This is a genomic window from Pseudomonas sp. FA-1 (assembly GCF_056856075.1).
Window position 1 is genome coordinate 114,638 of sequence record NZ_JBWXTH010000003.1, and the last position, 111,717, is coordinate 226,354.

Consider the following 111,717-nt stretch of genomic DNA (forward strand, 5'->3'; position numbering starts at 1 on the left):
TCGCGCAGAGAACAAGCGGCCAATGCTGCCCCTGTGGGAGCGGGTTTAACGGCCGCTTTGCGGCTCATCGCAGGCTCCGCCAGCTCCCATGAAGCAAGCAGAGCCCGGGTCATGGGTTCATGTTGCGATCAATTGCCGCAACACGTAGTGGAGGATGCCTCCCGCCTTGAAGTACTCCACTTCATTGAGCGTGTCGATCCGGCATAGCACTTCGATCTGTTGCTGTTGGCCATCCTCGCGGGTGATGCGCAGCGGCAGGGTCATGCCGGGGTGGACCTGCGCGCCGGTCAAGCCCAGCACGTCGATGCGCTCTGTGCCGGTCAGACCCAGGACCTTGCGGTCTTCGCCGGCCCTGAACTGCAACGGCAGCACGCCCATCCCCACCAGGTTGGAGCGGTGGATACGCTCGAAACTTTCGGCCAGCACCGCCTTGACCCCCAGCAGATTGGTACCCTTGGCCGCCCAGTCGCGGCTGGAGCCGGTGCCGTACTCCTGGCCGGCGATCACCACCAGTGGCGTGCCTTCCGCCTGGTAGCGCATGGCCGCGTCATAGATCGACAGCTTCTCGCCGCTGGGCACGTGCACGGTATTGCCGCCTTCCTCGCCCCGCAGCATTTCGTTGCGGATGCGGATGTTGGCGAAGGTGCCGCGCATCATGACCTCATGGTTGCCGCGTCGCGAACCATAGGAATTGAAGTCGCGTGGTTCCACACCCTTGCTGCGCAGGTATCGCCCGGCCGGGCTCTCGGCCTTGATGTTGCCGGCCGGGGAGATATGGTCGGTGGTCACCGAATCGCCGAGCAGGGCGAGTATGCGCGCGCCCTGGATATCGCGGATCTGCGGCAGTGGGCCACCGATGTCGTCGAAGAACGGCGGGTGCTGGATATAGGTGGAGTCGGCCTGCCAGACATAGGTGGCTGCCTGGGGCACTTCGATGGCTTGCCACTGCGCGTCGCCGGCGAAGACTTCGGCGTATTCCTTGTGGAACATGGCCGTGTCGACCTTGGCCACGGCATCGGCGATCTCCTGCTGGCTCGGCCAGATGTCGCGCAGGTAGACCGGCTGGCCATCCTTGCCGGTGCCCAGCGGGTCGCGGGTCAGGTCGGTGCGTACGCTGCCGGCCAAGGCATAGGCGACCACCAGAGGAGGCGAGGCCAGCCAGTTGGTTTTCACCAGTGGGTGGACGCGACCTTCGAAGTTGCGGTTGCCCGAGAGCACCGAGGCCACGGTCAGGTCCGCCGAGCTGATGGCATGCTCGATGGCGTCGTCCAGTGGTCCTGAGTTGCCGATGCAGGTGGTACAGCCGTAGCCGACCAGGTCGAAGCCGAGCTGGTCGAGGTAGGGGGTAAGGCCGGCGGCCTTGAAGTAGTCGGTGACCACCTTGGAGCCGGGCGCCAGGGAGCTTTTCACCCAGGGTTTGCGGGTAAGTCCCTTTTCGATGGCCTTCTTGGCCACCAAGCCTGCGGCCATCATCACGCTCGGGTTGGAGGTGTTGGTGCAGGAGGTGATTGCCGCGATCACCACGGCGCCGTCGCGCAGGGTGTGCGTCTGGCCCTCGTGGGTGTAGTCGATCTCGCCGGCCTGGTCGGCATTGCCGACCGCCACGCCGCCGCCACCTTCGCTTTCCAGGCGACCGACTTCTTTGGCCAGGGGCTTGGGCTGCAGCTCGATGAAATGGTCGAAGGCCTGGCTGACCTGGGACAGTGCGACTCGGTCCTGGGGCCGTTTGGGCCCGGCCAGGCTCGCTTCGACGTCGTGCATGTCCAGCGACAGGGTGTCGCTGAACGCCGGTTCATGCCCAGGCAGACGCCACAGCCCCTGTTCCTTGCAATAGGCTTCCACCAGTTGCACGGTGGCCTCCGGCCGCCCGGACAGGCGCAGGTAGTCCAAGGTCACCTGGTCGACCGGGAAGAACCCGCAGGTGGCGCCGTATTCGGGCGCCATGTTGGCGATGGTGGCGCGGTCGGCCAGGGGCAGGTCGGCCAGGCCGTCGCCGTAGAATTCCACGAACTTGCCCACCACGCCCTTCTTGCGCAGCATCTGGGTCACGGTCAGCACCAGGTCGGTGGCGGTGATGCCTTCACGCAACTTGCCGGTCAGCTTGAAGCCGATGACTTCGGGGATCAGCATCGACACCGGCTGGCCGAGCATCGCCGCTTCCGCCTCGATGCCGCCCACGCCCCAACCGAGCACGCCCAGGCCGTTGATCATGGTGGTGTGCGAGTCGGTACCGACCAGGGTGTCGGGGAAGGCGTAGGTGCGGCCGTCCTCTTCGCGGGTCCAGACCGTGCGGCCGAGGTATTCCAGGTTGACCTGGTGGCAGATCCCGGTGCCCGGCGGTACCACACGGAAGTTGTCGAACGCGCTTTGGCCCCAGCGCAGGAAGGCGTAGCGTTCACCATTGCGCTGCATCTCGATGTCGACGTTCTGGGCGAAGGCGGCGGGGCTGGCGTAGCGGTCGACCATCACCGAGTGGTCGATTACCAGGTCTACCGGAGAAAGCGGGTTGATCCGCTGCGGATCGCCGCCGGCCTTGGCCATGGCCGCGCGCATGGCGGCCAGGTCGACCACGGCGGGCACGCCGGTGAAGTCCTGCATCAGCACCCGCGCCGGGCGGTACTGGATTTCCCGGTCCGAGTGGCGTTCACCGAGCCAGTCGGCCAGGGCCTGCAGGTCATCGCCGGTGACGGTCTTGCCGTCCTCCCAGCGCAGCAGGTTCTCCAACAACACCTTGAGCGACATGGGCAGGCGCTGTAGGTCGCCCAGCTGCCGGGCGGCCTCGGCGAGGCTGAAATAGTGGTAGGTCTGCTCTGCGACCTTGAGTGTCTTGAGGCTGTTCAGGCTATCGAGCGAGGGCATTGCCAACTCCTTCTGCGCCGGTGCCCGGCAATTCCAGGCCGGTGTCACCGCTCTGTGACGGTCCGCACGGCACGGACCTGGCTGAATGCTCAGGGTAGACCGGTTTGCCGACCCTGACTCAATTCTGGACCGGTGGGGCGTGTCGCAGGTTCCGATCTTCCTTTATCATCGCCGCCCTGCCGGCGCCTGCCTTGCGCCGGATCAAGGCTGGCGACCGATGCCAGCGAAGTGGAGTGAAAGATGAATACCCTGTTCATGCATTGCCGGCCCGGTTTCGAGGGCGAGGTCTGCGCCGAAATCAGCGAACACGCCGCCCGTCTGGGCGTTGCCGGCTACGCCAAGGGCAAGCCGCAGAGTGCCTGTGCCGAGTTCGTCTGCGCCGAACCCGACGGCGGCGAGCGGCTGATGCGTGAACTGCGCTTCGATTGGCTGATCTTCCCGCGCCAGTGGGCCCGAGGCCTGTTTATCGACTTGCCGGAAAGCGACCGTATCAGTGTCCTGCTCGAGCACCTGGCCAGCTACCCGGTGTGCAGCAGCCTGTGGCTGGAGGTGCTCGACAGCAACGAAGGCAAGGAGGTGTCGACCTTCTGCCGCAAGTTCGAAGTACCGCTGCGCAAAGCGCTGGAAAAGGCCGGGCGCCTGGTGGAGAAGGCGAGCGGGCCACGCCTGCTGCTGACATTCATCAGTGGCCGGCGGGTTTTCGTCGGCCTGGCCGAAGCCGACAATTCAGCGCTTTGGCCCATGGGCATCCCGCGTCTGAAGTTCCCACGCGAGGCGCCTAGCCGTTCGACCCTCAAGCTGGAAGAGGCCTGGCACCAGTTCATCCCGCGCGACCAATGGGATCAACGCCTGAACGATGACATGACCGGCGTCGACCTGGGGGCTTCGCCAGGCGGCTGGACCTACCAGCTGGTCAAGCGCGGGATGTTGGTGACTGCCATCGACAACGGCCCCATGGCCGAGAGCCTGATGGACACTGGTCTGGTCCAGCACCTGATGGCCGATGGGTTTACCTGGCAACCGCGGCAGACGGTGGACTGGATGGTCTGCGACATCGTCGAGAAGCCTGCGCGCACGGCGGCCTTGATCGAGACCTGGCTGGGCGAGGGGCTGTGCCGTGAGGCGGTGGTCAACCTCAAGTTGCCGATGAAGCAGCGTTATGCCGAGGTACGTCGGCTGCTCGACCGGATCGAGGCGGGCTTCAAGGCGCGCAAGATCAAGGTGTCGATCGCCTGCAAGCAGCTGTATCACGACCGTGAGGAGGTCACTTGCCACCTGCGGCGGCTGGACCTCAAACCGCGGTAACCTGCAATAGGTTTGCCGCCTGGCAAGGGCTTCGCCCTTGATCGCGGGGCAAGCCCGTTCCCACAGGGTGGTCCCATCCGTTGGGGTGGGCTTGTCCGCGATTGGCTGGCTCTGAAGGCTGCCCCCTTGGAGCCTGGCGCCCGATGCGCGACAATGCCCCATCATTTGGAGCCCCCCATGACCGAATTCACCCCTGACGCCGTCCTCGATGCCACTGGCCTGAACTGCCCGGAGCCGGTGATGATGCTGCACCAGCATGTACGTGACCTGGCCGCTGGAGGCCTGCTCAAAGTGATCGCTACCGACCCCTCGACCCGTCGCGATATCCCCAAGTTCTGCAACTTCCTCGGCCATGAACTGCTGGAGCAACAGGAGCAGGCTGGCACCTACCTGTACTGGATCCGCAAGAAGGCCGACTGAGCCCGCTGGATCGCGCCCTGCAGAGGGCCTACACTGCGTTCCCCTGAAAGGAGAGCGCCATGCTGATAGTTGCCGACGAGAATATCCCGCTGCTCGATGCCTTCTTCGCCGGGTTCGGCGAGATCCGCCGTTACCCAGGGCGCAGCATCGACGCGGCCTGCGTCAAGGACGCCGATGTACTGCTGGTGCGTTCGGTGACCCAGGTCGACCGGCGACTGCTCGAAGGCAGCCAGGTACGCTTCGTCGGTACCTGCACCATCGGCACCGACCACCTCGACCTCGACTATTTCGCCCAAGTCGGTATCCACTGGAGCAGCGCGCCGGGTTGCAACGCCCGTGGCGTGGTGGACTACGTACTGGGTAGCCTGCTGACCCTGGCCGAGCTCGATGGCGCCAGGCTGAGCGAGCGGGTGTACGGTGTGGTCGGTGCCGGGCAGGTGGGCGAGCGCCTAGTGCGCGTGCTGCGTGGCTTGGGCTGGAAGGTGTTGGTGTGCGACCCGCCCCGCCAGGCGCAGGAGGGCGGGGATTTCGTCAGCCTCGATACCTTGCTCGAAACCTGTGACGTGATCAGCCTGCACACGCCGTTGCAGCGCGGCGGCGAACATCCGACCTGGCATCTGCTGGGCGAGGAGCAGTTGGCACGCCTGCGGGCGGGTGCATGGCTGATCAACGCCAGCCGTGGCCCGGTAGTGGACAACAATGCGCTGCGCGAGCTGCTGCTCGATCGCGAAGACGTGCATGCGGTGCTGGATGTATGGGAAGGCGAGCCACAGGTGGACCTGGATCTGGCCGACCTGTGCACCTTGGCCACACCGCATATCGCCGGCTATAGCCTCGATGGCAAGCAGCGCGGTACGGCGCAGATCTACCAGGCGTTCTGCCGCTGGCGGGGGGAGCCCGAGCAAGTGCAGCTGGCCGACCTGCTGCCGGCACCGGCGCTGGCGCAAGTCGACCTGGACGCCAGTGCCGAGCCCGCCTGGGCTCTGGCAACGCTGTGTCGCGCGGTGTACGACCCGCGTCGCGACGATGCGGATTTCCGTCGCAGCTTGAGCGAAGAGCCGGCCGAGCAGCGTGCCGCGTTCGACCTGCTGCGCAAGCACTACCCGGTGCGGCGCGAGATCGAGGGGCTGGCAGTGCGCCTGCGGGGCGAGGCGCCGCAGTTGGCGCAGGTGGTCAACGCGCTGGGCGCTGTGCTCGCCTGACGTTCCTTGGCTGCTGCTATCGCCGGCACGCCGGCTCCCACCTGTCCTGCGCTGTTTTCAGAGCCTGTGGGAGCCGGCTTGCCGGCGAAAGGCAAATAAAAACCCGGCGCAAGCGCCGGGTCGAAGTCATTCCTGGCTTACGCCTTGGGCACCTGTTTCACCCGGCTTTCCTCCAGCTCCTTGCAGGCCTGCTGGATCATCTGCTCGGTGATCGGGACCTCGCGGCCCTGGGCGTCGATGATCGAACCGCACACCTTCCGCTGCGTCTGCTGGTTGGTCTTCGGTGCTTCGCTGCTATGTTGCAAGCTCATGTCCTGTCTCCTCATCAGGTTCAAGCTCAGGATAACCCCGTTGCCGTGACTGGCCTGTGACAGCTCCCTGGCGTCGCGACAGGGATAGTCCACCAGAAAGTGTGGTAAAGCTCCAGAGGCCTGTTAGAACGAAAGCGCATAGGGACCGGTTCGTGCTTCCCATCGCTGGGCCTCGCTGTGCAAACGACGCCGGGTGGGGGCTTGCGGTTCCGCTCGAGCGGATCAGTGGTAGTGTGCAATCTCCTGGCAGTGGATGGTCTTTTCATGCCCGAACCGGTTTCTTCCCGTCAACGCCGCGCCCTGCGCCTGGCCTGGCAGTTCATTCGCCCGTATCGCAAGCAGGTGATGTTGGCCTTGTTGGCGCTGGTGGTCACCGCCGGCATCACTTTGTCGATGGGCCAGGGCATCCGCCTGTTGGTCGACCAAGGTTTCATGACCCGTTCTCCCCAGCAGTTGAACCAGACCATCGGCCTGTTCCTGCTGCTGGTGCTGGCCCTGGCGGTCGGTACGTTCAGCCGGTTCTACCTGGTCTCGTGGATTGGCGAGCGCTGCGTGGCGGATATTCGCAGGGCGGTGTTCGATCACCTGATCGGTTTGCATCCGGGGTTCTTCGAGGACAACCGCAGCTCGGAGATCCAGTCGCGGCTGACCGCCGATACCACCTTGCTGCAGTCGGTGATCGGCTCATCGCTGTCGATGTTCCTGCGCAATGCCTTGATGGTGATCGGTGGCGTGGCATTGCTGTTCGTCACCAACCCCAAGCTGACCAGCATCGTGGTATTGGCGCTGCCGCTGGTGCTGGCGCCGATCCTGCTGTTCGGTCGCAGGGTGCGCAGCCTGTCGCGCCAGAGCCAGGATCGGGTGGCCGACGTGGGTAGCTATGTGGCCGAGACTCTGGGCCAGATCAAGACCGTGCAGGCCTACAACCATCAGGCGCTGGATCGCGAGCGTTTCGCCGATACGGTGGAGGCGGCGTTCGCCGTGGCCCGGCGGCGGATTGCCCAACGCGCCTGGTTGATCACCTTGGTGATCGTGCTGGTGCTGGGGGCGGTCGGGGTGATGCTATGGGTCGGTGGCATGGACGTCATCGCCGGGCGCATTTCCGGGGGCGAACTGGCCGCTTTCGTGTTCTACAGCCTGATCGTCGGCAGTGCCTTCGGCACCCTCAGCGAGGTGATCGGCGAGCTGCAGCGTGCTGCCGGAGCGGCCGAACGCATTGCCGAACTGTTGGCGGCCCGCAGCGCGATCCTGCCACCGCTGCAGGCGAGCGCCCTGGCTGCGGGGCGGTCCCGTGGCCGCATCGAGCTGCGCGACCTGCATTTTGCCTACCCGTCGCGCCCTGGCGTGGCGGCCATCGATGGTCTGGACCTGGTCATCGAACCGGGGCAGACCGTGGCGCTGGTCGGGCCTTCGGGGGCTGGCAAATCCACGTTGTTCGACCTGTTGCTGCGGTTCTACGACCCCCAGCGTGGGCAGATCCTGCTCGATGGCCAGGCGATCACCGAGCTGGACCCAGGCGACCTGCGTCGTCAGTTTGCCCTGGTAGCCCAGAACCCGGCGCTGTTTCGCGGCACTGTCGAGGCCAATATCCGCTATGGGCGGCCCGAGGCCAGCCTGGCCGAGGTGGAGGCGGCGGCCCGCAGCGCCCATGCCCATGCGTTCATCGAACAACTGCCCCAGGGTTACCAGACCCTCCTGGGGGAGGGTGGCCTAGGGCTCTCCGGCGGCCAGCGCCAGCGTCTGGCGATCGCCCGTGCGCTGCTGCTGGATGCGCCGATCCTGTTGCTCGATGAAGCCACCAGCGCCCTCGATGCCCAGAGCGAGCACCTGATCCAGCAGGCGCTGCCGCCCCTGATGGCCGGGCGCACCACCCTGGTCATCGCCCACCGCCTGGCCACCGTACAGCATGCCGAGCGCATCGCGGTGATCGACAACGGGCGCGTGGTGGCGGTGGGCAACCACCGCCAACTGATCGAGCAAAGCCCGTTGTATTCCCGCCTGGCCGCCCTGCAGTTCAGCCCGGGCTAGACGCTTTGCGCGGCTGTAACATTTTTGTAGCAAAGGCTTGAGACTATCTCGCTCAACTGTTGCGTAAGTGCTCGACCTGGCTGCTATCGATTGATGGCAGCTTTTTTTTGGCCTGCGAACGAGGGCAAGGATGTCGTTGCGGCGCCCCTCGGCATGCCGTTTCCCTACAGCCTTGTTCCCGAGATCGACCGATGTTGCGTAAATCCCTCAGAATGCAAATCCTGGCCCTGCTCGGCGGCAGCCTGGCGGCGATGTTGCTGATCGCCCTGGTGTGCTTCCAGTTCCTGTCCTCGAGCGTGCGCGGTTATGCCGAGCTGGTCGACGGGCCGTTGCATGACTCGCAGTTGATCGACGAGGCCAACCTGCAATTCAAGATCCAGGTGCAGGAATGGAAGAATGTGCTCTTGCGGGGTCGGCAACCTGCTGAGCTGGACAAGTACTGGCAGCAGTTCCAGGCCCGCGAGCAGCGGGTGCAGACGTTGCTCGGGCAGTTGATCGAAAGCAGCGAAGGCGACCTGGCGCTGCGCCTGCAGCAGCTGCGGGAAAGCCATCGCCAGCTGGGCCAGGCCTATGTCAGTGGTCGCCAGGCCTTCCTGGCGGCGGGCGGCGACCCGGGAGCGGGGGATGCGGCGGTCAAAGGTGTGGACCGTGCCGCCAGCGAGCAGATGAGCGCGTTGGTCGAGCGGTTGCGTGCCGATGCCCAGGAGCGCGCCTCGTCCATCAACGCTACTGCGCAGCGTACGGTGTGGCTGGGCCTGCTGGTGATGCTGGCATCGGCGTTGCTGGTCGGCCTGTTCAGCCTGTGGCTGGTCAACCGCAGCCTGGTCGAGCCGATCCGTGGTCTGATCGACTATGTGGCGCAGCTGAGCCAAGGTCGCTTCGCCGCCCGGGTCGACAGTCGCCGGGCCGACGAGCTCGGGCGCCTGGCCCGGGCCGCCAACACCTTGCGTGATTTTCTCGCCGAGACCATCGGCCGGCTCAAGGGCAATGCCGACGATCTGGAGAATGCCAGCGGCCAGTTGCGCAGCATTGCCGGTGACATGGCACGTGGTAGCGATGACCAGTTCCAGCGTACCGATCAGGTGGCCACGGCCATGCACGAGATGTCCGCCACGGCCCAGGAGGTGGCACGCCATGCCGCCGAGGCGGCGCGGGCGGCGGACGATGCCGACCACAGCGCCCAGGCCGGCGAGCAGGTGATGCAGGCGACCATCGACATCATTGCCCGGGTCAACCATGAGATCGCGGGCACGGCCACGGTGATTCGCGACCTGGAGCATGACAGCACGCGGATCGGCAAGGTCCTGGAGGTGATTCGCGGCATCGCCGAACAGACCAACCTGCTGGCGCTCAATGCGGCCATCGAGGCGGCCCGGGCCGGTGAAGCCGGGCGTGGTTTCGCCGTGGTCGCCGACGAGGTGCGCAGCCTGGCCCAGCGCACTGCATCGTCCATCGCCGAGATCCAGCAGATCATCGAGGCGGTGCAGTCCGGTGCGCTGGAGGCGGTCAAGGCCATCGAGAACGGCCAGCGCCGCAGCGAGGAGGGCGCCGAGCAGGTGCAACAGGCCGGGCAGATGCTGCAGCGCATCACCATGGCGGTGGAGGCGATACGCGACATGAACCGACAGATCGCCACCGCCGCCGAGGAGCAGACCAGCGTCGCCGAGGACATCTCGCGCAACTTGGTCGAGATCACCCGTATCGCCACGGCCAACCAGCAGGCGGTACAGGATACCGAGCAGGCCGGGCAACGCCTGCAGGGGTTGTCCGGGCAGTTGGGTGAGGTCACGTCCCGGCTCAGTGCCTGAGAAGGCTGTTTCGCCTACCTGCGCCCCTTGCCATGCAATGCGCTGGCAGGCCCGGCGCAATCGCGGGGCCTACCCGCTGCTACAGAAGGAGGGGGCACACGGGCGGGGGAAACCCGCCATTTGTATGCCCAAAGGGCAAGGTAATGTGGCGGATTGTCGCCAGCAAAACCGCTAAAGATGGGGTGCGACCACACGTCCTAGCTATTAGCCGTTGGTCTTGGCGAAACTGGCACAACTTCTGCTTGAGGGCGAGCCGGGCCAAGGGCCCACGGCAATCCCGCCCCGATCCATCGAAACCCCAGGCGTCGACCTTCACCGGTCCTGCAGGCCAGTTGCCGCAGGATGGCGCGTCGCTGACGCGAGAGGCCGCGCGAGCCAGAACAACAACCGGGCGTGCACAGCGGGGGCAGGGCAATGCCAGCCACTTCACTTCAATTGGATTGAACTATGAAAAAAATCCTGCTGACGCTCCTGTGCCTGAGCGTCATCGGCTGCTCCAAGCCCGGTGAGCCGGAAAAGTCCGTCGACGTCCTGCTTATCGGCGGCGGCATCATGAGTGCGAGCCTGGGTACCTACCTTACCGAGCTCGAGCCGAACTGGAAGGTCGACGTCTACGAGCGCATGGACCAAGTCGCCGAGGAAAGCTCCAACGGTTGGAACAACGCCGGTACCGGCCACTCGGCCTTCTGCGAGCTGAACTACACCAGCGAAGGCAAGGACGGCAAGATCGACATCAGCAAGGCGGTCAACGTCAACGAGCAGTTCGAGGTCTCCAAGCAGTTCTGGGCCTACCAGGTCGAGCAGGGCGTGCTGAGCAACCCGAAGTCCTTCATCAACAACGTGCCGCACATGAGCTTCGTCTGGGGTGACGAGAACGTCGCCTTCCTGCACAAGCGCGTCGAGGCCCTGCAGCACAGCTCGTTGTTCCGCGGCATGGAGATTTCCGAGGACCACGAGCAGATCCGCAAGTGGGTGCCGATCGTGATGGAAGGCCGTTCGCCTGATCAGAAGGTCGCCGCCACCCGCATGGCCATCGGCACCGACGTCAACTTCGGCGAGATCACCCGCCAGCTGTTTGCGTCGATGACCCGCAACCCCAACGTCCAGGTGCACCTGCGCCATGAAGTGCGCGATATCGTGCGCAACGATGACGGCAGCTGGAACGTGGTGGTGGCGGACCTGGCCAACGGCGGCCAGGAAACCCGCGTCAACGCGAAGTTCGTGTTCATCGGTGCCGGTGGCGGTGCCCTCAAGCTGCTGCAGAAGTCCGGCATCCCGGAAGCCGAAGGCTACGCAGGGTTCCCGGTCGGTGGCCAGTTCCTGATGACCGACAACCCGGACATCGTCGCTCGTCACAAGGCCAAGCTGTACGGCAAGGCCTCGGTCGGCGCGCCGCCGATGTCGGTGCCACACCTGGATACCCGCATGATCGACGGCAAGGAAGTGCTGCTGTTCGGCCCGTTCGCGACCTTCTCCACCAAGTACCTGAAAAATGGCTCGCTGCTGGACATGTTCGCATCGCTGACCACGCACAACATCATGCCGATGATGAACGCCGGCATCGACAACATCGACCTGAGCACCTACTTGATGGGCCAGCTGATGCTCAGCTTCGATGACCGCATGAACGCCCTGCGTGAATACTTCCCCAACGCCAAGAACGAGGACTGGAAGCTGTTGCAGGCCGGTCAGCGTGTCCAGGTGATCAAGAAGGACCCTGAGCACGGCGGCATCCTGCAGTTCGGCACCGAGGTGGTGGCTTCCCAGGACGGCACCATCGCCGCGCTGTTGGGGGCTTCGCCAGGTGCATCCACCGCGGCGCCGATCATGCTGACGGTGCTGGAGAAGACCTTCAAGGACCGCGTCCAGAGCCCTGAATGGCAGGCCAAGCTCAAGGAGATCGTGCCGACCTACGGCCAGAAGCTGAACAATAATCTCGAGCTGACCAACAAGACCCGTGAATGGAGCAGTGCGCGTCTGCAGCTGCTGTACGTTCCGGTGCAGCCTGAAGAGGCGGTGGCCGAAGCGGCCACGCTGCAGTAACGCTATCGCGAAGAACGCCCCTCCCGAGGGGCGTTTTTGCAAGAGCAAGGCTGCTAGAGGGGATCTGGTGTTAGTGCGGTCATTGCAAGCTCTTTGTGCGGAACGGGCTTGCCCCGCGTGGGCCGCAAGGCCCAGCTTTTCCAGAGACAACAAAAAGCCCGCTCGAGGCGGGCTTCTTGGAGAGGATTTGGTCGGAGAGACAGGATTCGAACCTGCGGCCTTCTCGTCCCGAACGAGACGCGCTACCTGGCTGCGCTACACTCCGATGAACAAAATCCTACTGCATCGCATTTTTCGACGCAACCCCTTGTTGCAAAAAGAGTGTTTGCCGAAAAGCGCCACTCAAATCACAGCTCCTTGACGGTGCGGATCTGGTCTTTGTTGATGCGGGTGCGCTTGCCGTCGAGCTGCTCGAATTCGTAGAAACCGGAGTCCTCGTCGTAGGCAGGAGTGTCCACTGCCTGAATCTCGCGGCCATCATTGAGCGTGATGACGGTCGGCGATGCGCAGCCAGCGAGGGCGCCCAGGCCGAGGGCGAGCAGGAAAGCGGGAAGGGTCCGTTGAATCATTGTGTTTCTCCAGTACGATCGTGCTTGATGTCTAGTAGGACGCCGGGCGTCCGCGCAAAGTTCCTTGCACAGTGCAGCATAGCGCCATTGCGCAGGCATTGACGCAGAACAACGGCGGCGTCGCGGCTGGCCTGTGATATAAAAGCGGCCATCTTCCTCTTCCTGCGACGGACTCCCATGAAAGCCAAGGCAGACACCCCCTTCGTGCCGCTGAACATCGCCGTGCTCACGGTCAGCGACACCCGTACCTTCGAGACCGACACGTCCGGCCAGTTGTTCGTCGACCGCCTGGGCGCGGCGGGCCATCGCCTGGCAGCCCGCGTGTTGCTCAAGGACGACCTGTACAAGATCCGCGCCCAGGTCGCCACCTGGATCGCCGATGACCAGGTGCAGGTGGTCCTGATCACTGGCGGCACCGGTTTCACTGGCCGTGACAGCACACCCGAAGCGGTCGCCTGCCTATTGGACAAGCAGGTCGAGGGCTTCGGCGAGCTGTTCCGGCAGATCTCCGTGGCCGATATCGGCACGTCCACCGTGCAGTCCCGCGCCTTGGCGGGCCTGGCTAACGGTACCCTGGTGTGTTGCCTGCCGGGCTCGACCAACGCGGTGCGTACCGGGTGGGACGGTATTCTGGCCGAGCAGCTCGATGCTCGCCATCGCCCTTGCAACTTCGTACCGCACCTGAAGCAGGCAGCGGCCTGTGAAAGCCGTGGTTGAGGTCGCCAAGCCCCGCCCGCTGATGGCGGTGGAAGAAGCCTTGGAGCGCTTGCTGGCGCTGGCCGAAGCGGCGCCGATCAAGGGCTCGGAAAGTGTGGCCCTGGCCGATGCCCAAGGGCGTGTGCTGGCGCGCGAGGTGGTCGCCGAGCTGGACCTGCCGCCCTGGCCGAACAGCGCCATGGATGGCTATGCCCTGCGCCTGGCGGATTGGCAGGGCGAGCCTTTGCCGGTGAGCCAGCGCATCTTCGCTGGCCATGCCCCAGCGCCGCTGCAGCCGGGCACGTGTGCACGGATCTTCACTGGCGCGCCGCTGCCCGAGGGGGCCGATTGCGTCGAGATGCAGGAAAACACCGAAGTGTTGGAAAACGGCCAGGTGCGTTTCCTCGAGCCGCTCAAGCCCGGGCAGAACGTACGCCCGCAAGGGCAGGAGACGCGTGTAGGCGAACAGGTGATGGCGGCTGGCACGCGGCTGGGGCCGATCCAGCTGGGGTTGGCGGCAACCTTGGGCCTTGCCCGGCTCGAGGTGGTGCGCAAGGTGCGCGTCGCGGTGCTGTCTACCGGTGACGAACTGGTCGAGCCCGGGCAGCCGCTGGGCCCCGGGCAGATCTACAACAGTAATCGGCGTTTGCTGGCCAGCTGGTTGCAGCGCCTGGGGTGCGAGGTGGTAGATGTAGGCATCCTCGCCGACGACCTGCAGCGTACCCGCGAATGTCTCGCGGGGCTTGGCGACGTCGACCTGATCCTTTCCAGTGGTGGTGTCTCGGTGGGCGAGGCCGACTACCTGGGCATGGCGCTGCGCGAAGCGGGCGAGCTGGCGTTGTGGAAGCTGGCCATCAAGCCGGGCAAGCCGCTGACCTTCGGGCATTTTCGCGGTGTCCCGGTGATCGGCTTGCCAGGCAACCCGGCATCGACCTTGGTCACCTTCGCCTTGCTGACCCGGCCTTATCTGCTGCGTCGCCAAGGTGTAGCGCAGGTCACGCCGCTGCGTTTCAGTGTGCCGGCAGGCTTCGACTGGCCCAAACCGGGAAGTCGGCGCGAATACCTGCGGGCGCGGATCGAAGACGGCCAGGCGCACATCTACAAGAACCAGAGCTCCGGCGTGCTACGCAGTGCGGCCTGGGCCGAGGGGCTGGTGGAGGTGAATGAAGGCGCCACGTTGCGCCAGGGTGACAGCGTGTCGTTCATTCCCTTCAGCGCGTTACTTGACTGAGCGCCCGAGCAACGCGGTATCCATGGCTTCGATCGGCCCCAGTTGGCTCAGGCGTATGTGCACGTTCATCAGTTGCTGCGCCGCGACGCTCCAGTCGTGGCGCTGGCGTACGAACTGCCGGCCAGTCTCGCCCAGTTGACACATGCGCCAGGGCTGGTTGAGCAACTGCGTGATCGACAGCGCCAATTGGCCGCTGTCATCGCTGCCCAGGTAGTGCTCGCCGCTGTTGATGGCCAGGCCTGACGCCCCTTTGCTGGTGGTCAGCACCGGCAGCCCGGCGGCCATGGCTTCGAGGATCTTCACCTTGGAACCGCCGGCATAGCGTAGCGGTGCGAAGAACAATGCCGAGCGCCGTTGCAGGTCCCTCAGGTCCGGGCGATAGCCGATCCATTCGATACGCGGATCGTTCCAATGCAGCTTCCAACTGGCCGGCAGCGCATGCCCGGCGATGGCCAGGCGCACGGCCGGGTTGCTCATCCATACCTGCGGCAGGATCTCTTCCAGCGCCCATTCGATGGCTTCGAGGTTGGCGCCGTATTCGAAGTTGCCGACGAACAGCAGGCGCTGGCTGCGGTAGGCCGGCCGTACGTCCTGGTAATAGTCGCAATCGACACCGTTGACCACCACGTTCACTGGCCGGCCGCTGATCTGCCCGATCCATTCGGCATCATGGGCACTGACGGCCACCACCTCGCTGGGCTGGCGCAACACACGCTGCTCCCAGCGCCGGTAGCGCCAGCGGTCGAAGGCGTTGAGCGGGCGTAGCCACAGCGGTAGGCGGTCATGGCAGGCGGTACCCATCACCGACTCGAGATTGTGCTCGGTGAGCATGAAGGGCAGGCGGCGGGCTTGCAGGGCTTTTTCGAAGGGCTGGAAGCTGTAGCTGTGCTCGATCTGGATCACGTCCCAGGGTTCGTCCAGCAACTGTTCGAAGCGGTGTCGCAGGCAGGGCGCCAGGCCATGGATGATGGCCCGCATGGGGTAGTCGATGATCGGTGAAGCCAACAAATTGAGTGGGCTGTGCAGCGGCCGCCGGGGCAACACGATCAAGCGTTCGACCAAGGGTTCCAGCATTTCGCGGGCAGCATCGCCGAGCGGAACCTTCGATTGCGCCAGCAAGGTGATCCGGTGGCCGTGTCGCGACAGTTCACGCAGCAGATGATATTGCCGGGTCTTGCTGCCGCTGGTGGTGGGCCAGGGCAGGTAGGGTAGTGTCCAGAGTATGCGCATGGCCCCGCTACCTCGTCGTTGGCTGGTACGCTGTTTCAGCCAGGGTATATGGCATGAGCATAGTCAATAAAATGGCCGGGGTGCCAGGCGGCTGGTCTGGAGAGCCAAGTTTTTGTCGGTTGGTCAGGTTCTATCTCACTCATGCCATGCAACCATTGGCCATCAGTCGTGGTCGAGATTGGAAGCGAAAAGGCGAGGGGAAGCGTGATGGGCGAGCGCAAGGCAATGTTGATCCTGCATGGCAAGCAGGCCATGAACGAAGAGGTGCGCAGTGCCGTGGGTGCCCTGCGTGAGCGTGGCTGGATGCTGGATGTACGTTTGACCTGGGAGGCGGGTGACGCCCAGCGGTTGGTCGGCGAGGCCTTGGCCGCCGGTTATCCGCACGTGGTCGCCGGTGGTGGGGATGGCACGCTGCGCGACATCGCCGAAGCCATGGGCCAGGCCAGCCACTCGGCCAGCCTGGCGTTGCTACCCCTGGGCACGGCAAACGATTTTGCCAAGGCTGCAGGTGTACCGCTGGAGCCGGAGGCTGCGCTGAACCTGCTGGAGCAGCCGGCCCGGGCGGTGGACCTGGGCAAGGTCGGCGACCAGCTGTTTCTCAACATGGCTACCGGCGGCTTCGGCAGCCAGGTGACCGCCAACACCTCGGAAGACTTGAAGAAGGTGTTGGGCGCTGCGGCCTACTTGTTCACGGGGTTGTCGCGTTTCAGCGAATTGCAGGCGGCCTCGGTGGAACTGCAAGGGCCGGACTTCCACTGGCAGGGCGATTTGCTCGCGCTGGGCATCGGCAACGGCCGCCAGGCGGGTGGCGGGCATGTGCTGTGCCCTGATGCAATGGTCGACGACGGGTTGCTGGACATCGGCATCTTGCCTGCGCCTCAGGAGATGGTCGGGGCGTTGCGCGAGTTGCTGGCCGGAGAAGGGTTGTTCATCCGGGCCCGCCTGCCCTGGGTCGAAATCAAGGGCTCCCAGGGGTTGGACATCAACCTCGACGGCGAGCCGCTGCAGGCCGACAGCCTGCGCTTCGAGGCCTGCCCGGGGGCATTGCGCCTGCACTTGCCGGAGGACTCGCCAGTGCTCAGTCGTCGAGGCTGATGATCTTCTCGCGCACCGCAAACAGCACGAGGCCGGCAACGTCATAGATTTGCAGGCGTTTCATGATCTGCGAGCGGTGGGTTTCGACGGTCTTGATGGAAAGGCCCAGGCCGCTTGCGATCTCCCGGGTCGACTTGCCGCGCACGATCAGGCGCAGGATTTCCAGCTGGCGGGCGGTCAGGTTGTGTCGATCGACCGCAAGCTGCTTGCCATCTTGGGCACGCAGCAGCGCCTGGTTGATCACCGTGTGGGCGATCGCTGGGCTCAGGTATCGTTCGTCGCTGCGCAAGGCAGCCAAGGCCTGTTCCAGTTCGTTGGCTGTGGTGTCCTTGAGTAGATAGCCATGGGCACCGCTCTCCAGGGCGCGCATGATCAGATCAGGGTCGGTATGCATGGAAAGGATCAGTACCTTGCATGCGAGGCCGTTTGCCTGGAGCTGGTTCAAGGCATCCAGGCCGCTGGTCGAGCGCATGGAGATGTCCAGCAGGACGATGTCCGGGGCCAGGCGTTGGACCATTTCCAGCAACTGGCTGCCGTCGTCGGCCTCGCCAACCACCACATAGCCGGGAATGTCGGACACCAGGGCGCGCACGCCGGCACGGATCAGCGAGTGGTCATCCACCAGCAATAATCTACAGGTCATGGGAGGCAGGTATCCTGGCACGCTCTTCGGTGCGCGGTGGCCATGGGAACACGGCGTCGATCCGGGTGCCTTGGCCGGGTTGGCTGGTGATGGTCAGGCTGCCTTGCAGGGCAGTGGCGCGTTCCAGCATGCCTGCCATGCCGCGCTGGCCTGCCTCGGCCGGGTCGGTGGCAGGCGCGAAGCCACAACCGTCGTCCTGGATCGACAGGGCGAGGCCCGAAGGGGTGCGCCGCAGGCTGATCGTGAGGTTGCGAGCATTGGCGTGGCGCAACATGTTGGTAACGGCTTCCTGGGTGATGCGAAAGGCCGCCATGGCAACGTCCTCGCAGATGCCCCCCAAACGCTGGTGACACTCCAGGCTCCAATGCACGCCGCTGTTTTCCAGCGTGCGCAGCAGGTGGGCGCGCAGGCTGGCCTCCAGGCCCAGGCTGGCCAATTGACGCGGATTCAGAAGAGCAGAGACGTCGCGTACATTGCCCAAGGTGTTGTCGAGGGTCTTGCGCAAAGTGTCGCAGTGCGCCTGCAGATCGGCTGGCATGCGCCGTTGGAGCCAGTCGACCTGGAGCTTTGCGGCCGTGAGCAATTGGCCGATGTCGTCATGCAGCTCGCGGCTCAGGCGTTGCCGTTCGCTTTCCTGGACCTTGAGCATGCGATCGGCCAGTTCTGACGGACGGAGGCTGATCGATCGCCCCCATTGACGCCAGTGCCAGAAAACGCCGGCCAGGGCGAGCACTTGCAACAGCAGCAGGCTGGCAGGCAACGGCTGCTCGCGCAGGCTCAGCATCAGGTTGGCAAGCAGGGAGGCCACGCATATCAATGCAGTCGCCCAGCGCAGCAAGGTGGCGCGGCAACGTGATGGAGTTTTCAAGCGTGGAAACATAAGTAGAAAAGCCACTGAATTATTGCTATTGGAGGCCTTGCATGGGTGTGATCAGAGGCTTTGGCATCCTGCGTTCAACTGTCATCGAAGGTGTCCATCCAATTGGACAATACCCGCGACGCGTGCATTCGATTGCGGGCATGGTATCACTTCAGGTTCATTTGGTCGCTGCTGGGTAATGGCCTGGGACCCCGGTGTTTTCGGGCGCAAGCAGCGTTAAGTCGTGTCGTGGGCTGTCTGTATGACGATGGGTTTGGAACACACCCGAATGCCTGGGCACGGACCTCAATGCCGGGGGCTGTTCAGGCTGCTGGATGGCCTGGATATCGCCTGGGTGGGACGTGCGTGAACGCAAACATCGCCACGGGCCCGGCAAGGGCCGCACAGCTCGGGAAGGGGTTGGCCCACGGCATCGGCCAGCTCGCCTAGCAGCAGCTGTTGTTCCTCGGTATCCAGGCTGAGGCGGCCGGTCGAAGCGTCGACCAGCTCCAATTGCCAGGCCAGCAGGTTCAGGCATGCGTGCAGCGCACTCAAGGCTTCACTGCCCAGATGCCGTTGCCGGCAGGCTGGCTCGAGCAACCGTTGTAGGGAGGCCGTGTAGTGGGCGACTTCCAGCAGGCCCAGCAGGTTGGCGCGACGGGCGAGGGTCTCGAGGGTTTCGTTCAGGCAGAAGCAGGCATCGGGATCGTTGTGGATCAGCTCGAGATGCTGCAGGCATTCCAGCGACTTTGTCAGCCACACCTGTGCATCCACCAGGAAATCCTGGAGAACGCCATTGTTCAGTGGTGCGTTGTCCATCATGACGCCCCTGTGTGCAGGGCGGGACACGCGCTTGGCAACACCGAGACTGTCGCTAGCAAAGCCTGACTCCATTCATGCATTGAGAAAGGCGTCACATTAATGGCTAACGGATATGGGGAATATCAGGTCGCACCCGATTGCCACTAGGGGAAACCCTGATGGTTTTCAAAGCGAGGGCGCAAGGGCGGGGCTAGTAGGGCTGTAAGCAGTAGAGCATGATGTTAAATTGATATCAATTGGGCATCATGCATTTTTCATAGCAGGTCAAGCTGCTGCCCAAGCCGCCGATACAGGGCAGATGACATCATTCACCTGACTCAAGCCTGGGGGTTTCCAATGGCTGGCATTCTCGACACGGTCGACCAACGAACGCAATTGGTGGGTGAGAACCGCCTGGAGATTCTCATGTTCCGGTTGGCAGGCCGCCAGTTGTTCGCCATCAATGTGTTCAAGGTTCAGGAAGTACTGCAACTGCCAAAGCTGACATTGATGCCACAGCGCCATGCGTTCGTTTGCGGCGTGGTCAACCTGCGCGGCCAGACGCTGCCGGTGATCGACCTGTCCCAGGCGATCGGCATGCGTCCACTGCAGCCGGGGCCGGACAGCACCATCATCGTCACCGAGTACAACCGTTCGGTACAGGCGTTCCTGGTCGGTGGTGTCGATCGCATCGTCAACATGAACTGGGAAGCGATCATGCCACCGCCTTCCAGTGCCGGGCGCCAGCATTACCTGACGGCGATCACCAAGGTCGATGAGCAACTGGTCGAGGTGATCGATGTGGAGAAGGTCCTGGCCGAGATCGTGCCCTACAACACCCGCGTTTCCCGGGACAAGCTCGACGACCCGGTCCTGGCGCGGGCACGTGGGCGTGAAGTGTTGCTCGTGGACGACTCCAGCGTCGCCCTGGTGCAGTTGCGCGAGACCCTGTCCCAGCTGGGCATGAAGCTGCATGTGGCCAGTGACGGCCTGAAGGCCTTGCGCATGCTCAAGGGGTGGGCCGATGCAGGGGAGGACGTCTGCGAGAAGTTGTTGATGGTGTTCACCGATGCGGAAATGCCGGAAATGGACGGTTACCGGCTGACCACGGAGATTCGCAACGATGCCCGTCTGCGCGGTCTGCACGTGGTGCTGCATACCTCGTTGTCGGGGAGCTTCAACGAATCGATGGTCAAGAAGGTCGGCTGCGACAACTTCCTGTCCAAGTTCCAGCCTGACCGGTTGGTGGAGGTGGTCCACCAGCGGCTGATGTTGGATGAGGCCACCGCCTAGTGCTTGCTGGCCACTGCCGGGTATAAGCTTGCGCTTTCGACTGGCACGAGGCGGGCAGGGATGTTTTTGAGTGCGTTGTATCGGTACCCGGTGAAATCGGGGCAGGCCCAGAGCCTCGAGGCTTCGACGGTAGACATGCTGGGCCTGCAGGGCGACCGGCGCTGGATGGTGGTGGAGCAAGACAATGGGCGCTTCCTTACCCAGCGGGCCTGGCCGCGCCTGGGGCAGCTCAAGGCCAGTTATGCGGTGGATGGCCAATTGCTGCTTGAAACATCGGGGCAGGCGCCGCTTACGGTGCCTGTACCACCTGCCGACGAGGCGCTGCGGGGGGTGACCATATGGCGCGATACCCTGCGCGTGCCCGATGCCGGCGACGCCGCCGCGGCCTGGTTGAGCGAGCTGCTCGGCAAGCCGGTGCGCCTGGTGCATTGCCCCGAGCAGCGGGCCCGCTACCTGCCCAATGGCTATGGGTTCAACAGTGATCGTGCGGCTTTCCCGGACGGGTTTCCTTTGCTGTTGATCGGGCAGGGCTCGCTCGATGAGCTGAATCGACGGATCGGGCGGCCCATGGAGATGTTGCGGTTCCGACCGAACCTGGTGGTTTCGGGCGGCGAGCCGTTTGCCGAGGACGGGTGGAAGCGGATTCGTATCGGCGGCCTGGTTTTCCGGGTGCTCAAGCCTAGCGTGCGTTGCATCCTGACGACCCTGGACCCGGCGACCGGGGAGCGCAGCGCGGATCGCGAACCGTTGACGACCTTGAAGACGTTCCGCGAGCGTGAGGGGGATGTGTTGTTCGGGCAGAACCTGGCGGTGGATGGCAGTGGGGAGTTGCGGGTGGGGATGGCGGTCGAGGTGCTTGAGTAGGGGGCTATGGGCCCCTGTGTTCTGGCCTCTTGTTGCCTCAAGATTACAGACGGCGCCTGGCCTGGTGGACGGGGGTGGGCTCTGGTTCTAGAGGCTGCTTTGCAGCCTATCGCCGGCAAACCGGCTCCTACAGGTATCGCGGTGTCTCTGAAGACAGCGTAGGTCCGGTGGGAGCCGGCTTGCCGGCGATAGGGCCCGAACGACGAACCAAATAGCGCCCGTCCGCGTAGCCCACCCCGTTACATATCGTCGAAATAACGCTCATGCCAATCCACCAACGGCTGCGGTGAATTCAGCTTCTGCCCGTAGATGACCGAATAGGACAGTACGTTCTGTACATACTGCCGGGTCTCATCGAACGGTATCGATTCTACCCAGACATCGAAGCTCAGGTGCTTGGCGCCCTTGAGCCATTGGCGTACTCGCCCGGGGCCGGCGTTGTAGGCTGCCGATGCCAGCACCCGGTTACCATTGAATTGCCCGTGCACCTGGCTCAGGTAAGCCGCCCCCAGCTGGATGTTCTTGTCTGGGTTGAGCACCTGCGACGGTGAAGCCAACGGTATGTTGAACTTGCGCGCCGTCTCCTTGGCCGTAGCCGGCATCAGTTGCATCAGGCCGCTGGCCCCGACACTGGAGCGGGCGTCTTCCATGAAGGCGCTTTCCTGGCGGGTAATGGCGAACACCCAGCTCGAATGCAGCCCGCGTACCTTGGCCTCGCGTACCAGCGTGTCGCGATGGGCCATGGGGAAGCGGATGTCCAAGTCGTCCCAGTACTGTGCCTGGCTGATGGTGCGAATCGCCGGGAAGTACCAGCGCAGGTCGTAGGCCAGGCGCGCCTGGGCGACCATCTCGTCGCGGTTGAAATGACGGCTGACGTGGTACCACTCGCGGCGGCCTTCGACGATCTGGCCGCGGGCGTGGAATTCCAGCGCGCGGCGGATGCCCGGGGTGTTGCGAACCTTGTTGATTACCTGCTGGCTCAGCACCAGCGGCTTGTTGTTCAACTGGTAGGGCGTTTGCGCCCGGTCGGCGGCCAGGAAACCATAGAAGTCGCGTTCACGGGCCACGGTCTTGTACAGCAGCGGGATCTGTGGGTTGTTCGGCTGGGCAAGCTCCAGGCTGCGTGCCTGCCAGTAGCGCCAGCGGTTGCTGCTGGCCAGGTCCTGGGGCAGGCGTTGGGTCAGCTTGTAGGCCTCTTCCCAGCGCCCCAGGCGCAGCAGCAGGCGCAGGCGCCATTCACTGACGGTGTTGTCGCGCAGTTCGGGGTCGTAGCGCGTCATCAGGTCGAGGGCGCGCGGGTCATAGCGGCGTGCCAGGGTCAGGCCGATCTCGCGAGCGATGGCGACTTTCTCGTCACGAGAGAAGTGCATGCGCTGGGCGTAGTCGTCGAGCAGCGCCATGGCCCGTTCCGGGTCCTGGCGGGCGAGGCGGCGCAGGCCCAGGCTGACCACATCGGACATGGCCTCGTTGACCGGGGTGAAGCGCGACGGCTGGTTGAGCAGTTGCGGCTTCTGCGCCACGTCGATCAGTAGGCGGCCTTGGGGGGCAAGGGTGGTCAGGCTTTTCACCAGGCTGTTGGCCAGGCCGTAGTTGCGCGCCTGGGCCGCCAGCTTGGCCCGGTGCCAGCGCTTGGCTTCGGTCAACTGGCCCTCGGCGGCCCAGAGGCCGAACAAGGTGTCGCAGGCCGCCGGTTGCGACTTACCCACGTTCCACAGTTTTTCGGCGCTGGCGAAGCCCTCGGCACGCTGACCGTGGGTGATCTGGTACTGGCCGTTCAGGCAGTCCAGCTCGGTGAAGTTGAGCTTGGGGTCGTAGTACTTGACGAACGTGTTCCACTCTCCGCGCTCGGCCAGCCAGCGCAGCCAGCGCAGCTTCATCCAGTTGGCCTGGGGCAGGTCGCCGTGCTTGGCGAGGAAGCCTTCTATTTCCTGGTTGCTGGCGCTCTTGAGGCGGGCGGTGAGCTCGTCATAGGCCAGGTAGGGCGTCAGCGGGTAGTCACGCAGTGCCTGGGCATAGCGCAGGTAGGGGCCTTTGTCGCCCTTGGCCAAGGCGCGCTTGGCTTCGTCGTAGTACTGACGTTGCTGGGTGATGTCGATGGCCTGTGCCGCACTCGCGGCGGTGGCGGTGAGCAACAGGCAGGAAACGAGTTGGAACAGGCGGCTGCGCATGAGACGTCCGGGCAGTTGAACCATGGGAAAGTGACGGCGGAGCCAGCACTGTTGGGATCTATTGCCTTAGCTTAGCCGTTTGCCGGCGGCGGATGAAAGCACTGTGCTTGTATCCGGAGATTATCTTCGACCGGGTGTCGCACGGCCCTTGGAATATGGCCGGGTTGATGCCGGGAAGGGGTAAGTCAGGTAGAATGCGCGCCCGGTTTTTGGAGACGATTATGACCCTGCTCAAATTCAGCGATGTGTCCCTCGCGTTCGGTGCCATGCCGCTGCTGGACAAGGTGTCCTGGCAGATCGCGCGTGGCGAGCGGGTGTGCATCATCGGTCGCAACGGCACCGGCAAGTCGAGCATGCTGCGCCTGGTCAAGGGCGAGCAACGGCCCGATGACGGTGAGATCTGGCGGGCCCCGGGCCTGAAGATCGGCGAGCTGCCGCAGGAGTTGCCGGTGGCCGACGAGCGCAGCGTGTTCGACGTCGTGGCCGAGGGCCTGGACGGTGTCGGGGCGCTGCTGGCCGAATATCACCACCTGAGCCAGAACATCCAGGGCGACGCCGACCTGGAGAAACTCATGCATGTCCAGCACGAGCTCGAGGCCCGCGACGGCTGGCGCCTGCAGCAAGTGGTGGAAAGCACCCTGAGCCGCCTGCAGCTGCCGGCCGACAAGACCCTGGCAGAGCTTTCCGGTGGCTGGCGTCGTCGTGTGCTGCTGGCCCAGGCACTGGTGTCCGAACCCGATTTGCTGCTGCTCGACGAGCCGACCAACCACCTGGACATCGGCGCCATCGCTTGGCTCGAGGAAGCCCTGAGCGGTTTCAACGGTGCGGTGCTGTTCATCACCCACGACCGTTCCTTCCTGCAGAATCTGGCCACCCGTATCCTCGAGCTGGACCGCGGCGGCCTGATCGACTGGAACGGTGACTACGCCAGCTTCCTGGTGCACAAGGAAGCCATGCTGGCCGCCGAGGAAACCGCCAATGCGCTGTTCGACAAGCGCCTGGCCCAGGAGGAAGTGTGGATTCGCCAGGGTATCAAGGCTCGGCGTACCCGCAACGAAGGCCGTGTACGCGCCCTCAAGGCCCTGCGTGTGGAGCGTGGCGAACGGCGTGAGCGCCAGGGCAAGGCGAACATCCAGATCGAGGTGGCGGACAAGTCCGGCAAGCAGGTCATGGTGTTGGAGAACGTCAGTTTCGCCCATGCCGACGGCCCCATGCTGGTCAAGGATTTCTCCATGGTCCTGCAGCGCGAGGACCGCATCGGCCTGCTGGGCGCCAATGGCACCGGCAAGACCACCTTGCTCAAGCTTATGCTGGGCGATCTGGAGCCCAGCAGTGGCAAGGTCGAGCGCGGCACCAAGCTGGAAGTCGCCTACTTCGACCAGATGCGCCACCAGCTGGATCTGGAAAAAACGGTGATCGACAACCTTGCCGAGGGGCGCGACTTCATCGAGATCGATGGCCAGAATCGCCACGTGCTCAGCTACCTGGGCGATTTCCTGTTCAGCCCCCAGCGTGCCCGCACGCCGGTCAAGGCCTTGTCGGGCGGTGAGCGGGCGCGCCTGTTGCTGGCCAAGCTGTTCAGCAAGCCGGCCAACCTGCTGGTGCTGGACGAGCCGACCAACGACCTGGACGTCGAAACCCTCGAGCTGCTCGAGGAAGTGCTGTCCAACTTCAAGGGCACCGTGTTGATGGTCAGCCACGACCGGGCGTTCCTCGACAACGTGGTCACCAGCACCCTGGTATTCGAAGGGCAGGGGCGGGTGCGCGAATATGTCGGGGGCTATGAGGACTGGATCCGCCAGGGTGGCTCGCCGAAGCTGCTGGGCGTGACCGAGAGCAAGGGCGGCAAGGCAGAGCTTGGCAGCGCGGTGGTGGAGAAGCCTGTCGAGCAGGCGGCGTCAGCGCCGGTTGCGTCTGCCGCTGCGGTGGAGCCTGGGAAGAAGAAGCTCAGCTACAAGCTGCAGCGCGAGCTGGAAGCCCTGCCGGGACAGATCGACGCGCTGGAGCAGCGTATGGCCGCGGTCCAGGAAGAGGTCAATGCCCCTGGTTTCTACCAGCGCCCGATTGGCGAGACCTCGGCAGTACTGGCCAAGCTGGAGCAGATGCAGGGTGAGCTGGACGCCCTGGTCGAGCGTTGGGCCGAGTTGGAAGGGTAGAGCGTATCGGGGGCGCTATGCGCCCCATCGCGGGGCAAGCGGGACCGCCGCAGCGCCGCTCCTGCAGGGGCATCGCTGGCCCTGTGGGAGCGGGCTGCAAAGCAGCCCCAAGTACGTGTCAGCCTTCTTTCTTCAGCAGGCGTACCGCCAGCACGTCACAAGGCGCACCGTGCAGCACGTCGTTGGCGGTGGAGCCCAGCAGCAGGGCCAGGCCATGGCGGCCATGGCTGCCCACCACGATCAGGTCACAATTCTGCTCCTTGGCCAACTGGTGGATTTCCTGGCGTGGCTGGCCGTAGGTCAGGTGCGAGTCGCCACGGTTGATGGTCGGGTATTTGTTGAACAGGCGATCCATGCGCTCCTTGGCCTGGTCGAACTGTTGCTGCTGCAATTGCGACAGGTCCATTGGCACGTCTCCGCCAAAGGCCATGGCCATGGGTTCGACGATATGCACCAGGGAGACCTTGGCACCCGTGGGCTCGGCGAGTTTCATGGCACGCTTGATCACCGGGTCGCATTCTTCGGTCAGGTCGACGGCGACCAGAAGATGTTCGTAGGACATGGGTGGTACTCCTGCAATCGCGATAGTAGAAGTATGGTCGCTTTCGGGCCGAATGCCGTGAAACCTGGCTAACCAGCTCATTTGCAACGCTTTATGGGAACTACAGATATGACGGTATGGCTGGTGGTGTCAATCCTTGCGCTGATTCTCAGCCCCCTGGCCTGGTTGCGCCCATCGCGCAAGCAGAGCGAACAGATGAACTTGCGCATGGAGGGGCGACGCATGGGCCTTGCCATGCAGCTGGCGCCCCAGGCCTGGCCTCATTGGCTGGAAAAGGAGCCGCCAAGTCCTTGCCCGCAATACCACCGCGCGCGGCGTAAAGGCCATGACGATACCTGGGTGTATTGGCAGGTCACCCCTGGTGTGTGGTGGAACCAGTGGCGCGAACCATGTGAGGACGCGCGTCTGTGCGAGGCCTTTGCGCGCCTGCCGGCGAGCGTCTACAAGATCGAAGCCGACAGCCGCATGCTTGCCCTGTACTGGGGCGAGCGGGGCGACAAATCTGTTTTGCAGGATATTGCCCAGGTCCTCGAAGCCCTCGCTTGATAGGGTTGGGATATTGGGCGGGTGTGAGATCCAGCGCCCCCCGCGCGGCGCTCGATTTTATCGGCGCCGCAAAATTCAAGGCATGCGCTGCGCCATGAATACCTGCCTATCACTGTCATCATGTTTCGTACCCATTGGGTGCAAAATGACCGGAAAGTCGCGTTTTCACCGTGCTTGCGAGCATTTGACAACGTCGATCTTTTCGAGGAATGTGTGCGTACCCAAATCAAACGGGCGTATGAATTGAGCGTTTGTATGTCGAACGGCTCTAACAGAATCCCGACTCGCGCGCTGACGGGTGTGCCTGGGTAGGGGCCAAGCCGGCCCTTATGCTCAGCGTTCGGCGTGTACAGTTCAGCTTCCATATCGTGGAGATCAGTTGATGATTTACGAAGGTAAAGCCATCACGGTTAAGGCTCTTGAAAGCGGCATCGTCGAACTGAAGTTCGACCTCAAGGGTGAGTCCGTCAACAAGTTCAACCGCCTGACCCTGGACGAACTGCGCCAGGCCGTGGATGCCATCAAGGCCGACGCCGTCATCAAGGGCGTGATCGTCAGCAGCGGCAAGGACGTGTTCATCGTCGGCGCCGACATCACCGAATTCGTCGACAACTTCAAGCTGCCCGAGGCCGAGCTGGTCGCCGGGAACCTGGAAGCCAACCGCATCTTCAACGACTTCGAAGACCTCGAAGTGCCGACCGTTGTCGCCATCAACGGCATCGCCCTGGGCGGCGGCCTGGAGATGTGCCTGGCAGCAGACTACCGCGTGATGTCCAGCACGGCGAAGATCGGCCTGCCTGAAGTCAAGCTGGGTATCTACCCGGGCTTCGGCGGTACCGTGCGCCTGCCACGCCTGATCGGTTCGGACAACGCCATCGAATGGATCGCCGCTGGCAAGGAAAACCGTGCCGAGGACGCCCTGAAGGTCGGTGCCGTCGATGCCGTGGTGGCCCCCGAGCTGTTGCAGGCCGCAGCCCTGGACCTGATCAAGCGCGCCATCAGCGGCGAGCTGGACCACAAGGCCAAGCGCCAGCCCAAGCTGGAAAAGCTCAAGCTCAACGCCATCGAGCAGATGATGGCCTTCGAGACCGCCAAGGGCTTCGTGGCAGGCCAGGCCGGCCCGAACTACCCGGCACCGGTCGAAGCTATCAAGACCATCCAGAAGGCGGCCAACTTCGGCCGTGACAAAGCCCTGGAAGTCGAAGCCGCAGGCTTTGCCAAGCTGGCCAAGACCTCGGTCGCCGAAAGCCTGGTCGGCCTGTTCCTCAATGACCAGGAACTCAAGCGCAAGGCCAAGGCCCATGACCAGATCGCCCACGACGTGAAGCAGGCCGCCGTGCTCGGCGCCGGCATCATGGGGGGTGGCATCGCCTACCAGTCGGCGGTCAAGGGCACGCCGATCCTGATGAAGGACATCCGCGAAGAAGCCATCCAGCTGGGCCTGAACGAAGCCTCCAAACTGCTCGGCAAGCGTGTCGAGAAGGGCCGCCTGACCCCGGCCAAGATGGCCGAGGCGCTCAATGCCATTCGCCCGACCCTGTCCTACGGTGATTTCGGCACTGTCGATATCGTCGTCGAGGCCGTGGTCGAGAATCCGAAGGTCAAGCAGGCCGTGCTGGCGGAAGTGGAAGGGCAGGTCAAGGAAGATGCGATCCTTGCCTCCAACACCTCGACCATCTCCATCAACCTGCTGGCCAAGGCGCTCAAGCGCCCGGAGAATTTCGTCGGCATGCACTTCTTCAACCCGGTGCACATGATGCCGCTGGTGGAAGTGATCCGTGGCGAGAAGTCCAGTGACGTGGCGGTCGCCACCACCGTGGCCTACGCCAAGAAGATGGGCAAGAACCCGATCGTGGTCAACGACTGCCCGGGCTTCTTGGTCAACCGCGTGCTGTTCCCGTACTTCGGTGGTTTCGCCAAGCTGGTCAGCGCAGGCGTGGACTTCGTGCGCATCGACAAGGTCATGGAAAAGTTCGGCTGGCCCATGGGCCCGGCCTACCTGATGGACGTGGTCGGCATCGACACCGGCCACCATGGCCGCGACGTCATGGCCGAAGGCTTCCCGGACCGCATGAAGGATGATCGCCGTTCCGCCGTCGATGCCTTGTACGAGGCTAACCGCCTGGGCCAGAAGAACGGCAAGGGCTTCTACGCCTACGAAACCGACAAGCGCGGCAAGCCGAAGAAGGTCGCCGACCCCTCGGTGCTGGAAGTGCTCAAGCCGATCGTCTTCGAACAGCGTGAAGTGACCGACGAGGACATCGTCAACTGGATGATGATCCCGCTGTGCCTGGAGACCGTTCGCTGCCTGGAAGACGGCATCGTCGAAACCGCCGCCGAGGCGGACATGGGCCTGGTGTACGGCATCGGCTTCCCTCCCTTCCGCGGTGGCGCGCTGCGCTACATCGATTCGATCGGGGTCGCCGAGTTCGTCGCCCTGGCAGACCGGTACGCCGATCTGGGGCCGCTGTACCACCCGACCGCGAAGCTGCGCGAAATGGCCAAGAGCGGCCAGCGCTTCTTCAACTGAGCGCCCAACGAGTTAGAGCGAGAGTATTGATATGAGCCTGAATCCAAGAGACGTGGTGATTGTCGACTTCGGTCGCACGCCGATGGGCCGTTCCAAGGGTGGTATGCACCGCAACACCCGTGCCGAGGACATGTCCGCGCACCTGATCAGCAAGCTGCTGGAGCGCAACGACAAGGTCGATCCGAAGGAAGTCGAGGACGTGATCTGGGGCTGCGTCAACCAGACCCTCGAGCAGGGCTGGAACATCGCCCGCATGGCGTCGCTGATGACTCCGATCCCGCATACCTCGGCAGCCCAGACCGTCAGCCGCCTGTGCGGCTCGTCGATGAGCGCGCTGCATACCGCTGCCCAGGCGATCATGACCGGCAACGGCGACGTGTTCGTGGTCGGTGGCGTGGAGCACATGGGGCACGTCAGCATGATGCATGGTGTCGACCCGAACCCGCACCTGTCCCTGCACGCGGCCAAGGCCTCGGGGATGATGGGCCTGACTGCCGAGATGCTCGGCAAGATGCACGGCATCACCCGTGAGCAGCAGGACCTGTTCGGTCTGCGTTCGCACCAGCTTGCCCACAAGGCAACGGTCGAAGGCAAGTTCAAGGACGAGATCATCCCGATGCAAGGGTATGACGAGAACGGTTTCCTCAAGGTCTTCGACTACGACGAGACCATTCGCCCGGAAACCACCCTCGAAGGCCTGGCATCGCTCAAGCCGGCATTCAACCCCAAGGGCGGTACCGTCACCGCGGGTACTTCGTCGCAGATCACCGATGGTGCCTCGTGCATGATCGTCATGTCCGGCCAGCGTGCCATGGACCTGGGGATCCAGCCCTTGGCGGTGATCCGTTCGATGGCCGTGGCGGGCGTAGACCCGGCGATCATGGGCTACGGCCCGGTGCCGTCGACCCAGAAAGCCCTCAAGCGCGCCGGCCTGACCATGGCCGACATCGACTTCATCGAGCTCAACGAAGCCTTCGCCGCACAGGCCCTGCCAGTGCTCAAGGATCTGAAAGTGCTCGACAAGATGGATGAGAAGGTTAACCTGCACGGCGGCGCCATCGCCTTGGGCCACCCGTTCGGTTGCTCGGGCGCGCGGATTTCCGGGACCCTGCTCAACGTCATGAAGCAGAATGGCGGTACTCTGGGTGTCGCCACCATGTGCGTCGGCCTGGGCCAGGGCATCACGACTGTCTTCGAACGCGTCTGATCGCGTCATCGACAGCAACCGGGGCCTCGTGCCCCGGTTTTTGTTTTTTACAAGATTTGTTTCAAGAGGGTGAGCGACATGCAGATACAGCCAGGCGTATACCGGCATTACAAAGGGCCGGAGTACCGCGTGCTGGGCGTTGCACATCATACGGAAACCGATGAGTTGCTGGTGATCTACCAGTTGCTTTACGGTGATTACGGCCTGGGTGCCCGGCCTCTGGCCCTGTTCCATGACACTGTCGAGGTTGACGGCGAGCAGGTGCCGCGCTTTGCTTTGGTCAAGGCCGAGGAGGGGATGTTCAAGCGTCCCGACACGGCAAGCGACTGAACCTGAGCGCTTGACCTCACTCTGTTGCCACTATATATAGCGGTGCCGCGTCCGGCACCTGACGCGTTTTTCATCTTCAGATTCAGGAATACTCCGATCCATGGGCAAATCGCTGGTCATTGTGGAATCCCCGGCCAAGGCCAAGACCATCAACAAGTACCTGGGCAGCCAGTACGTGGTGAAGTCGAGTATCGGCCATATCCGAGACCTCCCCACCAGCGGTTCGGCCAGCGCCAGCAAGGAACCGGCGGCCAAGCGCGGCAAGGCCGCAGGTGAGGCGCCGGCCCTGTCGCCGAAGGAGAAGGCCCGTCGCCAGCTGGTGGCACGCATGGGCGTCGATCCGGAAGCCGGCTGGAAGGCCAAGTACGAGATCTTGCCCGGCAAGGAAAAGGTCATCGACGAATTGCGTCGCCTGGCCAAAGATGCCGACACCATCTATCTCGCAACCGACTTGGACCGCGAAGGGGAGGCCATCGCCTGGCACCTGCGCGAGGCCATTGGTGGCGACGACACCCGCTACAAGCGCGTGGTATTCAACGAAATCACCAAGAAGGCCATCCAGGAAGCCTTCTCCCAGCCGGGCGAGCTGGACATCGACCGGGTCAACGCCCAGCAGGCGCGCCGCTTCCTCGATCGCGTGGTTGGCTACATGGTTTCGCCGCTGCTGTGGGCCAAGATCGCCCGTGGCCTTTCAGCTGGCCGCGTACAGTCGGTGGCGGTCAAGCTGGTGGTAGAGCGCGAGCGTGAGATCCGTGCATTCGTCCCGGAAGAGTACTGGGAAGTCCATGCTGACCTGGGCACTGCCAAGAACGCCAAGGTGCGCTTCGAAGTGGCGCGCGAAAAAGGCGAAGCCTTCAAGCCGCTGAACGAAGCCCAGGCCATGGCGGCCCTGGAGAAGCTCAAGGCCTCCAGCTACAGCGTGGCCAAGCGTGAAGATCGCCCGACCAGCAGCAAACCGTCTGCGCCGTTCATCACCTCTACCCTGCAGCAGGCAGCGAGCAACCGCCTGGGCTTCGGCGTGAAGAAAACCATGATGATGGCGCAGCGCCTCTACGAGGCCGGCTACATCACCTACATGCGTACCGACTCGACCAACCTGTCGGTCGATGCGCTGGATATGGCGCGCAGCTACATCGAGCGCGAATTCGGCAAGCAGTACCTGCCTGAAAAGCCGGTGGTGTATGGCAGCAAGGAAGGCGCCCAGGAGGCGCACGAGGCGATTCGTCCTTCGGACGTGAACACCCACCCGAGCAAGCTCAGTGGCATGGAGCGGGACGCCGAACGCCTGTACGAACTGATCTGGCGCCAGTTCCTGGCCTGCCAGATGCCGCCTGCGCAGTACCTGTCCACCAGTGTCACGGTCAATGCCGGCGACTTCGAGCTGCGGGCCAAGGGCCGTATCCTCAAGTTCGACGGCTACACCCGTGTGCTGCCCCAGCAGAGCAAGCCGGGCGAAGATGACGTGCTGCCGGAAATGGCCCAGGGCGAGGTGCTCAAGCTCATCCAGCTCGACCCCAGCCAGCATTTCACCAAGCCACCGGCGCGCTACACCGAAGCCAGCCTGGTCAAGGAAATGGAAAAGCGCGGCATCGGCCGCCCGTCGACCTACGCGGCGATCATCTCCACCATCCAGGACCGCGGCTACGTGACCCTGCACAACCGTCGCTTCTATTCCGAGAAGATGGGCGACATCGTCACCGAACGCCTCTCGGAGAGCTTCTCCAACCTCATGGACTACGGCTTCACCGCCGGCATGGAGGAGAACCTCGATGACGTGGCACAGGGCGAGCGCGATTGGAAGAACGTCCTCGACGAGTTCTATGGCGACTTCAGCAAGAAGCTGCTGACCGCCGAGTCGGCCGAGAACGGCATGCGCGCCAATCAGCCGACGCTGACCAACATTCCGTGCAAAGAGTGCGGCCGGCCGATGATGATCCGTACTGCCTCCACGGGGGTCTTCCTCGGCTGCTCGGGCTACAGCCTGCCGCCGAAGGAACGTTGCAAGGCCACCGTGAACCTGGTGCCAGGTGACGAGATCGCTGCTGACGACGAAGGCGAGTCCGAATCTCTGGTGTTGCGTGGCAAGCACCGTTGCCCGATCTGCGCCACGGCGATGGATGCCTACCTGCTGGACGAAAAACACAAGCTGCACATTTGTGGCAACAACCCGGACTGCCCGGGCTACGAGATCGAAGAGGGCAGCTACCGCATCAAGGGTTACGAAGGGCCGAGCCTGGAATGTGACAAGTGCGGCAGCGAGATGCAGCTCAAGACCGGCCGTTTCGGCAAGTTCTTCGGTTGCACCAACCCTGCGTGCAAGAACACTCGCAAGCTGCTCAAGAACGGTGAGGCGGCGCCGCCGAAGATGGACAAGGTGGACATGCCGGAGCTCAAGTGCGAGAAGGTCGACGATACCTACGTGCTGCGCGACGGTGCCTCGGGGCTGTTCCTGGCTGCCAGCCAATTCCCGAAGAACCGCGAAACCCGTGCGCCGCTGGTGCTGGAAATCGTCCCGCACAAGCATGAGATCGATCCGAAGTACCACTTCCTGTGCGATGCGCCGCAGAAGGACCCGGATGGCCGCCCGGCGGTGATCCGCTACAGCCGCAAGACCAAGGAGCAGTACGTACAGTCCGAGGTGGACGGCAAGCCGACGGGCTGGAAGGCGTTCTACGACGGCAAGGTGTGGAAGGTCGAAGACAAGCGCTGATCGGTAAGCGCTAAAAGGGGGCCGCTTCATGCCCCATCGCGTGCTTGCCCGCGATGGGGCATGAAGCGGCCCTTGTCTTTTATGACATTCGGCTTGCGGCAGGGCGGGGCAATCCCTGAAACTGAGGCATCGCCTTGCAGCCTAGGGAGGCCATTCGAAATGGCCCAGGAACTCTACACCCGCACCAACCAGAAACTGTTCTTCGCAGGGCTTGCCTTGGAGTCCATGGCCAAGGCTGCCGACAGCCAGGCAATGAATGCCCAGGGCCTGATCCAGGCGGAGCGTGAATCGGCGTTGTTCCACTTGTATGGCGCGCTGCTCGGTCTATGCCATGAGATCGCCGGCTTCTACCGTCTGCCGCAAGCGGCGGCAGCACAGGTGGAGCTGTTGCTCAATGAGGAGGCGCTCAATGGCATCGCCATCCCGGAGGTGGCCGAAATGCTGGAACTGGCGCGTCAGCCGGAAACCTGGCTCGCGCAATTGCTTCGTGCTTATGCCGATTTGTTCCGACCGCCGGTCGCCAAAAAAGCACCGAAAACTGATGTCACCCAGCCTCTGATCCAGGCTGTGAATCTGGACGAGCCCGAGCAGCCACTGCTCTCCCGGGAGGAGCTGGAAAGTTGGCGCAACAATCTCAAGGGCTTGGTACGACGTTTCCGTGACGCGTTGAGTGAGTGCTGACAGCGGCGGTGGCTGGTACAATACCGGCCTTTCGTGAAAAGCAGGCCCTATATGTCAACGTCCTTTCTAGAAATTGTCGAGTTGCCTGATGGCCGGATCGAGCTGCGCCGTGCCGAGGACGAGGGTTCTTTGGTGACCCTGGATTTCTCCGAGGACGCCAAGGCGTTCCTGCAAGGCCAGCATGTGGAAGTGGCCAAGGCCATGTTGAGCGTCGGCGTGCAAATGGCAGGTCGCCTGGTCGAGGGCGATCTCGAGCACGAGGAAGGGCCACGCGTTCTGCATTGAGCCTCGCGCTTTGTAATTCAGAAATTGAAAGACAGGCAAAGCCTGAACATCAGCCGAGGCGGATGTTCAGGCTTTGTGCGTTTCCGGTCGTGGCTGCGCGGATCAGTTGCTGGCGCGCCGTGGCATTGAGGTTGCCAAGCCAGCTGACCACGGTATGGCTGTGGCCCAGGCGCAAGGCTTCGCAGGCCAGTTGCAGGGCGCTCTGGTTAGCGCCCGGTTGCAGCAACAGGATGCGTTCACGGTTGAGGCCGGCATCGCGTAGCCAGGCCTGGGTCAGGCTGGCGGGCGGTGCAATGAGGGTCAGCCAGCGGGTTTCGTCCTCTTCGCTCAGTTCTCGCAGAACCGGCGCCAGCAGGCTTTGGCAGTGGCCAGGTGCGCCACGCAGGGACAGTTCGCTGAACAGCTCGGGCTGCTGGGGCTTGCGTGGTTGCTCTGCGGCGCCGTTGCGGGCTTTCAGGCCAGGCAGCACCGGCTGGGCCAGGAAGGCCTCGAACAGGGGTAGCTGTGCTTGCTGGGGTGCATGGATGAACTGCTGCATGACGCCTCCTGGATCAGCGGCGAATGACGCCGACACTCAAGCCCTCGATCACCAGTTCCTGTTCTTTCAGGTCGACTTCGATGGGGGCGAATTCGGGGTTTTCGGCGATCAGCCAGACCTTGCTGCCTTCACGCTTGAAACGCTTGACGGTCACTTCATCGCCGATACGGGCGACGACAACCTGGCCGTTGCGGGCTTCGCGGCAGGTATGCACCGCCAGCAAGTCGCCGTCGAAGATGCCGATGTCCTTCATGCTCATGCCGTGCACGCGCAACAGGTAGTCGGCGCGGGGGTGGAAGAAGGCCGGGTTGATGTTGCAGGATTCCTCGATGTGCTGCTCGGCGAGGATCGGGGCACCGGCGGCGACGCGGCCGATGATTGGCAGGCCGCTTTCTTCCGCCTTGGTTTCCAGGCCGGGAATGCGGATGCCACGGGAGGCGCCCGGAGTCATTTCGATTGCGCCCTTGCGGGCCAGCGCCTTGAGGTGTTCCTCGGCGGCGTTGGGGGACTTGAACCCCAATTCCTGAGCGATTTCCGCACGGGTCGGCGGGAAGCCGTTGTCTTCCAGGCAGCGTTTGATGAAGGCCAGGATTTCGGCTTGGCGTGGCGTCAGTTTCAACATGGCGGGCGCTCTGTCTTTTTATACAGTGACTGGGATTATATACAGTGGATGGCCAGCTGCAAGCATTTGCCGACGAGAAAAGCTTCACACGAGGCTGCCTTTCATTGCCCAGGCTACGGGATACGCGGGCTGCAGCGTGACATGCGGAGCTGTGGTTAAATGGCGACCCACCAGTCACCGAGCCTTGACAAGAGGCCTGCTTGAAACGTATGTTTCAAACAACTGTTTGTCAGGCGGAGTAGTCATGGCCCAATCCGAAACCGTTGAACGCATTCTCGATGCTGCCGAGCAGCTGTTCGCGGAAAGGGGGTTCGCGGAAACCTCGTTGCGGCTGATCACCAGCAAGGCCGGGGTCAACCTGGCGGCGGTGAACTACCATTTCGGCTCCAAGAAAGCCTTGATCCAGGCGGTCTTCTCACGTTTCCTCGGCCCGTTCTGCGCAAGCCTCGAGCGCGAGCTGGACCGACGCCAGGCTCGCCCCGAGCCGCGGCCGAGCCTGGAAGAGCTCCTGGAAATGCTGGTGGAGCAGGCCCTGGCCGTGCAACCACGCAGCAACAACGACCTGTCGATCTTCATGCGCCTGCTGGGTCTGGCCTTCAGCCAGAGCCAGGGGCACCTGCGCCGCTACCTGGAAGACATGTACGGCAAAGTGTTCCGCCGCTACATGCTGCTGGTCAACGAGGCCGCCCCCCGTATTCCGCCGCTGGAGCTGTTCTGGCGCGTGCACTTCATGCTCGGCGCGGCGGCGTTCAGCATGTCGGGCATCAAGGCCTTGCGCGCCATTGCCGAGACCGACTTCGGCGTCGACACTTCGATCGAACAGGTGATGCGCCTGATGGTGCCGTTCCTGGCCGCGGGCATGCGTGCCGACAGCGGTGTCACTGACGAAGCGATGGCCGCCGCGCAATTGCGCCCGCGCAACAAGACCGGTTCCGCGCCGGCCTCGGCCAAGGCCTGAGCGCTGGGCGTGGAAGGGCGCTTGAGCTAAGCTAGCGCCCATGCCCGACCTCGATTTCCTGCACATTTCCCTCGCCGACCAGCGCCTCTATGGGTTCGCCCAGGGCGAGCTGCGCGTGCGCCTGGCCGTGTCCACGGCGCGCAATGGGGCTGGCGAGCGCAATGGCTCGGGCTGCACACCCCGTGGCCTGCATCAGGTCCGCGCGAAGATCGGCGCCGGCTTGCCGCAGGGCGCCGTGCTGAGCAGCCGACGCTGGACCGGCGAGGTCTGGTCCGAGGCGCTGCACGCACGTTTTCCCGGGCGAGACTGGATCCTGAGCCGCATCCTCTGGCTCAGCGGCTGCGAGCCGGGGTTCAACCGTCTCGGCCAGGTCGACACCTTTCGCCGCTACATCTACCTGCATGGCACACCGGACACTGAACCTATGGGCGTGCCGCTGTCCCATGGGTGCATACGCATGAGGAACAGCGACCTGGTGCCGCTGTTCGACCGCATACAGGTGCATTGCCGGGTGCGGATCGACGAAGCCGCCTGCCCGCAATGGGGTTCCCTGCCTCTTCACTGAAGGATTCAATTATGACCGCCAGCCTGCAAGGCTCCCTGATGGTGGACATCGCCGGTAAATGGCTGACCGCCGAAGACCGCCATCTATTGCGCCAGCCCGAGGTGGCCGGCCTGATCATCTTTGCCCGCAACATCGACAGCCCCCGCCAGGTGCGCGAGCTGTGCGCCTCCATCCGCGCCATCCGGCCCGACCTGATCCTGGCGGTCGACCAGGAGGGCGGTCGGGTCCAGCGCCTGCGCCAGGGCTTCGTGCGCCTGCCGGCCATGCGTGCGATCGCCGACAACGCCAATGCCGAGCAGTTGGCCGAGCAGTGCGGTTGGTTGATGGCGACCGAGGTGCTGGCGGTCGGCCTGGACCTGAGCTTCGCGCCGGTACTGGACCTCGATCACCAGCGCAGTGCGGTGGTCGGCAGCCGTGCCTTCGAAGGCGACCCGGCGCGGGCCACGCGGTTGGCCGGAGCCTTCATCCGCGGCATGAACGCAGCCGGCATGGCCGCTTGCGGCAAGCACTTCCCCGGCCATGGCTGGGCGGAGGCGGACTCCCATGTGGCCATCCCTACGGATGAACGCAGCCTGGAGCAATTGCGCCAGGCCGACCTGGTGCCATTCACGCGCCTGAGTGGCCAGTTGGCGGCCGTGATGCCGGCCCATGTGATCTACCCTCAGGTGGACAACCAGCCGGCTGGCTTCTCGCGTCGCTGGCTGCAGGACATCCTGCGCGGCGAAGTGGGCTTCAAGGGGGTGATCTTCAGTGATGACCTGTCGATGGCTGGCGCCCATGTGGTAGGGGATGCGGCCAGCCGTATCGAGGCCGCGCTGAGCGCCGGCTGCGACATGGGGCTGGTGTGCAACGACCGGGCTGCGGCGGAGCTGGCCTTGAGCGCGGCGCAGCGCCTGAAGGTCAGGCCGTCGCCGCGTATCGCGGGAATGCGCGGGCGAGGGTTCGCGCGTACCGACTACCGCCAGCAGCCGCGCTGGCTGGAGGCATTGGGAGCCTTGAAGCAAGCGCAGTTGATCGATTGAGTGGGCCCTATCGCCGGCCCCACCCTATGGGCCGGCTTGCCGGCGAGCGTATCAGGACCGACTACGTTTGCCCGGCAACGGCGCGAACAGCGCCTCGATCTCGTCATCGCCCAGGCGCCACTGCCCGCCCTGCCCGCCATCGAGCAAGCTGGCCGCCAGCGCGGCCTTCTCCTGTTGCAGTTGCTGGATCTTTTCTTCCACCGTTCCCCGGGTGATCAACTTGAACACGAACACCGGCTTGTCCTGCCCGATACGATAGGCTCGGTCGGTAGCCTGGTTCTCGCTGGCCGGGTTCCACCAAGGGTCATAGTGGATCACCGTGTCGGCGGCCGTCAGGTTCAGGCCGGTACCGCCGGCCTTGAGGCTGATCAGGAACACTTCGCTGTGGCCGTTTTGAAACTGTTGCACGGGCGTGCGACGGTCGCGGGTATCGCCGGTCAACAGGCTGTAGCGAATCCTGCGCTTGTCCAGTTCGGCCTCGATCAAAGCCAGCATCGAGGTGAACTGGGAAAACAGCAGCACCTTTCGCCCTTCGCTGAGCAGCTCCTCGAGCATCTCCATCAGGCTGCCCAGCTTGCCTTTGTCGGCCTGGTTGCCCTTGGCTTCCACGCCCTTGACCAGGCGTAGGTCACAGCATACCTGGCGCAGCTTGAGCAGGGCGTCGAGGATGACGATCTGGCTGCGTGCCGCGCCGTTGCGGGCGATTTCGTCGCGGACTTTCTTGTCCATCGCCACCCGTACCGTTTCGTAGGTGTCGCGCTGGGCATCGCTGAGCTCGACCCAATGGATCATCTCGGTCTTGGCGGGCAATTCGGTGGCCACCTGCTCCTTGGTGCGGCGCAGCAGGAAGGGGCGGATGCGGCTGGTCAGGTGAGCCATGCGTTCGCTGTCGCCGTGGCGTTCGATGGGCGTGCGGTAGTCCTGGTTGAAGCGCTTGAGGTCGCCCAGCCAGCCGGGCATCAGGAAGTGGAACAGCGACCACAGCTCGCCCAGGTTGTTTTCCATCGGCGTGCCGGTCAGGCACAGGCGCTGGCCGGCCTGCAGTTCGCACACCGCCTGGGCGGCCTTGCTGGTGCTGCTCTTGATGTTCTGTGCTTCGTCCAGGATCAACACGCTCCAGGGCACTGTGCGCAGGTGCTCGAGGTCTCGCGGCGCCAAGGCATAGGTGGTCAGCACCAGGTCGTAGTCGAGCAGCGTGTTGAAATGCTTGCTGCGCCCCGGGCCATGCAGCGTCAGCACGCGCAGACCGGGGGCGAAGCGTTGGGCTTCGTCGAGCCAGTTGGGCACGAGGCTGGTGGGCATCACTGCCAGGGCGGGTTGCTGCAGTCGGCCGTTTTCCTTTTCCAGCAGCAGGTGGGCCAGGGTCTGCAGGGTCTTGCCCAGGCCCATGTCGTCGCCGAGGATGCCGCCGGTGCCCATTTCGCGCAGTGCCTGCAGCCAGTTCAGGCCTTGTTGCTGATAGGGGCGCAGCGCAGCGTTCAGCCCTTTGGGTGGTTCGACCTGCAGGTCGCGGGCATCGCGCAGGCGTCGGCCCAGGTCGCGCAGGTGTTCGCCGCCTTCCCAGCGCAATGGCAGGTGGTCGATGTCGTTCAGTCGCGCGGCGTCGGCGCGGTCCAGGCGCAGGGAGGGGCCGCCGGCATGTTCGTGCAGGTACAGCTCGCCCAAGGTACCCATCACCGCCTTGACGCGACCATAGGGCAGGGCGACGCGCAGGGCAGGGGTGTCCTGGCGGCCGCGGTTGAGATCGATCAGCAGGTGTTCGTCGTCGCTGCGCCGGGCCAGCTCGCTGGGGCGCAGCAGTTCGGGGCTGCTGCGCAGCAGCTGCAGCATGATCGGCAGCAGGCTGTGGCGCTGGCCATCGACCACGATCCCCAGCTCCAGGTCGAACCATTCATGGCCGGGTGTTTCGTCGAGGGTGGCATACCACTCGTCGATGTCCTGCAGGTCGAAGGCGAAATCCCGGGGGATGTCGATTTCCCAGCCGGCCTTGCGCAGACGTGGCAGGCCTTCACGGGCGAACAGCAGCCAGGCTTCGTCGTCGGCGAGCTGGAACATTTCGCCGGCGCTGTCGGGCAGGGCCTTGCTCTGCCGGGTGGCAGGCTTGAAGCCAAGCCCGCGCAAGGTCTTGCGTATGGCCTGCTCGGCCTGGGGCTGGCGGTGGATGCGTTGGCTGGTCTCGCCCACGAGGCGGTTCAGGGGCTTTTCGTCGTTGCCGCTGGCCAGCAAGCCGTCGTAGTTGAAGGCCAGGGCGGCGCGGTGCTGCGTCTGGCGCTGCATGCGCCCGGTCTTGGGCATATAGGCGCTGAATTCCAGGCTGCCGAGGGTCAGGTGCGGGCGTGGCTGGATATGGTCGTGTTCTTCGCTGCGCACGGTGGTGGGCGTGGGAACCTGTCGGTTCAGGGCGTTGAGCCGATGGCTCAGCGGCACGACCAGCTCCTCTGGTACCGTCGGCGCGCGGGCCAGCTGGCTGGCGATGAAGGGGTCCAGTTCGTGCCGCAGCCGGCCTGTTTGGCAGGCTTGGGTATCCACGTAGTACAGCGGGTCCAGCGGCAGCACCGGGAACAGGGCGTGGCCATCATGGTACCAGGCGCCACGGTAGCTGCCGTTGTCCTGGCGCACCCAACGGAACTCTGCCGATTGCTCGGGGCCTTGGGTGAACGGCTCGGCGTGGTCCTCGAACAGCAGGCGACCTGTGGCCAGGGCATATTCGAGCAATTCCGCCCCTTTCTTGCCCTCCAGTGGCGTCGAGGGCGAAACGACGGCTTTGTTCTGCGAGCTGATCAGGCGCAGCAGGCGAGCATCTTCTTCGGTCACATAGCGTGGGGTGTAGTAGATCATCTCCGGCAATGAGGTGATCTTGCCCAGTTTCAGTCGGCCGTCGTTCTGCTGGGTGCCCTTGACTGCTTCCAGGCGGCACTGCATACGGTCGAGCCTGACCTGGTAGTAGATGGCCGGCCCCTTGCGCGCGGGCTTTTGCTCTGCCGGCGTGGCCGTGGGGGCTTCTAGAGCCTTGACCCACAAGCTCAGTTCGGGAGAAAGCGACGGGCCGCAACCGGGTGTCGTGGGGTCGTCGATGCAGTCTTGCAGGTGGAACAGCGCGGCGGCGCAGTGCTTGCAGTTGGTCCCTACGGGGCAAGTACAGCGCCCGAGTACACGCAGCTGTGCGCCGCTGTGCATCAGGTGGATCGTCTGGCTGTAGCGCTGGCCTGCGGAACCCGAGCAGACTGCCTCGACCGCCTGGTCATGGGCCGAAAGTATCTTGACCTTGCCCTGGATGGCGTAGTCCAGGCCACGGCCAAGCGCTCCGGCATCGAAGGCGGACGTCCAGCCTCCATGGGCCAGGAGCAGTTGCTGCACATCCCGCGCGCTCACCTCATTGCTCCATCATCTCCGGGTCGAGCACCGGCAGCTTGCGCATGCCGGCGGGGGTGACCTTCAGCAGCACGGCCAGGTGCCCGCCGTCGAGGAAGGTCAGCTGGTTGGCCTTCATGTTGTTGTTGCTCTGCCTGAACTGCTCGCTGCGCAGCACGCTACCGTTGCCGTCGAGCTGGTTGACCCAGAAGTTGGCGTCCACGGCGATGAAGCGGCCGTCGGCGATGCTCAGGTTGCCTTCGATGGGAAAATGCCCGAACTGCTCTTCGCCGGCGCTCAGGGCAATGCGGCTTGGCGTGCTGCCGACCTGCTGTTGCCAGGCCTTGTGCAGCAGCACGGTGTAGTCGGCGGTCGCCTGCAGGCGGGTGGCTTCGTCGTCCAGCGCCAGTGGCCGTTCGGCTGCCTTGTCCAGGCGTGGCGCGCCAGCGCTCCAGTCTTCCGGGGCGAACGGGCTGGTCACCGCGGGCACGGCGTTCTGGCGCAGCAGGATCATTTCTACCTGATAGGGGCCTTCGGCGAAGGCGGCCGGCGCGAACAGCGTCAGCATCAAGGTCAGGCAACGGATGGCACGCATGGATCTTCCTTAGGCAGGCTGTGGGGTCAGGCGCTCGAACAGCGCCTCCAGGGTGGTGAAACGTTCGTCCGGGCGCTCCATCGGCACGAGGAAGCGGAACTGCGTGGCGCCTTCGAACTTGTAGCGCTTGGGCTGGCCCTGGATGAGCTTGATCAGGGTCAGCGGGTCGACGGGTGTCTCGGCTTCGAACTCGATCTTGCCGCCGTTGGGGCCGGCGTCGACTTTCTTGATGCCGAGCTTTTCCGCCTGCAACTTGAGCAAGGTCAGGCGGACCAGGTTCTTCGTCGGCTCGGGCAGCAGGCCGAAGCGGTCGATCATCTCCACTTGCAGGTCCTTGAGGCCCTCTTCGTCGGCGGCCGAGGCGATGCGCTTGTAGAGGATCAGGCGGGCATGCACGTCCGGCAGGTAGTCTTCCGGGATCAGGGCCGGCAAGCGCAGGTTGATCTCCGGGCCGCCGCCCAGCGGTTGCTCGAGGTTCGGCTGGGTGCCCTTGCGGATAGCCTTGACCGCGCGCTCGAGCATCTCCATGTAGAGGGTGAAGCCTACGGCCTGGATCTGCCCGCTCTGGCCTTCGCCGAGCAGTTCGCCGGCACCACGGATCTCCAGGTCGTTGGTGGCCAGGACGAAGCCTGCGCCAAGGTCCTGGGTGTTGGCGATGGCCTCCAGACGCTTCTCGGCATCGGCGCTGATCTGCTGGCGCGGTGGCGTGAGCAGGTAGGCATAGGCCTGGTGGTGGCTGCGCCCGACACGGCCGCGCAGTTGGTGTAGCTGGGCCAGGCCGAACTTGTCGGCACGCTCGATGACGATGGTGTTGGCGCTGGGCACGTCGATGCCGGTCTCGATGATGGTCGAGGCCACCAGCACGTTGAAGCGCTTGTGGTAGAAGTCGCTCATCACCTGTTCCAGCTCGCGTTCGCGCATCTGCCCGTGGCCGATGCCGATACGCGCCTCGGGCACCAGTTCGGCCAGTTCGGCCGCGCATTTCTCGATGCTCTTGACGTCGTTGTGCAGGTAGTACACCTGGCCGCCGCGCAGCAGCTCGCGCAACAGTGCTTCCTTGACCGTGCTCTTGTTCTGCTCCATGACGAAGGTGCGCACCGACAGGCGTCGCGCCGGTGGAGTGGCGATGATCGACAGGTCGCGCATCCCCGACACCGCCATGTTGAGCGTGCGCGGGATGGGCGTTGCGGTCAGGGTGAGGATGTCCACTTCGCTGCGCAGGGCCTTGAGCTGTTCCTTCTGGCGCACGCCGAAGCGGTGTTCCTCATCGATGATGACCAGGCCCAGGTCCTTGAAGCGCACGTCGTCCTGCAGCAGCTTGTGGGTGCCGATGAGGATATCGATCTTGCCTTCTGCCAGGTCCGCCGCGGCAGCGCTGACTTCCTTGGCCGACTTGAAGCGGCTCATGACCTCGACCGTCACCGGCCAGTCGGCGAAGCGGTCGCGGAAGCTGTTGTAGTGCTGCTGGGCGAGCAGGGTGGTGGGCACCAGCACGGCCACCTGGCGGCCGCTGTGCACGGCGATGAAGGCAGCGCGCATGGCCACCTCGGTCTTGCCGAAGCCGACGTCGCCGCACACCAGGCGGTCCATCGGCTTGCCGGCGAGCATGTCGGCGCGCACCGCCTCGATGGCCGATTGCTGGTCCGGCGTTTCCTCGAATGGGAAGCCGGCGCTGAAGGTGGCGTAGTCGGCGGCCGGGTCGGCGAATGCATGGCCCTTGCGCGCGGCGCGGCGGGCGTAGATGTCGAGCAGTTCGGCAGCCACGTCGCGGACCTGCTCGGCGGCCTTGCGCTTGGCCTTCTGCCAGGCTTCGGAACCCAGGCGGTGCAGCGGGGCCAGGGCATCGTCGCTGCCGGTGTAGCGGGCGATCAGGTGCAGGTTGGCGACTGGCACGTAGAGCTTGGCGCCTTCGGCGTACTCCAGGGTGAGGAACTCGGCGGCCTGGCCGTCGATTTCCAGCGTGGCCAGGCCCAGGTAGCGGCCCACGCCATGGTCGATGTGCACCACCGGCGCACCTTCGCGCAGCTCGGTGAGGTTTTTGATGACCGCATCGTTGGCCGCGTCGCCGCGTTTCTCGCGTCGCCGACGCTGCATCACGCGCTGGCCGAACAGCGGGCTTTCGGCGACCAGGGCGATGGCCGGCTCGTCCAGCAGCAGGCCGTCGTCCAGTGGGGCGATGGTGATTGCCAGGCGCGCCTTGCCGGTGACGAAGTCGGCCCAGCTTTCGACTGTTTGCGGGCGCAGCTTCAAGCGCTCGAGCAGCTCCAGCAGCACTTCGCGACGGCCCGCCGATTCGGCGGTGAACAGCACGCGGCCGGAGAACTCGTCGAGGAACTTCGACAGTTCGCCCAGGGGCTGGTTGGCCTTGGCTTCGATGGCCAGGTTCGGCAGCGGCCGGGCCGGGAAGCGCTGGCGACCGGCACCGGGCTCGACCTCGTCACTGCTGACCACCACGCGTGGCCACTGCTTGAGCTGGGCGAAGCAGTCCTCGACCGGCAGGAACAGCTCGGCCGGGGGCAACAGTGGGCGGGTCAGGTCGCCGCGGCGTTCTTCGTAGCGCCCGCGCACATCGTTCCAGAAGTGCTCGGCGGCCTGTTCGACGCCTGGCAGGGAGAACACCTGGGTGTCGGCCGGCAGGTAGTCGAACAGGGTCGAGGTTTCCTCGAAGAACAACGGCAGGTAGTACTCGATGCCGGCGGGGATGATGCCGCTGGTCAGGTCCTGGAAGATCGCGCTGCGGCGGAAATCGACATCGAAGCGTTCGCGAAAGCGCGCCTTGAAGCGGGTCACTTCTTCCTTCTGCATCGGGAATTCGCGGGCCGGCAGCAGGCGCACCGAGTCGACCTTGTCGATCGAGCGCTGGGTCTCGGGGTCGAAGGTGCGCAGGGTCTCGATCTCGTCGTCGAACAGGTCGATCCGGTAGGGCAGCTTGCTGCCCATGGGGAACAGGTCGATCAATGCACCGCGCACGGCGAACTCGCCATGCTCGTAGACCGTGTCGACGCAGCGGTAGCCGCTGGCTTCCAGGCGCGTGCGCATCTGTTCCACGTCGATCGTCTGGCCGACGTCCAGCACCAGGCTGCTGCCCAGCAGGAAGCGGGTCGGGGCCAGGCGGTGCAGGGCGGTGGTGATCGGCACCACGAGGATGCCGTGGTCCAGTTCCGGCAGCCGGTAGAGGCTGGCGATGCGCTGGGAGATGATGTCCTGGTGCGGCGAGAACAGGTCGTAGGGCAGGGTCTCCCAGTCGGGAAACGGCAGCACCGGCAGGTCGGGCGCGAAGAAGCGCAGCTCCTGTTCCAGACGGTCGGCAGCCTGGCTGTCGGCGGTCAACAGCAGGGTGAAGCGGCCAGCGCTGCTGGCGGCTTCGGCGATGGCAAGGCTCAGGGCGGCCCCGGGCAGGTTGCCCCAGGTTTGTTTGCCGGCCGTGGCCGATAATTGCGGTAGGCGCAGAACTGACACGGGAGATTGGACTCCAAGCGTTGCGGCAAAGACGACAATTGTACCGGTGCCGGTGCGCGCTGTCAGGCTCGGAAGGGCGTGGCGACGGGCTCTGGCGGTGGCGACAGGCGCTCATTGCCCGATACGTCGAGGGGCGTCATAATGTAGCCCCTTTTTTCTCCCCCTACATGTGGAAGGTTCCCGTGACTCAGAAGCCCGACCAGTGTCTTGGTGAGTGGATCGATCGTGAAGCCCTGGCTGAAGCGATGATCCCGCTTATCGGTCAGCTCTACCGCAACAACAACGTGGTGAGCTCGATCTATGGCCGCAGCCTGATCAATCGTTCGGTTATCTCGATTCTCAAAGCCCACCGCTTTGCCCGTCACCGTCAAGCCGACGAAACCGAACTGTCCGTCCACGAGACATTCCCCCTGCTCAAGGCCATGAGCGAGCTGAAGCTGGGTGCCGCCTCGGTCGACCTGGGCAAGCTGGCGAACAAGTTCAAGCTGCAAGGCAACGGTCGCACCGTCGAGCAGTTCGTGCGCGAAGAGCTCGCCGATGTCGTCGGCCAGCAGAACGTTTCCCCACGCAAGGGCACTGACGTCGTCCTGTACGGCTTCGGCCGCATCGGCCGCCTGCTGGCGCGTATCCTGATCGAGAAGACCGGTGGTGGCGACGGCCTGCGCCTGCGCGCCATCGTCGTGCGCAAGGGCGCCGAGAACGACCTGACCAAGCGCGCCAGCCTGCTGCGTCGTGACTCGGTACACGGCCCGTTCGATGGCACCATCGTCATCGACGAGCAGAACAACACCATCACCGCCAACGGCAACCTGATCCAGGTCATCTACGCCAAGAACCCGAGCGAAGTCGACTACACCCAGTATGGCATCCAGGATGCCCTGATCGTCGACAACACCGGTGTATGGCGTGACGCCGATGGCCTGGGCCAGCACCTGGCCTGCCCTGGCGCTTCCCGCGTGATCCTCACCGCACCTGGCAAGGGCGCGCTGAAGAACATCGTGCACGGCATCAACCACGGTGACATCACCGCCGACGACAAGATCATCTCCGCCGCCTCCTGCACCACCAACGCCATCGTGCCGGTGCTCAAGGCCGTGAATGACCAGTACGGCATCGTCAACGGCCACGTCGAGACCGTTCACTCGTTCACCAACGACCAGAACCTGATCGACAACTTCCACAAGGGCAGCCGCCGTGGCCGCGCCGCGCCGCTGAACATGGTCATCACCGAGACCGGTGCCGCCACCGCTGCGGCCAAGGCGCTGCCGGTGCTCAAGGGCAAGCTGACCGGCAACGCCATTCGCGTGCCGACGCCGAACGTCTCGATGGCCATCCTGAACCTGAACCTGGAAAAGGCCACGACCCGCGACGAAATCAACGAGTACCTGCGCCAGACCGCCATGCACTCGGACCTGCACAAGCAGATCGACTACGTCAGCTCCCAGGAAGTGGTATCGACCGACTTCGTCGGTTCCCGCCACGCCGGTGTGGTCGACGCCGAGGCGACCATCTGCAACGACAACCGCGTTGTCCTGTACGTCTGGTACGACAACGAATTCGGTTACAGCTGCCAGGTCGTTCGTGTGATGGAAGACATGGCTGGTGTGAACCCGCCAGCGTTTCCACGCTGATCCGCTTGTAATGCGTTGAAGAAACGGGAACCTTCGGGTTCCCGTTTTTTTTGGCTTTGTATGCCATGTGCGGTCCGCTTCATAAACCGGTCAGTGCAGCCAATCGAGAAATTTGAAATTGCGTACAGGTCTTCTGCTCATCCTGATGTGCCTGGCCGGCTGCGACCAGGCGCCGACCCTGGAGCACTTTGGCGGCCCGACCATGGGCAGCAGCTACAGCATCCAGTATGTCCGCGACCCTGGCGGCCCGTCGTCAATGGAGGTGCGGGAAGCCGTCGATGCGATCCTCGGTGACATCGACGAGCACTACTCGACCTACCGTGGCGACTCCACCGTCAGCCGGTTCAACCAGCTGCCAGCCAACCGCTGCCTGGCGCTGCCGGCGGACATGCTGGCGTTGGTCGGCTTCGGTCAGCACCTGGCCGAACAGAGCGAGGGGGCCTTCGACCTTACCGTCGAGCCGTTGCTCGACCTGTGGGGCTTCGGCCCCCAAGCCCGGCAGGCGCAGGTGCCCGACCCGCTGCAGCTGGCCCAGGCACGCCAGCGCGTCGGCTACCGGCACCTGCGTATCGAGGGCGGTGCCTTGTGCAAGGACGCCCCGGTGGAACTGGACTTCAACAGCATCGCCGCAGGCCACGCCGTGGACCTGATCGCCGAACGCCTGCAGGCGATGGGCGTCAGCCATTTTCTCGTCGAGGCCACCGGCGAGCTCAAGGCCGTGGGCAACAAACCCGACGGCAGCCCGTGGCGGGTCGCCCTGGAATTGCCCCGCGAAGACCGCCAGGTCGCCCGCCAGGTGATCGCCGTGGATGGCCTGGCCGTGTCGACCTCGGGTGACTATCGCCACTATTTCGAGGACAATGGCCGGCGCTATTCGCACACCTTCGATGCCCGCCTGGGGCGTCCGGTCGAACACGACCTGGCTGCGGTCACCGTGCTCGATGCCTCGGCGCTGCAGGCCGACGGCTACTCGACGCTGCTGTTGATCCTCGGCGCTGAGCAGGGCTGGGATTTCGCCATGGCCCACGGTATTGCCGCGGTGCTGGTGACCCGGGCCGAGGGTGGCTTCGTCTCCCGTGCTACGCCTGCGTTCGAGCAGGCGTTGAAAGGCAGGTGAAAGCGCAAGCACGGATGATCGTCGCCAGGGCCGGTGAATGACATGTAGTGCGGTCAAAATTGGCCTACGACGCGACCAAGGGTTAATGTGCGCGGCGTTCACGCTTGATTAGACTGCACCCGAATTTTCTCATGGCGCCCCGGCGACATGATCGCGCCCCGCGGCCACCCGGCCGGCGGGCCAGTTCTGAAGGAGTACGCATGGCTGTCTACAACTACGACGTAGTGGTGCTGGGTTCCGGCCCGGCCGGAGAAGGTGCGGCAATGAATGCCGCCAAAGCAGGGCGCAAGGTGGCGATGGTCGACAGCCGTCGCCAGGTCGGCGGCAACTGCACCCACCTGGGCACCATTCCGTCCAAGGCACTGCGTCACTCGGTGCGGCAGATCATGCAGTTCAACACCAACCCGATGTTCCGCGCCATCGGCGAGCCGCGCTGGTTCTCCTTCCCCGATGTGCTCAAGAGCGCCGAGAAGGTGATCTCCAAGCAGGTGGCCTCGCGTACCGGCTACTATGCGCGCAACCGCGTCGATGTGTTCGTCGGCACCGGCAGCTTCGCTGACGAGCAGACCATCGAAGTGGTCTGCTCCAATGGCGTGGTCGAGACCCTGGTGGCCAAGCACATCATTATCGCCACCGGTTCGCGCCCATACCGCCCGGCCGATATCGACTTCCACCACCCGCGCGTCTACGACAGCGACACCATCCTCAGCCTGAGCCACACCCCGCGCAAGCTGATCGTCTACGGTGCCGGGGTGATCGGCTGCGAATACGCATCGATCTTCAGCGGCCTGGGCGTGCTGGTGGAGCTGGTGGACAACCGTGGCCAGCTGTTGAGCTTCCTGGATTCGGAAATCTCCCAGGCGCTGAGCTACCACTTCAGCAACAACAACATCACCGTACGCCACAACGAGGAGTACGACCGGGTCGAAGGTCTGGACAACGGGGTGATCCTGCACCTGAAGTCGGGCAAGAAGATCAAGGCCGACGCCTTGCTGTGGTGCAACGGCCGTACCGGCAACACCGACAAGCTGGGCCTGGAGAACATCGGCATCAAGGTCAACAGCCGTGGCCAGATCGAGGTCGACCAGGCCTACCGCACCAGCGTACCGAACATCTATGGTGCCGGTGACGTGATCGGCTGGCCGAGCCTGGCCAGCGCCGCCCACGACCAGGGCCGTTCGGCCGCTGGCAGCATCGTCGACAATGGCAGCTGGCGTTTCGTCGATGACGTGCCGACCGGTATCTACACCATTCCGGAAATCAGCTCGATCGGCAAGAACGAGCAGGAGCTGACCCAGGCCAAGGTGCCGTACGAAGTGGGCAAGGCCTTCTTCAAGAGCATGGCCCGCGCGCAGATCGCCGGCGAGCCCCAGGGCATGCTGAAGATCCTGTTCCACCGCGAGACCCTGGAGATCCTCGGCGTGCACTGCTTCGGCTACCAGGCCTCGGAGATCGTTCACATCGGCCAGGCGATCATGAACCAGCCAGGTGAACAGAACAACCTGAAGTACTTCGTCAACACCACTTTCAACTACCCGACCATGGCCGAAGCCTATCGGGTAGCGGCCTACGACGGCCTGAACCGGCTTTTTTGAGCGGCTCCGGCCGGTGGCCTGAGCCGGTCGGGGAGTCCGGGTTCAGCCCTTCCCAAGGGTGGTCATGGCCAAACCGGGAAAGTCTGTAATCAGGCTGTCTACGCCAAAGTCGGCGAGCCGGCGCATCAGCGCCGGTTCGTTGACCGTCCACACCGATACGTGCAACCCCTGGCGCTGGGCCTTGAGCAGGCGCTCGGGGGTGCACAGTGTCCAGTTCAAGGCCAGCATGTCACAGCTGTAGTTCTGGGCGACCTTCAACGGGTCGAGCCAGGCGTATTCGGCCACCAGCCCGCGGGACACGTCCGGCACCAGCTCCAGTGCGGCGCCGAGCACTTCGCGGGAGCTCGAGGTGATGGTTACCTTGTCGAGCAGGCCGTATTGCTGAGCCAGCTCGCGAATGGCCAATACGGTACTGGCGGCGCGGGTGCGCGAGGCACTCTTGACCTCCAGTTGCCAGTGCTCGAAGGCACATTTCTCGAACAGTTCCTCCAGCCGCGGGACAGGGCAGGGCTGCACCCAGCCCGGGCCGCCTTTGCGCGCATCGTAGGTGACCAGCTCGGCGGCGGTGTGCTCGACCACCTTGCCGCGTCGACCGGTAGTGCGCTTGAGGCTGGGGTCGTGGATCACCATCAGCTCGTTGTCGGCTGACAGGTGCAGGTCCAGCTCGCAGCGATTGACGCCGTGGGACAGGCACTGACGGAAGCTGGTCAGGGTGTTTTCGGGTGCTTCGCCCTTGGCGCCGCGATGGCCATAGATCAGGGTCACGTTCGTTCCTTCAAATCAGAGTGGATAGGCTCAGGAGGCGGGGGCGTTCTGTTCCAGCGCCTGGCGCCGCTGTTGTTGCTGGCGCTGCAGGATGTAGCGGGCCAGTAACTGGCGCTGGGCGTCGGTCATGTCGATGAATTCGCTGCCGACCTCGTAATGGCCGTCCGGGCGCCGGTCGCAGTGGGTGACCCGGGCACGCAGCAGCAGGCCCAGGGCGCGGGGCATCAGCACCATCTTCACGGCCACGCGGGTACCGGTGGCGAGCGGGGTCGCCTGGGCGAACTCGATGCCGCCTTCGGAGAGAATGACCGGCTGCGGCTGCCCGATTTCGCCCAGCAGGGCTTGGGCCATCACCGCGCTGAGCAGGTCGAGGCGTTTGTTCTGCACCCGCAGGAATGCCGCCAGGGTGCGGTCCTTTTCGCTGAGCTGGCGCATCAGGTGCTGGGATTCGAAGTCAGCAAGGTGCAGTTCGCTGAGCAGGTTGAACAGCGGTGAAGCATCTTGCAACAGGTCTGTTTCCAGGGCTTCGGCCGCGCCCAGGGGGCTGATTTCAAGTGCGATACTGTCTTCGATGCGGTAGTATTCGCGGCGATCTTCTTCGTCTAGTGTCGTCATGGCGAACCCATGGTTACGGCGGTGGTCCGAGTGTAAAGCCGCTGCAGGCGCCCTGCCACAAGGACGTTCCCTTTCATCCGAACAAGCCCCGACATGTTCAGACCTCTTTTCGTATTCATCGGTACGCGTTATACCCGTGCCAAGCGTCGCAACCACTTCGTCTCGTTCATTTCGCTGACTTCGATGATCGGCCTCGCCCTTGGCGTGGTGGTGATGATCGTGGTGCTGTCGGTCATGAACGGTTTCGACCACGAGATGCGTACCCGCGTGCTGGGCATGATCCCTCACGCCACGCTGGAAAGCGGCCAGCCGCTGGACGACTGGCCGGCCCTCGCCCAACAAGTAAAGCAGAATCCTCAAGTGCTTGCGGTGGCGCCCTTCACCCAGATGCAGGGGTTGCTGACCCATGATGGCAAGGTGCAGAAGGTACTGCTCAACGGCATCGACCCTGCGCGCGAGCGCGAGGTGTCGATCATCGACAACTTCATCCGCGACGGCAGCCTCGACAAGCTGGCGCCGGGCGAGTGGGGCATCATGATCGGCGACAAGGCCGCGGCCAAGCTGGGCGTGGGCATCGGCGACAAGCTGACCTTCGTCGCCCCAGAGGTCAGCGTGACCCCGGCCGGCATGTTCCCGCGCATGAAGCGCTTCACCGTGGTCGGCACCTTCCATGTCGGTGCCGGTGAGATCGACGGCTACCTGGGCCTGACCAACATCAACGACCTCTCGCGCTTGCACCGCTGGAAGGCCGACCAGGTCCAGGGCCTGCGGCTGAAGTTCGATGACCTGTTCCAGGCCCCGCGGGTGGCCTGGAACATCGCCCAGAACCTGGGCGAGCAGGAATTCTATGCCCGCGACTGGACCCGCACCCACGGCAACCTGTACCAGGCGATCCGCATGGAGAAGGCCATGATCGGCCTGCTGCTGCTGCTGATCGTGGCGGTGGCGGCGTTCAACATCATTTCCACCCTGGTGATGGTGGTCAACGACAAGCGGGGCGACATCGCCATCCTGCGTACCCTGGGCGCCACCCCGGCGCAGATCATGGCCATCTTCATGGTCCAGGGCACGGTGATCGGCGTGGTCGGTACCCTGATCGGCGCCGTGGTCGGGATCTTCGCGGCGCTCAATGTCAGTGCGGTGATCGCCGGCATCGAGAAACTGATCGGGCACAAGTTCCTGAATGCCGATGTGTATTTCATCGATTACCTGCCGTCGCAGATCCAGGCCCAGGACGTGTACATGGTCTGTGGTGCGGCGCTGGTCCTGAGTTTCTTCGCCACCCTGTACCCGGCCTGGCGTGCGGCCCGCACCCAGCCTGCAGAGGCGCTACGTTATGAGTGAGTCGCGCATGAGTGATAAAGCCGTATTGAGTTGCCGCAACCTGGGCAAGTCCTACGAGGAAGGCCCGGAGTCGGTGCAGGTGTTGTCGGGCTTGAACCTGGAGCTGCACGCCGGTGAGCGGGTGGCCATCGTCGGCAGCTCCGGCTCCGGCAAGAGCACCTTGCTCAACCTGTTGGGCGGCCTCGACACGCCGACCCAGGGCAGTGTCTGGCTGGCCGGCGAGGAGCTGTCGGCCCTCGGCGAGCGGGCCCGTGGCCTGCTGCGCAACCGCGCCTTGGGCTTCGTGTACCAGTTCCATCACCTGCTGCCGGAGTTCACTGCCCTTGAGAACGCCTGCATGCCGCTGCTGATCGGCCGTACGCCGATCCCGGAGGCCCGCGAGCGTGCCGAGGCGCTGCTCAAGCGGGTGGGCCTGGGCCATCGCCTGAACCACAAGCCGGCCGAGCTGTCCGGCGGTGAGCGCCAGCGCGTGGCGATCGCCCGTGCCCTGGTCAATCGCCCGGGTTTGGTGATGCTCGACGAGCCCACCGGCAACCTAGACCACCATACCGCCCAGGGTATCCAGGAGTTGATGCAGGAGTTGTCCAGCTCGTCCCAGACAGCCTTCCTGGTGGTGACCCACGACCTCAACCTGGCACGCCAGATGGACCGGGTCCTGCGCCTGGAAGACGGCCACCTGGTGCCGATCTGAGCCGCTCGCACGCGGCGGCAGGAGCCGCTGCGTAACTCTTTTTCATTGGGTGTTCTCGTACATGTTCAGACCCTTGCCCTTGTTCATCGGTGCCCGCTACACCCGTGCCAAGCGCCGTAACCATTTCATCTCGTTCATCTCCATGACCTCGATGATCGGCCTGTCCCTGGGCGTGCTGGCGATGATCGTGGTGCTCTCGGTGATGAACGGATTCCAGCGCGAAATGAGCTCGCGCATCCTCGGCCTGGTGCCCCATGCCAGCATCCTTGGCGTGCAGCCGCTGGATGAGTGGCGCAAGGTCGCCGATAGCGCGCTGAAGAACCCAGCCGTGATGGCCGCCGCGCCGCTGACCGAAATGGAAGGCATGCTGTCCTATAAGGGCGCCATGCAGCCGATCCAGGTCAGCGGTATCGACCCGGCCGAGGAAGGCAAGGTCTCCATCGTCGGCCAGCATATCGTCCAGGGGCGGTTGCAGGACCTGGTGCCGGGCGAGTATGGCGTGGTGATCGGCGAGCTGACGGCCCGGCGTTTCCGCCTCAATACCGGTGACAAGCTGACCCTGATCGTTCCTGAGATCAGCAAGGCGCCAGGTGGCATCACGCCGCGCATGCAGCGCCTGACCGTGGTCGGCATCTTCAAGGTGGGGGCCGAGCTGGATGGTTCGCAGGCCTATATACACGTGGCCGATGCCGGTGAGATGCAGCGCTGGGCGCCGGGCAGTGTGCAGGGCGTGCGCCTGAAGCTGCACGACCTGTATGCCGCGCCGCAGGTGTCCAAGGCGATCGCCGCAGGCCTGGGCGATGCCTACCGCGCCGATGATTGGTCCCACACCCAGGGCAGCCTGTTCAGTGCCATGAAGATGGAAAAGACCATGATCGGCCTGCTGCTGATGATGATCATCGCCGTGGCGGCCTTCAATATCATCGCCACCCTGGTGATGGTGGTGAACGACAAGGGTTCGGACATCGCCATCCTGCGTACCATCGGCGCCACGCCGGCGCAGATCATGGGGACCTTCATGGTCCAGGGTTCCTTGATCGGTATCGTCGGCACCCTGGTCGGCGGTGTGCTGGGCGTGGTCGCTGCGTTCAATGTCAGCCAGATCGTCGGCTGGCTGGAGCGGGTCAGCGGGCAGCATATCTTCACCTCCGACGTGTACTTCATCAGCAGCCTGCCGTCGGAGCTGCAGTGGGGCGACGTGGCGATCATCTGCGCGGCGGGGCTGGTGATGAGCTTCCTGGCGACGATCTACCCGGCGTATCGGGCGTCCCAGGTGGAGCCGGCGATGGCGTTGCGTTACGAGTGACGTTCCAGGGCCGCTTTGCGGCCCATCGCAGGCTCCGCCAGCTTCCCACAGGTACGATGGTGTCTTTGAAAACAGCGCAGGGCAGGTGGGAGCCGGCTTGCCGGCGATGGGGCGCGCAGAGGCCTCTATTCGGGTAGCTCGATGACAAACCGCGTCCAACCTTCCACGCACTCGGCGCGAATGGTTCCACCATGCGCCTGGATGATCGAACGGGTGATCGCCAGGCCCAGCCCCGCATGCTCGCTGCTGCCTTCCCGGCGCGCGGGGTCGGCGCGGTAGAAGCGGTCGAACAGGCGCGGCAGCATGGCCGGTGCGATCGCAGGGCCCGTATTGGCGACGGTGATCTGTGTGCCGGGCACCAGCGTCACACGAATCTCCCCGCCGTTTGGCGTGAAGCGCAGCGCGTTGTCGAGCAGGTTGGACAGCGCTCGGCGCAGCATGTGCCGGTCGCCTTCGAGCCTCGCCTGGCCTTCACGCAGCAACTGCACCTCGGCGTCCTCGGCCAAGGGCGCATAGTACTCAAGCAGTGCATCCAGCTCCTGGGCCAGGTCCAGGGCCTCGCGGTTGGGCATGAGCAGGCCATGGTCGGCCTTGGCCAGGTACAGCATGTCGTTGACCAGTTGCGCCATCCATTGCAGCTCTTCCAGGTTGCCGTGCAGCGCTTCGCGGTACTCCTCGAGGCTGCGTGGGCGGGTGAGGGTGACCTGGGTATGGGTCAGCAGGTTGGACAGGGGCGTGCGCAGTTCGTGGGCGATGTCGGCGGAAAACGCCGAGAGGCGCTGGAAGGCATTGTCCAGTCGCTGCAGCATGGCATTGACCGTGTCGGCCAGCTCCGCCAGCTCCTCGGGCATCTGCGCCACCGGCAGGCGGGTGGTGAGGGAGCGTGCGTTGACGCTGGCGGCCACTTCGCCCATCTGCCGCAAGGGGCGTAGCCCACGGCGCGCAGCCCAGGCACCGAGCAGGGCGGTGGCCAGGGCCGACAGGCCGACTGTCAGCCAGATCAGGCGCTGCATGCCCTGCAAAAAATGCTGGTGATGGGTGATGTCGAGGAACAGGGTCAGTTGCCCTGCGCTTGGGTTTTGCTCGTCCAGGCGGGTCGAAAGGCTGCGGTAGTCGATGCCGTCGGCATGCAGGGTCGCCAGGCCCGAATGGCGGGGCGCCTCGGGTAGGTCGGTGCGGCTGTCGTACCACACCACGCCATCGGCGCCACGAATGCGCAGGGCCAGGTCGGCCTGGTGGCTCAGCTCGTTGCGCAGCGCCGGCAGCCGTTGCGCCAGCGCGTCGGGACTGGCCACGCCGTCGAGCAGCGCGCGCATCAGCGACAGGCGGCTGCCGAGCAATTGCTGGTCCAGCTCGATGAAGTGCCGTTCGCTGGCCCGGCTGAACAGCAGCCCGGCGCTCAGCGAAACGGCTGCGGTGCAGGCAGCGAACAGTAGGGCCAGGCGCCCGCCAAGGGACAAGCGACGCATCAATCCTGACGCTCCTCGAGCACGTAGCCCATGCCACGCACGGTGTGGATCAGCTTGTTGGCATGGCCGTCGTCGATCTTCAGGCGCAGGCGACGGATCGCCACTTCGATGACATTGGTGTCGCTGTCGAAATTCATGTCCCATACCTGCGAGGCGATCAGCGATTTGGGCAGCACCTCGCCCTGGCGACGCAGCAGCAGTTCGAGCAGGGCGAACTCCTTGGCGGTCAGGTCGATACGCTGCCCGTCGCGGTCGGCGCGGCGGCGGATCAGGTCCAGGCGCAGGTCGGCCAGGCCCAGTGTGGTGTCCTGGTTGGGGCTGGTGCCGCGGCGCAACAGGGTGCGAACCCGCGCCAGCAGCTCGGAGAAGGCGAAAGGCTTGACCAGGTAGTCGTCGGCGCCCAGTTCCAGGCCGTGCACCCGATCTTCGACGGCATCGCGTGCGGTGAGGAACAGTACTGGCGTATCCAGGCCGGCCTGGCGGACGGCCTGGAGGATCTGCCAGCCATTGCGTCCCGGCAGCATCACATCGAGGATCAACAGGTCATGGTCGCCGCTCAGGGCCAGGTGCTGGCCGGTGTCCCCATCGCTGGCCAGCTCCGTGGCGAAGCCCGCTTCGCTCAGGCCCTGGCACAGGTACTGGCCGGTCTTGGCCTGGTCTTCGACGATCAGCAGTTTCATGGTGTCCCTTGTGCTGGAAGGTGAGGGCAGTGAGTACCGGGCAGATGATACGTGACCCAGGGCCTGCCGGGCGAAGCTGACGGCGTTGTAATGCGGCTGTCAGCCAGCGGCCAGCCGCGCTTGGTCGCCTGGTGGGGGGCACCGGGCGACGCCAGTGCCAAGGTAGGCGTTAAAAACGGTAGACTAGGGCCATTCGAAACTTCCGTATCCAGGTCAGGTCCATGCATCCCGCCGCCGAACATTCCCCGCTGGGTAAGTCCAGCGAGTACATCGCCACCTACACCCCTTCGCTGTTGTTCCCCATCCCGCGTACGGCCAAATGGGCCGAGCTGGGTGTCACGGCCCAGACCTTGCCCTGGCAGGGCGTGGACTACTGGAACTGCTTCGAGCTGTCCTGGCTGCTGCCTTCTGGCAAGCCGGTGGTGGCCATTGGCGAATTCGCCATCCCGGCCGACTCGCCGAACATCATCGAGTCCAAGTCGTTCAAGCTGTACCTCAATTCGCTGAACCAGACGACGTTTGCCTCGGTCGGCGAGCTGCAGGCCTGCCTGGAGAAGGACTTGTCCGCCGCTGCCGGCAAGCCGGTGGGCGTTCGGGTTCGCAGCCTGGGTGAAGTCGAGGCCCAGGGCGTGGTAGCCCTGCCTGGCCAGTGCATCGATGTCCTGGATGTAAGCATCAGCAATTACGAACAGCCCCAGCCGGAGCTGCTGCACTGCGACGCGCAGCGTGTGGTCGAGGAAACCGTTCACAGCCACTTGCTCAAGTCCAACTGCCCGGTGACCGGCCAGCCGGACTGGGGAAGCGTGGTGGTGCAATACAAGGGCCTGGCTCTGGATCATGCCAGCCTGCTGAGCTACCTGGTGAGCTTCCGCCAGCATGCCGACTTCCATGAGCAGTGCGTCGAGCGCATCTACCTGGACCTGCTGCGCCTGCTCAAGCCTGAGCATTTGACCGTATATGCACGCTATGTGCGCCGTGGCGGCCTGGACATCAACCCGTACCGCAGCACCGGGGCGATCAGCCCAGGCAACCAGCGGCTGGTTCGTCAGTAAGCGGGGGGCCGCTGTGCGGCCCCAGGACAGATGAAGGGTCAGATCCCCATGCTGTGCAGGCTGTTGGCGATGTTGCGCAGGATGGCGGTCAGGTCGGGGTGGTCTGCTTCGAAGCGCTCGACGGCCGAGTTGACACCATCGACCAGGTTGGTGTCCTGGGTGGCTTCCTCCAGTTTGATCTGGGCTTCGATCTGCTGCATCAGTGCATGCAGATGCTCGCGCTCTTCCAGCGAGAGCGGCGGGTTGCGTTCCAGTTGCTCGCGCAGGCTCTCGAGTTGCTCTTGCAGTTCGCGGGCAGGCATTGGGTGTTCTCCCTCTATGGCTTGGCAAGGCATGGACCTTCGCAACGGGGCAAAGGTTCTGGCCTGTCTTCAAGCGTAATCCACCGGCGGGCGCTTTGCATGATCCGCGTCAACTAGGCCGTATCAGGGTTTTTCACCCTTGCGCCGGCGCAGGGCGATATCGGCAAGGCAGGTGTCCAGGGCCTCCAGGTGGTCGATCACCGAGTGTACGCCCAGGCCGAACAATGCCAGGGTCGCCTTGCCACGCGCCAGTTCCCGTTCCTGCTCGGTCATGGCCTGCCACTGGCTGGAGCTGGGGTCGCACTCAGGGTTGCTGCCAGCCAGGCCGACCGTCCACAACCCGGCGTTGAGGCCCGCTTGCAACAGGCGTGGTTGGCCGCTGACCAGCACGCAGCCCTCCAGGCGTTCGCTTCGCAGAGCCATCAGCGCCTGCCAGCAGGCATTCGGTGCCGGCAAGGGGCAGCCGTTGACCAGATGCCCGGGCAGCCAGTCTGGCAGCACGGCGGCCAGGCGCTTGCCCTGGCTTGGGCTTACGTCGTCGAGCCAGATACAGGGCACGCGCTGGCGCTGCAGGTTGGACAGGGTGTCGAGGGCACCCGGCAAGGGCTGGGCGGCGGCGCCCACGGGTTGGACCAGGCAACCACGCAGCCCGAAGAGCACGGCGGTGAAGTCGGATGCATCGAGCATTGGCAACGTCCCTGAAATAGCCCGCAGGCTAGGTCGGCTGTGTTACCGCGGGATGACACTGCAACAGTTGTTCACATAATCTTGAATAAAAATGTGTAAGGCTGTTTATCAGCCAATCAGCATTTATACTGGCGTCTTAGTTACGCAGCGCCCAGCGGGGCGTTGCGGCCGTGAAATCCGATGGAGAAACATCTATGCGTAGGATCGGTGCCGGTGTGATCGAGCGAGTCACCCAGGCCTGTGTCTGCGCCAGCTTGTTGCTGGCGCCTGTGGCAGCCACCCAGGCGGCCACCGAGGAGGATCCCTGGGAGGCGGTCAACCGACCGATCTTCAAGTTCAACGATACCCTCGACACCTATGCCCTCAAGCCGTTGGCCAAGGGCTACCAGGCGGTCACCCCGCAGTTCCTCGAAGATGGCATCCACAACATCTTCCGCAACCTGGGCGATGTCACCAACCTGGTGAACGATGTGCTGCAGCTCAAGCCGCACGCCGCCGGCGTCGATACCGCGCGCCTGATCGTCAACACCACCTTCGGCCTGGGTGGCTTCTTCGATGTCGGCACCAAGATGGGGCTGCAGCGCAACGACGAGGACTTCGGCCAGACTCTGGGCTACTGGGGCGTGGGCAGCGGCCCGTACGTGGTCATTCCGTTCCTTGGCCCAAGTACCGTGCGCGATGGCCTGGCCAAGTACCCGGACACCTACACCCGGCCTTACCGCTACATCGACCACGTGCCGACGCGCAACTCGATCTTCGCCCTGGACGTGATCGACACCCGGGCCGACCTGTTGTCGGCAGAGAAGCTGATCAGCGGCGACAAGTACGTCTTCATTCGCAATGCCTACCTGCAGAACCGTGAGTTCCGCGTCAAGGATGGCGAAGTCGAAGACGACTTCTGATAATAGGGTTGCAGCGCAGCCTGGTGGCCTTTTATGGCCATTCAGTCAGGAAATTCGTCGTGATGGGCTGCTACGCAGCCCATTGCGAGATGAGCCCGCACCCACAGGACGGCGCCAATTCCGAGCCCTCCGAGGGCCACAGGCGGCGCTGTTCACCCCTGGCTTCCATCCATTCGGATCGCACCAGGTCGCTTTCTTATAACTTCCGGTCATTTGCCTTATAACGGTGCAGGCAACTCGACCCTTGCATGCTTGAAACGCCTGGCGGATGGGAGTACCGTCTGCGCCTTACAGGGTACCTCTGCAAGTTGCCGGGCTTGTTTTCTTGTCCTACAACTCAAGTAGAGTGATGCCACACAGTATTCCAGTAGCGCCGCGGCCACCTTGCCGACGCCGCTACACCAACCCAATCCGGCGCCGTTCGCCCACATGCAGAAAACCAGTGCAACGCTGCTGATCATCGATGACGACGACGTGGTCCGTGCCAGCCTCGCCGCCTATCTGGAAGACAGTGGCTTCAGCGTCCTCCAGGCCGGCAATGGCCAGCAGGGGCTCCAGGTCTTCGAAGAACACCAGCCCGACCTCGTGATCTGCGATTTGCGCATGCCGCAAATGGGCGGCCTCGAACTGATCCGTCGGGTGAGCGAGCGCGCGCCGCAACTGCCGGTGATCGTGGTCTCCGGCGCGGGTGTCATGAACGATGCGGTCGAGGCCTTGCGCCTGGGCGCCGCCGACTACCTGATCAAGCCCCTGGAAGACCTCGCCGTGCTCGAGCATTCGGTGCGTCGCGCCCTCGACCGCTCGCGCCTGGTGCTCGAGAACCAGCGCTACCGGGACAAGCTCGAGGCGGCCAACCGTGAGCTGGAAGCCAGCCTGCACCTGCTGCAGGAGGACCAGAACGCCGGTCGCCAAGTGCAGATGAACATGCTGCCGGAAAGCCCGTGGGTGGCCGGTGACCTGTCGTTCGAGCACCAGATCATCCCGTCGCTCTACCTGTCGGGCGATTTTGCCGACTACTTCCGCGTGGATGAGCGGCGTATCGCCTTCTACCTGGCGGACGTGTCCGGCCATGGCGCCTCGTCGGCGTTCGTCACGGTGCTGCTCAAGTTCATGACCACCCGGCTGTTGTTCGAATTCAAGCGCAGCAACAGGATGCGCGAGTTCAAGCCCTCGCAGGTGCTCAGCCACATCAACCGTGGGCTGATCAACTGCAAGCTGGGCAAGCATGTGACCATGGTCGGCGGGGTGATCGACGAGGACACCGGGTTGATGACCTACAGCGTCGGCGGCCATTTGCCGCTGCCGGTGCTCTATACCCCTGGTCAGGCTCGCTACCTGGAGGGCCGTGGCCTGCCGGTGGGGCTGTTCGAGGAGGCCAGCTACCAGGACCAGGTGCTGGAGCTGCCGCCGAGCTTCAGCCTGAGCCTGATGTCCGATGGCATTCTGGACCTTTTGCCAGGGGATACACTCAAAGATAAGGAAGCGACCTTGCCGGAAATCGTCAAGGACGCAGGGGGCAGCCTGGACGGGCTGCGCCAACGATTCGAATTGGCTACGCTTGGGGAGATGCCGGATGATATCGCCCTATTGGTGTTGAGCAGGAACCTTGAATGAGTACCGGTAGAATCCAGTTCGCCGAGCAGAGCGGGACCTTCGTCCTGAAGTTTGTCGGTGAAGTGCGCCTGACCCTGTGCTCGGCGCTGGATGCGACGATCGAAAAGATCTTCACTGCGCTGAACTTCTCGGCCATCGTCATCGACCTGACCGAGACCGAGAGCATCGACAGCACCACCCTTGGCCTGCTGGCCAAGCTATCCATCCTGTCCCGGCAGAAGGTCGGGCTGTTGCCGACCGTGGTCACCACCAACCCGGACATTTCCCGGTTGCTGCAATCGATGGGCTTCGACCAGGTGTTCAACATCGTCGACCGCCCGGTGCCGTGCCCGGAGTGCCTGACCGACCTGCCGTCCCAGGACCAGAACGAGGATGTGGTGCGCTCGAAGGTGCTTGAGGCACACAAGATCCTCATGGGCCTGAACGACTCCAACCGCGAGGCGTTCCATGACCTGGTGAATGCCCTGGAGCGGACCTGATCCGTGCCTGTCCCGACGCTTGCGCGGGTAAACCCGCTCCCACGGGAGCCATACACGCTTAAGGCGGACGGGACCAGGACCAGGCTATCCCTGTGGGGGCGGGTTTAACCGCGAAGCGGTCAGTAAAGGCCGTACAAAACCCACCAGCCGCAGTTACGTTGGCCGCGTAAACTCCGTCGCCTCATCCCCATCGGCGCTCAACTGAAACACCCGCGCTGGCCGCCCCTGCTCATCGAACCACACCTGCCCCAGCCCTGCACCATTCCACAGCCGTTCCCCCGCCTGGCTGCGGCTGGGCGTGCGCGGCACCACCTCCATTTGCCGGCGCTTGGTGAACCAGTTGAGCGGCGAGCGGGGCGCGTAGAGCCAGCGGTTCAGGCGGTCGAGTACGTCCAGCAGGCGCTTGGGGAACTGGTTCTTGATACCGCTGCTGGTGATCTGCCAGAGGTGCGGGCTGCGCTGGCGATGACGGATCAGCACTTCATAGACGAACGAGTAATGCACGTCACCCGAAAGGATCACGTAATGCCCTGGCGTGCGCGAGTGGCGGAAGATGTTGAGGATCACCTGGGCCGCCCCCCGGTGGGCCATCCAGTTCTCGGCATCCACCAGCAGCGGGTGGCCCAGCCAGCTGAACACGCGCTGTACCGTCTCGATCAGCTTCACGCCGAAGATCGGCGCCGGGGACACGATGATCGCCGATGGGTGATCGAGCAGCGCCTGCTGCAGTTCGCTCAGGGCTTCCCAATCCAGCAGGCCGGAGGGTTTCTTCAGGCTGCTCTCACTGCGCCAACGGCGGGTGCGCGTGTCGAGCACCAGCAGCGGCGGGGTGCTGGGCAGGTTGAACTGCCAGCCCTGGAAGCGCAGTAGCTGGTCGATCAGTGCATCCTGGGCTGGGTGGTCCAGGTGCCCTTGCAGGGCCTGTTCGCCCAGGGCCTTGCTGCGCTCGACCAGTGGCTGGCAGCTATCCGGGTCGTTGCCCCAGCCCTGGCAGAGCAGGTAGCCCAGCAGTGCATTGCCGATGATCCGGCGGGAGAAGGGGTGGCCGTAGGCGGTTTCCTCCCATTGCGCCGACAGGTTCCAGTCGTCGGTGATGTCGTGGTCATCGAAGATCATCAGGCACGGCAGGTGGGCCATGACCCGCGCCACCTGGCCGAGGTCCGCCGCAAACGCTTCGATCAGCGGCAGCTCCTGGCGGTAGCGGGCCTGGCGCTTGTCGGTGAGGCCCGCAGGCATGTCCAGGCGCACCAGCTGCCAGGGTGTTGGCGACCAGACCAGCAGGTACATGGCCATGACTTCGGCGAAGGTCACCAGGTGATTGTCGGCGTTGCTGCTGGAGAAGATCGGCTTGCGCTTGCCCCCGAAGAAGCGTTCGCGCAAGGTCTCGTTGCTCTCCTGGGCGGGTAGCAGGTCGGCGCGGTGGTAGTAGCAGGCCGGGTGGCGATACAGCTCGGCGCTGTCTTTGACCAGGGCGCCTTCAAGGGTTTCCTGGAACAGGCCCAGGCGCGCCACGAGCCCGTGGATGGCCCGCAACATGGGCCCCGCAACATCGTCGGCATACACCTGGTCGCCACTCATCAGCAGCAGCGCGGGGCGCTCCTGGGGCTGCTGGCACTGTTCCAGCAAGCGGTCGGCGCAGAGCAGGCCATCGGCAGCCGGGTGATGGGGCTTGCGGCAGGAGCCGTGAAGCAACTGGTCGACGCGCTCGCGCAGCACGAAATCCGGCCGTGGCTGGCCTGGGTAGAGCAGGTGCGGCGCCCAGCTGGCGATGCCTTGGGCGTCGCCCAGCAGCAGGTCGTATCCGATCGCCAGGTTACACGGCAGCGGCTGGTCGAAACGGATGTCCAGCAGGTGCACGAACGCATGCGTACCGATCGGCACCACCTTGCAATGCAGGTTGGTCGTGATGCTTGGGCAATCGAGGACGAATTCAGGGCGAAGCGGTTGCGTGGCGACCAGCCAGATGGCCAGGCGCTGGGGTTCCAGGCGGCGCAGTACGGGGCCGGCGAGCACGAGGGGGAGCGGAGCGTCGATTGCCATTGATCCTGTGGTGTCTGCTCTATCCAATCGCGGGGCAAGCCCGCTCCCACAAGGTTGGCGCCAGCCCTGTAGGAGCGGGCTTGCCCCGCGATTGCGTCGGTCGTGTCATGGAGAAAGCGCGGTAGCAGCCTCTCCCAACGAAAACGGGCGGAAAATGCTCGGCATTTCCCGCCCGCCGGGCAAGCCAGATTTGTATCAGGCCTTTTCAGCCATCAACGCTTCGAGCTTCTCCTGGTCCCGGGCGAACTGGCGAATACCTTCGGCCAGCTTCTCGGTGCCCATGGCATCCTCGTTCATCGCCCAACGGAACTGGCTTTCGCTCAAGTGCTGCTTGGCTTCACCGGCCTTGCCCGGCTGGAGTACGCGGGGCAGTTGGCCCTGGTCGTCGCTCAGCTGTTGCAGCAGTTCGGGGCTGATGGTCAGGCGGTCGCAGCCGGCCAATTGCTCGATCTGGCCGATGTTGCGGAAGCTCGCGCCCATGACCACGGTGTCGTAGCCATTGGCCTTGTAGTAGTTGTAGATGCGCGTCACCGACTGCACGCCCGGGTCTTCGGCGCCGACGTATTCCTTGCCGGTGCTCTTCTTGTACCAGTCGTAGATGCGGCCCACGAACGGCGAGATCAGGAACACCCCGGCGTCGGCGCAAGCCTGGGCCTGGGCGAAGGAGAACAGCAGAGTCAGGTTGGTCTGGATGCCTTCCTTTTCCAGCTTCTCGGCGGCGCGGATGCCTTCCCAGGTAGAGGCCAGCTTGATCAGCACGCGATCACGCGGAACGCCGGCCTTTTCGTACAGCTCGATCAACTGGCGGGCCTTGGCCAGCAGGGCAGGTTCGTCGAACGACAGGCGCGCATCCACTTCAGTGGAGATGCGCCCTGGGATGACCTTGAGAATGCCCGAGCCCACCGCCACGGCGAACTGGTCGCAGGCCAGGTCAACATTGCCCTTGGCATCGCGCTTCACCTGCTTGAGCAGGTCCGCGTAACCCGGGATCGCCGCGGCCTTGAGCAGCAGCGAGGGGTTGGTGGTGGCGTCGACCGGCTTGAGGCGGGTGATGGCGTCCAGGTCCCCGGTGTCGGCGACCACGGTGGTGAACTGCTTGAGTTGTTCCAGCTTGGAGGTCATGGGCGTGCTCTGTCCTGTGCAATGACTCGACATTACCCGAGCCCCGACGGCCACTCAAGGGCCGGCGGGGCAGGTCGGGCGAGGGAATGAAGGTTCGAGTCGAAAGCGCGTCCGGGGTTCCGTCAGCGGCCCTGCAGCAGCTCGGCGGCCTGGTCGAGCACGGCCAGTGGGTCCTGGGCCTTGTGGATGTCCGCCGACAGCAGCTGGCGGAAGCGCCGCGCCCCCGGGAAGCCCTGGCCCAGCCCGAGGATGTGGCGGGTGATGTGATGGATGGCGCCGCCGCTTTGCATGTGCGCGACGATATAGGGACGCAGCTGCGCCATCGCGTCGCTGCGGCTGACGATCGGCGCATCGCTGCCGAACAGCTGCTGGTCCACTTCGGCCAGCAGGTACGGGTTGTGGTACGCCTCGCGGCCCAGCATCACGCCATCGAAGGTCTCAAGGTGCGCGTGGCATTCTTCCAACGTCTTGATGCCGCCGTTGAGCACCAGCTCCAGGTCCGGGAAGTCGGCCTTCAACTGCGCCGCCACGTCATAGCGCAGCGGCGGGATCTCGCGGTTCTCCTTGGGCGACAGGCCTTCGAGGATGGCGATGCGCGCATGCACGGTGAAGCTGCGGCAACCGGCATCACGCACCTGGCCGACGAAGTCGCACAGCTCGGCATAGCTGTCGCGGCCATTGATGCCGATGCGGTGCTTGACCGTGACCGGAATGCCCACCGCATCACGCATGGCCTTGACGCAATCGGCCACCAGCGCCGGGTGGCCCATCAGGCAGGCACCGATCATGTTGTTCTGCACCCGGTCGCTGGGGCAGCCGACATTGAGGTTGACCTCGTCGTAGCCTGCCTCCTCCGCCAGCCGCGCACAGGCCGCCAGCTCCGCCGGCACACTGCCGCCCAATTGCAGGGCCAGCGGGTGCTCGGACATGTCATGGCGCAGGAAACGCTGGGCATCGTTGTGCAGCAGCGCGCCAGTGGTGACCATCTCGGTGTAGAGCAGGGTGTGCTTGGAGAGCAGGCGCAGGAAGAACCGGCAGTGGCGGTCGGTCCAGTCCATCATGGGGGCAACGCTGAAGCGGCGAGAGGGCTCAGTACGTGCGGTGGCGGGCTTGGTGGTTGATTCTGGGAGCATTTGGCTAGGTGTTTCCGTACCGATTCCGGTGGGGCGCATGTGTAATGGCCGCTCGCGGCACGGTAGTGTCAGGGAAAAGAGGCGGTAGTTTACCAGATTGCAGGGGCTTCGCCTGGGAGCGCTGGAGCAGGGACGACGAAGCGCGCGATATTTTCGATGACCCAGAGCCTCCTACAAAGGCGCGATCATGGCCAGAACACCCTGATGACATCAGGCCGATTACCAACCAGATGCCTACGATCACCGCCCCACCCCAGCGACCACATCGACCGGACACATCAAGTGACCTGGCAAACGCCAGTAACAGTGTTGGACGCCGCTGCTCGGACAATCAGGCCATAGTTTCCAGGGTGTGCTGACGGCATAGGCTCGCATGACCGTCGGTCGCTCCGGTTCACCAGCGGGTGGATTCGGTCATGTTTTTGTACGATGATTTTCGTATCTACAAGGAAGGCTATGAACAATGGCTTCAGGAAGGCCAAGCGCGATGTGATCGCGGCGCTTGAAACAGGTGACTACCTGCACGTGTCGCGGGGCGATATCGAGGTCAAGAACTTGCTTGCGACGGGAGAGGTGACGGCGCAGGAGGTGGCTGGCATCGTTCGCGCATGCAACGGCACCCATCATCACAGCAGCCCCCACCATGCTGTCGCGCATATCGATGTGCATGTGCTCAAGCGGCATGGTTGGTACATCAAGTTCTATTTCATCGAACCAGACACCTGGTTCATCAGCGTACATCGGTGAGTATCCAGATCATGAAGATCCTTTTCGAAGGCGACACCGGCACGGCGCTCTGCGAGCGTTGCCAGGCGGTGGTCCAGACCCGTTACCTGCGCCGCGACGTGCCGTTCAGCGATGGCCAGGGGCAGGCCAGGGATATTCTGGTGGGCGTCTGCACTGGCTGCGACACGGTGGTGGCCATTCCGCCGCAGTCCACGCCGGCGATACGCGAGGCGCGCAAGCAGCAGCTCAAGTCCATCGAAGCGCGGTTGCCCGCGGTTTACCTGGATGTCCTGGATGCGGCCATGCATGTCGTGAGCGGCGATGCCGGTGCCCATTTGCGCAAGTTGTTCCTCGGGCATTACTTCCAGATGCTGGCCCAGGGTTGCCAGGGAGAGGGCCTGCAGCCGGCCCATGAGGCGTTCGTATGTGAGTTGGCGGAGCAGTTGCAGGGGCGCGGGCTGGCGTCTTCCGGTTCGACCCGGCGGTTGTCGATGAAGGTCAACCCGCATGTGGCCGAGGATTTTCTGGCGTTGCAGCAGCAGAGCCACATGAGCCAGACGGATGTGCTCAAGGCGGTGATCGCGCGGATCCAGGCGGATGTACTGCAAGGGCAGGACCCTGGGGTGATTCGCACCCTGCGGGGACTGGTGCGGCTTGCGGGCTGATGAATTGGGCGTCGGCTATTTGGGTCAAGCCCGCTCCCAGGGGCAGCGCTAGCCACTCGTTCCCCACGGCAGTCCAGCCTGGACGGCTAGGTCATCGTCCACAGGATTCATAACAGCAGTATGCTCCTGTCATTGCTCTTGCTCTTGCTCTTGCTCTTGCTCTTGCTCTTGCTCTTGCTACGCGATAGCCCAGGCGCCGCCAATCGCGACGTCAGGAGGCCGAGTGGAAGCCTTGCGCAGGTGGGTGCCAGGCATGGATGCCTGGCAAGCGGCGCAGGGCCATGGATGGCCCTTCGCCGCGCCCCACCGGAGCAAGGCTGGAGCGAGGGAACCCCGGAGCGAAGCGCAGGGGCCGGATGCAGGAGCCAGCGTTTTTTGGTTACTTTTTGTCGCGTCTGACAAAAAGTGACCCGCCGTAAGGGCGGAAAGGTGATTGTGCGTCGCCATCGCAAATGGACTGTTCGCCTACTCCAATACCAACACCTCCCAAAAAAGCAGAAGCATCGCCGACGTTGGAATCACCCATTCGCCATGGCGGCGAAAAGTCATGCGAATGGGTCGGCTGTTCTGGCCTGATCGCGGGGCAAGCCCGCTCCTACAGCGCCAGGCAAAAACCCTTCCGGCACCCCGCGTCGGTTTCAGGATGAGCCCTGTCGCTTGGGTGCAAATCTCCAGCGCCAGTACTGCCATGCTTTAAGGATGCCTAGGGAACCAGTGCGCGCAGACGCATGGCCATGGGCACGGAGGGCGTCCGTAACCATGCAACCGTGACATGGGCGGTGCGCCGCAGCAGAAGACACCGGCGGCCTGCCCAGGGAGGCAGGTCGGTCCGTGATGCCGAGGTCCGCTGTATGCCTGATGAGACGCTTCACCTGCCATTGATCCAGACCGTGCTGGAACGCTTCAAGGACACCCCCGGTGCCTTGCTGCCGATCCTCCACGCCATCCAGGAAGGCGCGGGCTATGTGCCCGACGGCGCCGTTCCCGACATCGCCCATGCTCTGAACCTCAGCCAGGCCGAGGTACGCGGGGTGATCAGTTTCTATCACGATTTCCATACCACGCCGCCGGCACGCCACACCCTGCGCCTGTGCCGGGCCGAGTCCTGTCAGAGCCGTGGCGCCGAGGCGTTGGCCGCGCAACTGCGCGAACAGCTGGCGCTGGACGACCATGGCACCAGCGCCGACGGCGCGATCAGCTTGCGGCCGGTGTACTGCCTGGGCGCCTGCGCCTGCTCGCCAGCCCTGGAGCTCGACGGCCAGCTGCATGCCCGCATCACCCCTGAACGCTTGCGTTCCCTGGTCAATGGTTGCCTGGAGGACGAAGCATGCTGAAGCTGTTCATTTCCTGCGATTCGATCGCCCGCGCCGTCGGTGCCGACCAGGTCGCCGAGGCCTTGGCCCGCGAGGCCGAACGCCGGCAGTTGCCGCTGGACATCCAGCGCACCAGTTCCCGTGGCCTGTACTGGCTGGAGCCGTTGGTCGAGGTGGAGCAGGCCGATGGCCGCCACGGCTTCGGCCCGGTCGCCGTCGAGGACGTGCCTGGCCTGCTGGATGCGCTGGCCGGTGAGCCTGCCAAGCATGCGTTGGCCCTGGGGCCGGTTGAAGAAATCCCGTACCTGAAGACCCAGCAGCGGCTGCTGTTCGCCCGTGCCGGCATCACCCGGCCGCTGTCGCTGGACGACTACCGCGCCCACGGTGGCTTCGAGGGCCTGGCCCGGGCCGTTGCGCTCGATGGCGCCGAGGTGGTCGCCGCCGTGCTGGATTCCGGGCTGCGTGGCCGTGGCGGCGCGGCGTTCCCGGCCGGTATCAAGTGGCGCACCGTGCGTGACGCCCGTGCAGAGCAGAAGTACGTGGTGTGCAACGCCGACGAAGGCGACTCCGGTACCTTCGCCGACCGCATGCTGATGGAAGGCGACCCCTTCCTGCTGATCGAAGGCATGGCCATCGCCGGTCTCGCCGTGGGCGCGACCATGGGCTACATCTACGTGCGCTCCGAATACCCGGATGCGATCCGCGTGCTCAACCAGGCATTCGACATCGCCCGTGCGGCGGGCTTCCTGGGCAATGACGTCGCCGGCAGCGGCAAGGCCTTCGACCTGGAAGTGCGGGTCGGGGCCGGTGCCTATATCTGCGGCGAGGAAACCGCGCTGCTGGAGTCCATCGAAGGCAAGCGTGGCATCGTCCGCGCCAAGCCGCCGCTGCCCGCGCTCGAGGGCCTGTTCGGCCTGCCGACGCTGGTGCACAACGTGCTCACCCTGGCGTCGGTGCCGGTGATCATGGCCAAGGGCTCGGCGTTCTACCGCGACTTCGGCATGGGCCGCTCACTGGGCACCATGCCGTTCCAGCTGGCGGGCAACATTCGCCAGGGCGGCCTGGTGGAACGTGCCTTCGGCCTGACCCTGCGCGAGCTGGTGGAAGGCTACGGCGGTGGTACCGCCAGCGGTCGGCCGTTGAAGGCGGCGCAGGTGGGCGGCCCGTTGGGCGCCTGGGTGCCGCCCAGTGCCTTCGACACGCCGATGGACTACGAGGCCTTCGCCGCCATCGGCGCGATGCTCGGCCACGGTGGCGTGGTCGTCGCCGACGACACCCTGAACATGGCCAGCATGGCCCGCTTCGCCATGCAGTTCTGCGCCGAGGAATCCTGCGGCAAGTGCACGCCCTGCCGGATCGGCTCGACCCGTGGCATGGAAGTGGTGGACCGGCTGATCGCCGCCACCGATGTCACCGAGCGCCAGAACCAGGCCCTGCTGCTGCATGACCTGTGCGACACCATGCAGTACGGCTCGCTGTGCGCCATGGGCGGGATGACCTCCTACCCGGTGGCCAGCGCCCTCAAGTACTTCCCCGCCGACTTCGGTCTGACCACCACGGAGGTCGCCCAGTGATCAATTTCTTCGACCCCGCCAGCGACATCGACCTGGGTACACCGGCCCGCGAAAGCGACGTGCAGGTCAACCTGGTCATCGATGGCCGTGAAATCAGCGTGCCTGCCGGCACTTCGGTGATGCGTGCCGCGGCGCTGCTGGGCACCACCATTCCCAAGCTCTGCGCCACCGACAGCCTGGAGGCCTTCGGCTCCTGCCGTATGTGTGTGGTGGAAATCGAGGGCATGCGCGGTTACCCGGCATCCTGCACCACGCCGGTCACCGAGGGCATGGTGGTCCGTACCCAGACCTCACGCCTGGCCGACCTGCGCCGTAACGTGATGGAGCTGTACATTTCCGACCACCCGCTGGACTGCCTGACCTGCTCGGCCAACGGCAACTGCGAGCTGCAGACCGTCGCCGGCCAGGTGGGCCTGCGCGAAGTGCGCTACGGCTACGACGGCGACAACCACCTGGACGAGCAGAAGGACGTCTCCAACCCGTACTTCGACTACGAGCCGAGCAAGTGCATCGTCTGCAACCGCTGCGTACGCGCCTGCGAGGAAATCCAGGGCACCTTCGCGCTGACCATCACCGGCCGTGGCTTCGAGTCGCGTGTGGCGGCAGCGGGCGGTGACAACTTCCTGGAGTCCGAATGCGTCTCCTGTGGCGCCTGCGTGCAGGCCTGCCCGACCGCGACCTTGAGCGAGAAGAGCCTGATCCAGCTCGGCCAGCCCGAGCGTGCCGTGATTACTACCTGCGCCTATTGCGGCGTGGGCTGTTCGTTCCGCGCCGAGATGAAGGGCGACCAGCTGGTGCGCATGGTCCCGGACAAGAACGGCGGCGCCAACCACGGCCACGCCTGCGTCAAGGGCCGCTTCGCCTGGGGCTACGCCACTCACCCGGATCGCGTCACCAAGCCGATGATCCGCAAGCACATCAACGACCCGTGGCAGGAGGTCAGCTGGGACGAAGCGGTCAACTATGCCGCCAGCGAGTTCCGCCGCATCCAGCTCAAGTACGGGCGTGACTCCATCGGTGGCATCACCTCCAGCCGTTGCACCAACGAAGAAGCCTACCTGGTGCAGAAGCTGGTACGCGCTGCCTTTGGCAACAACAACGTCGATACCTGCGCGCGCGTCTGTCACTCGCCGACCGGCTATGGCCTGAAGCAGACCCTGGGCGAGTCCGCCGGTACCCAGAGCTTCGATTCGGTGATGCAGGCCGACGTGGTGCTGGTGATCGGTGCCAACCCCACCGACGCCCACCCGGTGTTCGGCTCCCAGCTCAAGCGCCGCCTGCGCCAGGGCGCGCGGCTGATCGTCATCGACCCGCGACGCATCGACCTGGTGGATTCGCCTCACGCTCGCGCCGAACTGCACCTGCAGCTGCGTCCGGGCACCAACGTGGCCATGCTCAACGCCCTGGCCCACGTGATCGTCACCGAAGGCCTGGTCGACCAGCCGTTCGTCGATGCCCGCTGCGAGGCGGCAGACTTCGCCCGTTGGCGCGACTTCGTCAGCCTGCCGGAAAACGCACCTGAAGTGCTGGGCCCGGTCTGCGGCGTGCCTGCCGAACAGATCCGCGAAGCGGCTCGCCTGTACGCCACCGGCGGCAACGCGGCGATCTACTACGGCCTGGGCGTCACCGAGCACAGCCAGGGCAGTACCGCGGTGATGGGCATCGCCAACCTGGCCATGGCCACCGGCAACGTCGGCCGCGAAGGCGTGGGCGTGAACCCGCTGCGTGGGCAGAACAACGTCCAGGGTTCCTGCGACATGGGCTCCTTCCCCCACGAGCTGCCGGGCTACCGCCACATCTCCAACGAGACCGTGCGCAGCGAGTTCGAACAGGCCTGGGGCGTGACCCTGCAGCCTGACCCGGGCCTGCGGATCCCCAACATGTTCGAGGCAGCCCTGGACGGCAGCTTCAAGGCCCTCTACTGCCAGGGCGAGGATATCGCCCAGAGCGACCCCAACACCCAGCACGTCACCGCCGCCCTGATGGCCATGGAATGCGTGGTGGTGCAGGACATCTTCCTCAACGAGACGGCCAAGTTCGCCCACGTGTTCCTGCCGGGCAGCTCGTTCCTAGAGAAGGACGGTACCTTCACCAACGCCGAGCGCCGCATTTCGCGGGTCCGCAAGGTCATGGAGCCGCTGGCCGGCAAGGGCGACTGGGAAGCCACCGTGGCCCTGGCCAATGCGCTGGGCTACAAGATGGACTACCGTCACCCCTCGGAAATCATGGACGAGATCGCGCGACTGACCCCGACCTTCCACCGGGTCAGCTACGCCGAGATCGACCGCCACGGCAGCCTGCAATGGCCGTGCAACGACGAGGCGCCGGACGGCACGCCGACCATGCACATCGACCAGTTCGTGCGGGGCAAGGGCCGCTTCATGCTGACCGGCTACGTGCCGACCGACGAGAAGGTCAACAACCGCTTCCCGCTGTTGCTGACCACCGGGCGTATCCTCAGCCAGTACAACGTCGGCGCTCAGACCCGTCGCACCGAGAACGTCGCCTGGCACGCCCAGGACCGCCTGGAGATCCACCCGACCGACGCCGAGAGCCGTGGCATCAGCGATGGCGACTGGGTCGGTGTGGGCAGCCGGGCAGGGCAGACGGTGCTGCGCGCGAAGGTCAGCAATCGGGTGGCGCCGGGCGTGGTTTACACCACGTTCCACTTCCCCGAGTCCGGGGCCAACGTGATCACCACCGACAACTCCGACTGGGCCACCAACTGCCCTGAGTACAAAGTCACGGCGGTGGAAGTGGTGCGGGTGTTCCAGCCGTCCGAATGGCAGAAGCGCTACCAGGCCTTCAGCGATGAACAGCAGCGGCTGCTCAAGGAACGCCGCCAAGCCGAGAAAGCCGAGGTGCGCCGATGAGCAGTGGTCATGAAAGCCTGGTCAAGATGGCCAACCAGATCGCCCAGTACTTCGTCAGCGAGCCCGACCGGGCGCTGGCGGTGGAGGGGGTGAGGCAGCATATCCAGAGCTTCTGGACGCCGGCCATGCGTCGGCAGCTGGGGGAGTGGTCGCAGGCCAACCCGCAGGCCGAGCTGCATCCGCTGGTGCGCGAGGCGCTGGCCTAGCGCGGGGCGGCCCAATCGCCGGCAAGCCGGCTCCCACCGGGGACTGTGCAAGGCGGCCATCCTGTGGGAGCCGGCTTGCCGGCGATTGGGCCTGGCCGCAAAAGATGAAAAGTCCGTCATATATGCCTGACGAATCCGGGGGCAATGCTACGCTCGCCAGACAACCCGCATTCGTATGGAAGTCACCATGGACATGAACTGGCACCAGGCCCTGCAGGAGAGCCTGAGCTGGCTCGCAATCGCCTCTCTCTTCACCCTGGCCGGCTTTGCCGCCGCTGGCGCCCTGGCGGTGCGTTTCACCCGTTGGGGGCGGCAGTTCTGGCAGCTCGCCGGCGCCTATTTCAACTTCAGACGCAGCTGGCGCCCCTTGCTGGTGTTCGCGCTGTTGCTGGTGCTGACGCTGTTTTCAGTGCGCCTGAACGTGCTGTTCTCGTTCTGGTACAACGGTTTCTACAGCGCCCTGCAAGCCCTCGATCAGACGGCGTTCTGGTACCTGCTGGGCGTATTCGCCGTATTAGCCACCATCCATGTGTTGCGCTCGCTGTTCACCTACTACGTGACCCAGGCCTTCAGCATCCGCTGGCGCGTGTGGCTGACCGAACGCCTGACCGCTGACTGGATGCAGGGCGATGCCTACTACCGCGGGCGTTTTCTCGCTGAGCCGGTGGACAACCCCGACCAGCGTATCGAACTGGACGTCAACGCCTTCGTCACCGGTTCCGTGTCCCTGGCCCTGGGGGCGGTCAGCGCGCTGGTTTCCCTGGTGGCCTTCACCGCCATTTTGTGGGGGCTCTCCGCACCGTTGACGCTGGCGGGCATGGAGATTCCCCGGGCGATGGTGTTTGCCGTATACCTCTATGTCATCGTCGCGACTTGGATCGCCTTCCGCCTCGGGCGCCCGTTGATCCGCCTGAACTTCCTCAACGAAAAACTCACCGCCAACTTCCGTTATGCCCTGATGCGCCTGCGCGAGAATGCCGAGAACATCGCCTTCTACCAAGGGGCCCAGGTGGAGCGGGGCACGCTGTTGGGGCGCTTCGGCGCGTTGATCGTCAACGTCTGGGCGCTGGTCTACCGGAGCCTGAAGTTCAACGGTTTCAACCTGGGGATCAGCCAGGTCGCGGTGGTGTTCCCGTTCATCCTGCAGGCGCCACGCTTCTTCAGCGGCGCGATCAAGCTCGGTGACGTCATGCAGACGTCCCAGGCGTTCGGCCAGGTGCAGGATTCGCTGTCGTTCTTCCGTGAGTCCTATGACACCTTCGCCCAGTACCGCGCCACCCTGGACCGTCTGACCGGCTTCATCGACGCCAACCAGCAGGCCGGCGCGTTGCCGCGGGTGATCACCGAAGACCAGGCCCAGGCGCTGGATATCCGTGGCCTGCAGGTACTGCGCCCCGATGGCCACCCGTTGATCGCCGACCTCGAACTGCGCCTGCAGGCCGGCCAGGCCCTATTGATCAAGGGGCCCTCCGGCAGTGGCAAGACCACATTGTTGCGAGCGCTGGCAGGCCTGTGGCCTTATGCCGAGGGGCAGGTCGCGCGGCCGCTGGGCAACCGTGCGCTGTTCCTCTCCCAGCGCCCGTACCTGCCCCTGGGCGACCTGCGCACCGCTATCGCCTACCCGGCGGCCGGTGCTGCCGAGGACGACCCACGCATGCGGCAGGCCTTGCGCCAGGTCAACCTGGCCCACCTGGCCGAGCGCCTGGATGTCAGTTGCGACTGGTCGCACATCCTGTCGGTCGGTGAGCAACAGCGCCTGGCCTTCGCCCGGCTGTTGTTCAACCGGCCGCAGGTGGTGTTCCTCGACGAGTCCACCTCGGCCATGGATGAAGGGCTCGAACATGCGCTCTATTCACTGCTGCGCAACGAAATGCCCGACACCTTGCTGGTGAGCGTCGGCCACCGCAGCACACTGGCCGCGTTCCACACCCACAGGCTGGAAGTCGATGGTCAGGGCGGCTGGTCGTTGTTCGAGCAGCAAGCGGCCGAGGGCACGCTGGCCTAGTTCTGTCAGCGGTCGATGGCGCCGCGCAACAGGGCCACCCCGGCGAGGGTGGCCGCGGCGAAGAGGGCGCCCAGCAGGAACGTGGCCTGGTAGCCGGCGGCATCCCAGAGCAGGCCGGCCACCACGCTGGCGACCAGCAGCGCCACCCCGGACAGCAGGTTGAACATGCCGAACGCGGTGCCGCGCAAATCTGCCGGTGCGCTGTCGGCGATCAGCGCGCTGAAGATACCCTGGGTAAAGCCCATGTGCAGGCCCCAAAACACCACGCCCAACCCCAGGCCCAGCCAACCCGGTGCCCATGCCAGGGCCAGGTCGGCGGCCATCAGCAGCCCCAGGCCGATCATCAGCATCGCCCGGCGCCCGACCCGGTCCGACAAGGCACCGGCGGGGTAGGCCGAGAGTGAATAGGCCAGCGACATCAGCACCAGCACAGCGGGCGCCCACAAGGCCGGCAGGCCCATGGCCTGGCCTCGCAGCAGCAGGAAGGCTTCACTGAAGCGTGCCAGGGTGAACACTGTCGCCAGGATGATCAGCCGCCAGTAGCGCCCGCCCAGGCGGGCCAGTTCCTTGACCGCCAGGGGGGCGCGCACCGGGGCCGGCCTGCTGGAAGCCTCGGGTTCGCCAACGAAGGCGATGAGCACGAACAAGGCCAGGAAGGCTGGCAGCACGGCTATCCAGAACACCGCCTGGAAATGGCTGGCCGTCAGCCACATCAACAGGATCGCCAGCAACGGCCCGAGAAAGGCGCCCACGGTATCCAGCGCCTGGCGCAGGCCAAAGGCCGCACCCCGCAGCCCGGGCGGGGTGATATCGGCGATCAGCGCGTCCCGCGGTGCCCCGCGGATGCCCTTGCCGATCCGGTCGACGAAGCGCGCTCCGACCAGCCACTCCAACCCCGACGCCAGGGGGAACACCGGCTTGGTCAGCGCCGCCAGGCCATAGCCCAGCACCGTGAGCAGCTTGCGCTTGCCCAGCCGGTCGCTCAGCGCGCCGGAAAACACTTTGCTGATCGATGCCGTCGCCTCGGCCACCCCCTCGATGAAACCGACCGCCACCACTGAGGTACCCAATACCGTGACCATGTAGAGCGGCAGCAGCGCGTGGATCATCTCCGAGGAAATGTCCATGAACATCGACACGAACCCGAGGGCCCAGACGCTACGGGGGATGGCCTGGAGCGTCTGGCGAGAGGGCGAGGAAGAGGCGTGGCCAGCATTTCTCATCGGGGGCCTCGCAAACTTGATGTCCGGCGACGTAATGCTCTTCACTTTAGGACATGAACATGTCGCAGTGCCGACTCGCAGGTTCACGTCGAGCTTGCCGATCTACTCAGTCGAAGGCAGCTGTTGGCGGTACACATGAACAGGACTCGCATGGTGACGCGCCAGGGTCAGAGGCTCAGGCGAAGGGCCAGGGCACAGAGGGTGACGAGCAGCACGGGCAAGGTCAGCAGGATGCCGACTTTGAAGTAGTAGCCCCAGGTGATACGCACGCCCTTGCGCGCCAGCACGTGCAGCCACAGCAAGGTGGCCAGGCTGCCGATCGGCGTGATCTTCGGGCCCAGGTCGCAGCCGATGACATTGGCGTACACCATCGCCTCGCGCACCACGCCCTGTGCTTCGCTGGCGTGGATGGACAAGGCGCCGATCAGCACGCTGGGCATGTTGTTCATCACCGAGGACAGTAACGCCGAAATCAATCCTGTGCCCAGTGTCGCGGCCCACAGGCCCTGGGCGGCCAGGCGGTCGAGCAGGGCGGTGAGCGAATCGGTCAGCCCGGCGTTGCGCAGGCCGTAGACCACCAGGTACATGCCCAGGGAAAACACCACGATCTGCCAGGGCGCTTCGCGCAAGACGCGGCGGGTGGCGATCACATGGCCACGGGCGGCAACGGCGAACAGTACCGCTGCGCAGGCGGCAGCCACGGCGCTGACGGGGATGCCCAAAGGCTCGAGGATGAACAGGCCTGCCAGCAATGCCACCAGCACCAGCCAGCCAACGCGGAAGGTGGCTCGGTCACGGATGGCCATGGCCGGGCTCTTCAGATCATGCGCTTCATAGCGCAGCGGAATGTCACGGCGAAAATACAGGTAGAGGACGATCAAGGTGGCCGCAACGGCGGCCAGGTTGACCGGCAGCATCACCGCTGCGTACTGGTTGAAGCCCAGCCCGAAATAATCGGCCGAGACGATGTTCACCAGGTTCGACACCACCAAGGGCAGGCTCGCGGTGTCGGCAATGAAACCAGCGGCCATCACGAACGCCAGGGTGGCCGCAGGAGAAAAGCGCAGTGCCAGCAGCATCGACATGACGATCGGTGTGAGGATCAAGGCCGCGCCGTCGTTGGCGAACAGTGCCGAGACCGCCGCCCCGAGCAGCACGATGAAGGCGAACAGACGTCGCCCATCACCCCGCGCCCAACGGGCCACGTGCAGGGCTGCCCATTCGAAGAAACCTGCCTCGTCCAGCAACAGGCTGACGATGATGATGGCGATGAAGGTGGCGGTGGCATTCCAGATGATCGCCCACACCGTGGGGATGTCGTGCAGTGACACTGCGCCGACGAGCAAGGCGAGCAGGGCACCCAGGCTGGCGCTCCAGCCTACGCCCAGGCCGCGGGGTTGCCAGATGACCAGGACCAGGGTGAACAGGAAGACAGCGGCGGCAGGCAGCATCGGTCGGCTCCTCAGCGGCAGGCGGCGCGCGTGGGGCGGCCATTCATGGTTTGCGGGCGGGCGACGCACAGTTCGCCGTTTTCGAGGATGAGCAACAGGGCACGCGGCCGGGTTTCATCGGTCAGGCATTTGAAAAGGTCGGTGAGGGTGAACATAGGAAGGTCCTGACAAGTGGCGATGTGAATATACGTAAATTCATATATATGGCAAATCGAATGTTTCGGTGGCAACGGCTTCGCCCTCGATCGCGGGACACGTTGCTCCGCCGCTCTCACACGTTCCCCGCCGATCTGTAAATTTCGTAAATAAGATTTAAACCCATTTGAGAATCATTATATTCACGATCCCTGTCAGCCCCCGTAATCGTGTGGGGGCCGGGTTATGCCTTTTGCCCATGAACCGCAGGAGATCTGTCGATGCAACCCAGAACCTCATCCAACAACCTGGCCCTGGCCTTCGTCGCCCTGACGTCGCCGGCCATGGTGGCGACTGCGGCCCAGCCCGAGCAGGCGCAGGCCAGCGAGGTGCTGGAGGTGCCGGTCGACGGCAACGCGCTGGTGATCCAGGACACCCTGGTTACCGCCGAGCGTGAAGCCCGCCAGGCCCTGGGTACATCGATCATCACCGAGGAGGACATCAAGCGTCACCCGCCGGCCAATGACCTGTCCGAACTCATCCGCCGCGAACCTGGGGTCAACCTGACCGGCAACAGCGCCAGCGGCGCGCGAGGCAACAACCGCCAGATCGACCTGCGCGGCATGGGCCCGGAGAACACGCTCATTCTCATCGACGGCAAGCCGTCGAGCGCGCGCAACTCGGTACGCTACGGCTGGAACGGCGACCGCGATACCCGCGGCGAGACCAACTGGGTCCCGGCCGAGGCGGTCGAGCGTATCGAGATCCTGCGCGGCCCGGCTGCGGCGCGCTACGGCTCCGGCGCCATGGGTGGGGTGGTGAACATCATCACCAAGCGGCCTACCGACGAACTCAAGGGCAGCGTCAGCCTGTTCACCCAGTTGCCCGAGGACAGCGCCGAGGGGGCCAGCCGGCGGGCCAACTTCAACCTCAGCGGTGGCCTGACCGAGAACCTGGGCTTTCGCCTCTACGGCGGCCTGGCCAAGACCGATGCCGACGACCTGGACATCAACGCCGGGCATGCCAACAGCGCCCTGGTGGCCGGTCGCGAGGGCGTGCGCAACAAGGACATCAACGGCCTGTTGAGCTGGAAGCTCAACGATGAGCATCGCCTGGAACTCAACGCCGGCTACAGCCGACAGGGCAACATCTTTGCCGGCGATACCATGAACAGCAATGGTGGCGGCGACCCGGAATTCGTCGCCGACCTGTATGGCCATGAAACCAACGTCATGCAGCGCAGCACCTACGACCTGACCCACCTGGGCGACTTCACCTGGGGCACCAGCAAGACCGTGCTGGCCTACGAATACGTGCGCAACTGGCGGTTGAACGAAGGCCTGGCCGGGCGCACCGAAGGCGCGCCGAACGACGAGGGGGCCGCCATGTCGCGCCTGCGCAACACGCGCCTGAACAGCGAAGTGAACCTGCCGTTCGCCCTGGGCAGCACCGAGCATGTGCTGACCCTGGGCGGCGAATACCTCTACGAGTCGCTCAACGACCAAGGCTCGTTCCGCCCGCAAAGCTCCGACCCCACCGGTGGCGGTGACGACACGATCATCGGCTTCGACCGCAGCGACACCAAGATGACCGCGCGCAGCTACGCGCTGTTCGTCGAGGACAACATCGTCGTGGGCGATACCACCATCACCCCGGGCCTGCGCTTCGACCACCACGAGACCTTCGGCGACAACTTCAGCCCGAGCCTGAACCTGTCGCACAAGATCACCGATGCCCTGAGCGTCAAGGGCGGCATCGCCCGTGCCTACAAGACGCCCAACCTGTACCAGTCCAACCCCAGCTACCTGCTCTACAGCCGTGGCAACGGTTGCAGTGTGCAGCAGACCAACAACGGCGGCTGCTACCTGCAGGGTAACGCCGACCTCAAGCCGGAGATCAGCGTCAACAAGGAAATCGGCCTGCTGTACGACCGTGGCACCTGGCGTACCAGCGCGACCTACTTCCGCAACGACTACAAGAACAAGATCATCGGGGGTACCGATGTGGTCTACGACATCAATGGCGGGCGCCGGGTGACCCAGTGGGAGAACGCCGGCAAGGCGCGGGTCGAAGGCATCGAAGGCAACTTCTTCATGGCGCTGACCCCGACCCTGGACTGGAACACCAACCTGACCTGGATGCTCGACAACGACAACCGCGATACCGGCGAGCCACTGTCGGTGATCCCCGAATACACCGTCAACACCACCCTCGACTGGCGTGCCACCGACAAGCTGTCGTTCCAGGTGGCCGGGACCTATTTCGGCAAGCAGAAGTCGCCGACCTACAACTACCGCACCCAGCAGGACTACGACAAAGCCGCCCAGCAGGACGTGGAGGCGTATGGCCTGGTGGATGTGAGCGCTGGCTATAAGTTCAACGCCAACTATGACGTGCGGGTAGGGGTGAACAACCTCTTCGACAAGCAGATCCTGCGTGGCGGCAACGCCAGCAGCTCGGGGGCCAACACCTACAACCAGCCGGGGCGTGCGGTGTTCGCGGCATTGAATATTTCGTTCTGATGTGCAAAGGGGCCGCGGTGCGGCCCGATCGCGGGGCAAGCCCGCTCCTACAGGGATTGTGCAATACCTGTGGGGGGCGGGCTGCGCAGCAGTCCCCGTACCCAAGGAGCCCACGATGAGCATCCTCCCCACCAGCCTGGCCATCCTATCGCGCAGCGCCGCCGCATTGTTCGGCGGCTATGCCTTCACCTACGCCTTCACCGCCTGCCTGGCCCGTCTGTTGCCACTGGCCCCGGCCGACGCAGTGACCGTCGCCACGCTGCCCGCTTTCGTCTGCTATACCGCCGCCATTCTCTGGGCGTTCGCCAGCCGTGATCCCCTGCGTGCCTGGTTGCCCCTGGCCATCGCCGTACCGCTGGCCGTGGCCGGCTTCTGGCCCCAGGCAATGAGGTGGCTGGCATGAAGAACAGCTTCACCCAATCGATGGCCTGGTTGCACACCTGGGCCGGGTTGATCTTCGGCTGGTTGCTGTTCGCCATCTTCGTCACCGGTACCCTGGCGGTGTTCGACAAGGAGCTCAGCCATTGGATGCAGCCGGAGATCCCGGCCGTGCAAGTGTCCCAGGCCGACGCCGCCCACCGTGCCATCGCCTACCTGCAGGCCCATGAGCCCACTGCCGGCAACTGGGGCATCAGCCTGCCTACCGAGCGTTCGCCGGGGCTGCGGGTTTCCACCGGCGACCGTCGCCATGGCGTCGGCGTGCAACTGGACCCGCAAACCGGCGAGCCGATCCAGGTGCGTGACAGCGTCGGTGGCAATTTCTTCTTCCGCTTCCATTTCACCCTGGACCTGCCGCGCAACTGGGGCATTTTCGTGGTCGGCGCCCTGGCCTTGGTGATGCTGGCGGCGCTGGTCACCGGTATCGTGATCCACAAGAAGATCTTCAAGGAGTTCTTCACCTTCCGCCCGGCCAAGGGGCAGCGCTCCTGGCTGGACTTTCACAACGCAAGCGCGGTGCTGTTGCTGCCGTTCCACCTGATGATTACCTATACCGGTCTGGTGATCTTCATGCTCATCTACATCCCGGCCGGGGTCGACGCACTGTTCGACGGCGACACCCGGGCGTATTTCCAGGCCCAAGGCAACGCGCGGCTGGAGCAGCCGCGCTCGTTGGCCCGGCAGCCTGGCGTACTGGTCGACGTGGCGCCTTTGCTGGCCGAAGCCCAGGCCCGCTTGGGGCCCATCGGTGGCGTGAACATCCGTAACCCCAACACGGCTGCGGCGCGCATCGAGGTCCGCCCTGAGCTTGGCAACCGCATCGCCTTGACCAAGGGGCACACCATGGTCTTCGACGGCGTCACCGGCGAGCTGCTCTTCGACGTACCCGAGCTGCGCCCGGCATCGCTGACCCAGCGAGTGATGGCGGGCCTGCATTTTGCGCAGTTTGGGGGCTACCCCATGCGTTGGTTGTATTTCCTCTGCGGGCTGGTGAGCTGCGCGATGATCGCCAGCGGCCTGGTGCTGTTCTGCGTCAAGCGCGGGCGCAAATACGCGAGTGCGACCGCCCAGGTGTGGCCGCAGCGTTGGTACCGGCTGGCTGCGGTGTGCAACGTCGGGTTCATCAGTGGCCTGGTGCTCGCCTGCGCCGGCCTGCTGTGGGCCAGCCGGTTGCTGCCGATGGAGTTGGCGCACCGCGAAGCCTGGGAGGTGCGGGTGTTCTTCGGCAGTTGGTTGCTGGCACTGTTGCACGCCGGCGTGCGACCCGTCAGGCGCGCCTGGGTCGAGCAATTGGGGCTGGCTTCGTTGCTGTGCGCCGGGCTTGGTGTACTGGGTGCGGTCTGTGGAGCAGGCGGCAACCTGCGGCTGGGCGTCGAAGCCACCGGCCTTGCGCTGGGCCTGGGGCTGGCAGTGGCGGCCTGGCGGGTGGCCTGCGCCGATGGGGCGCCAGCGAAGCGCCGTACCGCACGGCGCGTGGAGGTCGGGGGATGACGATGATGATGGTGGGTGGTTTGTTGTGGGCCTATGCAGGAATGGTTGGCCTGTGCCAAGGATTGGAGCGGCACTACAAGCAGGTCTGGGGCAGGGCTGGCCCGTCGTTGCTGCGCCGGGCTCTGCGCGGTGGCGGCTGGGCAGCGCTGGCCGTGAGCCTGCTGCTGTGTGCCGAAGCCTGGGGGTGGGCCATGGGGCCGGTGGCCTGGTTCGGGATGATCTCGCTGGCGGCGGTGGTGCTGGTGCTGCTGCTGCCGTACTGGCCGCGGCTGGCAATCGGGTTGGTGGGGTTGCTGCCGCTCTGGACGGTGTCGATACTCTGAGCACCGCTCAACGACGAGACCACCTGTGAAAGCCATTCGCCTGACCCTCATCTGCCACGCCTTGACCCAGAGCCAAAAGGTCGGACGCTTCCATGGTATCGACGAGGCCATCCTGCCCGTAGGCCAATGGCCTGCCGCAGCCGAGCCGGGTATCCGCGTCCTGAGCGCGCCTGAACCACGGGCGCGCCAGACGGCCCTTGGCCTGGGGGCAAAAGCGGATATCGAACCGGCCCTGGCGGATGGCGACCTGGGCGCCTGGCAAGGGCTGGCGCTCAAGCAGGTGCAGGCCGAGGCCCCTGAGGCGCTGGGGCAATGGCTCGAGGACCCGCACAGCGCCCCCCATGGCGGCGAGTCCATCGCCCAGCTCTGCCAGCGGGTTGTGACCTGGCTGGAAGCATTCGACAGGCCGGGGGAGACGTGGGCGGTGACCCATCCGCAGGTGATACGGGCGGCGTTGGTTCATGTGCTGGAGAGCCCGTTGGCGGGGTTTCAGCGTATCGATGTGCCGCCTTTGTCGCGGCTGCATTTGAGCCGGGCGGGGCAGTGGCGGTTGCGGTTGGCCTGAGCGACCCGGCGCGCGCAGCGCTCCCGGCTCAGAACGCCAGCTTGTAGCCGATCAGCAACAGCATCGTCGCCAGGCAAGGGCGCAGCACGCGGTCGGAGATGCGCCCGGTGAGGTGGCTGCCCAGGTAGATCCCAGGCAGCGAGCCGAGCAGCAGGTAGCCCAGCAACGACCAGTCCATGTTCCCCATGCCGGCATGGCCCAGGCCTGCCACCAGGGTCAGGGGCACGGCATGGGCGATCTCGGTGCCCACCAGGCGACGGGTGACCAGGAACGGGTAGAGCAGGAACAGCGCCACGGTGCCCAGGGCGCCGGCGCCGATGGAGGTCAGGGTGACCATGACACCGAGCATTACACCGGTGAGCACCGTGAGGATGTTCAGGGTGCGGTCGCTGAGATGATAGTGGTCGCCCGCGTGGCGGTTGGCAAACGCCTGCAGGCGGGATTTGAACAAGATCGCCAGGGCGGTGAGGATCAGCACCACGGCCAGGCCCTGTTTGATCACCGCATTGAGCGCCGAGGTATCGGTGTGCAGGGTGCTGAGGAACCACAAGGTCGATGCCGCCGCGGGCACGCTGCCCAGGCTCAGCAGGCCGGTGATCTTCCAGTCGACGTTCTTGTTGCGCCCGTGCACCCAGACGCCACTGGCCTTGGTGATGGCGGCATAGAGCAGGTCGGTGCCCACGGCGGTGGCGGGGTTGATGCCGAACCAGAGCAGGATGGGGGTCATGAGCGAGCCGCCGCCCACGCCGGTCATGCCGACGATGAACCCAACAACCAGCCCCGCGATGGTGAAACCGAAAGAACCTACATCCATACGCTACTCGACGCCCAACTTGCCCGTGATCGGATGGCTGCCAGCATAAAGGTTTTTTTATAACCGAATAGACTTGTTCGTTATTAGGTTATAACCGGATGCTTTCTGTCTTCGTCTGAATGGATAAGGTGATGAAGCGGTGGGGGGCGCAGCGGCCCTCAACGATCAGTCATCACTACCATGACGTGGGCATCCCCGCCATCTTCACTTTCGGACAGGTAGATGTGCCCCACTTGGCTGTCGAAATAGGCGGTTTCCTGCGGCCCGATGCTGACCGCCTCGCCGGTCTCGAACAGGATCCGTACGCGCCCGCTCAATACCAGGGCGAACTCCTGACCGGGATGGCGGATGAAGTCGTCGAACTGGCCGCGTTCGCGGGCGATGATGCGAGCATAGGCGGGCGTCATGCAGCGCTCGGGAAAGGCGCCGGCGAGCGGGTGGTAGTCGTAGGTGCCGGTGGAATAGCCGGCCGAATCAGGCAGTGAATCGACCACCACCGTGACCGGCACGGGCGCTGTCACCGGCCCGCTGGCGCGAAACAGCAGGGCAATGTCCACGTTCAAGGCGCGCGCGGCGGCGGCCAGTTTTTCATAGCTCACCGAAACCTGGGCCAGCTCCATCTTCGACAAGGTCGACACCGGCACGCCGCTGAGACCGGACAGCTCCTTGAGCGTCATCTGCCGGGCCTTGCGCACCTGGCGCAGGCGCGCGCCGACCTCGGCTCGGTCGAGCAGGGGCCGGGTACCGGGTTGGGCATTGGCGCGGGTGCGGTCGTCGGGCATCGGCTCTCTCTTGGGCTACGTTTGGTCGGGCATCTTACCTTGGACACTTGCGCGAGCTGAAATTCTCATATATTAGAATTCTCATAAATGATAATTGGCGCGACAGGAGCGTGCATGGCTCAGATCTACGACACCCTGATCATCGGCGCCGGCATCGCCGGTGCTTCCCTGGGCTACCGCCTGGCCGGGCAGCGCCAGGTGTTGATGCTCGAACGCGAGGCCCAGCCTGGCTACCACTCGACCGGGCGTTCGGCGGCCATGTTCATGGAGGCCTATGGCACACCGCAGATTCAGGCACTGACCCGCGCCAGCCGTGCCTTCTACGAGCAGCCGCCGGCAGACTTCTGCGAGCATCCGCTGCTGGAGCCGCGGGGCTGCCTGTATGTCGCCAACACCGAGCAGCGCGACATGCTCGAGGCCACCTATGCGCAGAACCTGGCCAATGGTACCGACGTGCGCCTGCTCGACCGTGACGCCGCCCTGGCCTTGGTGCCCAGCCTGCGCAGCGAGGCCTTGTGCGGTGCAGTGCACGAGCAGGGGGCGATGGACCTGGACGTGCATGCCCTGCACCAAGGCTTCTTGCGCGGCTACCGCGCCGCCGGCGGCGAGCTGCGCTGCAACACAGAACTCATCCAGGCTTATTACCTGGACGACCTGTGGCAGGTGTCCCTCGCCGATGGCAGCCATGTACAGGCACGGCAGCTGGTCAATGCAGCAGGCGCCTGGGCCGACCAGGTGGCCGAGCAATGCGGTGTGGCCAAGATCGGCCTGCAGCCGTGCCGACGCAGTGCGTTCACCTTCCCGGGCCCGGCGGAGGAAGATTTCAGCCGCTGGCCCGCGATCATCGGCGTGGATGAAAGCTTCTATTTCAAACCCGATGCCGGCCAGTTGCTCGGCTCTCCGGCCAATGCTGACCCGGTCGAGCCCCAGGATGCCGCACCCGAGGAGCTGGATGTGGCCCTGGGCATCTACAACATCGAAGCCATGACCACCTTGCAGATTCGTCGTCCGAGCCACAGCTGGGCCGGGCTGCGCTCGTTCGTCGCCGATGGCGACCTGGTCATTGGGTTCGACCCGGGCACGCCAACGTTCTTCTGGCTGGCGGCCCAGGGTGGCTACGGCATCCAGTCCGCCGCCGGGGCATCGCGCCTGGCCGCGGACCTGCTGCTTGGCCAGCCGCTGTGCCCGAGCCTGACGGCACAGGGCGTGTCCCCTGAACAATTGTCCCCAGCACGTTTGCTGCAACCTTGAGAGGTATCACCCATGAGCAATGACATCCAGCGTTTCCCCAGCAGCCTGCCGTTCCCGTTCTCCCGGGCGGTGAAGGCGGGCGGCTTCCTGTTCCTGTCCGGCCAAGTGCCGATGAATGCATCCGGCGAAGTGGTACGCGGTGACATCCAGGCGCAAACCCGGGCGGCCTGCGAGCGCATCGGCGAAAGCCTGGCGGCGTGCGGTGCGCGTTTCGACCAGGTGGTGAAGGTCACGGTCTGGCTGTCCGACATGGCCCATTTCGCCGGTTTCAACGAGGTCTACAAGGCATTCTTCGGTGAGGCGTTGCCGGTGCGTTCGACGGTGGCCTCGGCACTGGCTCTGGATGTGGACGTGGAAATCGAGGTGCAGGCGTTCGTTGGGCACGACTGACGCGAAATCGCCGCCCCCACACGGTGAGGGCGGTGGGGTGGCTTAAAACAACAATAATCCAGAGGTGCACATGAAAGAGCAGCTGAAGATCGCCGGGGCTTTCGTCGGCGTGATCGTGGGGGCGGGCTTCGCGTCCGGGCGGGAGTTGTTGCTGTTCTTCGTCGATTTCGGTGTCTGGGGCCTGGTCGGTGCCCTGGTCAGCGCCGCGCTGTTCACCTTCCTGGGCATGGCCCTGGCGGGCTTGGGCAATCGCCAGCACGCCACGTCGCACAAGGACGTGATCCAGGCCATCTGCGGCCGTCACCTGGGGCTGTTCTTCGACTGGTTGATCACCTTCTTCATGTTCGCTGTCACCGTGGTCATGCTCGCTGGCGGCGGTGCGTTGCTGGAGCAGCAGTTCGGTGTGCCGGCGCTGGCCGGTAGTGTGCTGGTGACCATGATGGTGGTGGCTATCGTATGCCTGGATGTGCAGAAGGTGATCGTCGCCATCGGTGCCGTCACGCCGATATTGATCCTGGTGGCCTCGGCCATCGCGCTGTATGCCGTGGCGAGCCGCGGGCAGAGCTTCGCCGAACTGGACCAGCTGGCCAGCCAGCAGGAGGCCGGTACTCGCCACTGGCTGCTCGGCGCGTTCCTGTATGTGTCGTACAACATCGTGGCCGGTGCGCCGATCCTGGCCATTCTTGGCGGTTCGGCCAAGGGCGAGAGAACGGCGGTGTGGGGCGGCCTGATCGGTGGCGCGGCGCTGGGTGGGCTGATGCTGGTGATGAGCGCGGGGCTGTTGTCGCGGTTGGACAGCGTGGCCGAGCTGCCCATGCCGATGCTGTCGATCGCCAATGAAGTGTCGCCGCTGCTGGGCGTGGTGATGTGCCTGATCATCTTCGGGATGATCATCAATACGGCGGTGGGGACGCTGTTTTCCTTCCTGTCGCGCTTGCTGCCGGCGGGGACCCGGCAGTTCCGCTGGGGGTCGGTGGTGACCGGTGTGGTGGCGTTCGTCTGCAGTCTGGTTGGGTTCATCAGCCTGGTGGGGGAGGTGTACCCGTTCTTCGGTTACCTGGGCTTCGTGCTGATGGCGGCGGTATTGCTGGGGTGGCTGCGGCGGGGCAAGGTACGGAACGTGGCAGTGGCCTGAGCGAGGGGGCTGCCTTGCAGCCCAATCGCTTGTAGGAGCGGGCTTGCCCCGCGATCGGGTCACCTCAGATCCTGAAGCTGCCCACCAGCTGCTTCAAGCGCCCCGCCTGCTGGCTCAAGGCATCGCAATGACGCAGGGTTTCGTTGAGGTTCTCCACCCCTTGCTGGTTGAGGCTGTTGATCTGGGTGATGTCCAGGTTCAGGCTCTCGACCACCGCGCTCTGCTCCTCGGTGGCGGTGGCCACCGACTGGTTCATGCCGTCGATCTCGCCGATGCGCTGGGTCACGCTGGCCAGCCGCTCGCCGGCCTGGTTGGCCACTTGCACGGTCTGCTCGCTGGACACCTGGCTTTCGTTCATGGTGTACACCGCCTCGCGCGAGCCCACCTGCAGGCCGGTGATCATGCGGTGGATCTCCTCGGCCGACTCCTGGGTGCGATGGGCCAGGTTGCGCACCTCGTCGGCCACCACCGCGAACCCACGCCCGGCCTCGCCGGCACGGGCCGCCTCGATGGCGGCGTTGAGCGCCAGCAGGTTGGTCTGCTGGGAGATGCCCTTGATCACGTCGAGGATCTTGCCGATCTCGTCGGTGCTGGCGTTGAGCGCCTCGATCTGCTCGCACGACTCGCTGATCTTCTGCGACAGCGCGGTCATGGCGTTGATCGCATCGTCCACCACCTGGCGGCCGTCGTTGGCCTGCTCGCTGGCGCCGCTGGCGTGCTGCGAGGCGTCGGCGGCGTTGCGGGCGATCTCCTGGGTGGCGGCGCCCAGCTGGTTGATCGCCGCGGCGACGCTGTTGGTGCGCATGCTCTGCTCCTCGGAGCCGATGATCGAGGCGTTGGAGGCGTGGACCACCTTCTCCGACAGGTCATGCACCAGGCGGGTGGCCGAGGACACCTCGCTGATCGAGGCGTGAATACGCTCGACGAAGCGGTTGAACGAGGTGGCCAGTTCGCCGAACTCGTCCTTGTGCTGCACCGCCAGGCGGCGGGTCAGGTCGCCTTCGCCTTCGGCGATGTCCTGCATGGCGCGGCCCATGGTGGTCAGCGGGCGCATCAGCACCGGGATCAGCAGGCCCAGCAGGCCGGCGATGGCGGCCACGGCGATGAGCATGGCGATGATCGCCGAGGTGCGGAACTGGCTCAGGCCCGCGTAGGCCTTGTCCTTGTCGATGGACAGGCCGATGTACCACTGGGCCGAGGGCAGGCCCTGCACGGGGGCGAAGGAAATGATGCGGTCCTGGCCGTTCAAGGTGACGTCCTGCATGCCTGGCTCGACCTTCAAGGCGGCATCGGGGTAGATGTCCTTGAGGTTCTTCATCACCTGGTCCTGGTCAGGGCTGACGATCACCTGGCCGTTGCGGTCGGCGAGGAAGGCATGGCCGATGCCGCCGAAGTCTACGGCATTGATGATGTCCACCAGGGTATTGAGGCTCAGGTCGCCGCCGACCACGCCGAGCAGTTCGCCGTTGGCCTTGGCCTTGACCGGGATGGCGATGGTCACCACCAGGCCGCCCACCGACGCCTGGTAGGGTGGGGTCAGCAAGGTCTTGTCGGCCGTTACGGCGGCGGTGTACCAGGGCCGCTGGCGTGGGTCGTAGCCGTCGGGCATCTTGGCGTCCGGTCGCTGGGTGAACACGCCGTTGTTCTGGCCGAAATAGGTGAACTGGAAGTTGTTGGTGTACGACGGCTGGTCGACCAGCCCAGGCAGGGTCTCACCGGCACCTTGCTGGGCGATGTCCTGGGCCAGGTTCTCGAGCACCAGGATGCGCCCGCTCATCCAGTTCTGCACGCTGCCGGCGGTCTGCGCCCCTGCCTGGCGTACGGAGGATTCGATGTTCTGGCGCGTGGTGGTGCGCTGCAGGTAGTCGTTGTAGAGGGTGAACAAGGCGAATGCCAGGACAACGACGCCGCAGGCACTGAGCAGGATCTTGTGGCGGAATTTCAGGTTCATGTTTCGAGACCTTGGGCCGGTGAGGGGAGGACGCCGCGCGCTCGTGACACGCAGGGCGAGACCTGTCACCACATTATCGGCCGGGCCTTTGAAATATTAAGAACTAGGCGTGGTGGGCTGCCAGCAGATCCACCAAGGTCCGGGCCGCCAGGTGCAGGGGCTGCTGCTTGAGCCAGAAGGCATGCACGGGCAGCTCCAGGGCGTTCTGGGTGTTGCGAAAGTCCAGGCGCACTAGGCGACCGGCGGCGATCAGCGGCGCCACTCGGGACAAGGGAAAGTTGCCCCAGCCCAGGCCGGCTTCAACCATCTGCAAGGCCAGGTCCAGGCTGTTGCTGCACCAATGGGTCGCAGCCACCAGTGGACGCGGGTCGGACAGCGGCAGGTCGATGCTGCGGACCAGAACCTGGCGCACATTGAACAGGTCCTCCAGGTAGTGAATGCGCCCGCTCCCCAATGCCGGATGGTGCGGTGAAAGAGTGGCTACCAGCGACTCTATGGCGATGTGCTGGAAGCTGCGCCGAGGGTCCACATGCAAACCCGCGAAGGCCAGGCACAGGCTGGCCCGACCGCTGTCGAGCAATTGCAGGGCTTCTTCCTGGGGGGCGCTGAGCAGTTCGATATCCAGCAGTGGGTGGCGTTCGCCAAGCACGGCAATGGCGGCGAGCAGTGGGGTCTGGTCGATATCCGGCACCACGGCGATGGCCAGGCGGCTTTCCAGGCCTTGGGACAGTTCCAGCGCATGCACCTGCAGCAGGCCCAGCTGCTCGGCGATCAACCGGGCATGGGGCTCCAGGGCGCGGGCCTGGGCGGTCGGGCGCGCCTCGCGTGGGCCGCGCTCGAACAGCGGGTAGCCCAGCTCTGCCTCGAGGTTGGCGATGGCCATGCTCACTGCCGAAGGGACACGCCGCAACGCCCGGGCAGCCGCGGAAAACGAGCCGCGGTCAAGCACGGCGAGAAACAGCTGGATATTGTCGCTGGAAAAATTCATGAGCGGCCTCCTTTCAGTAAATCTGAAAGCTGCCGACTTTTTCTGTCAAGAAGATTGATTCATTCTGGCCACCTTCGTGAAACATCCAGAGATAAAGCTGTGCAAGGATTCAAACGTAAACTGGTCTACGTGACCTTCTATGAACTGATCGGCCTGTGCATGTCGACCCTGGGCTTGGCCTACCTGTCCGATACCCAAGCCTCCCATACCGGGCCGCTGGCGGTGATGATCACCACCATCGCCATGCTCTGGAACCTGATCTACAACAGCCTGTTCGAATGGTGGGAAAGCCGCCAGGCCAAGCGTGGCCGCAGTGTGGCTCGGCGCATCGGGCATGCCATCGGCTTCCAGCTGACATTGGTGGTGTACCTGATCCCACTGATCGCCTGGTGGCTGGACATGACTCTGGTGGAAGCGTTCCTGGTGGACCTGGCGTTCATCATCCTGGTGCCGTGCTACACCTTCGTCTACAACTGGGCGTTCGACCGGATCTTTGGGTTGCCGACATCGGCGCTGGCAACTGCCTGAAGGGCTGGCGCAGTACCTGTGGGAGCGGGCTTGGCCCCGCGATGGCGTCAAGGCGGCAAGCGAATCAACAGCGGCTCCTGCAGCTGCTCCCCGGGCTTTGGCTGGCTGCCCAGCAGGCTGTCCTCGACCTGCCCTGACAGGTAGTAGACACCGGACATTGCGCCGCTCTGGCGGTTCTCCATCAGGTCCCGCCATTCTTCGTTCAGCGCCACGTTGAGGATCACCCGCAGTTGCTCGACCATCTGTGGGTGTTCCTGATCATGGGTGACCATGCCATACCCTGCCACCGCGACTGAAATCAGCGTACCGGCCGCCTTGCCCACCGCTGCGGCGACAGCACTGGCGATGCCGCGTGGCGCCAGGGTGGCACCGAGTTTTTCACTGGCCCGGTTGGCCACCGACGATAGCCCGGCCTGGGTCTGCCCAGGGGCTTTGGCGGCCTGCTGGTGCAGGTGCTGGCGCAAGGCCTGCCAGGCCGGTTGCTGGTCGAGGGACTTGGCCCTGAGCAGTTGATAGAGCGTGGCGTCCCGTGCCGCTGGCGGGCCAAGGGCGATGATCCTGATGCGGTTGAGGCGCTGGCTGACCTGGTCGGGTGGGGCGTTGTAGCGCTGGATGATAGCAGGCAGCTGCTGGCCGAACAGTTGCAGGTACAGCTCGCTGGCGCGGTCACGGATGCCCTCGGGGTTGATCTGCTCGGCCACAGGTTCGATCACCCGCTGGTGATACTGTTCTTGCAGGTACAGCGCCAGGCGCCGTTCGGGCGGCTCGGCGCCATCGCCGCTGTTCATCTTGTACCAGGCCACCTTGAGCGTCAGCCATTGCTGGGTCCAGTAGCCGGTGAACCATGGGATGAAGTCGCTTTCAGTGCGCTGTTGCACCTGGTCCTTCCATACCCGCATAGAACGTCGGGCGTAGTCGTTGGCCGAGCCGGTGGCGGCTACCGATGCCTCGATCAGGTCCTGGTCGATGCGCTGCCAGATGGCTGGGGTGAGTACCGCCGGTGGCGGCGGGGCAGGCGGGCGCTTGCCGGCGCACCCGGCCAGGGCCAGCAAGAGGCAGAGCAGCAGAAGCAGGATGCGCCGGTTCACGCGGCTGGCCTTCCTGGGTAGGGAGGAGATGGTTATCCGAGTATAGGCATGATGTTCGCGATGCTGTGCGAGCGGGTTTACCCGCGAATCACGTCACGCGGTGCTCTCGGGTAAACCCGTTCCACAGTGCCTTATGCGCCTGTGCCTTGATCCAGGTCCAGCTTGGCTTCCAGATGATCCAGATGGTCATGCATCAGTGCCAGCGCCGCGTTCACGTCACCCTTTTCCACGGCATCGATGATCGCCGCGTGCTCCTGCCAGGCGCAGTGGTCGCAGCAGGGCGATTCGTAGCGGGCGATGATGAGCGAGGTCATCGGCACCAGGCCGTTGAGGAAGCGGGCCAGGGGCGCGTTGGCGGCCATCTGCGCGAGCTTGAGGTGGAACTCGCCACCCAGGCGGATCGCCGTGCAGCGCTCGCCACGCTCATGGTGAAGGCGCTCGCGCTCGACCAATTGGCGCAATTGGCGGATTTGCGCCGGGCGCGCGCGTTGGGTGGCCAGGCTGATCAGCGTGGTCTCGGCCAGGCGGCGGGCACTGAGCACCTGGCGCGCCTGTTGTGGGTCCGGGGTGGCCAGGTGTGCAGTGTGGCTGGGCCTTTGCACCACCACCTGCTGGTCGGACAGGCGCCCAAGGACCCGGCGGATCACCGTGCGGCTGACGCCGAAGGCATTGCCCAGGGCCTGCTCGGGCAGGGCGCTGCCCGGGGGCAGTCGTTGTTCGAGAATGGCATCGAACAGGCGTGGGTAGATCTGCTCGGCCGAAAGGCGGGTCTCGCCGTTGGCGAGCAGGGCTGGCAGGCGAGGGGAGGCGTGGGCACAGGCGGTCATGGTCGCGCTCCTTGGGTCATTGACCCGAATGCTCATCGGGAATGTTCAGTTCGATGCCCATGCGCTGGCCTTCCTCGAGGATATGCCGGCGCATCTGGGCACTGGCCTGGGCGCTGTTCTTGTCGCGGATGGCGCGAACCACCGCTTCGTTTTCCTTAAGCCGAGCGGCCAGGTGTTCGGGCGAATTGCGCAGCATCTCGGTGCTCTGCTTGAGCGCATTGCCGGTCTGTTGCACCACACTCTGGAAGATCGGGTTGGTGGTCAGGCCGAACAGCGCTTCATGGAAGGCGATATAGGCATTGACCCCGGCCTCGCTGTCGCCGGCCTCCAGGGCTTCGCGCATGTCCATCAGGGTCAGGCGCAGTTGGCCGATGTCCTGGCTGTTGGCCGATTGGGCGACCAGCCCGACGATGAAAGGCTCCAGGGTATAACGCAGCTCCAGCACGTCAGCCAGGCTGGCCGCGGCGACGGTTTCGACGACAGGCTCCTGGGCTGCGGCCTCGATGTCGAGCACCAGCACACCCTTGCCCGGCATCGAGCGCACCAGGCCCAGGGTTTCCAGCACGGTCACCGCTTCGCGCAGGCTGGGGCGGCTGATTCCAAGTTGTTCCGCCAGCTCGCGCTGGCCGGGCAGCATTTCGCCGCTGCGCCACTGGCCGCTGGCCAGGGCCTGGCGGAGTTTCTCCACCACTGAGTTGACGACGGTTGATGAGCTGATCACGGTTCGCTCCATGGTTACAAATTACTGCAGTGCGGCCGACGCATTGCGCCGACCGCGGGGTGTTCAGAATTCCTGCTGGTGGGCCTGTGGGGGTTGCTTGCGCGGCGTGCTGGTGAAGCCAGGCTTGCCGGACAGCACGTTATTCGCCCGCTCCATGTCGATATCCCGCTCCCAGCGGGCAATGGCCACGGTGGCGACGCAGTTGCCGATCAAGTTGGTCAATGCCCGGCCGATGCCCATGAACCAGTCCACTGCCAGCACCAGCACAAGGCCTACCACCGGGATGGCCGGTACCGCTGTCAGGGTGGCGGCGAGGATCACCAGGGCAGAGCCTGGGATGCCGTGGGCACCCTTGGAGGTCACCAGCGACACCAGCAGGATGGTCAGCAGGTCGGTCATGGCCAGCGGCGTGCCGGTGGCATTGGCGATGAACACGATGGCCAGGGTCAGGTAGATCGAGAAGCCATCGAGGTTGAAGGAATAACCGGTGGGGATCACCAGGCCCACGGTGGAGCTGCCGATGCCCAGGTGCTCGAGCTTGCGCATGATCTGCGGCAGCACGGCGTCGGAGGAGGCGGTGCCCAGGACGATAGTCAGTTCTTCACGCAGGTACTTGATGAACGGCAGCAGTTTCAGGCCCGACAGGCGCATGACGGTGCCAAGGATGATCAGCACGAAGCCTGCACAGGTCAGGTAGAAGAGCGCCACCAGGCCGCCCAGGTGCTGCAGCGACTCCAGGCCATATTTGCTGGTGGTGAAGGCGATGGCGCCGAACACGCCCAGCGGTGCCAGGCGCACGATCATGCCCATGATGCGGAACACCACGTGGCTGAGCTCGTTGATCAGCCGCGAGATGCCGGATGCCGACTCGCCCACCAGGTTCAGGGCGCTGCCGAACAGCACCGAGAACAGCAGGACTTGGAGGATATTGTTGTCAGCAAAGGCCCCGATCACCGAGGTGGGGATCAGGTCCATGAAGAATGCCGTGGCACCGTGGATATGTTGGCCGCGCTCGGCCAGGCTGCTGGCATCGGCGCTGGAAAGCTGGTCCAGGTGGATGTTGGCGCCGCTGCCGATACCGCTGGTGAAGGCGAACACCAGGCCGATCACCAGTGCGATGGTGGTCAGGATTTCGAAGTAGATCACCGACTTCAGGCCGATGCGCCCGACTTTCTTCAGGTCGCCGGCACCGGAAATGCCACTGACCACTACACAGAACACGATCAGGCCGATGAGCATCTTGATCAGCTTGATGAACCCGTCACCCAGGGGTTTGAGCTGCAGAGACACTTCGGGAAAACTGAGGCCGCAGGCGATGCCGAGGGCAAGGCCCAGCACCACTTGGAGGAAGATCGAACGCGAGCACCATTTGAGCATGGGAGGGATCTCTGGTCGGTGTCCTTGCTTCGGTGCCGGCGACGGCGAAAGAGCGCAGGACTTAATTATTGTGGTCTTACCGGTTTGTTCAGCGCCCGATCATAGAACCGCGATTTTTTACCTTTTGCAAGCAATTTTGGCCTTACCGGTCTGACCAGTTGAGGCGACAACCTCCACCTCGCCGCAGCTCGCGCCTGAGGAGCAATTTAACCAACTGACTTCAAACGACTTTGTGGGCGTGGGTTAACCCGCGAACACCGGCAGCGCCGGTGCATGCAGCGTGTCGCTTCGCGGGTAAACCCAGGCGGGTATCTCACTGGCGCGACAGATAGGTCTCGGTCATGCTCTCGGTGAGCTGTTTAACCAGGTTTGCGTCGGCTTCGTTGCGCGTCTGCAACAGCAGTTCACCGGCACTGCGATAAAGCGCGTTTTCATCGCGATAGCGGTCGGAAACCAGGTCGATTCGTTGAAGCACGCCATCGCGTCGCCAGGCGATATCGGGCCGTTCCTCCTCCAGGGCATCGATGTACGCCTGCGGCACCGCAGGGCCGTCATAGGCGCTCAAGTCTCCCGCTTCGCTGAGCGTGTCGAAATAGACGCTGGCGCCATTCCAAGTGTTGCCGAGCTCGGTAAATGCCTCAGGGCGCAGGCGGCGCACCCAGGTTTCCCAGAATGGTTGCTCGAGGGCCCATTCCGCGACGGCCGGCTGGCTGGCAAGGCCTTCGACGCCCAGGGCCAGTCGTTCCAGGGTGGCTGGGCTCAAGCGGGCGAGATAGTCGAAACTGATCTCGCTGGGTTGCGGTGGCAACCCCAGGCGCTGTATCAGCCGCATGCGCGCGTGCAGGGCCATCTCCATCTCATCGAGCAAGAATGGTGGCTCGCTGAGCAGCTCGTCGCTGATATCGTCATCGGGGTGCAGCGCAGGCGCCTCATCGGCGGGTGTTTTGTTTATCAGTGCCCGGCGCCTGGCGACACGTGCGTCATAGAGGGCGGCGATACGCTCATCGAGCAGGTGCTGGCGAAACAGCGAGCTGACGACCGCCACGGCCACCGATTCGCTGTTCTGATCCGCAGCGGCCAGAAGGACCTGCTGCCACACCAGCACTTCGACCTCGACCTGCTGAAACAGCAGGGTGGTTTGGTCGACGCAACCCTCGGCCGCCTCGTTGAGCACGTCGAGGATGCGTTGTTGCACCTGGGCTTGCCCCCAACGCTCGTCGGCGCCGGCCTGGCCGGGCGTGGTCAGTTGCTCGAGCACGGCTTGCATGCGCCGGCGCATGGCGCCCGGGCTGCTGTTGTATTGCTGGGTATCCTCCATACGGTTGAACAGCTCGTATAGCGGTTGCCATTCAGGTGTACCGAAGGTTTCAGAAATGTGATCGCGCAACGGTTGTGGAAAATCGGCGAGCCAGCCCACTGCATACGCTCGCGCTTGGGTGGGGAGCCCGGCGTCATTCAGGCTCTGCAACGCTTGTGCGTCGAGTGGGTTGTTCTGGAAGGAATAGTAGAAGTCGCCATCGCCCGCCCTGACGCTTGCAGCGAACGCGGTATCGCGCAGGTCAGGCACATGGCGCAGCTGGTTGCTGCTCAGGTCCACCGCACGCAATGCCAGGGGCTGTTGGTTCATGAGGTCGGTCAGGCCGGTCGGCCAGTGGGCGATGCCGGTCTGCTCCAGGTCGAGCCGTTCCAGTCGCGTCCAGCCGGTGAGATCGGGCTCCAGGTCCAATGGGTTTTCATGCAGGAACAAGATACGTAGATGGTCGAGGCCTGCCAGTGCGGCGCGGGAGGCCGGAGTCAGGGTGATGTCGTTCTGGCCCAGGCTCAGCTCGGCCAAGGCAGGCCAGCGCTGCAGCGCCTGGAAGTGTTGCTCCTCGAGAAAAAGTTCGTTCGTTTCAGCTTGCAGCCCGCTCAGCTCCGGGAGTTGCGCCATCCGCTCCAGGGCTGCGACCGGCAGGTCCGCAACCGCAGCGGTGAGATTGAGGGTGCGCAATCGCGTCAGGCTGCACAAGGTCGCCAGGTTGGATTCGCTGTTCATGTCCAGGTTGTTTTCCGACAGGTCCAGCGAGGTCAGTTCGGTCAACTCGCCCAATTGGGCAGGGAGTACGGTCAGGCCATTCTCGGTAAGCTCCAGTTCCCGCACGCCTGGAAAGGCTGCCAGGAAGGCGCCGAGGCCTTCGTTGCTTGCCTGCCACAGGCCTGTGACGGTGAGCTGGCGGACGTACGGCAACTGCACATCGAGTGTTGGCAGGGCACCGATATGGTCGCCATAGATGCTGAGGACCACCCGGTCCAGGCTGCCATTGGCATCGTTGTTCTCCCGGCGCCATGCCTGTCGGACGCGTTCGGCCAGGGCTTGGCGTGCGGCGCGACGTTGCTCCAGGTCGTCGGCCGCCAGCCCTCGTGTGTCCTGGACCCAGGCTTGCAATGTGCTGTCGAGCTGGCGGTACTGTTGTTGCAGTTCGTGCATGAGGCGGCTGAAGGCGCCGGGCGCATCGCCGGCCTGCTGGCGCAGGCGGGCTCTCAGGGCGTTCCGGTCGTTGTCAATGTTGGCGGGAAACAGCTGGTCGAACATTTCGTCAGGTGTCTGCAAGCCTTGGCCTCGGCCACTCAATGGGTAGCCGATACGTCGGTCGCCGGGCAATCGTGTCGGGAGGCGGTACATTGGACGTACCGGGGTCAGGCCCAGGTCATGGGCGGCCTGTTCACGATCTTCGAGCACGCATTCGAGCAGTCGCTCGCGCAGCTTGTCGGGTTCATGGATATTCAGGCCGAGCGCGTCGCGTTCACTGTCGGGCAGGGCCTGGAGGATGCTTTGGAAGAGGCTTGCCGGACTGGACAGGGTCTGACCAGACGAGTCCAAGGGCTGATAGCCGTTGTCCAGGCGCAGTATCGTCTTGGTCGAGGTACCTGCTTGGCCCGTCTCGCCCAGCAGTTGGCCCGTCAACCGTCCTGCCCGCAATTGCAGGCGGATTTCTCCGGTCCAGCCGGCCAGGCGCTGCAGCGCGGCCAGGGCCAGGGTGTCTCGGTCGGCCATCGCGCCGTTGGCGCGATAGAAGCCGGCCAAGGCCCGGTTGATACGGGTGTTGCGCAGGTATAATCGCGCGGTTTCGCCCATCGAAAGCGGCAGGCGGCCGGTGCGTTGCAGTGCTCGCAGGTCGCGCGAGTGCGCCTGGTCGAGAATTTCACGCCGCGCGTGTCGGCTCAGCGTCGGGAAGTCCCGCGCCAGCAGCGCATCCGCCGGGCGACTGGCCGGCGGCGGGATGTCGGCGCCGAAAGCCTCGAGGCTGTCGAGCAACAGGGCGGGTAACGGTAGACGGTCGACGAAGACCTGGCGCAGGGCTGCGTCGTCGTAGCCACTGCTGCGCAGGGCCTGGGCCAGGATGCTCTCGTCCAGGCCCGCTCCGACCGGGCCTAGGCACCTGAGCAATTGGTCGCTTGGCCAGGCCAGGGGGCGTTCATGATCCAGCGCCCAGGGGCCTTCACTGGCACCTCGCAACCGGGGTTGGTGGCGGTGCCTGGGTGCTCGGGACAAGCGCCACTGGCCATCGGGTGCTGACTCGATCGGAAAGCTTTGCGCTTCTCGCGTCAGCCATTGACGGTCTTGCCATGTATATAGCCCATTGCGTGGCGTGGCCTGTTCTGGGCGGGCCTTGGCGAAGGGGGCGAGGTCGCCGTGCCAGAGGCGTTGCTCGTCGCCGTGCCCGATTCTGTACCAATCGTGCAGGGCGCCTTGCGGCAGGCTGAAGTGGACTGCGGCTCCCAGTGCAGCCACTTGGGCCAGGTTCTCGAAGACCTCGAACAGGTGCCCGATGGCGGCATCTGCGTCACCCTCATTGGCGGTATGCACCCCTTCGAGGAACTCGTCGACCAATTGTGCGCCGCCGACCACCAGCATGAGCTCGCCAAGCCCCGGCACGAAGAACCCGGCCACATTCAATACCGACAAACCCACGCTTAGCCACTGTTCGAGGTGTTCGAGCTGGGTGGCGGCATCTCGTTGCGCAACCGGCACTGCGATGGCGGCTGCATCGGCCAGCATGCGTTGAACATGAAGGCGAGCGCGCGCCGCGAAACAGTCATCCGGCCAGCGTGTAAGCGCCAAGGCAAGTCGTGCATTCTTGTCCAATGTCGCCTGCCATAGATCGTGCGGGCTTGGGAACATGCGCTTGATCCAGCTGAACGAGTCGCCTTCCTCGATCACCGGTGTGGTGGTCTGCAAAGTGGCGTAGGGATAGTAGGGGTACAGCGTCTTGCGCAACCGAGACACGAGTTCGGGGCGTTGGGTATGGCTTGCGTAACGGTTGAAGAACGCCCGTTCGCTGTCTTTCCAGAGCAGTCGGGTCAGGGCTTTACCAGCGACCTTCAGCGATGCGTATTGACGCAGCGGTTGGCGTGGATGCCCTGGCAGGTAGAGCAGGCAGGGCTCGATGTCGTCCAGTGGTTCGCGGCGGATAAGCAGCGGCCCATTGAGCGGTATGTCGAACAGGTTCAGGTAGCTGCACTCGAGCGGGGCGGGTTTGCCATCCTCATCGAGCAGGAAGGGGGCGCCTGCCAGGGCGGCGTCCGCCAGCGCGCGGCCCTGGGCATCGATGTGGCCCTGCAGTTCGGCGTGGGCCACATCGGCGGCGAACGCCGCACGGTCTTGCTCGCGCAGCAGCTGGCGGAAGTCTGCCGTGGCGACATGGTCCAAGAGGTGATTGCGGTATCGCTGTCCCAAGTCGAGATTACGGACGCCTTTCACGAAGCGGGCGCTGTCAAGCTGCATGGGGGTCTGGTCGGTGCTGGAAAAGTACAGCTCGACCTGCGCATCGCTGTCGAAGTTCTGTAGAGCGGCCTCCAGCCAGGAGCGACCGCCTTTTTCGCTGCCGGTGCGTAGCCACCCCTGGTCGACGGTGGGCAGCTCCCGGTCGTCGAACCAGTGGTTCATCGCGTCGTCCAGCAGCGGGCGGCAGAACGCCTCGATCGGCTGCACCTGGGCCAGTACCTGTTGGACTTGTCGGGTGGCGCGATGACTGTCGCGGATCAGTTGTTCCAGTTGTTGGCGTTGTGCCGGTGTGGCTGCTTTCAGCCAGCTGGGCATTCGGGTGTGGATGAACGCGAGATGGGAAGTGCTCATGGCTGGACCTCGGGAGGAAGGAACAGCGAGCCTAGTGAGATGGGGGAGTGCGGTTGGGTTAGATAGATACCACAGGGGCTGTTGGAATTGCTTTGCAGCCCTTTTGCGGCACAAGGCCGCTCCTGCAACAGGGCACGTAGGCCCATGCAGGAGCGGCCTTGTCGGCCGGCAAGCGGCCCGGTCGCTTTACTTGTGCAGCGTTTCGGCCGCGTAGAGCGTGTTTTCCAGCAGGCAGGCCCGGGTCATCGGGCCGACGCCGCCTGGCACCGGCGTGATCCAGCCGGCACGGGGCAGGGCGGTTTCGAAGACCACATCGCCTACCAGCTTGCCATCTTCCTGGCGGTTGATGCCGACGTCGATGACGATGGCGCCTTCCTTGACCCATTCACCCTTGACCAGGCCGGGTTTGCCGGCCGCGACCACCACCAGGTCGGCACGGCCCACATGGCCGGCCAGGTCCTGGGTGAAGCGGTGGCAGACGGTGACCGTGCAACCGGCCAACAGCAATTCCATGGCCATCGGGCGGCCAACGATATTGGAGGCGCCGACGATCACTGCGTTCATGCCGTATAGGTCTTGGCCGGTGCTTTCGAGCAGGGTCATGATGCCCTTCGGGGTGCACGGGCGCAGCAACGGGATGCGCTGGGCCAGGCGGCCGATGTTGTAGGGGTGGAAGCCGTCGACGTCTTTGTCCGGGCGAATGCGCTCGAGCAGCAGCGACGCATCCAAGTGCTCCGGTAGGGGCAGCTGCAGGAGAATGCCGTCGACGGCCGGGTCGTCGTTGAGGCGGTCGATCAGGTCGGTCAGGGCTTGCTGCGTGGTCTCGCTGGGCAGGTCATAGGCCTGGGAAAGGAAGCCGACCTCTTCGCAGTCCTTGCGCTTGTGCGAGACATAGACTTGGGAGGCGGGGTCGGTACCGACCAGGATCACCGCCAGGCCCGGCGTACGCAGGCCTTGCTGGCGACGCTCCACGACACGTTGAGCGATCTGCTGGCGCAGGTTGGCGGCGATCGCCTTGCCATCGATTAGGTGTGCAGTCATAGACGCGTGATTAACCATCGAGAAGGGAACATAAATGAGGGCGCATTCTCGCACGACACGGCCCAAGGGCAAAGGCGGGTGGTCGGCCAAATCCCCTAACCCCTTAAATAAACTAAATTTTTTTGAAAAAAGTGTTGACGACCTGCCGGCCCGTCTATAACATTCGTCGCACTTGTCGGGCAGAGCCTAGCACTGGTTAGCAAGGTCAGGCAGAATAAGCGGATTTGCTAGCTTGTTCGGTACGGCTGAAAAGTTGATTTGCAATCGTAACAGAAAGCAGATTGAATATGCGCCCGTAGCTCAGCTGGATAGAGCATCCGCCTTCTAAGCGGATGGTCGCAGGTTCGAGTCCTGCCGGGTGCGCCATTAGGCAGCTTTGGCACAGCAAGTAACGTTGTATTGCAATATGGTGGGCGTAGCTCAGTTGGTAGAGCGCTGGATTGTGATTCCAGTTGTCGTGGGTTCGATTCCCATCGTCCACCCCATATTCTCGAAGGCGCCTTGATTGTATAATCTGGCGCCTTTGCTTTAACTGCTCCACGCGGACGTGGTGAAATTGGTAGACACACTGGATTTAGGTTCCAGCGGCGCAAGCTGTAAGAGTTCGAGTCTCTTCGTCCGCACCATCTAAACGCCTGATTTCAAAGGTTTTCCCCCAGGCCAGTCACGAAACTGGGAGCGCGTTGGGAACATTTTGGGAATCACGGCATGAAAAAAGGCAGCCATTTGGCTGCCTTTTTCGCGTCTGGAAGGTCGGTTTCACAGCTTGAGCGCGTGTTCGAGCATGCCGATCATGTCCGGTCCATCCTGGTGAATCCACTTCCCATAATGCTTCCAGATCATCGCCGTGGACGTGTGCCCCATTTGATCGGCGATCCAGTCGAGCGGCACCACGCCTGCGCTGAGCGTCTGGCTGGCGAACGTGTGGCGGCAGTTGTTCGGGCCGCGGTATCGAACTCCCACCTTCTGTAAGTGCCCTCGCCACCAGGTCTTCACCAGGACGTCGGAGCTGGTCCAGGCCGCCTCGGTTGTCGTCTTGTGAAAGACGAAACGTAGCTTCTGCCGTTTGACCGTTCGGTTGTCTCGGTCTGTGACCTCAACCTCTACTGGCGATCGCCCTTTCGTGAAGCGGACCTGTGCCCGCAGAGCTTCTAGCGCGGGCTTGAGCAGCCGCACCTCTCGCGTCGATCGACGCGTCTTGGTCACTCGATAGTTGCTGCGGACCTGCGATCGGCGAAATTTCACTGTCCCGGCATCGAGGTCGACATCCTCCCAGGCCAGAGACATCGCTTCGGACACCCGTGGCCCGGTCCAGATCATGAACTTGATGAGGTTGATCTCCTGTTGAAAGTCCTGGTCCTCCGCCAGGATTAGATCGATCTCGCTTCGCTCGAACGGATCAGGGTCGTCGGCGTCAGGGAGACGCACGGTAATGCCTTCGGTGGGATCGTGAGCCGTTCGGTTTCGTGTGCGGTAGAGGGTGAATATCTGGCGCACGATGCTGAGGATCTCCCGTACCGTCTTGTTGTGTAGCTTGGGCATCAGTGTCTTCTGTACCCATGTTTGCAAGTCCAGATGGTCGATCTGGTCGGCCTGGCGATTACCCCACATCGGCCGGATGTGATTTTCAACCTTGCTGACATACGCCAGGAAACCGGAGGTGGCCATTTCATTTCGCTTGATATCGATCCACAGATCGATGAAGTGTCCGAAGGTATTGCTCTTGACTCGGGGCGAGTCGGGGAAGTGCCGGGCATAGTTGAATGTCCCGGCCTGGATCTCGTAGTTGATGATCCCAACCAGGCGCTCGGCATTGGCCACGCTGGCGGGGGAGGCGTCGCCTGGGATGGACTCCCGGCATAGTTCGCCCTGGTAACGGAAATACACGCGGACACGATTGCCGCGTACTTCGACTCCATCTGCCATTGCATTTCACTCAGAAACGAAGAAACGGCCCAGTGTATGGGCCGTTGTAAGAGGTTGGCTCGTTGCCGGGTCTAGAAGATCGCGTTGTTAGTTCTTGAGGCGCGCCTCAACGACCACACCACCGATACATTCCCACTCGGCCTGCATGTTGCCAACGATGGGCTTGGCGCGGTTGAAGCCTTTCGCGCCACCGCCCAGACCACAGCAAAAGTGGAAGTGAGTAAGTTTGCGCTTAACGAGCATTGCGGCGGCCTCCTTGTGTCCGTTTCGCTTCCACGTTGGCCATGTAGGCGTCCCAGTAGGCGGACTGGCGCACCTGGCGCTCCTTGCTACAACGCTGATGGTTGCCGTGGGAGCGAGGCCTGTTGCACACGTCACAGTGGTTCGGCAGGTCCAAGGAATGGCTGGCCAGGCGAGGGCGGGTTGGCTGGATCATTCCGAGGTCTCCCCCAGCAGGGCACGGGTCAACGCGTTACGCTCGCCGGCGGGGGTTAGATCGGATACGGGAATCGCTACGTTGTGGCCGTTGCGGTATTTGACGACGGCGGTACTACCAAGAACGCGAACGACGGTGGCTTCTTTGGAGGTGAAGCGTATGGACTTTGCACCATGTCGGACTTCCGTGAAGGTCACCTTGTCGCCAGGCTTGTAAGTTGGTGTGGTAGCCTTCTCGGCGCCGACTTCGGGGGTTTCTACTTGCATGTCGTTTCTCCTTGGGGTTGGTCGGCGCCGGGGAGTTGCAGCTCCTCGGCGCCTCCTATCGGGTTACTTGAGGCGGTACTGCTTGCCGTTCTCGATGACGTAGAAATCCACGTCGCGCAGGCGGTACACGCCGCCAGGGCCACCGCACACGACGTAGTCGCCGTGGGTTGGCTCACCCACCTGCACCGGGAATAGCTTGTCGGTCTGGTGCGCGTACTCGCTGGTTTTCTTGATCCGCGCATAGAGTTGTTGCCCCGATGGCCTGCAACCGGCGGGACCATGCGCCGCCTCGTACCCGAGCCAGGCGTTACGTGTCTCTAGGTTGGTCGGGTTTCCATCCGCATCGGCGCTCAGGTCATAGCCGCGCTCTTCGGCCCATTGCTGGAACCCCAGCATCAAATTCAAATTGTCGATCGCACTCATGCTGCACCTGCTCTGGTTACTCGCTGGCCACGCTGGCCAGCATGTCGTTGTTGATGATCTTCACCACTTCTTCGCGGCTATCCGCATAGGCGAATGGGATCGTTGAACCTGGACGGGTCACCGGGTAGCGGGAGTGAGGCAGCCTGCACTCGGCAACGGTGTAACCGCTGTCATTGACCCAGCACCGCGGGATGACCTGACCCTCCTGGTTGCGCTTGGCCTGCCACTTCATCCCCAGTACTCGCGCAGCTGGTTGAAGATCAGCCGGCCCCGCGGCAAGTAATCGTGAAGCTCTTTTTCGTGGGGGAAATCCAGGAAGAGCACGGACAGGCAGTCCTCAAACGTGCCGATATCAAGGCTTCGAAGATCGGTGAGGGCGAAGGGGTATGCCTTGGCGTCGTACAGGCCGAGCAGGAACCGGGCGACGACGCGGCTATGGCCTGTGTCGCGCAGTGCCACAGGGATGAGGCGAGCGAGCGCTTGGATACCAGCCTCTCGCAGAGCCGGGCGCTCTTGCTCGTATTGGTACTTCGTCAGGGCCTCGGCCAACGTTTCTTCACCTGCTGGTTGAGCTTGATGCATGTCGTTTCTCCTTGGGGTTGTGCCTGGCGTTGCAGCGCCATGGCTGTTCAGCTGGCCTTGAAGGTCCAGCACTTGACGGTGGTTGGTCGTGTATTTGCGCTGGTGGTACGGCTGTTGAAGGCCGCACGCACGGCGCTGTCGACTGCGCGGTTGGCGTCGACAAATGGGCGCGATTTGCTGTTGCGCAGCAGGTTGCGCAGCGTGGTCACGTCGGCGAGCTTCTGTTTGTGCTCGGCGGCCCTTTCGCAGAACTCGTTGAGGTGGATAGCGATCAGCTCGGCATTCTTGCTGTGGTCGACAACGGGGTCGTCGCTGAGCGATTCCAGGTAGTCGAACACTTCCCAGAATTCGGCGACTTCCTTCGGGTCAGCGTTCACTGCCAATTGGCGACCGACGGCCATGGCGCTGAGCTCACGCAGAGTGCCCTCGTGTTGACGGTCGGTCATTGGCACGACCACCCGCAGCGCGTCGACCAAGGCCATCATCTGGGCGTGGTTTTTGATGATCCGCTCGATGCGGATCTCGCGCTTCTCACGTAGTGCTTGCTCATGCACCTTCACCTGGGCACGGAAAATTTCCATGACCTTTTGCTCTGCCTTCGCTGCCATCAGCAGGAAATGGCTCACCTCACTGGCTTGCAGGTGGTTCAGGTTGTCAGCGGCTGCACGGCTTTCGCTGGTGACCTCCGGGCGTACGAAGTGCAGCTTGACGATACGGGTGAGGATGGCCTCAGACGCAACGACCGAGGCGTTCTGGCTGAACACCAGCGTGGCGCGGAAGGGTGGGGCGTTGGTGTCATTACCGCCGTTCTTCACACCGGTCAGGCCCAGGCCACGACCGTTGAACAATGGTTTGAACTGGTCAAAGTCGAAGGACTTGGCGGCGCCTGTCTCGGCGTCGCTGCGGTCGGCCTCAAGCATGACCACCGGCATACCCGAGGTTTGGCTCAGCCAGCGGCGCAGGCCCGCCTTGGTCATCTTGATCGGGTCGTCCCCTTCCTCATCCTGGCGGCCCATGAGCTTCCACAGGAACATCAGGAGGGTGGACTTGCCGGCACCGGCCTCGCCGGTCACCTCCAGGAACGGGAACGACTGAAACTCAGCGCGGATTTGCTCAGCGAACAGTGAACCGAACCAGAAGGCGAGGGCGACCACGCCCTGGGTGTTGAAACAGGTCCACAACCACTTGAACCACTCGGGGCGGTAGGCAGTGACGTCCCGGTTGATCTCCAGCTTGATCGACTTCTGCAGCGACTTGAGTCGCAGACCTTTGAACTCGAAATAGTCCTCGGCGTTAGCCTGTTCGAGGACACCACCGCGCACAGCCAGGTCGCCAAACACATAGCAGCCATACTCTTTGCTGTAGCCGATGTAGTCGATCGTCTTGACGGTTTTCAAAGCAAACAGCTGCTGCTGCATGATCCGATCGAGCTGAGAACTGCTACCGGTGAAGTACGCGCCGGCTGCCATGCCGACCAGGCGCTTCTTGAATTCGCTTGGGGTGGTGACCTGCCCACCGGTGAAGGTGTTCAGTACGCTTGGCTCGTCGTGTGGGAAGTCGACGCGGAAGTAGTACCACGACTCGTCCGTTACCTCGTTGCGCTGGAAATACAGCGCTTGCGGGTAGCAGTTGGCAATCTCGGTCACCGCACCGCACTGCCGTAGCGCTTTATCGCGCCGCTGACGATCAGTCAGGGCCAGGTCTTCCTGGCGCTCGGACTCGTCCAGCTGCTGGAGCGCCTTGTTGAACTTTTCCACGTCCATCTTGAACCAGTAGAGGCGGTTCTCGTAGGCGAAGTGAAATTCCTGGCGCTCGCGCCAGTCGTACATCAACACACCTTTCTCGGCCGCGCTGTCTGCCAGCAGCAGGCTGCCGTGATAACGAGCCTCGCGCAGGTCTTGCTCGATCCGTTCTTGGCGCTTGTCGGCGTCGATGAAGTTCCAGCGCTGATGCAGGTCGTTCCAGTCGACCTTACGGCCGTTCTGCGGGATCTGTGCCGCTTCGCAAGTGAATCCCAGCTCGCGGGCCAGGGCTGCATGCTTGCGAGTGAAGCGGTGCGCACCTGGCTCATTGTCCAGCGCCCATACCAGGCGGGGGAGTTTCATGCCATGGCTGCGGCGCAGCTCGGCCAGCGCCTTCAGCGACTCGAACGGGAACGCTCCCGAGCTCATGGCCGACACGGTGTCCATGTCGTGGTGCAGTAGAGCGATAGCATCGAAAATGCCTTCGACGATCCACAGCTCATCCACCTCCAATAGGTCAACCGAAGGCGGGCACCACCAGTAGCCTTTGGGCGATTGGCCAGGCGCGAAACGCGCTTTCTTCTTGCCGAACCGGTGCGGCTGGTCGATCAGACGCTCCCAGTAGCCACCATGCTCCAGATTGAAACGCACTGTGGCGCTGCCGATCCCAAGGTTTCGATCCCAGTAGGCGTCTTGGGTATACCAGCCTTTAACGAGGTCCAGGTCGAAGCCGCGGGCGTTCTGCAAATAGGCGTCTGCAGAAGCTCGCGGAGCTTCCTGAGTGGCCGGGTAGCGCTTGCTGTAGTCGTCGAACAGGTCGTCGAACAACTCTTTGACGTGCCACTGTTCGCCGCATTTGCTCTCACGACCGCATTTAATGAACCAGGGCTCGTCCTGGCGCGAGTACAGTTCTTTTTTGCCGCAGTTGGGGCAGGTGCCCTTACGCAGGTATTGGGTACCCGCCATGGGTTTGAGGCCGTACTGGTCTTGCAACCGCCGAAGTACTTCGGCGCGCAGGCTAGATTCCATGGGCTTGCGGTTCACTGCGCACGCTCCATCGTTACGGCGGCAAGCTGCTGCTCAAGCGCTTTGCGCGTACGACAGATGCCCGACAGGTGAGGCACGTCGGCGAGAACCTTCGGGCCGCGCTTTCCAGCTGGTACGTCGCGGTACCGGTCGGAGTACCAGACATCGGCCATGGTGAGGTTGAACTGACTGTTGAGCCATTGCAGGTAGTGCTTTGCCTGCTGCTCGTTCAGCTCAATGTGAAGGGTGATCTTGCTCATATCGCCACCAATGGAATGCAGTTTCCCCTTACCCACGCGGAACGGGGCATCGGGAAGGGGTTGTTCGGGGTTACTTCGAGGTGTTGCAGGGCTGCCGCATGTGTCGGGGCAGGTGGCGTGCCGGTACCGGGTGTCGCTGTTGGGTTACGGTGTCCAGCAGGATCAGCCGTGCTCGGTAGATCCCGCTGGTTGGGCACACCCCCAGGAGTTTCAAGCGCCCGGTTGTCTTGCTCTCGAACTCGGCGACGGCCAATTCAGCGATGCGTTGCACCAGGTGCTTGGGGACTTCCAGCGACTGCTCCAGGAAGCGGCGGCAGTTCTCCAGCACCTGGTGGTCACCGGCCAGGTGTAGGCCTTCGCGGCGGAACAGGAAGGCGACAGCCGCCTCCTGCATAGCCGTGCGGTAGTCGTTTTCGGGGTTGGTGGTCAGGGCGATGGCGTTCATGCGGTGGCTTTCTCCATGTCCAGCTGGTCCAGCAGGTCGGGTTGATCGTCAGCGGCTGCGGTTTTCATCGCTTGGCGGCGCATAGCCACCGGGGCGACCGGCAAGCGAACCGCGGGGTTCGGCATGCCGCTCGGGCTCATTTCGTGGGTCAGTTCGAACTGGCCCCGGACGGACCAACCGCAACCCTCGTTCACGCACTGGAGGTACGCGATCCGCAGGAAGATGTGCTTGCCTTCGCTGGTGCGGATTCGCATGCGGCTGGAGCAGTGGGGGCAGACGAGCTTGTAGGTGCTCAATTCGGCTCCCCTTTCGTGTGCAGCTGGATAGTCGCCTTGACCTCGGCCGTGCGGGCGGCCAGGTACTGGTGGTGCGCTTCCATGATGACCTTGGCTTCGTCTTCCTCGATGACGCCGTCTTCGAGTGATTTCGCGATGATCTGGTCGACCACGCCACGCTTCGCGGCAGCCCGCACCGAACGCTGGTAGAGCTCGACGTTGTCCAGGTCCTCGGACTTGATGAGTGGCACGAACATGCCGCCGTACATCTTGGCGATGAACTCAGGCAGGTGAGTGGTGCCGGCGTCGGTTTCCAGGAGGTGGATCTGGTCGTAGGTCAGCGGTCGGCTGCCAGCATTCTCATAGACGCGGTTGTCGAATTGCTTCAACTCGTAGCCGAGGCGGGCTGCAGCGCACTCGCGGCCGCCTGGATAGGCACAAACCACGGCACTGACCACCTGGCGAAGGGTTTCTAGAACTGGGCGTTTCATGTTCTGGTTTCCTCCTTGAGCCAGGGGGTTTAGTTTTCAGGTCCGGGCTTGATGCCAAGCAGCACAGCGGCCCGGTGCGCCTCACCACGGAGGCACTTTTTCTGGCCGTTGAGGACGGCGTACACGGTGGATGGGTTGAGGTCATGCTGCTCAGCCCACTCTTTCGCTGAAATTCCTTGTTGCGCGAGGCGAGCGCGCGCTTCCCGGCATGCTTGCTCGGTGGGGTAGGTGTTCGGCATAGTCTCGTTTCGTGTGATTTCGTGTGATTGCAGACTCAGATTATTCAACATTTGTTGAATGGTCAAGGATTGGAGTTCCGTTTTGTTGAATATCGGCGAAAGGCTGAGAGAGGAGCGTGTCCGCCTTGGCTACAACCAGGCTGACTTCGCTGCCATTGCCGGCGTGGCAAAAACGTCGCAGTTCAATTACGAGAAGGGCGAGCGAAGCCCTGACGCTGCTTACCTTGCTGCGGTAGCAGAAAAAGGGGTGGATGTTCTGTATGTAGTCACTGGCATTCGCCAACCTGCGAGTGCTGATGAGCTCAGTCCAGAGGGCGCTGAGCTTTTGCATTTGGTTCAGAAAATTAACGGCTCAGACCTCGCTATTTTGGTGCGGATGGCTGCCGCATTTGCGGTGGCTAACGGACAGTCGTGAGGTCGGACCTGCAGGTTATTGCAACGGGTACGGATGCGTTGGCCACAGTAGCCAGGTTTGTCGAGGACGATGCGGAATGGATGGAATAGTTGGATCGGTAGCGCTGTTTGTCTTCGTCGCTGTTTGGTGGGGGTTGGCAAAGCTTCTGCGTAAAAGCGGCAGAAGGTTCCTGGTGCGCCATCTGCTTGGGTGTGCCGGGGGCTGGATGGCGGGGCTGCTGGTGGCCGGAAGCGCGGTCTCGATGGGGCTGATTGAACCCAAGACAGCAGAAGTGGCCCAGATCGCTCAGCCGGACAAACCAGGTTTCGAATACGAAATCATCAAGGATGAGTTCAGCGGGGGGCGTCCTCGCAAAGTTGAAGTGCTGCTATCGCGGCGACTGACCGAGGCTGAATTGGCGGATGTCTCCGAAAAGATTCGTGACGATTCAGATACAGACGCTGAAAAAACATTCATAGGCTTCCGGGTTCGTGGGCAGACGTTTAGCAGTTTCTGGGCGAATGCTAGCTTTGAGCCTGAATACCGGGGGAATGTCATTGCCTTGAACGCGGCTGACTACGACAAGCTCAGCAAGCTGGATCTCTCGTCCTATGTTGAGCCGATGGGTGCTTGGCTACGTGACGGGGCGTTGGGGCATCTGATGGTGCTTTACACCAAAGATGGCAAGTATTTCATCGACTCGATTTTCGCCAGTGGGGGGCGTAATGCCGAGGAATACTTAGCCAAGCGTTTGCCGGATGGAACGCTACGACTTGAGACACCCGACAATGGTTTCAATGAGTACTACATCGTGCGTACCGACGGCGTTTTGCAGGGCTGGGGCGAGAGCGGTATGTACATGTCACTACCCTCTCAAATCCCTGCAAATAGCACTAATCGTATGCAGGAGCGGGAATAAAAAGCCATGAGGGGCTGATGGCACGCTTAGGTGTGCTGACAATGCGGAACTCCCGGTCGTCTTGTTTGGTACCGTCGGTGCCAGGCGACCGAATATGGAAACGGAGTACGCAACATGGAACACCTTACTCAACTGGAGCGCGCATTCATTGATCTTCTGCGCCAATTGAACCCACAGCAACAGCAGGATGTATTACGGGTTCTAGAGGTGCTAAGCAATCGCCAGCGTAAGGGATAAATAAAAAGGCCCCGGCAAAAAAATGTCGGGGTTTTATATAATCTGCAAACACTTATCTGATGAGGGAGTTATGGCCGAAGCAGCCAAGGAAAAATTTTCGATATCTTATGATGCCGAGACTGGCGATTATCACAATCACGAAATAGATGCGCAAACCCTTAGTCGCTCTATTCAGGGTGTGTGCGACATGGTTGCAGAGGCTAACGCGCTAATAAATAAAGGGGCTGAAGTGAATCTAAAGGTCACGGCTCCTGCTAAAGAAGGCTCGGTGATAATTGAATACCTTCTGCTCGCTAGCACTCCACAAGCCCTAGCGGTTTTGAAATATCTTGGTCTAACTGCGGGGAGCGCAGCTATAGCTGGTGGATCGCTTCTTGAAGTGGTGAAGAAGCTCAAGAATCGCCGTGTCGCAAATGTAGTGATTGACGGTGATTCTGATATAGCGAAGATT

Annotated in this window: 98 protein-coding genes, 4 tRNA genes and 3 pseudogenes (1 of these 105 running past the window's edge); 55 read left to right on the forward strand and 50 right to left on the reverse strand. The window is 63.9% G+C overall.

The window, feature by feature from the left end:
- Window positions 1–117 precede the first annotated feature (117 nt).
- A complete protein-coding gene (gene acnA, locus AC1MHZ_RS07430; protein WP_084859036.1) occupies window positions 118–2,859 on the reverse strand; it encodes an aconitate hydratase AcnA in 2,742 nt (913 codons plus the stop codon).
- Between the two features lie 240 nt (window positions 2,860–3,099).
- Here acnA and rlmM point away from each other — a divergent pair, with 240 nt between their 5' ends.
- The 3 genes from rlmM (at window position 3,100) to pdxB (ending at window position 5,786) form a co-directional block, all read left to right on the forward strand.
- Complete coding sequence (gene rlmM, locus AC1MHZ_RS07435) at window positions 3,100–4,164, forward strand: 23S rRNA (cytidine(2498)-2'-O)-methyltransferase RlmM (RefSeq protein ID WP_482966185.1); 1,065 nt, start codon at window positions 3,100–3,102, stop codon at window positions 4,162–4,164.
- Between the two features lie 177 nt (window positions 4,165–4,341).
- Window positions 4,342–4,584 (forward strand): sulfurtransferase TusA, encoded by a 243-nt coding sequence (tusA, locus tag AC1MHZ_RS07440; protein WP_084859038.1) that lies wholly within the window; start codon window positions 4,342–4,344, stop codon window positions 4,582–4,584.
- Window positions 4,585–4,643: 59 nt separating this feature from the next.
- Window positions 4,644–5,786 (forward strand): 4-phosphoerythronate dehydrogenase PdxB, encoded by a 1,143-nt coding sequence (gene pdxB / locus AC1MHZ_RS07445; RefSeq protein ID WP_084859039.1) that lies wholly within the window; start codon window positions 4,644–4,646, stop codon window positions 5,784–5,786.
- A 137-nt stretch (window positions 5,787–5,923) separates the two neighbouring features.
- Here the strand turns inward: pdxB and AC1MHZ_RS07450 are convergent, their stop codons facing one another.
- A complete protein-coding gene (locus AC1MHZ_RS07450) occupies window positions 5,924–6,097 on the reverse strand; it encodes a PA1571 family protein (RefSeq protein WP_172403070.1) in 174 nt (57 codons plus the stop codon).
- Window positions 6,098–6,361: 264 nt separating this feature from the next.
- Here AC1MHZ_RS07450 and AC1MHZ_RS07455 point away from each other — a divergent pair, with 264 nt between their 5' ends.
- From AC1MHZ_RS07455 to mqo, 4 genes and pseudogenes are all read left to right on the forward strand, one after another.
- The gene (locus AC1MHZ_RS07455; RefSeq protein WP_482966186.1) at window positions 6,362–8,125 is read left to right on the forward strand and encodes an ABC transporter transmembrane domain-containing protein; all 1,764 of its coding nucleotides are present in this window, start codon (window positions 6,362–6,364) and stop codon (window positions 8,123–8,125) included.
- 764 nt (window positions 8,126–8,889) lie between these two features.
- Window positions 8,890–9,000: pseudogene (locus AC1MHZ_RS07460) on the forward strand (hypothetical protein); the annotation flags it as partial.
- Window positions 9,001–9,228: 228 nt separating this feature from the next.
- Window positions 9,229–9,933 carry a methyl-accepting chemotaxis protein gene (locus AC1MHZ_RS07465; RefSeq protein WP_437176862.1) on the forward strand — a complete coding sequence of 235 codons (705 nt, stop codon included), beginning with the start codon at window positions 9,229–9,231 and terminating at the stop codon, window positions 9,931–9,933.
- A gap of 447 nt (window positions 9,934–10,380) precedes the next feature.
- On the forward strand, window positions 10,381–11,976 hold the full coding sequence (mqo, locus tag AC1MHZ_RS07470) for a malate dehydrogenase (quinone) (RefSeq protein ID WP_084859042.1): 1,596 nt from the start codon (window positions 10,381–10,383) through the stop codon (window positions 11,974–11,976).
- A 188-nt stretch (window positions 11,977–12,164) separates the two neighbouring features.
- Here mqo and AC1MHZ_RS07475 read toward each other — a convergent pair.
- Both AC1MHZ_RS07475 and AC1MHZ_RS07480 read right to left on the reverse strand, forming a co-directional pair.
- A tRNA-Pro gene (locus AC1MHZ_RS07475) sits at window positions 12,165–12,241 on the reverse strand.
- A gap of 82 nt (window positions 12,242–12,323) precedes the next feature.
- Window positions 12,324–12,545, reverse strand: coding sequence for a YgdI/YgdR family lipoprotein (locus tag AC1MHZ_RS07480; RefSeq protein WP_084859043.1), 222 nt, complete (start codon window positions 12,543–12,545; stop codon window positions 12,324–12,326).
- A gap of 177 nt (window positions 12,546–12,722) precedes the next feature.
- Between AC1MHZ_RS07480 and moaB the strand changes: the two genes are divergently transcribed.
- On the forward strand, window positions 12,723–13,262 hold the full coding sequence (moaB, locus tag AC1MHZ_RS07485) for a molybdenum cofactor biosynthesis protein B (protein WP_084859044.1): 540 nt from the start codon (window positions 12,723–12,725) through the stop codon (window positions 13,260–13,262).
- A 22-nt stretch (window positions 13,263–13,284) separates the two neighbouring features.
- Window positions 13,285–14,472: a molybdopterin molybdotransferase MoeA gene (locus tag AC1MHZ_RS07490; protein ID WP_172403071.1), complete on the forward strand. Its 1,188-nt coding sequence runs from the start codon at window positions 13,285–13,287 to the stop codon at window positions 14,470–14,472.
- Here the strand turns inward: AC1MHZ_RS07490 and AC1MHZ_RS07495 are convergent.
- Window positions 14,461–15,702, reverse strand: a complete 1,242-nt coding sequence (locus AC1MHZ_RS07495; RefSeq protein ID WP_084859046.1) for a glycosyltransferase family 4 protein — start codon at window positions 15,700–15,702, stop codon at window positions 14,461–14,463. The genes AC1MHZ_RS07490 and AC1MHZ_RS07495 overlap by 12 nt on opposite strands.
- A 207-nt stretch (window positions 15,703–15,909) precedes the next feature.
- Between AC1MHZ_RS07495 and yegS the strand changes: the two genes are divergently transcribed.
- Entirely contained in the window at window positions 15,910–16,797 is an 888-nt protein-coding gene (yegS, locus tag AC1MHZ_RS07500; RefSeq protein ID WP_084859047.1) for a lipid kinase YegS, read from the forward strand.
- On the opposite strand, the gene AC1MHZ_RS07505 is transcribed toward yegS, so the two are convergent.
- The 3 genes from AC1MHZ_RS07505 to AC1MHZ_RS07515 all read right to left on the reverse strand — a co-directional run bounded on the left by AC1MHZ_RS07505 (window position 16,781) and on the right by AC1MHZ_RS07515 (window position 19,118).
- Window positions 16,781–17,440 carry a response regulator gene (locus AC1MHZ_RS07505; RefSeq protein ID WP_084859048.1) on the reverse strand — a complete coding sequence of 220 codons (660 nt, stop codon included), beginning with the start codon at window positions 17,438–17,440 and terminating at the stop codon, window positions 16,781–16,783. The genes yegS and AC1MHZ_RS07505 overlap by 17 nt on opposite strands.
- Window positions 17,430–18,320, reverse strand: a complete 891-nt coding sequence (locus AC1MHZ_RS07510; protein WP_324816431.1) for a sensor histidine kinase — start codon at window positions 18,318–18,320, stop codon at window positions 17,430–17,432. The genes AC1MHZ_RS07505 and AC1MHZ_RS07510 overlap by 11 nt, the downstream gene beginning before the upstream one ends.
- Before the next feature lie 285 nt (window positions 18,321–18,605).
- Window positions 18,606–19,118, reverse strand: a complete 513-nt coding sequence (locus AC1MHZ_RS07515) for a histidine kinase (protein WP_368829513.1) — start codon at window positions 19,116–19,118, stop codon at window positions 18,606–18,608.
- A 339-nt stretch (window positions 19,119–19,457) separates the two neighbouring features.
- On the opposite strand from AC1MHZ_RS07515, the gene AC1MHZ_RS07520 reads away from it, so the two are divergent.
- Together AC1MHZ_RS07520 and AC1MHZ_RS07525 are read left to right on the forward strand one after the other, a co-directional pair.
- Window positions 19,458–20,393, forward strand: coding sequence for a chemotaxis protein (locus AC1MHZ_RS07520; protein ID WP_084859051.1), 936 nt, complete (start codon window positions 19,458–19,460; stop codon window positions 20,391–20,393).
- A 60-nt stretch (window positions 20,394–20,453) separates the two neighbouring features.
- A complete protein-coding gene (locus tag AC1MHZ_RS07525) occupies window positions 20,454–21,257 on the forward strand; it encodes an MOSC domain-containing protein (RefSeq protein WP_368829512.1) in 804 nt (267 codons plus the stop codon).
- A gap of 239 nt (window positions 21,258–21,496) precedes the next feature.
- Here the strand turns inward: AC1MHZ_RS07525 and AC1MHZ_RS07530 are convergent, their stop codons facing one another.
- Window positions 21,497–23,425, reverse strand: a complete 1,929-nt coding sequence (locus AC1MHZ_RS07530) for a transglycosylase SLT domain-containing protein (protein WP_084859250.1) — start codon at window positions 23,423–23,425, stop codon at window positions 21,497–21,499.
- Window positions 23,426–23,646: 221 nt separating this feature from the next.
- Between AC1MHZ_RS07530 and AC1MHZ_RS07535 the strand changes: the two genes are divergently transcribed.
- Entirely contained in the window at window positions 23,647–25,581 is a 1,935-nt protein-coding gene (locus AC1MHZ_RS07535; protein ID WP_324816427.1) for an ATP-binding cassette domain-containing protein, read from the forward strand.
- A gap of 118 nt (window positions 25,582–25,699) precedes the next feature.
- Here AC1MHZ_RS07535 and AC1MHZ_RS07540 read toward each other — a convergent pair whose 3' ends face one another.
- Window positions 25,700–26,143 carry a universal stress protein gene (locus AC1MHZ_RS07540; protein ID WP_084859247.1) on the reverse strand — a complete coding sequence of 148 codons (444 nt, stop codon included), beginning with the start codon at window positions 26,141–26,143 and terminating at the stop codon, window positions 25,700–25,702.
- A 108-nt stretch (window positions 26,144–26,251) separates the two neighbouring features.
- Here AC1MHZ_RS07540 and AC1MHZ_RS07545 point away from each other — a divergent pair, with 108 nt between their 5' ends.
- The 7 genes from AC1MHZ_RS07545 (at window position 26,252) to AC1MHZ_RS07575 (ending at window position 34,432) form a co-directional block, all read left to right on the forward strand.
- Entirely contained in the window at window positions 26,252–26,689 is a 438-nt protein-coding gene (locus AC1MHZ_RS07545) for a hypothetical protein (RefSeq protein ID WP_482966187.1), read from the forward strand.
- A 382-nt stretch (window positions 26,690–27,071) separates the two neighbouring features.
- Complete coding sequence (gene fadB / locus AC1MHZ_RS07550; RefSeq protein ID WP_482966188.1) at window positions 27,072–29,219, forward strand: fatty acid oxidation complex subunit alpha FadB; 2,148 nt, start codon at window positions 27,072–27,074, stop codon at window positions 29,217–29,219.
- A 31-nt stretch (window positions 29,220–29,250) separates the two neighbouring features.
- A complete protein-coding gene (gene fadA, locus AC1MHZ_RS07555; protein WP_084859243.1) occupies window positions 29,251–30,426 on the forward strand; it encodes an acetyl-CoA C-acyltransferase FadA in 1,176 nt (391 codons plus the stop codon).
- 78 nt (window positions 30,427–30,504) lie between these two features.
- Window positions 30,505–30,756 (forward strand): DUF1653 domain-containing protein, encoded by a 252-nt coding sequence (locus tag AC1MHZ_RS07560; RefSeq protein ID WP_084859241.1) that lies wholly within the window; start codon window positions 30,505–30,507, stop codon window positions 30,754–30,756.
- A 100-nt stretch (window positions 30,757–30,856) separates the two neighbouring features.
- Complete coding sequence (gene topA, locus AC1MHZ_RS07565; protein ID WP_084859240.1) at window positions 30,857–33,466, forward strand: type I DNA topoisomerase; 2,610 nt, start codon at window positions 30,857–30,859, stop codon at window positions 33,464–33,466.
- Between the two features lie 159 nt (window positions 33,467–33,625).
- Window positions 33,626–34,147, forward strand: a complete 522-nt coding sequence (locus AC1MHZ_RS07570) for a DUF6586 family protein (RefSeq protein ID WP_084858189.1) — start codon at window positions 33,626–33,628, stop codon at window positions 34,145–34,147.
- A gap of 51 nt (window positions 34,148–34,198) precedes the next feature.
- A complete protein-coding gene (locus AC1MHZ_RS07575) occupies window positions 34,199–34,432 on the forward strand; it encodes a hypothetical protein (RefSeq protein WP_084858188.1) in 234 nt (77 codons plus the stop codon).
- A 49-nt stretch (window positions 34,433–34,481) separates the two neighbouring features.
- Here AC1MHZ_RS07575 and sulA read toward each other — a convergent pair whose 3' ends face one another.
- A complete protein-coding gene (sulA, locus tag AC1MHZ_RS07580) occupies window positions 34,482–34,970 on the reverse strand; it encodes an SOS-induced cell division inhibitor SulA (RefSeq protein ID WP_084858187.1) in 489 nt (162 codons plus the stop codon).
- Between the two features lie 13 nt (window positions 34,971–34,983).
- Complete coding sequence (gene lexA / locus AC1MHZ_RS07585; RefSeq protein ID WP_084858186.1) at window positions 34,984–35,592, reverse strand: transcriptional repressor LexA; 609 nt, start codon at window positions 35,590–35,592, stop codon at window positions 34,984–34,986.
- 244 nt (window positions 35,593–35,836) lie between these two features.
- On the opposite strand from lexA, the gene AC1MHZ_RS07590 reads away from it, so the two are divergent.
- Genes AC1MHZ_RS07590 through nagZ form a run of 3 tightly spaced genes read left to right on the forward strand, consistent with a single transcriptional unit; the run spans window position 35,837 to window position 38,137 of the window.
- Window positions 35,837–36,550, forward strand: coding sequence for a TetR/AcrR family transcriptional regulator (locus AC1MHZ_RS07590; protein ID WP_482966189.1), 714 nt, complete (start codon window positions 35,837–35,839; stop codon window positions 36,548–36,550).
- A gap of 40 nt (window positions 36,551–36,590) precedes the next feature.
- Window positions 36,591–37,115 carry a L,D-transpeptidase gene (locus AC1MHZ_RS07595; protein ID WP_084858184.1) on the forward strand — a complete coding sequence of 175 codons (525 nt, stop codon included), beginning with the start codon at window positions 36,591–36,593 and terminating at the stop codon, window positions 37,113–37,115.
- A gap of 23 nt (window positions 37,116–37,138) precedes the next feature.
- Entirely contained in the window at window positions 37,139–38,137 is a 999-nt protein-coding gene (gene nagZ / locus AC1MHZ_RS07600; protein WP_482966267.1) for a beta-N-acetylhexosaminidase, read from the forward strand.
- Window positions 38,138–38,188: 51 nt separating this feature from the next.
- On the opposite strand, the gene AC1MHZ_RS07605 is transcribed toward nagZ, so the two are convergent.
- From AC1MHZ_RS07605 to mfd, 3 genes are read right to left on the reverse strand one after another with little or no spacing between them, the layout of a single operon-like run.
- Window positions 38,189–41,509 (reverse strand): DEAD/DEAH box helicase, encoded by a 3,321-nt coding sequence (locus AC1MHZ_RS07605; protein ID WP_482966190.1) that lies wholly within the window; start codon window positions 41,507–41,509, stop codon window positions 38,189–38,191.
- Between the two features lies 1 nt (window position 41,510).
- Window positions 41,511–42,083, reverse strand: coding sequence for a CsiV family protein (locus AC1MHZ_RS07610; protein ID WP_084858181.1), 573 nt, complete (start codon window positions 42,081–42,083; stop codon window positions 41,511–41,513).
- 9 nt (window positions 42,084–42,092) lie between these two features.
- Window positions 42,093–45,542 carry a transcription-repair coupling factor gene (gene mfd / locus AC1MHZ_RS07615; protein WP_368829509.1) on the reverse strand — a complete coding sequence of 1,150 codons (3,450 nt, stop codon included), beginning with the start codon at window positions 45,540–45,542 and terminating at the stop codon, window positions 42,093–42,095.
- A 167-nt stretch (window positions 45,543–45,709) separates the two neighbouring features.
- Between mfd and AC1MHZ_RS07620 the strand changes: the two genes are divergently transcribed.
- The 3 genes from AC1MHZ_RS07620 (at window position 45,710) to sthA (ending at window position 49,885) form a co-directional block, all read left to right on the forward strand.
- Window positions 45,710–47,173, forward strand: coding sequence for a glyceraldehyde-3-phosphate dehydrogenase (locus AC1MHZ_RS07620; RefSeq protein WP_084858179.1), 1,464 nt, complete (start codon window positions 45,710–45,712; stop codon window positions 47,171–47,173).
- A 118-nt stretch (window positions 47,174–47,291) separates the two neighbouring features.
- Entirely contained in the window at window positions 47,292–48,290 is a 999-nt protein-coding gene (locus AC1MHZ_RS07625; protein ID WP_465001889.1) for an FAD:protein FMN transferase, read from the forward strand.
- A gap of 200 nt (window positions 48,291–48,490) precedes the next feature.
- Window positions 48,491–49,885 carry a Si-specific NAD(P)(+) transhydrogenase gene (gene sthA / locus AC1MHZ_RS07630; RefSeq protein WP_084858177.1) on the forward strand — a complete coding sequence of 465 codons (1,395 nt, stop codon included), beginning with the start codon at window positions 48,491–48,493 and terminating at the stop codon, window positions 49,883–49,885.
- Between the two features lie 42 nt (window positions 49,886–49,927).
- On the opposite strand, the gene AC1MHZ_RS07635 is transcribed toward sthA, so the two are convergent.
- Both AC1MHZ_RS07635 and AC1MHZ_RS07640 read right to left on the reverse strand, forming a co-directional pair.
- Window positions 49,928–50,650 carry a glycerophosphodiester phosphodiesterase gene (locus AC1MHZ_RS07635; protein ID WP_084858176.1) on the reverse strand — a complete coding sequence of 241 codons (723 nt, stop codon included), beginning with the start codon at window positions 50,648–50,650 and terminating at the stop codon, window positions 49,928–49,930.
- Between the two features lie 30 nt (window positions 50,651–50,680).
- On the reverse strand, window positions 50,681–51,265 hold the full coding sequence (locus AC1MHZ_RS07640) for a PilZ domain-containing protein (RefSeq protein ID WP_084858175.1): 585 nt from the start codon (window positions 51,263–51,265) through the stop codon (window positions 50,681–50,683).
- A 93-nt stretch (window positions 51,266–51,358) separates the two neighbouring features.
- Here AC1MHZ_RS07640 and AC1MHZ_RS07645 point away from each other — a divergent pair, with 93 nt between their 5' ends.
- From AC1MHZ_RS07645 to AC1MHZ_RS07655, 3 genes are all read left to right on the forward strand, one after another.
- Window positions 51,359–52,609 (forward strand): lipoprotein-releasing ABC transporter permease subunit, encoded by a 1,251-nt coding sequence (locus AC1MHZ_RS07645; protein ID WP_084858174.1) that lies wholly within the window; start codon window positions 51,359–51,361, stop codon window positions 52,607–52,609.
- A 7-nt stretch (window positions 52,610–52,616) separates the two neighbouring features.
- Window positions 52,617–53,300, forward strand: coding sequence for a lipoprotein-releasing ABC transporter ATP-binding protein LolD (gene lolD / locus AC1MHZ_RS07650; RefSeq protein ID WP_172403038.1), 684 nt, complete (start codon window positions 52,617–52,619; stop codon window positions 53,298–53,300).
- Between the two features lie 61 nt (window positions 53,301–53,361).
- Window positions 53,362–54,606, forward strand: a complete 1,245-nt coding sequence (locus tag AC1MHZ_RS07655) for a lipoprotein-releasing ABC transporter permease subunit (protein ID WP_465001890.1) — start codon at window positions 53,362–53,364, stop codon at window positions 54,604–54,606.
- Between the two features lie 125 nt (window positions 54,607–54,731).
- Here the strand turns inward: AC1MHZ_RS07655 and AC1MHZ_RS07660 are convergent, their stop codons facing one another.
- Together AC1MHZ_RS07660 and AC1MHZ_RS07665 are read right to left on the reverse strand one after the other, a co-directional pair.
- Window positions 54,732–56,078: a heavy metal sensor histidine kinase gene (locus AC1MHZ_RS07660; RefSeq protein WP_482966191.1), complete on the reverse strand. Its 1,347-nt coding sequence runs from the start codon at window positions 56,076–56,078 to the stop codon at window positions 54,732–54,734.
- Entirely contained in the window at window positions 56,075–56,755 is a 681-nt protein-coding gene (locus AC1MHZ_RS07665; RefSeq protein ID WP_084858171.1) for a heavy metal response regulator transcription factor, read from the reverse strand. The genes AC1MHZ_RS07660 and AC1MHZ_RS07665 overlap by 4 nt, the downstream gene beginning before the upstream one ends.
- Window positions 56,756–56,976: 221 nt before the next feature.
- On the opposite strand from AC1MHZ_RS07665, the gene queF reads away from it, so the two are divergent.
- Entirely contained in the window at window positions 56,977–57,807 is an 831-nt protein-coding gene (queF, locus tag AC1MHZ_RS07670; protein WP_084858170.1) for an NADPH-dependent 7-cyano-7-deazaguanine reductase QueF, read from the forward strand.
- Between the two features lie 38 nt (window positions 57,808–57,845).
- Here queF and AC1MHZ_RS07675 read toward each other — a convergent pair whose 3' ends face one another.
- Both AC1MHZ_RS07675 and pcrP read right to left on the reverse strand, forming a co-directional pair.
- Entirely contained in the window at window positions 57,846–58,109 is a 264-nt protein-coding gene (locus tag AC1MHZ_RS07675; protein WP_084858169.1) for a DUF4404 family protein, read from the reverse strand.
- A 123-nt stretch (window positions 58,110–58,232) separates the two neighbouring features.
- Window positions 58,233–58,796, reverse strand: a complete 564-nt coding sequence (pcrP, locus tag AC1MHZ_RS07680) for an HAD superfamily inactivated hydrolase PcrP (protein WP_084858168.1) — start codon at window positions 58,794–58,796, stop codon at window positions 58,233–58,235.
- A 194-nt stretch (window positions 58,797–58,990) separates the two neighbouring features.
- On the opposite strand from pcrP, the gene AC1MHZ_RS07685 reads away from it, so the two are divergent.
- The 3 genes from AC1MHZ_RS07685 to rssC all read left to right on the forward strand — a co-directional run bounded on the left by AC1MHZ_RS07685 (window position 58,991) and on the right by rssC (window position 61,791).
- The gene (locus tag AC1MHZ_RS07685) at window positions 58,991–59,698 is read left to right on the forward strand and encodes an MlaA family lipoprotein (RefSeq protein ID WP_084858167.1); all 708 of its coding nucleotides are present in this window, start codon (window positions 58,991–58,993) and stop codon (window positions 59,696–59,698) included.
- Window positions 59,699–60,127: 429 nt separating this feature from the next.
- Window positions 60,128–61,312: a two-component system response regulator RssB gene (rssB, locus tag AC1MHZ_RS07690; RefSeq protein ID WP_084858166.1), complete on the forward strand. Its 1,185-nt coding sequence runs from the start codon at window positions 60,128–60,130 to the stop codon at window positions 61,310–61,312.
- Window positions 61,309–61,791: an anti-sigma factor antagonist RssC gene (rssC, locus tag AC1MHZ_RS07695; RefSeq protein WP_016394629.1), complete on the forward strand. Its 483-nt coding sequence runs from the start codon at window positions 61,309–61,311 to the stop codon at window positions 61,789–61,791. Before rssB ends, rssC begins: the two co-directional genes overlap by 4 nt.
- A 153-nt stretch (window positions 61,792–61,944) precedes the next feature.
- On the opposite strand, the gene AC1MHZ_RS07700 is transcribed toward rssC, so the two are convergent.
- The 3 genes from AC1MHZ_RS07700 to dusA all read right to left on the reverse strand — a co-directional run bounded on the left by AC1MHZ_RS07700 (window position 61,945) and on the right by dusA (window position 66,086).
- Window positions 61,945–63,831, reverse strand: coding sequence for an alkaline phosphatase D family protein (locus AC1MHZ_RS07700; protein WP_482966192.1), 1,887 nt, complete (start codon window positions 63,829–63,831; stop codon window positions 61,945–61,947).
- A 195-nt stretch (window positions 63,832–64,026) separates the two neighbouring features.
- Entirely contained in the window at window positions 64,027–64,953 is a 927-nt protein-coding gene (gene tal / locus AC1MHZ_RS07705) for a transaldolase (protein ID WP_324817060.1), read from the reverse strand.
- A 122-nt stretch (window positions 64,954–65,075) separates the two neighbouring features.
- Complete coding sequence (gene dusA, locus AC1MHZ_RS07710) at window positions 65,076–66,086, reverse strand: tRNA dihydrouridine(20/20a) synthase DusA (RefSeq protein ID WP_482966193.1); 1,011 nt, start codon at window positions 66,084–66,086, stop codon at window positions 65,076–65,078.
- Window positions 66,087–66,542: 456 nt separating this feature from the next.
- On the opposite strand from dusA, the gene AC1MHZ_RS07715 reads away from it, so the two are divergent.
- The 7 genes from AC1MHZ_RS07715 (at window position 66,543) to AC1MHZ_RS07745 (ending at window position 75,448) form a co-directional block, all read left to right on the forward strand.
- Window positions 66,543–66,833, forward strand: a complete 291-nt coding sequence (locus AC1MHZ_RS07715; protein WP_324817043.1) for a hypothetical protein — start codon at window positions 66,543–66,545, stop codon at window positions 66,831–66,833.
- Window positions 66,834–66,844: 11 nt separating this feature from the next.
- Window positions 66,845–67,477, forward strand: a complete 633-nt coding sequence (locus AC1MHZ_RS07720) for a hypothetical protein (protein ID WP_324817040.1) — start codon at window positions 66,845–66,847, stop codon at window positions 67,475–67,477.
- A gap of 851 nt (window positions 67,478–68,328) precedes the next feature.
- Window positions 68,329–68,811 (forward strand): formate dehydrogenase subunit gamma, encoded by a 483-nt coding sequence (locus tag AC1MHZ_RS07725; RefSeq protein ID WP_084858113.1) that lies wholly within the window; start codon window positions 68,329–68,331, stop codon window positions 68,809–68,811.
- Entirely contained in the window at window positions 68,805–70,364 is a 1,560-nt protein-coding gene (locus AC1MHZ_RS07730) for a formate dehydrogenase beta subunit (RefSeq protein ID WP_482966194.1), read from the forward strand. Before AC1MHZ_RS07725 ends, AC1MHZ_RS07730 begins: the two co-directional genes overlap by 7 nt.
- The gene (gene fdhF, locus AC1MHZ_RS07735) at window positions 70,361–73,237 is read left to right on the forward strand and encodes a formate dehydrogenase subunit alpha (protein WP_084858111.1); all 2,877 of its coding nucleotides are present in this window, start codon (window positions 70,361–70,363) and stop codon (window positions 73,235–73,237) included. Before AC1MHZ_RS07730 ends, fdhF begins: the two co-directional genes overlap by 4 nt.
- A complete protein-coding gene (locus AC1MHZ_RS07740) occupies window positions 73,234–73,443 on the forward strand; it encodes a formate dehydrogenase subunit delta (RefSeq protein ID WP_084858110.1) in 210 nt (69 codons plus the stop codon). Before fdhF ends, AC1MHZ_RS07740 begins: the two co-directional genes overlap by 4 nt.
- 187 nt (window positions 73,444–73,630) lie before the next feature.
- The gene (locus tag AC1MHZ_RS07745; protein WP_482966195.1) at window positions 73,631–75,448 is read left to right on the forward strand and encodes an ABC transporter ATP-binding protein/permease; all 1,818 of its coding nucleotides are present in this window, start codon (window positions 73,631–73,633) and stop codon (window positions 75,446–75,448) included.
- A gap of 5 nt (window positions 75,449–75,453) precedes the next feature.
- Here AC1MHZ_RS07745 and AC1MHZ_RS07750 read toward each other — a convergent pair whose 3' ends face one another.
- From AC1MHZ_RS07750 to AC1MHZ_RS07760, 3 genes are all read right to left on the reverse strand, one after another.
- Window positions 75,454–76,671, reverse strand: coding sequence for an MFS transporter (locus AC1MHZ_RS07750; protein WP_482966196.1), 1,218 nt, complete (start codon window positions 76,669–76,671; stop codon window positions 75,454–75,456).
- 167 nt (window positions 76,672–76,838) lie between these two features.
- Entirely contained in the window at window positions 76,839–78,122 is a 1,284-nt protein-coding gene (locus tag AC1MHZ_RS07755; protein ID WP_368829502.1) for an arsenic transporter, read from the reverse strand.
- An 11-nt stretch (window positions 78,123–78,133) separates the two neighbouring features.
- Window positions 78,134–78,277, reverse strand: coding sequence for a hypothetical protein (locus tag AC1MHZ_RS07760; RefSeq protein ID WP_416767762.1), 144 nt, complete (start codon window positions 78,275–78,277; stop codon window positions 78,134–78,136).
- Between the two features lie 261 nt (window positions 78,278–78,538).
- On the opposite strand from AC1MHZ_RS07760, the gene AC1MHZ_RS07765 reads away from it, so the two are divergent.
- The 5 genes from AC1MHZ_RS07765 (at window position 78,539) to AC1MHZ_RS07785 (ending at window position 83,596) form a co-directional block, all read left to right on the forward strand.
- Complete coding sequence (locus AC1MHZ_RS07765; protein WP_482966197.1) at window positions 78,539–80,779, forward strand: TonB-dependent siderophore receptor; 2,241 nt, start codon at window positions 78,539–78,541, stop codon at window positions 80,777–80,779.
- A gap of 115 nt (window positions 80,780–80,894) precedes the next feature.
- Complete coding sequence (locus AC1MHZ_RS07770) at window positions 80,895–81,182, forward strand: iron transporter (protein ID WP_084858105.1); 288 nt, start codon at window positions 80,895–80,897, stop codon at window positions 81,180–81,182.
- Entirely contained in the window at window positions 81,179–82,708 is a 1,530-nt protein-coding gene (locus tag AC1MHZ_RS07775) for a PepSY-associated TM helix domain-containing protein (RefSeq protein WP_482966198.1), read from the forward strand. The genes AC1MHZ_RS07770 and AC1MHZ_RS07775 overlap by 4 nt, the downstream gene beginning before the upstream one ends.
- Window positions 82,705–83,031 carry a DUF3325 domain-containing protein gene (locus AC1MHZ_RS07780; RefSeq protein WP_084858103.1) on the forward strand — a complete coding sequence of 109 codons (327 nt, stop codon included), beginning with the start codon at window positions 82,705–82,707 and terminating at the stop codon, window positions 83,029–83,031. Before AC1MHZ_RS07775 ends, AC1MHZ_RS07780 begins: the two co-directional genes overlap by 4 nt.
- A 25-nt stretch (window positions 83,032–83,056) precedes the next feature.
- Window positions 83,057–83,596, forward strand: coding sequence for a histidine phosphatase family protein (locus tag AC1MHZ_RS07785; RefSeq protein ID WP_084858102.1), 540 nt, complete (start codon window positions 83,057–83,059; stop codon window positions 83,594–83,596).
- A 28-nt stretch (window positions 83,597–83,624) separates the two neighbouring features.
- Here the strand turns inward: AC1MHZ_RS07785 and AC1MHZ_RS07790 are convergent, their stop codons facing one another.
- A complete protein-coding gene (locus tag AC1MHZ_RS07790) occupies window positions 83,625–84,410 on the reverse strand; it encodes a sulfite exporter TauE/SafE family protein (RefSeq protein WP_084858101.1) in 786 nt (261 codons plus the stop codon).
- A 158-nt stretch (window positions 84,411–84,568) separates the two neighbouring features.
- On the reverse strand, window positions 84,569–85,192 hold the full coding sequence (locus AC1MHZ_RS07795) for a helix-turn-helix domain-containing protein (protein WP_084858100.1): 624 nt from the start codon (window positions 85,190–85,192) through the stop codon (window positions 84,569–84,571).
- A gap of 114 nt (window positions 85,193–85,306) precedes the next feature.
- Here AC1MHZ_RS07795 and AC1MHZ_RS07800 point away from each other — a divergent pair, with 114 nt between their 5' ends.
- From AC1MHZ_RS07800 to AC1MHZ_RS07810, 3 genes are all read left to right on the forward strand, one after another.
- A complete protein-coding gene (locus tag AC1MHZ_RS07800; RefSeq protein WP_482966199.1) occupies window positions 85,307–86,443 on the forward strand; it encodes an NAD(P)/FAD-dependent oxidoreductase in 1,137 nt (378 codons plus the stop codon).
- A 12-nt stretch (window positions 86,444–86,455) separates the two neighbouring features.
- Window positions 86,456–86,833 (forward strand): RidA family protein, encoded by a 378-nt coding sequence (locus AC1MHZ_RS07805; RefSeq protein WP_084858098.1) that lies wholly within the window; start codon window positions 86,456–86,458, stop codon window positions 86,831–86,833.
- A 70-nt stretch (window positions 86,834–86,903) separates the two neighbouring features.
- The gene (locus AC1MHZ_RS07810; protein WP_482966200.1) at window positions 86,904–87,968 is read left to right on the forward strand and encodes a YkvI family membrane protein; all 1,065 of its coding nucleotides are present in this window, start codon (window positions 86,904–86,906) and stop codon (window positions 87,966–87,968) included.
- Between the two features lie 64 nt (window positions 87,969–88,032).
- Here the strand turns inward: AC1MHZ_RS07810 and AC1MHZ_RS07815 are convergent, their stop codons facing one another.
- The 3 genes and pseudogenes from AC1MHZ_RS07815 to AC1MHZ_RS07825 form a co-directional block, all read right to left on the reverse strand.
- Window positions 88,033–88,773 (reverse strand): methyl-accepting chemotaxis protein, encoded by a 741-nt coding sequence (locus AC1MHZ_RS07815; protein WP_439958594.1) that lies wholly within the window; start codon window positions 88,771–88,773, stop codon window positions 88,033–88,035.
- 114 nt (window positions 88,774–88,887) lie between these two features.
- Window positions 88,888–89,919: pseudogene (locus AC1MHZ_RS07820) on the reverse strand (HAMP domain-containing protein); the annotation flags it as partial.
- Between the two features lie 103 nt (window positions 89,920–90,022).
- Window positions 90,023–90,907 carry a LysR family transcriptional regulator gene (locus AC1MHZ_RS07825; protein WP_084859363.1) on the reverse strand — a complete coding sequence of 295 codons (885 nt, stop codon included), beginning with the start codon at window positions 90,905–90,907 and terminating at the stop codon, window positions 90,023–90,025.
- A 99-nt stretch (window positions 90,908–91,006) separates the two neighbouring features.
- Between AC1MHZ_RS07825 and AC1MHZ_RS07830 the strand changes: the two genes are divergently transcribed.
- The gene (locus tag AC1MHZ_RS07830; RefSeq protein ID WP_084859361.1) at window positions 91,007–91,435 is read left to right on the forward strand and encodes a PACE efflux transporter; all 429 of its coding nucleotides are present in this window, start codon (window positions 91,007–91,009) and stop codon (window positions 91,433–91,435) included.
- Between the two features lie 47 nt (window positions 91,436–91,482).
- Here AC1MHZ_RS07830 and AC1MHZ_RS07835 read toward each other — a convergent pair whose 3' ends face one another.
- The 6 genes from AC1MHZ_RS07835 to folD all read right to left on the reverse strand — a co-directional run bounded on the left by AC1MHZ_RS07835 (window position 91,483) and on the right by folD (window position 101,605).
- Entirely contained in the window at window positions 91,483–92,523 is a 1,041-nt protein-coding gene (locus AC1MHZ_RS07835) for a hypothetical protein (RefSeq protein WP_084859359.1), read from the reverse strand.
- 131 nt (window positions 92,524–92,654) lie between these two features.
- Window positions 92,655–93,350: a GntR family transcriptional regulator gene (locus AC1MHZ_RS07840; RefSeq protein ID WP_084859358.1), complete on the reverse strand. Its 696-nt coding sequence runs from the start codon at window positions 93,348–93,350 to the stop codon at window positions 92,655–92,657.
- Window positions 93,351–93,366: 16 nt separating this feature from the next.
- Window positions 93,367–94,071, reverse strand: a complete 705-nt coding sequence (locus tag AC1MHZ_RS07845) for a FadR/GntR family transcriptional regulator (protein ID WP_084859356.1) — start codon at window positions 94,069–94,071, stop codon at window positions 93,367–93,369.
- Window positions 94,072–94,134: 63 nt separating this feature from the next.
- Entirely contained in the window at window positions 94,135–95,448 is a 1,314-nt protein-coding gene (locus AC1MHZ_RS07850) for a C4-dicarboxylate transporter DctA (protein WP_084859354.1), read from the reverse strand.
- Between the two features lie 313 nt (window positions 95,449–95,761).
- Complete coding sequence (locus tag AC1MHZ_RS07855; protein ID WP_482966201.1) at window positions 95,762–100,564, reverse strand: dermonecrotic toxin domain-containing protein; 4,803 nt, start codon at window positions 100,562–100,564, stop codon at window positions 95,762–95,764.
- Window positions 100,565–100,750: 186 nt separating this feature from the next.
- A complete protein-coding gene (gene folD / locus AC1MHZ_RS07860; RefSeq protein WP_482966202.1) occupies window positions 100,751–101,605 on the reverse strand; it encodes a bifunctional methylenetetrahydrofolate dehydrogenase/methenyltetrahydrofolate cyclohydrolase FolD in 855 nt (284 codons plus the stop codon).
- A 289-nt stretch (window positions 101,606–101,894) separates the two neighbouring features.
- Between folD and AC1MHZ_RS07865 the strand changes: the two genes are divergently transcribed.
- From AC1MHZ_RS07865 to AC1MHZ_RS07875, 3 genes are all read left to right on the forward strand, one after another.
- Window positions 101,895–101,971 (forward strand) — tRNA-Arg (locus tag AC1MHZ_RS07865).
- Between the two features lie 43 nt (window positions 101,972–102,014).
- Window positions 102,015–102,090, forward strand: a tRNA-His gene (locus AC1MHZ_RS07870).
- A gap of 56 nt (window positions 102,091–102,146) precedes the next feature.
- Window positions 102,147–102,231, forward strand: a tRNA-Leu gene (locus tag AC1MHZ_RS07875).
- Window positions 102,232–102,364: 133 nt separating this feature from the next.
- On the opposite strand, the gene AC1MHZ_RS07880 is transcribed toward AC1MHZ_RS07875, so the two are convergent.
- The 12 genes and pseudogenes from AC1MHZ_RS07880 to AC1MHZ_RS07935 form a co-directional block, all read right to left on the reverse strand.
- The gene (locus AC1MHZ_RS07880) at window positions 102,365–103,531 is read right to left on the reverse strand and encodes an Arm DNA-binding domain-containing protein (protein ID WP_482966203.1); all 1,167 of its coding nucleotides are present in this window, start codon (window positions 103,529–103,531) and stop codon (window positions 102,365–102,367) included.
- Window positions 103,532–103,636: 105 nt separating this feature from the next.
- Window positions 103,637–103,774, reverse strand: a pseudogene (locus AC1MHZ_RS07885) (DNA cytosine methyltransferase); the annotation flags it as partial.
- Window positions 103,775–103,963: 189 nt separating this feature from the next.
- Window positions 103,964–104,233 (reverse strand): hypothetical protein, encoded by a 270-nt coding sequence (locus tag AC1MHZ_RS07890; protein ID WP_482966204.1) that lies wholly within the window; start codon window positions 104,231–104,233, stop codon window positions 103,964–103,966.
- A 63-nt stretch (window positions 104,234–104,296) separates the two neighbouring features.
- Complete coding sequence (locus AC1MHZ_RS07895) at window positions 104,297–104,656, reverse strand: hypothetical protein (protein WP_482966205.1); 360 nt, start codon at window positions 104,654–104,656, stop codon at window positions 104,297–104,299.
- A gap of 16 nt (window positions 104,657–104,672) precedes the next feature.
- On the reverse strand, window positions 104,673–104,888 hold the full coding sequence (locus AC1MHZ_RS07900; RefSeq protein ID WP_482966206.1) for a hypothetical protein: 216 nt from the start codon (window positions 104,886–104,888) through the stop codon (window positions 104,673–104,675).
- A complete protein-coding gene (locus tag AC1MHZ_RS07905) occupies window positions 104,885–105,238 on the reverse strand; it encodes a DUF7673 family protein (RefSeq protein ID WP_482966207.1) in 354 nt (117 codons plus the stop codon). The genes AC1MHZ_RS07900 and AC1MHZ_RS07905 overlap by 4 nt, the downstream gene beginning before the upstream one ends.
- A gap of 47 nt (window positions 105,239–105,285) precedes the next feature.
- Window positions 105,286–108,009 (reverse strand): toprim domain-containing protein, encoded by a 2,724-nt coding sequence (locus tag AC1MHZ_RS07910; RefSeq protein WP_482966268.1) that lies wholly within the window; start codon window positions 108,007–108,009, stop codon window positions 105,286–105,288.
- A gap of 11 nt (window positions 108,010–108,020) precedes the next feature.
- Complete coding sequence (locus tag AC1MHZ_RS07915; protein WP_482966208.1) at window positions 108,021–108,266, reverse strand: hypothetical protein; 246 nt, start codon at window positions 108,264–108,266, stop codon at window positions 108,021–108,023.
- 70 nt (window positions 108,267–108,336) lie between these two features.
- Window positions 108,337–108,711 (reverse strand): hypothetical protein, encoded by a 375-nt coding sequence (locus AC1MHZ_RS07920; protein ID WP_482966209.1) that lies wholly within the window; start codon window positions 108,709–108,711, stop codon window positions 108,337–108,339.
- Entirely contained in the window at window positions 108,708–109,007 is a 300-nt protein-coding gene (locus AC1MHZ_RS07925) for an Ogr/Delta-like zinc finger protein (protein WP_482966210.1), read from the reverse strand. The genes AC1MHZ_RS07920 and AC1MHZ_RS07925 overlap by 4 nt, the downstream gene beginning before the upstream one ends.
- Complete coding sequence (locus AC1MHZ_RS07930; protein WP_482966211.1) at window positions 109,004–109,477, reverse strand: YmfL family putative regulatory protein; 474 nt, start codon at window positions 109,475–109,477, stop codon at window positions 109,004–109,006. Before AC1MHZ_RS07930 ends, AC1MHZ_RS07925 begins: the two co-directional genes overlap by 4 nt.
- A gap of 29 nt (window positions 109,478–109,506) precedes the next feature.
- The gene (locus tag AC1MHZ_RS07935) at window positions 109,507–109,716 is read right to left on the reverse strand and encodes a DNA-binding protein (RefSeq protein WP_482966269.1); all 210 of its coding nucleotides are present in this window, start codon (window positions 109,714–109,716) and stop codon (window positions 109,507–109,509) included.
- 85 nt (window positions 109,717–109,801) lie between these two features.
- Here AC1MHZ_RS07935 and AC1MHZ_RS07940 point away from each other — a divergent pair, with 85 nt between their 5' ends.
- The 3 genes from AC1MHZ_RS07940 to AC1MHZ_RS07950 form a co-directional block, all read left to right on the forward strand.
- Entirely contained in the window at window positions 109,802–110,131 is a 330-nt protein-coding gene (locus AC1MHZ_RS07940) for a helix-turn-helix domain-containing protein (protein WP_482966270.1), read from the forward strand.
- Window positions 110,132–110,207: 76 nt separating this feature from the next.
- Window positions 110,208–111,029, forward strand: coding sequence for a zinc ribbon domain-containing protein (locus AC1MHZ_RS07945; protein WP_482966212.1), 822 nt, complete (start codon window positions 110,208–110,210; stop codon window positions 111,027–111,029).
- 307 nt (window positions 111,030–111,336) lie between these two features.
- Window positions 111,337–111,717: the 5' portion of an LAPAL motif-containing putative phage structural protein gene (locus AC1MHZ_RS07950; RefSeq protein WP_482966213.1), read on the forward strand. The gene runs 507 nt beyond the window's last position; only the first 381 of its 888 coding nucleotides appear in the window; its start codon is at window positions 111,337–111,339; its stop codon lies beyond the right edge, outside the window.

Excerpts from the sequence above, each read along its gene's own strand:
- AC1MHZ_RS07910 (WP_482966268.1), bottom strand. The coding sequence starts at position 108,009 with ATGGAATCTAGCCTGCGCGCCGAAGTACTTCGGCGGTTGCAAGACCAG.
- AC1MHZ_RS07525 (WP_368829512.1), top strand. The coding sequence starts at position 20,454 with ATGTTTTTGAGTGCGTTGTATCGGTACCCGGTGAAATCGGGGCAGGCC.
- AC1MHZ_RS07790 (WP_084858101.1), bottom strand. The coding sequence starts at position 84,410 with ATGGATGTAGGTTCTTTCGGTTTCACCATCGCGGGGCTGGTTGTTGGG.
- sulA (WP_084858187.1), bottom strand. The coding sequence starts at position 34,970 with ATGCAGCAGTTCATCCATGCACCCCAGCAAGCACAGCTACCCCTGTTC.
- AC1MHZ_RS07595 (WP_084858184.1), top strand. The coding sequence starts at position 36,591 with ATGCCCGACCTCGATTTCCTGCACATTTCCCTCGCCGACCAGCGCCTC.
- AC1MHZ_RS07490 (WP_172403071.1), top strand. The coding sequence starts at position 13,285 with ATGGCGGTGGAAGAAGCCTTGGAGCGCTTGCTGGCGCTGGCCGAAGCG.
- AC1MHZ_RS07685 (WP_084858167.1), top strand. The coding sequence starts at position 58,991 with ATGCGTAGGATCGGTGCCGGTGTGATCGAGCGAGTCACCCAGGCCTGT.
- rssC (WP_016394629.1), top strand. The coding sequence starts at position 61,309 with ATGAGTACCGGTAGAATCCAGTTCGCCGAGCAGAGCGGGACCTTCGTC.
- AC1MHZ_RS07545 (WP_482966187.1), top strand. The coding sequence starts at position 26,252 with ATGACGGTATGGCTGGTGGTGTCAATCCTTGCGCTGATTCTCAGCCCC.
- AC1MHZ_RS07675 (WP_084858169.1), bottom strand. The coding sequence starts at position 58,109 with ATGCCTGCCCGCGAACTGCAAGAGCAACTCGAGAGCCTGCGCGAGCAA.
- AC1MHZ_RS07855 (WP_482966201.1), bottom strand. The coding sequence starts at position 100,564 with ATGAGCACTTCCCATCTCGCGTTCATCCACACCCGAATGCCCAGCTGG.
- AC1MHZ_RS07730 (WP_482966194.1), top strand. The coding sequence starts at position 68,805 with ATGCTGAAGCTGTTCATTTCCTGCGATTCGATCGCCCGCGCCGTCGGT.
- pdxB (WP_084859039.1), top strand. The coding sequence starts at position 4,644 with ATGCTGATAGTTGCCGACGAGAATATCCCGCTGCTCGATGCCTTCTTC.
- mqo (WP_084859042.1), top strand. The coding sequence starts at position 10,381 with ATGAAAAAAATCCTGCTGACGCTCCTGTGCCTGAGCGTCATCGGCTGC.
- AC1MHZ_RS07850 (WP_084859354.1), bottom strand. The coding sequence starts at position 95,448 with ATGCTCAAATGGTGCTCGCGTTCGATCTTCCTCCAAGTGGTGCTGGGC.
- AC1MHZ_RS07810 (WP_482966200.1), top strand. The coding sequence starts at position 86,904 with ATGAAAGAGCAGCTGAAGATCGCCGGGGCTTTCGTCGGCGTGATCGTG.
- AC1MHZ_RS07815 (WP_439958594.1), bottom strand. The coding sequence starts at position 88,773 with ATGCGCACCAACAGCGTCGCCGCGGCGATCAACCAGCTGGGCGCCGCC.
- lolD (WP_172403038.1), top strand. The coding sequence starts at position 52,617 with ATGAGTGATAAAGCCGTATTGAGTTGCCGCAACCTGGGCAAGTCCTAC.
- AC1MHZ_RS07715 (WP_324817043.1), top strand. The coding sequence starts at position 66,543 with ATGAACAATGGCTTCAGGAAGGCCAAGCGCGATGTGATCGCGGCGCTT.
- AC1MHZ_RS07640 (WP_084858175.1), bottom strand. The coding sequence starts at position 51,265 with ATGACGACACTAGACGAAGAAGATCGCCGCGAATACTACCGCATCGAA.
- sthA (WP_084858177.1), top strand. The coding sequence starts at position 48,491 with ATGGCTGTCTACAACTACGACGTAGTGGTGCTGGGTTCCGGCCCGGCC.
- lexA (WP_084858186.1), bottom strand. The coding sequence starts at position 35,592 with ATGTTGAAACTGACGCCACGCCAAGCCGAAATCCTGGCCTTCATCAAA.
- AC1MHZ_RS07795 (WP_084858100.1), bottom strand. The coding sequence starts at position 85,192 with ATGCCCGACGACCGCACCCGCGCCAATGCCCAACCCGGTACCCGGCCC.
- fadA (WP_084859243.1), top strand. The coding sequence starts at position 29,251 with ATGAGCCTGAATCCAAGAGACGTGGTGATTGTCGACTTCGGTCGCACG.
- AC1MHZ_RS07740 (WP_084858110.1), top strand. The coding sequence starts at position 73,234 with ATGAGCAGTGGTCATGAAAGCCTGGTCAAGATGGCCAACCAGATCGCC.
- AC1MHZ_RS07720 (WP_324817040.1), top strand. The coding sequence starts at position 66,845 with ATGAAGATCCTTTTCGAAGGCGACACCGGCACGGCGCTCTGCGAGCGT.
- moaB (WP_084859044.1), top strand. The coding sequence starts at position 12,723 with ATGAAAGCCAAGGCAGACACCCCCTTCGTGCCGCTGAACATCGCCGTG.
- AC1MHZ_RS07765 (WP_482966197.1), top strand. The coding sequence starts at position 78,539 with ATGCAACCCAGAACCTCATCCAACAACCTGGCCCTGGCCTTCGTCGCC.
- yegS (WP_084859047.1), top strand. The coding sequence starts at position 15,910 with ATGGGCGAGCGCAAGGCAATGTTGATCCTGCATGGCAAGCAGGCCATG.
- AC1MHZ_RS07530 (WP_084859250.1), bottom strand. The coding sequence starts at position 23,425 with ATGCGCAGCCGCCTGTTCCAACTCGTTTCCTGCCTGTTGCTCACCGCC.
- AC1MHZ_RS07915 (WP_482966208.1), bottom strand. The coding sequence starts at position 108,266 with ATGAGCAAGATCACCCTTCACATTGAGCTGAACGAGCAGCAGGCAAAG.
- AC1MHZ_RS07665 (WP_084858171.1), bottom strand. The coding sequence starts at position 56,755 with ATGAAACTGCTGATCGTCGAAGACCAGGCCAAGACCGGCCAGTACCTG.
- AC1MHZ_RS07900 (WP_482966206.1), bottom strand. The coding sequence starts at position 104,888 with ATGAAGTGGCAGGCCAAGCGCAACCAGGAGGGTCAGGTCATCCCGCGG.
- rlmM (WP_482966185.1), top strand. The coding sequence starts at position 3,100 with ATGAATACCCTGTTCATGCATTGCCGGCCCGGTTTCGAGGGCGAGGTC.
- AC1MHZ_RS07745 (WP_482966195.1), top strand. The coding sequence starts at position 73,631 with ATGGACATGAACTGGCACCAGGCCCTGCAGGAGAGCCTGAGCTGGCTC.
- AC1MHZ_RS07780 (WP_084858103.1), top strand. The coding sequence starts at position 82,705 with ATGACGATGATGATGGTGGGTGGTTTGTTGTGGGCCTATGCAGGAATG.
- acnA (WP_084859036.1), bottom strand. The coding sequence starts at position 2,859 with ATGCCCTCGCTCGATAGCCTGAACAGCCTCAAGACACTCAAGGTCGCA.
- AC1MHZ_RS07700 (WP_482966192.1), bottom strand. The coding sequence starts at position 63,831 with ATGGCAATCGACGCTCCGCTCCCCCTCGTGCTCGCCGGCCCCGTACTG.
- queF (WP_084858170.1), top strand. The coding sequence starts at position 56,977 with ATGCATCCCGCCGCCGAACATTCCCCGCTGGGTAAGTCCAGCGAGTAC.
- AC1MHZ_RS07935 (WP_482966269.1), bottom strand. The coding sequence starts at position 109,716 with ATGCCGAACACCTACCCCACCGAGCAAGCATGCCGGGAAGCGCGCGCT.
- AC1MHZ_RS07895 (WP_482966205.1), bottom strand. The coding sequence starts at position 104,656 with ATGAGTGCGATCGACAATTTGAATTTGATGCTGGGGTTCCAGCAATGG.
- AC1MHZ_RS07505 (WP_084859048.1), bottom strand. The coding sequence starts at position 17,440 with ATGACCTGTAGATTATTGCTGGTGGATGACCACTCGCTGATCCGTGCC.
- topA (WP_084859240.1), top strand. The coding sequence starts at position 30,857 with ATGGGCAAATCGCTGGTCATTGTGGAATCCCCGGCCAAGGCCAAGACC.
- AC1MHZ_RS07450 (WP_172403070.1), bottom strand. The coding sequence starts at position 6,097 with ATGAGCTTGCAACATAGCAGCGAAGCACCGAAGACCAACCAGCAGACG.
- AC1MHZ_RS07905 (WP_482966207.1), bottom strand. The coding sequence starts at position 105,238 with ATGCATCAAGCTCAACCAGCAGGTGAAGAAACGTTGGCCGAGGCCCTG.
- AC1MHZ_RS07770 (WP_084858105.1), top strand. The coding sequence starts at position 80,895 with ATGAGCATCCTCCCCACCAGCCTGGCCATCCTATCGCGCAGCGCCGCC.
- AC1MHZ_RS07610 (WP_084858181.1), bottom strand. The coding sequence starts at position 42,083 with ATGCGTGCCATCCGTTGCCTGACCTTGATGCTGACGCTGTTCGCGCCG.
- fadB (WP_482966188.1), top strand. The coding sequence starts at position 27,072 with ATGATTTACGAAGGTAAAGCCATCACGGTTAAGGCTCTTGAAAGCGGC.
- AC1MHZ_RS07455 (WP_482966186.1), top strand. The coding sequence starts at position 6,362 with ATGCCCGAACCGGTTTCTTCCCGTCAACGCCGCGCCCTGCGCCTGGCC.
- AC1MHZ_RS07620 (WP_084858179.1), top strand. The coding sequence starts at position 45,710 with ATGTGGAAGGTTCCCGTGACTCAGAAGCCCGACCAGTGTCTTGGTGAG.
- AC1MHZ_RS07840 (WP_084859358.1), bottom strand. The coding sequence starts at position 93,350 with ATGACCGCCTGTGCCCACGCCTCCCCTCGCCTGCCAGCCCTGCTCGCC.
- AC1MHZ_RS07805 (WP_084858098.1), top strand. The coding sequence starts at position 86,456 with ATGAGCAATGACATCCAGCGTTTCCCCAGCAGCCTGCCGTTCCCGTTC.
- AC1MHZ_RS07725 (WP_084858113.1), top strand. The coding sequence starts at position 68,329 with ATGCCTGATGAGACGCTTCACCTGCCATTGATCCAGACCGTGCTGGAA.
- AC1MHZ_RS07825 (WP_084859363.1), bottom strand. The coding sequence starts at position 90,907 with ATGAATTTTTCCAGCGACAATATCCAGCTGTTTCTCGCCGTGCTTGAC.
- AC1MHZ_RS07890 (WP_482966204.1), bottom strand. The coding sequence starts at position 104,233 with ATGCAAGTAGAAACCCCCGAAGTCGGCGCCGAGAAGGCTACCACACCA.
- AC1MHZ_RS07945 (WP_482966212.1), top strand. The coding sequence starts at position 110,208 with ATGGATGGAATAGTTGGATCGGTAGCGCTGTTTGTCTTCGTCGCTGTT.
- AC1MHZ_RS07755 (WP_368829502.1), bottom strand. The coding sequence starts at position 78,122 with ATGCTGCCTGCCGCCGCTGTCTTCCTGTTCACCCTGGTCCTGGTCATC.
- AC1MHZ_RS07655 (WP_465001890.1), top strand. The coding sequence starts at position 53,362 with ATGTTCAGACCCTTGCCCTTGTTCATCGGTGCCCGCTACACCCGTGCC.
- AC1MHZ_RS07560 (WP_084859241.1), top strand. The coding sequence starts at position 30,505 with ATGCAGATACAGCCAGGCGTATACCGGCATTACAAAGGGCCGGAGTAC.
- AC1MHZ_RS07520 (WP_084859051.1), top strand. The coding sequence starts at position 19,458 with ATGGCTGGCATTCTCGACACGGTCGACCAACGAACGCAATTGGTGGGT.
- AC1MHZ_RS07480 (WP_084859043.1), bottom strand. The coding sequence starts at position 12,545 with ATGATTCAACGGACCCTTCCCGCTTTCCTGCTCGCCCTCGGCCTGGGC.
- pcrP (WP_084858168.1), bottom strand. The coding sequence starts at position 58,796 with ATGCTCGATGCATCCGACTTCACCGCCGTGCTCTTCGGGCTGCGTGGT.
- AC1MHZ_RS07575 (WP_084858188.1), top strand. The coding sequence starts at position 34,199 with ATGTCAACGTCCTTTCTAGAAATTGTCGAGTTGCCTGATGGCCGGATC.
- AC1MHZ_RS07930 (WP_482966211.1), bottom strand. The coding sequence starts at position 109,477 with ATGAAACGCCCAGTTCTAGAAACCCTTCGCCAGGTGGTCAGTGCCGTG.
- AC1MHZ_RS07495 (WP_084859046.1), bottom strand. The coding sequence starts at position 15,702 with ATGCGCATACTCTGGACACTACCCTACCTGCCCTGGCCCACCACCAGC.
- tal (WP_324817060.1), bottom strand. The coding sequence starts at position 64,953 with ATGACCTCCAAGCTGGAACAACTCAAGCAGTTCACCACCGTGGTCGCC.
- folD (WP_482966202.1), bottom strand. The coding sequence starts at position 101,605 with ATGACTGCACACCTAATCGATGGCAAGGCGATCGCCGCCAACCTGCGC.
- AC1MHZ_RS07645 (WP_084858174.1), top strand. The coding sequence starts at position 51,359 with ATGTTCAGACCTCTTTTCGTATTCATCGGTACGCGTTATACCCGTGCC.
- AC1MHZ_RS07510 (WP_324816431.1), bottom strand. The coding sequence starts at position 18,320 with ATGTTTCCACGCTTGAAAACTCCATCACGTTGCCGCGCCACCTTGCTG.
- AC1MHZ_RS07920 (WP_482966209.1), bottom strand. The coding sequence starts at position 108,711 with ATGAACGCCATCGCCCTGACCACCAACCCCGAAAACGACTACCGCACG.
- AC1MHZ_RS07570 (WP_084858189.1), top strand. The coding sequence starts at position 33,626 with ATGGCCCAGGAACTCTACACCCGCACCAACCAGAAACTGTTCTTCGCA.
- tusA (WP_084859038.1), top strand. The coding sequence starts at position 4,342 with ATGACCGAATTCACCCCTGACGCCGTCCTCGATGCCACTGGCCTGAAC.
- AC1MHZ_RS07535 (WP_324816427.1), top strand. The coding sequence starts at position 23,647 with ATGACCCTGCTCAAATTCAGCGATGTGTCCCTCGCGTTCGGTGCCATG.
- AC1MHZ_RS07880 (WP_482966203.1), bottom strand. The coding sequence starts at position 103,531 with ATGGCAGATGGAGTCGAAGTACGCGGCAATCGTGTCCGCGTGTATTTC.
- AC1MHZ_RS07750 (WP_482966196.1), bottom strand. The coding sequence starts at position 76,671 with ATGAGAAATGCTGGCCACGCCTCTTCCTCGCCCTCTCGCCAGACGCTC.
- AC1MHZ_RS07800 (WP_482966199.1), top strand. The coding sequence starts at position 85,307 with ATGGCTCAGATCTACGACACCCTGATCATCGGCGCCGGCATCGCCGGT.
- AC1MHZ_RS07465 (WP_437176862.1), top strand. The coding sequence starts at position 9,229 with ATGTCCGCCACGGCCCAGGAGGTGGCACGCCATGCCGCCGAGGCGGCG.
- AC1MHZ_RS07775 (WP_482966198.1), top strand. The coding sequence starts at position 81,179 with ATGAAGAACAGCTTCACCCAATCGATGGCCTGGTTGCACACCTGGGCC.
- AC1MHZ_RS07540 (WP_084859247.1), bottom strand. The coding sequence starts at position 26,143 with ATGTCCTACGAACATCTTCTGGTCGCCGTCGACCTGACCGAAGAATGC.
- rssB (WP_084858166.1), top strand. The coding sequence starts at position 60,128 with ATGCAGAAAACCAGTGCAACGCTGCTGATCATCGATGACGACGACGTG.
- dusA (WP_482966193.1), bottom strand. The coding sequence starts at position 66,086 with ATGCTCCCAGAATCAACCACCAAGCCCGCCACCGCACGTACTGAGCCC.
- AC1MHZ_RS07515 (WP_368829513.1), bottom strand. The coding sequence starts at position 19,118 with ATGGACAACGCACCACTGAACAATGGCGTTCTCCAGGATTTCCTGGTG.
- AC1MHZ_RS07760 (WP_416767762.1), bottom strand. The coding sequence starts at position 78,277 with ATGTTCACCCTCACCGACCTTTTCAAATGCCTGACCGATGAAACCCGG.
- AC1MHZ_RS07590 (WP_482966189.1), top strand. The coding sequence starts at position 35,837 with ATGGCCCAATCCGAAACCGTTGAACGCATTCTCGATGCTGCCGAGCAG.